This is a genomic window from Marilutibacter maris, from assembly GCF_003233695.1.
GTDB lineage: Bacteria > Pseudomonadota > Gammaproteobacteria > Xanthomonadales > Xanthomonadaceae > Marilutibacter > Marilutibacter maris.
The window spans coordinates 3062123-3177465 of record NZ_CP029843.1 but is presented as its reverse complement, the minus strand read 5'-3'; the positions used below and the strand labels follow the sequence as shown (position 1 = coordinate 3177465).

Below are 115343 nucleotides of genomic sequence, written 5' to 3'. Positions count from 1 at the left end.
GGTGCTTGTGGCATGGCATCGGGAACGGATTGGATAGCGCGCGCGCCGGCGCGGACATCGGCGGTCGCGTTTGCGATCGCCGCGGCCGCGCTCGCTGCCGCCATGGCGGCGCAGGCCTCGCCACGGGTGGAGCGGCGTGTCAGCCATTATCCGGTCGACGGCCAGTCGCGCGCCGCCTGGGTGGCGCAGATGCGCGCGAAAGGGCCGGTGGATCCGGTCAGCGGGCGACGCTACAGCGGCTATACGGAATGGCAGGTCACCTGGTCGTGGCAGAGCTGGCCACTCGGGGATGGGCAGTGCCAGATCGCCTACTGGGATGTGGCGGTGGACATCACGATCACCCTGCCGGAATGGCGCGGGCGCGTCGGTGCCGGTTCCATGCTGGTATCGCAATGGGACCGGTTCCTGGCCGATCTGAACGTGCACGAGGCGGTGCACGCGGGCCACGGCGAGCAGGCTGCGGCGGAGATCGAGCGCATGTTCCAGGCGCTGCCACAACGGCTGCCCTGCAATGGGTCGCGCAGGGACATCGATCGCGCCGCGCGCGAGATCATCGCCGACTTCAGGCGCCGCGACCGCGAGTTCGACCGCCGCACCCGCCACGGCATCCTGCCCTGACCCGGCGGCCGCCGGCTATGCCTTCGCCGGCTTCGGCGACACCCACATTGTGATTCGGGCGCTGAACACCGCCTCGCCGGCGTCGTTGCCGACCTCGACCACGACCGGCAGTTCGTAGCCGGCGTCGGCGGCTTCGATCGGACGCTCCGGTGTCGCCACCGCATGCATGCGGCCGCGCGCCCTCGCCAGGTAGGCGACGCTCATGCCCTTTGGGATCCAGCGCATGCCGCGCGGCAGACTGGCATCGAGCATCACCCCGCCGGCCAGCTCGGCCAGGTTGCACAATGCGATCGCGTGGACGGTGCCGATGTGGTTGTGGACCGCGCGGCGGTCGCGCATCCGCACCTCGCAGCGTCCGGGCTCCAGCACCTGGAACCGCGGGGCGATCGTCGAGAAGTAGGGTGCCTTGAGGCAGACCGCGCGCGAGAACAGCCAGCGCCCCGCGGGCCAGCGGGTCATGCGGCGCCAGGTGGCTAGCAGCGGCGCGACGTATCCGGTATCGCTCATGCATGTCTCCCGCGGATGCGAAGACGGCGGGTTGCCCCGCCGTCTTCCTGGTCCCGTCGTTCGCCGTCAGGCGGCGTCGCGCCGGGCGGCTTCGATGCGGTCGCTGTAGTAGCCCGCCGAGCGCAGCTCCCAGGCCTCGAAGTCGTCGACCGAGATCGCGTCGATGGTCATCTCGCGCAGGGCCTCGAGCTGCTTGCGCTCCTCGGCGGTGATCCAGCCTTCGCGGACCCCCTCGTCGAGCTGGGCGGCGAAGTCCAGCGCCTCGATGTCGCTGTTCTTCAGTGCCTTCAGGAACTTGCGCTCGACCGGTTCGGCCAGCACCACCTGCGGCAGGTAGCTGGCGATGCGACCGGCCGGGTTGTTCGCGCAGGGGGTCAGGAAGATGCCGCGGGCAAGGCGGTCGCGGGCATCGTTGGGCGACATCAGCAGGGCCGCGGTCTTGTGGCCGAGGCGGTCGCTCGGCGCCTGCGCGCGGCGGCCCCACGGGAACACCAGCATCCACAGCAGCCAGCCGACCGGACGGATCGGGAAGTTGCGCAGCGCCGACGACAGCGCGATCTCCATCTTGTGCACGCTGTTGTGGAACGACCAGGCCAGCAGCGGCTGGTCGGACGCCGGGCGGCCTTCGTCCTCGTAGCGCTTGAGCATCGCGCTGGCAATGTACAGGTGGCTGAGCACGTCGCCGAGGCGGCCGGACAGCGATTCCTTGAACTTCAGCTTGCCGCCCAGCAGCAGCATCGAGGTGTCGGCCATCAGCGCCAGCGCCGCCGAGTAGCGGTTGAGCTTGCGGTAGTAGCGGCGGGTGTAGGTATCGCCCGGGGCGCTGCCGATGCGTGCGCCGGTCAGGCCGAACCACCAACTGCGAACCGCGTTGGAGATCGCGAAGCCGATGTGGCCGAACAGGTTGCGGTCGAACTCGCGCAGGCGCTCGCCCGGATCGGGCAGGGTTGCGGCCTTCATTTCCTTCAGCACCCACGGGTGGCAGAGGATCGCGCCCTGGCCGAAGATCATCAGCGAGCGGGTCATGATGTTCGCGCCTTCCACGGTGATCGCGATCGGCGAGGCCTGCCAGCCGCGGCCGAGGTAGTTCTTCGGTCCGAGGATGATGCCCTTGCCGCCGTGGATGTCCATCGCATCCTTGGCCGCCTCGCGGCCCATCTCGGTGCAGTGGTATTTGGAGATCGTCGACGGCACCGCCGGCAGCTCGCCGCGCGCGACCGCCGCCGCCGAGGCCTCCGACAAGGCGCTGGCGGCGTAGGCGTTGCCGGCGATCCGCGCCAGCGCCTCCTCGACGCCCTCGAAGCGGCCGATCGACAGGCCGAACTGCTTGCGGATGCGGGCGTAGGCGCCGGTCACCACCGCCGCCATCTTGGCACCGCCGCTGGCGGTCGAGGGCAGGGTGATCGAGCGGCCGATCGACAGGCATTCCACCAGCATCTGCCAGCCCTTGCCGGCGTAGGCCTCGCCACCGATCAGCTGGCTCAGCGGGATGAAGACCTCCTTGCCGTGGATCGGGCCGTTCTGGAACGGCGAGTTCAGCGGGAAGTGGCGGCGGCCGATCTCGACCCCGTCGGTGTCGCGCGGCACCAGCGCCAGGGTGATGCCGATGTCGCGCTTGTCGCCGATCAGGCCGTCCGGGTCGTACATGCGGAAGGCCAGGCCGATCAGGCTGGCGACCGGCGCCAGGGTGATGTAGCGCTTGTCGAAGGTCAGTTTCACGCCGACCACGCGGGCGCCGTTCCAGTCGCCCATGCAGACGATGCCGTAGTCGGGGATCGAGGTCGCGTCCGAGCCGGCCCAGGGGCCGGTCAGGCCGAAGCAGGGCACCTCGCGGCCGTCGGCCAGGCGCGGCAGGTAATAGTCTTTCTGCTCCTGGGTGCCGTAGTGCATCAGCAGCTCGGCCGGGCCCAGCGAGTTGGGCACGCCCACCGTCGAGCTGACCACGCTGGACACCGCGGCCAGCTTCTGGATCACCTTGTGGTTGGCCAGCGCGGTGAGGCCCAGGCCGCCGTATTCCTTCGGCACGATCATGCCGAAGAACTTGTTCTTCTTGATGAAGTCCCACAGTTCCGGCGGCAGGTCGGCGCGGACGTGGGTGATCTCCCAGTCGTTGACCATCGCGCACAGTTCCTCGACCGGGCCGTCGAGGAAGGCCTGCTCGTCCTCGCGCAGGGTCGGCTTGGGCTGGCTCAGCAGCGCGTTCCAGTCGGGCTTGCCGGAGAACAGTTCGCCCTCGAAGCCGACCGTGCCGGCCTCCAGCGCGACCCGCTCGGTCTCCGACAGCGGCGGCAGGATCCTGGTGTAGAACTTCAGCAACGGCGCGGTGATCAGCGGCAGGCGGATCGCCGGAAGCAGCAGCGGGATCGCGGCCAATGCCAGCAGCGCGCCGGCGACGATGCTGGCGACCGTGCTGGCGCCCAGCAGCCAGGCGGCGACCAGGGCGGTCGCGCCGATCGCGACCCATACCGCCAGCCGCAGCCGGTGATAGGCCGCTGCCAGACTGACGACCAGCAGGACAAGGAAGGGGATCGCGATGCTCATGGCGACACTCCGGAAAACGTGTGCGACAACGACGGAAGGACGGACCGCGCGCTTCCTGTCGGGACGGCCGGAAGGCCGTTTCCGGCCATCCTGCCGGTTTCGCTGCGAAGGTACGGTGACCTGGCAGGAACGACGCCGGCTGCATCAGGCCAGGCATGCCGGATGCGGACGCTGGAGTCGCGCGGTGTTAACATACGCTTGAGTATGGTTTGCGTCTCCGGCGCCTGTCAAGGCGCCTGTCAACCAGCGCCGCTTGTCCGCATACTGTCCCCCACCCATCCGTATGGTTACACTTGTCACCATGACCGCCACCCGGATCGATCCCGTCCCATCGAAGCCCGAGCGGAGTGGGCGCCTGAGCGCCGACGACTGGGCCCAGGCCGCGCTCGACCTGATCGCCGAGCAGGGCGTGGCCGCGGTCGCGGTCGAGCCGCTCGCGCGCCGCCTCGGCGTGACCAAGGGCAGCTTCTACTGGCACTTTCCCTCGCGCGACGCGCTGCTGGTCGCGGCGCTGGAGCGCTGGGAGAAGTTCGAGCAGGAAGAAGTGTTCGGCCAGCTCGAGCCGATCCCCGACCCGCGCCAGCGCCTGCGCGCGCTGTTCAGCGTGGTCGCGCACGAGGTCAAATCGCACATCGTCTATTCCGAGCTGCTCAAGGCGCTGGACCACCCGGCCGTGCAGCCGGTGATCGGCCGTGTGTCCGACCGTCGCCTGGAGTACCTGACCGCGTCGTTCCGCCAGGTCGGGCTCAGTCGCACCGATGCGCGATACCGCGCGCAACTGCTGTACGCCGCCTATGTCGGATTCCTGCAGCTGAACCTGCAGCTGCACCAGACCCGGATGCAGCACGAGGAGTTCGAGGCCTACGTCGAACACATGATGGACACGTTGATTCCCTCGGCCTGATTGTTGCGACCGGTTTCCGCGGCCCGATCGCCCCGCGCATCGTCGCCGTTCGTCCGCGCGACCGTCCAGGCCGGCCGCATCGCCTTTTCCAATCCGTCTCACCCAGATGTACGTCCCGGAGCAATGCCGTGAATGCCCTTTCCTCTGACGCGTCGAAATCCGCCATCCACCCGTCCGCTGAAGGCAGCTCGCTGGCCGCGCTGAACCAATGGGTGGCCGAGGTCGCCGCGCTGACCCGCCCCGATGCGATCCACTGGTGCGACGGCAGCGACGAGGAGAGCGAGGCGCTGATCGCGCAGATGCAGGCGGATGGCACCCTGCTGCCGCTGAACGCGGAGACCAACCCCGGTAGCTGGCTGCACCGCTCGCATCCCGACGACGTCGCCCGCGTCGAGCACCTGACCTTCGTCTGCACCCGCGAGCAGGCCGACGCCGGTCCGAACAATCACTGGATGGCCCCGGACGAGGCGCACGCCAAGGTCGATGCGCTGTTCGACGGTTGCATGCGTGGCCGCACCCTGTACGTGATCCCGTACTGCATGGGCCCGATCGACTCGCCGCTGTCGCGTTGCGGCGTGGAGATCACCGACAGTCCCTACGTGGTCGCCAACATGCGGCTGATGACCCGGATGGGCGCCGATGCGCTGGCCCGCATCGAGCGCGAGGGGGCGTTCGTCAAGGGACTGCACTCGATCGGCGAACTCGACCCCGAGCGTCGCTTCATCATGCACTTCCCCGAGGAGCTGACGATCAAGTCGTACGGTTCCGGCTACGGCGGCAACGCGCTGCTGGGCAAGAAGTGCCATGCGCTGCGCATCGCCTCCTTCCAGGCCCGCAACGAGGGTTGGCTGGCCGAGCACATGCTGATCGTCGGCATCGAGAATCCGCAGGGCGAGACCCATTACGTCGCCGCCGCGTTTCCGTCGGCCTGCGGCAAGACCAACCTGGCGATGCTGATCCCGCCGGAAGGCTACCGCCGCGACGGCTGGAAGGTGTGGACGGTCGGCGACGACATCTGCTGGATGCGCCCGGGCGCCGACGGCCGTCTCTACGCGATCAATCCGGAAGCCGGCTACTTCGGCGTCGCGCCGGGCACCTCGGCGAAGTCCAACCCGAACGCGCTGGAGACCATCCGCAAGAACACCATCTTCACCAATGTCGGCCTGACCGCCGACGAGCAGCCGTGGTGGGAGGGCCTGGACAACGGCCAGCAGCCGGCCACCGACTGGCGCGGCAACGCCTACGATCCGGACCAGGGACCGGCCGCGCATCCGAACGCGCGTTTCACCGTCAGCGCGAAGCAGTGCCCGAGCTGGTCGCCGATGGCCGAGGACCCGCAGGGCGTGCCGATCAGTGCGATCGTGTTCGGCGGGCGCCGCGCCTCGCTGGTGCCGCTGGTGTTCGAGGCCCGCGACTGGACCCACGGTGTGCTGGTCGGCGCCGCGATGGGCTCGGAAACCACCGCCGCCGCCACCGGCGCGGTCGGGGTGATGCGCCGCGACCCGATGGCGATGAAGCCGTTCTGCGGCTACAACTTCGCCGACTACTTCGGCCACTGGCTGTCGTTCGACAAGACCGGCGCGAAGCTGCCGAAGGTCTTCCACGTCAACTGGTTCCGCAAGGGCGACGACGGCAAGTTCCTGTGGCCGGGCTTCGGCGACAACCTGCGGGTGCTGGAGTGGATGATCGGCCGCGTCAAGGGCGAGGCCGGCGGCGTCGAGACGCCGATCGGCCATCTGCCGACCGCCGACGCGCTCAACCTCGACGGGGTCACCCTGTCCGAGGAAGCGAAGGCCAAGCTGTTCGGCTTCGAGCGGACCGGCTGGAAGGCCGAGTTCGACAGCATCGGCGAGTACCTGGATGGCTACGGTCCGCGCATGCCGCAGGCGTTGAGGGACGAGCAGCAGCGTATCGCCGGCCTGCTGGCCGACTGAATGCGGGGGGCGGCGCGCCGGGGCGGGGCGGACATCCGGTCCGTCGGGCGATGACGGCGGCCGTTCCCGGCGACGCGCCATGACGGCGGCCGCGCCCATCGACGTCAACGGCTACGGTCTGCGTCCGGAGCACGCTCCAGGCTGGCAGGCGGCGGCCGCGCTGGCCCGTCGCGGCGACATGGTCGCGGCGGCCGAGGCGATGCTGGCGATCGCCGAGGCGCAACCGGAGTTCCTGCCGGCGCGGGTGCAGGCGGCCTGGTTCCTGCTCACTGCTGGCCGCTACCGGCGGGCCGCGGCGCTGGCGCGGGAATCGGCCAGGCAGCGGCCGCGCTCGTTCGAGGTCGGCCTGCACCTGGTGCGCCTGCTGCGCCGTTTCGAGGCGCATGCGCTGATCCAGTCACTGGTCGGACAGTTGGAGGTGTCGGCATGCGACGACGCCTCGCTGCTGCTGCAACTGGCGGCCGAGCTGGGTCCGGTCGGTCTGTACGACGAGGTCGAGGCGGTGCTGGCACGGGCCGCGGCGATCGCGCCCGCCGCGCCGCAGATCGATGCCCTGCGCGGCACCCTGGACATGACGGCGGGACGCCACGAGGCCGCACAGACCGCGCTGCGGGGAGCGATTGCCCGTTCGCGCACCGAACTGCCGCATGCGCGCTGGCTGCTGACCCTGCAGCCACGGCCGGAGACGCTGGACGCCGATATCGATGGGATCCGCGCGGCGCTGGGCCGGGTCCGTCCGGGCAGCGAGGGCGAGGCCTATCTGCAACACGGCCTGCACAATCTGTTGCATGCGGCGAAGGATATCGAGGGCGCATGGCGCGCGCTGGAGCGCGGCTGTGCGGTCAAGCGCGCGCTGGAACCCTACGACCGCGACCGTAGCGCGCGCCTGTTCGAGGCGTTGACCGCGCTGCCCGCGGCCGCCGGTCCCGCCGCGCCGGTCGGCGACGACGGCACGCCGCGACTGATCTTCATCGTCGGCATGTACCGTTCCGGCACCAGCGTGGTCGAACGCGTGCTCGGCGGGCACCCGCAGGTCGCCGACGGCGGCGAGAGCTATGTGTTCCCGGCCGTCCTGCGCGAGGTCGCCGACTGCAACCGGCCGGCGCTGTTGGACGTGGAACTGGTCGAGCGACTGGCCGGGCGCGACCTGGGCGAGGCGGGGCGGTCGTTCCGCGCGCATGCGCGCTGGCGTGCCGGCGACCGCGGCGTGTTCACCGAGAAGCTGCCGTCGAACTTCCTCAACATCGGCTTCATCCTGCAGGCGCTGCCGGACGCGCGGATCGTGCACATGTGCCGCGACCCGCTCGACACCTGCTTCTCCAATCTGCGCACCTACTTCGGTCACGACGCGCCGTATGCCTGCGACCAGTCCGATCTGGCCGACTACTACCGGCGCTACCGCGCGTTGATGGCGCACTGGCACCAGCGCCATCCCGGGCGCATCCTCGATGTCGATTACCAGGCCTTCGTCGACGCGCCGGCGGAGCAGGCGGCGCGGCTGATGGCGTTCTGCGGGCTCGATTTCGAGCCGGGAATGCTCGACGTGGGCCGCGAGGGCGGGCATACCGCGACCGCCAGCATCGGCAGCGTGCGCCAGGGCATCCAGCGCAACCGCGGCGGCGCCTGGCGCGCGTATCGCGAGCATCTGGGGCCGTTGATCGAAGCCCTGGGGGCGCTGGCTGGGCCGGACTCGCCGGTGGCCTGAACGGCGGCGATTGACGCGCTGTCGCGGCCTCAGCCGTTCTTCATCCCGAACCAGCAGTTGAACGCGATCGTGATTCGTTCGTCGCGGCCGTAGAACGGCAGCACTTCGTGCTGCACCCAGGACGGGAACAGGACCAGCTGCCCGGCCTTGAAGCGGATGCTCCAGGTGCCGTGATGGTAGGGCGGCCGCAGCCGCGAGTTGCCGGCGTCGGTGAAGTAGGAGCTGTAGTGGTGCGGGCTGTGGAAACGCAGGATGCCCGATTCGGGCCGGTCCTCGGGGGTTTCGCCCGGATCGACGCAGTAGACCCCGGACCACGAGGCCATCGGATGGGTATGCATGATCGTGAAGCCGCCGTGGCGGGTCACGTGGAACCAGGTGTGCGAGAAGATCTGCACCTGCTGCATCTGCTCGGCGCTGTACTGGTTGAGGTCCTGGACCAGACGGCCGAGCGCGGTCCAGCAGAACAGCCGCAGTTGCTGGATGCACGGGTCGGGCCAGGCGAACAGGTTGAAGTCGCTCTCGAACACGCCCGGATGCTGCCGCAGCGACGGATTCGGGTTGGCATAGCGCTCGCCCTCGGCCTCGCGTGCCAGCAACAGCGACTTGATCTGGGCGTTGAGCCGATCCGCATCCGGGTGCGTGTCCTGCGCCATCGGAACGGCGAACATCGGGCTGATCTCAAGGGCCATGGCGCGGGCTCCGGGTGGCGGCGCAGGAGCGCCGATGACGACGGCAGACAGAACTACGGCCCCTTTCGGGGCCGTAGCAAGGTAACGCAGGATCGGGTCGATCAGAACTTCTGGGTGTAGCGCATGTAGAAGAAGCGACCCGGGACTTCGTACTGCGGATCGAAGCTGTTCGCGAACGTGGTCGCCGAGAACGGCGGATCCTTGTCGAAGACGTTGTTCACGCCGATCGCGATCTTCGCGTTCCACGGAGCGTTCCAGTAAGCGCTCAGATCGTGGTAGGTCACGCTCGGGATGTGGTTCTCCGCGCGTGCGCCAAGCGCCGTGCGACGGGTCGGATCCGAGCAGATGATCGGGATCTGGGACGCGGAAACGACACCGGTGCACAGCTCGTCCTGACCGGAGTAGTAGCGGGCGTTCCAGGTCGCACCCCAATCGCCCATCTCCCAGCGCGCCGCCAGGTTGGAGCGGATGCGCCAGTTGTTGTTGCGATCGGTGTACTCGCCGACCTGGTTGCCGCCCTCGCCGACCAGCGGGTCGTCCGTCACCACGCCGTCGCCGTCAAGATCCTGCTCGAAGTTGGCCAGGTAGGTGGTGTCCCAGACGAACGAGAACTTGCCCCACGCGGTCTCCGGCAGGCGATAGCCGACGGTCATGTCGTAGCCTTCGACATCGACGCTGCCGATGTTCAGGCCGGCCGACAGCAGGTCGGTGATGAAGCCGCCGCCGCCACGGGTGACCAGGCTGCAGGCCTGGGCGTTGCCCTCACGGTAGCAGTCGTTGAGGATCTGCTGGCCCGAGAAGTTGCTGATGGTGTCGCTCAGCTCGATCTTCCACCAGTCCAGCGAGATGTCGAAGCCTTCCAGCCAGCTCGGGTTGTAGACGAAGCCGAAGGTGTAGTTCTCCGCCTTCTCCGGCAGCAGGTTCGGATTGCCACCGACGCTGATGCGGATCTGGGTGTTGATCTGGCCATAACCGCCGGCCGGCACGCCCGCGGCGGTACAACGGGCCTGGGCAGCGGGGCTCAGACCACCGAAGTTGGCCGAGTTACACGGATCGTCGATGTTCGGGAAGCTGTCGCCCACACCGGTGAACAGCTCGCTGATCGACGGCGCGCGGAAGCCCTCGGCGTAGTTGCCGCGGATCAGCAGGTCGTCGATCGGCTTCCAGCGGAAACCGAACTTGCTGTTCAGGGTGTCGCCGAAGTTGCTGTAGTCCGAGTAGCGGGTGGCGATGCTGAAGTCCAGCAGGCGGGCGCCCGGGACGTCGCTCAGCACCGGGATCGCCAGCTCGAGGTAGGCCTCGTCGAGCTTGTAGCTGCCCTGGGTGGCGGTACGCGAGTTGCCGGTGGTGTCGCCGGCGTTGATCAGCGCGTCCGGACGGTCGAAGCCCGACTCTTCGCGGTGCTCCAGGCCGAACGAGAAGGCCAGCGGGCCGCCCGGCAGGTCGAACAGGTCGCCGCCGATGCTGGCGTAGTAGCTCTTCTGCTTGTACTGGAACTGATCGTGCGCCTCGAAGGTGAGGTACTGCAGCATTTCCGGGGTCAGCGAACCGGCGCCGCCCAGGAAGTTGGCCGGCACGCAGCCATTGATCACGGTCGACGCGTCGCCCGGGGTGGTGACGCAGATCGGGTTGCCGCTGCCGTCGATCATCGACGGGCCAAGCGCGTTGCGGATGGCGGTGTAGGTCAGCAGGCCGTTGGTGGAGTTGTTCGCACGGTTCTCACCGTAGAACATGCCCGCTTCCCAGTCGTACGGCTTGTCGGCGATGTCGAAGGTGCCTTCGAACGCGCCGTTGAAGGCGAAGGTGTCGATGTTCTGCTTGAACGAACGACCGCCGGTCTCGACCGCGCGACGCTGGATCCAGTTGATGTCCTGGCCGAACGGGTTGTAGATGCTGTCCTGGCTGATGACGATGTCGGCCGCCTGCGGAGCACCCGGGAAGCCGACGACCACCGGCATGGCGGCCAGCAGCTGCTCGGACTTGCGCTGGTTGTAGGTGACCGTGGTCTTGAAGCGCAGGTTGTCGCTGATGTCCAGCGAGCCGTTGGCGAAGACCGAGATGCGCTCCTGCGGGGTCAGCAGGTAGTTCAGCGGCGCGAAGTTGAAGTTGTCCGAGGTGCCGGCCCACGGCGTGTAGCCGTTCGGGCTGCTCGGATCGACCTTCCACAGGCCATAGCTGCCATCGGGCTGTGCGCAGGCGAAGGTGGTCATGTCGAGGATGCAGTAACGGCCATCCGGGGTGGTCGAGCTGCCGCCGAAGCCCGGGCTGGAGCCGAACACCGGCACCGCCGAGATCTCGCGGTCGCCGGCCCAGACCGGCTCCTGCTTGACGTAACCGACACCCAGCATGGCCGACCAGCGGTCGCCGACGCTGCCGATGGTGAAGTCGTAGGCCTGGGTCTCGCCGTCGCCCTTGTCGAACTGGCCGAGGTAGGCGTTGGCTTCGGCGCCGTCGAAGTTCTGGCGCAGGATCACGTTGACCACGCCGGCGATGGCGTCGGAGCCGTAGATCGAGGACGCGCCGTCCTTCAGGACTTCGATGCGCTCGACCGCGGCGGTCGGGATGGTGTTCAGGTCGACCGCGCCGCCGAGGCCGGTACCGCCCACCCAGCGACGGCCGTTGACCAGCACCAGGGTGCGGTTGGAGCCGAGGTTGCGCAGGCTGACGCGGGTTTCGCCGTTACCACCGTTGTTCATGGTGGTGTTGAGGGTCGAACCGTTGGCGCTGATGTTCTGGATCACATCGCCGACCGAGGTCAGACCCTGGGCTGCGATGTCCTCGCGCGACAGCGAGAAGATCGGCTGCGAGGTCTCGATGTCGGTGCGCTTGATTCGCGAACCGGTCACCTCGATGCGGTCGAGGGTGGTGGCTTCCTGGTCGCCTTCCTGGGCGAAGGCAACGCCCGTTCCGGCGGCGGCAGTGGCGCCCACGGCGAGCGCGAAGGTAATCGCGTCGCGGAGCTGGGTGGTCTTAAGGGTCATCTCTCTCTCCAAGTCAGTCTTGGTTTCCCATGGGAACCTGCCGGTGAAGTCAAGAAAGACGCCAAAACCGGCAAGGTCGGCCGATAGTAGCCCCCTTCGCCAAAAAATTAAAGTGTCGTTAACGAACAAAAAAAGCCGCCCTGCTTGGGGCGGCTTTCTCTTTTTGAATCAGCTGTTTAGATCGAAAAAATAGTTCGGGGCGTGTGAAGATGGCGCCTAGAGGTCCTGTTCATAGCGGACATAGGGCACGGTTCCTTCCTTGTCGCCGGCATCCGGAGCGAACGGATTCTTGCCGCGGGTGACGACATTCTCGGCGCCGACGCTGAGCTGGCCGCTCCAGGGGGTGCGCCAGGTGATGCCCACGCCCAGGCCCTCCCAGTGGCCGGGCTGGCCGGGCACGTCGACCACGCGGCCGACGATGTTGGCGCCGAAATTGCCGACCTCGGCGCCCAGGGTCAGGCTGGTGGTGTTCCAGCGCTCGCTGAAGCCGGCCGGCAGGTCGGCGGCCGGAATCAGGCGCGCGCGCGCCCAGGTGCCGCCGATGGAGACGGTCGCCTCGCGGCCGATGTTCTTCTCGCCGTACAGGGTCAGCGTGTTCTGGTCGAAGCGGCTGTTGCGGCCGTTCGGGCTCATCCACCCGGGCAGGGTGTCGCGGCCTTCGCCGACCAGCACGCCGACGCGGCCGGCATCGTTGCCGACCGAAACCCCGGCATTGACCTCGCGGCTGCCGCCGCGGTTGTCCTGGTCCAGGGCCGCCAGCAGGCAGTGGTTGGCGAGATTGCCGATCGCCGAGGCGAGACCGGTCTTGCGGTTGCAGACCAGGCCGAGGGTATTGCCGGAAGACAGCCCGAAGCTGGTATCCAGGGTGTTGTTGGCGCCAAAGCGCCAGCGGGTGCCGGCCAGCTGGGTGCCGGTGGGCTCCAGCAGCAGCACCGCCTCGAGCTTGCCGCTGGCGTTGTTCCAGACCGGCAGCACGGTGGAATCGGACGGGGCCGCCGCGGGCGCGGTGCTCTGTGCATGCGCAGCCGTCGCCGTGCCCAGGGCGAGCAGCAGGGTCAGCGGCAATTGGAGCAGTCGCGTGCGCATTGGTCCTTACTTCGACCGGCGCGATGGCCGGTCAGTTCCCCTTTCCAGAGGGCTTGACTATAGGTCTTTAATGTTCATTTAACAATCGTCGCGGGCCGCCTTTGGTCGGCGACGGTCACAAATCGACCCATTCAGTCAGTCATCGGGAATTTCGTCTCATTGCGGCCTTGAGGGACCTTCCAGTTCGACCGCATGGGCCTTGAACAGTTCCCCGATCCTGGCCTGGTCGAACCGGTATTCCCGCCCACAGAACTCACAACGGACATGGGCCTGGCCATCGGCCGCGTCGGCGGCGGCGCGGGCTTCTTCCTCGCCCAGCGAGACCAGCATCGCGGCGACCCGGTCCTCGGAGCAGGAGCAGGCGAATGTCAGCGGCTTGCCGGCGACCTGCTCGACGCCATCCTCGTGGAACAGCCGGTTCAGCAGTTCGCCGGCGGGAAGCGCCAGCAGTTCGTCGCTGCCGAGGGTGTCGAACAGCGCGCCGACGCGGTGCCAGCCGTCCTCGTCGCCTTCGTCGCCGGGAAGCTTCTGCAGCATCAGTCCGGCCGCATGGCGTTCGCCGGCGGCCAGCAACAGGCGCGTGGGCAGTTGCTCGGACTGGACGAAATAGCCTTCGAAGGCATCGGCGAGGTTGTCGGCGTCGAGCGCGACCATGCCCTGGTAGCGCACCGGCTCGCGGCTGCCGACGGCGGGATTCTCGATCGTGATCGCGAGCAGGGCGTCGTCGCCGAGCTGGCGCAGGTCCCGCGACGGGGTGGCGCCGTCCTCCAGGCGCGCGATCCCGCGCAAGGTGCCGGCCGCCGTGCACTCGGCGAACAGGGTGCGCAGCGTGCCGCTGCTGCGCAACTGGATCGAGAGCCGGCCGTCGACCTTGGTGTGGCCGGTGAACAGCGCCGCGGCGGTGCAGGCTTCGCCGAGCAGCTCGGCGGCGGCCTCCGGATAGTCGCCATGTCCACGGATCTGCCGCCAGCTGTCGTCGAGGCGTACGTGCACGCCGCGCACGCCGGCGCGGCCGATCAGGAAGCGGGTGAGCTGGTCGTGGCCGTTGTCGTCGGATGGGCTCATCGGTCGGGAGTCGGAAAAGTCGGAACGGGGCGGGTGTGCGACCCGGCGCCCGATGCGGATAATGCGGACATCGGGCGGATCGCAACGTGGTGTCGCATGAGAATGAGGGCGGGGTGAGGCGGTCACAAGAGCGCGCGACGGGCATGCGGCCCCGGCGCCGGTTGCGACGCCTGCTGCGCTGGATGCTGGCCTTGCCGTTGCTGGCGCTGCTGGCCAGCGTGTTGCAGGTGGGCCTGTTGCGCTTCGTCGACCCGCCGTTCTCGGCATTCATGATGGCCCGCCAGTTCGAGGCCTGGGGCGCGGGCGACGGGACGTTCCGCATCGCCTACGACTGGCGCGACCTGGACCAGGTGTCGGCGCAGCTGCCGCTGGCGGTGATCGCCTCCGAGGACCAGCGCTTTCTCCAGCACCGCGGGTTCGACCTGAAGGCGATCGAAAAGGCGATCCAGAGCAACGAGCGCGGCGGCCGGGTGCGCGGCGGCAGCACGATCAGCCAGCAGACCGCGAAGAACCTGTTCCTGTGGAGCGGCCGTAGCTGGCTGCGCAAGGGCATCGAGGCCTGGTACACGGTGCTGATCGAGACGATGTGGCCCAAGCGCCGGATCATCGAGGTCTACGTGAACGTGGCCGAGTTCGGCGACGGCGTGTACGGAGCGCAGGCGGCGGCCAGGACCTATTTCGGCGTCGACGCCTCGCAGTTGGGTCCGGCCCAGGCGGCGCGGCTGGCGGCGGTGCTGCCCAGTCCGCGTCGCTACAGCGTGGCCCGGCCCGGGCCCTACGTGCAGCGACGCACCCACGCGATCCAGCGCCAGATGCGCAATCTGGGCGGCACCGCCTATCTGGACGGGCTCGAGGACTGACGCCGGCCCCGGCCGGGGCCACAGGGTCGGCGGACGGGTGCCGGCCGAGCGGGGCGAACCGCTACCATGACGGGATGAACCCGGACTCATCCCCCGACGGCCTCCCCGGCAACGCGCCCCGCGACCTGCTGACCGTGGTGGTGGCCGCCTTCAACGAGGCCGACAGCCTGCCGCTGCTGCATCCGCGGGTGGCGGCCGTGCTCGACGCGCTGGCCGCCGACGGCGTCGGCGGTCGCGTGCTGTACGTCGACGACGGCAGCCGCGACGGCACCTGGGAGGTGCTGCAGGCGTTGGCGGCCGGCGATCCGCGGGTGGCGCTGCTGCGACTGTCGCGCAATTTCGGCAAGGAAGCGGCGCTGACCGCGGGCCTGGACCGGATCGAGACCGGTGCCGCGCTGATCCTCGACGCCGACGGGCAGGACCCGCCGGAGCTGATACCGCAGTTCGTCGCCAAATGGCGCGAGGGCTTCGACGACGTCCACGGCACCCGCATCGAGCGCGATGGCGAAGGCTGGATCAAGCGAGCGACCGCGCACGCCTTCTATCGGGTGATCGGGCGACTGTCGAAGACCCCGATCCCGCGCGATACCGGCGACTTCCGGCTGTTGTCGCCGCGCGCGCTGGCGGCGCTGCGGCAGCTGCGCGAGCGCCATCGCTTCATGAAGGGGTTGTTCGGCTGGGTCGGTTTCAACCGGATCTCGGTGCCCTACCAGCGCGACGCGCGCGTGGCCGGCCGCAGCAAGTTCAACCTGTGGCGGCTGTGGAACTTCGCGCTGGAGGGCATCACCAGCTTCTCGACCGCGCCGTTGCGGCTGGCGACCTATCTGGGCCTGCTGACGGCGGCGGTGGCGTTCGCCTACGGCGTCTTGATCATCGTCAAGGCGCTGGTGTGGAGCGATCCGGTGGCCGGCTGGCCGACGATGATGGCGGTGATCCTGTTCCTCGGCGGCGTGCAGCTGATCGCGCTTGGCCTGATCGGCGAATACCTCGGCCGGTTGTACGAGGAGGTCAAACAGCGGCCGCTGTACCTGGTCGAGTCCTGGCGGCCGGCGAGCGGGGCCGCGGATGCCGTGGTCGCGCCGGTCGTGACGGATCGCGTCGGTATCGACTGAGCGGACCGCGCCCGCTCCCGCGGGCGTTGCGTATTCACATGCGCGCGAACGCGGCCGGAGTATGCTCCTCGCAGGCCCCGGCTGGAGGAGTGTGCAGATGCGTACGGTTCGGCAGCTGCTCGAGGCGAAGTCCCCCGACATCCATTCGGTCCGTCCGGACGCGCCGGTGATCGACGCGATCCGCCTGATGGCCGAGAAGGGCATAGGTGCGGTCCTGGTGATGGACGGCGCGCGTCTGGCGGGCATCGTTTCCGAGCGCGACTACGCGCGCAAGGTGGTCCTGCAGGGGCGGGCGTCCGCGGATACGCCGGTCAGCGCGATCATGACCGCCGAGCTGATCACCGTCGATCTCGACGACACCGTCGACCGCTGCATGATGACCGTCACCGACCGCCGCATCCGCCACCTGCCGGTGGTGCGCGACGGCCACGTCGAGGGCGTGGTCTCGATCGGCGACCTGGTCAAGGCGGTGATCGAGGATCAGCAGCTGGAACTGGATCAGCTGCAGCGCTACATCGCCAGTTGAGGCGGCGCGGCGCGGCGCGCGCGTTCATTCATTCGATGGCCGCAGGAGCGGCGTGAGCCGCGATTCCCGGACTGCGCCCGGGAATTCCAGGAGCTTGCTGTGCGAACCTCGGGCCCGCAGTCGCCCCTCCCCCTATACGCGCCTGTGGCGCCGGGGGCTGGGCTCATGAGGCAGATACCGTCTTCGTAGGAGCGGCGTGAGCCGCGATGGGCTTTCCCGGGTGGCTGGGATCGCGGCCTATGCCGCGCCTACCCTCGCTCCGATGAGGGGCGCTCCCGGGGTGCCTGCGGGTCAGTGGTTCGGGGCCAGCACCTGCGCGGTCACCGCGACGAAGTGGCAGACGCTGCCGGCGACCACGAACAGGTGCCAGATCGCGTGCGAATAGCGCAGGCCCGGGCGGTGGTAGAACACCGTGCCCAGGGTGTAGCAGACACCGCCGGCCAGCAGCCAGCCGAAGGTCCAGTCGTCCAGGGCGACCAGCAGCGGCTTGATCGCGACGATCACCAGCCAGCCCATCGCGACGTAGATCGCGGTCGACAACAGTTTGAAGCGCCCGGTGAACAGCAGCTTGAAGACGACCCCGGCCAGGGCCAGGCTCCAGATCGCGATGAACAGGCCCCAGCCCCATGGACCGCGCAGTCCGATCAGGGTGAACGGGGTGTAGGTGCCGGCGATCAGCAGGTAGATCGCGCAGTGGTCGACGACCTTCAGCCGGGCCTTGGCGGCCGGATGCGGGATCGCGTGGTACAGGGTCGAGGCGAGGTAGAGCAACAGCAGGCAGATGCCGAACACGATCGCGCCGGCCAGTTGCCAGCCATCGCCGTAGACCGCGGCCAGGGTGATCAGCACCGATCCTCCGGCCAGCGCGGCGACCGCGCCCAGTCCGTGGGTCAGTGCATTGGCCAGCTCCTCGCGGAAGTGATGCGGGTGCGTGGCGGTGGAGGGGATCGCTGGGTGGGGGGCGTCCATGCCTGCATCCTACCGTGCGCCGGCGGATGGCGGTGCAACCCTCTATGATGGCGGCCCGCGCGGGGGTGACGGTCGCATTCCCGGAGCCCACCCCGTCCCAGTCCAGTCGCATCGTCCGATGATCGTTTCCCATCAGCACCGCTTCGTGTTCGCCGCGATCCCCAAGACCGGCACCCATTCCGTGCGCGAGGTCCTGCGCGAGCGGATGGGGCCGGGGGACCTGGAGCAGGTCGGCCTGTTCGTCAACAAGCGCTTCCCGTTTCCGGAGCTGGCGGCGATTCCACACGGCCACATCGGCCTGTCGCAGATCCGGCCGCATATCGGCGAGCAGGCGTTCGCGGACTATTTCAAGTTCGCGTTCGTGCGCAATCCGTTCGACCGTTTCGTCTCCTACTGCGCGTTCATGACCCGCGCCGGCGGCGAGTTCCAGCGCGAACCGCAGGCGGTGATGCGGCACGTGCTGTTCCGGCTGCGGCCGATGCACCATGTGTTGTTCCAGCCGCAATACAGCTTCCTGATCGGCGAGGACGGCGGGCTGCTCGCCGACCGGGTCGGCCGGGTCGAGGACATGCAGGCCTCGTTCGACGGGATCTGCGAACGCATCGGCATCGCGTCGGCGCCGTTGGGGCAGGTCAACAGCTCGCAGCGCGGCAGCTACCGGGACTACTATGACCAGGCCCTGATCGACGGCGTGTCGGAGCTGTACCGGCGCGACCTCGAACTGTTCGACTACGCGTTCTGACCCGCGATCCGGAGTACTTGCCGTGAATGCCCAGGCTCCGCCCAGCGTCCATCCCAATCCGCGCAAGACGAGCTCGATCCGGCGCCTGGGCCAGGTCGACATCGCCGCGCTGCGCGAGGCGGTGCTGGCGATCCCCGAGGCGGTCTGGGACGCGGAGAACGCCGGCAAACCGAACCGCTTCGACGCGCTCGACAGCACCCGCCACATCGTGTTCCGCTTCGTCGACGGCTTCCGCGACTGGCGCGGTTCGCACGACCGCCCGCTGTGGGCGGACTGGCGCCACCTGCTGGAACCGGTGCTGGCGCAGGCGGTCGCGCCCTACGGCTATGCCCGCGCCGACTTCCCGCGGGTGATGCTGGCGCGGATGGCGCCCGGCGGGGTGATCAAGCCGCACCGCGACGCCAACCCGGCGGCGAAGTGGCCGCACAAGATCCACGTGCCGCTGCTGACCCACGAGCGGGTGGTGTTCTACGTCGACGGTATCGGCTACCACTTCGCCGAGGGCGAGGCGGTCGAGGTCAACAACATGGGCGTGCATGCGGTGCAGAACGCCGGCGACGGCGACCGCATCCACCTGATTTTCGAGTACTACGACCTCGACCAGCCCGATCCCGACTGGGTCCACCTGATCGAATCGCCGGGCGCCTGAGGCCCGGCGATCCGGGGGGCTCAGTCCACCGCGACCGCGTGGGCGTGCTCGCGGGTGGCGAGGAACCCGACTTCCGGCGCGCGCTCCTGCGCCAGCTGCAGGTTGACCCGGGTCGGGGCCAGGTAGACCAGCTCGCCGGCGGCGTCGAGCGAGAGGTTCATCGCGTTCTTGTCGCGGAACTGCTCCAGGGTCTTTTCGTCGTCACAGCGGATCCAGCGCGCGGTGGCGACATTGACCGGCTCGAAGGTGGCCTCGACGCCGTACTCGTCCTTCAGCCGGTAGGCGACCACGTCGAACTGCAGCACGCCGACCGCGCCGAGGATCAGGTCGTTGCTCATCAGCGGCTTGAAGAACTGGGTCGCGCCCTCCTCCGACAGCTGCGCCAGCCCTTTCTGCAGCTGCTTGAGCTTGAGCGGGTCGCGCAGGCGCGCGCGGCGGAACAGTTCCGGGGCGAAGTTCGGGATGCCGGTGAAGGAGATCTTCTCGCCCTCGGTGAAGGTGTCGCCGATCGAGATCGTGCCGTGGTTGTGGATGCCGATCACGTCGCCCGGCCAGGCGTCCTCGGCGATTTCGCGGTCGCTGGCCATGAAGGTCAGCGCATTGGCCAGCTTCATGTCCTTGCCGCTGCGCACGTGGAAAGCCTTCATTCCGGCGCTGAAGCGGCCCGAACAGATCCGCATGAAGGCGACCCGGTCGCGGTGCTGCGGGTCCATGTTGGCCTGGATCTTGAACACGAAGCCCGACAGCTTGGTCTCGGTCGCGCCGACCTCGCGGGTGGTGGTCTCGCGAGGCTTCGGCGCCGGCGCGTGGTCGACGAAGAAGTCCAGCAGCAGCTGGACCCCGAAGTTGTTGACCGCTGAGCCGAAGAACACCGGGGTCAGCTCGCCGGCCAGGTACTTGCCGAGGTCGAACGGGTGCGAGGCGCCCTCGACCAGCTCCAGCTCGTCCTTCAGCTCGGCCAGCATCTGGCCGCCGATCCGCGCCTCCAGCGCCGGGTCGTCGACCGAGGCGAAGATGGTCGAGTCCTGGCGGGTGAAGTTGCGGCCCTGTTCGTACAGGTGCACCTCGCCGGTGACCAGGTGGACCACGCCCTTCAGGCGCTTGCCCATGCCGATCGGCCAGGTGATCGGCGCGCACTGGATGCCGAGCACGGTCTCGACCTCGTCGAGCAGCTCGATCGGGTCCTTGCCCTCGCGGTCGAGCTTGTTGATGAAGGTCATGATCGGCGTGTCGCGCAGCCGGCAGACCTCCATCAGCTTGATCGTGCGCTCCTCCACACCCTTGGCCACGTCGATCACCATCAGCGCCGAGTCGACCGCGGTCAGCACCCGGTAGGTGTCCTCGCCGAAGTCGGCGTGGCCGGGGGTGTCGAGCAGGTTGACGATGCGGCCCTCGTAGGGGAACTGCATCACCGAGCTGGTCACCGAGATGCCGCGCTCCTTCTCCAGCGCCATCCAGTCGGAGGTCGCGTGGCGGGCGGCCTTGCGGCCCTTGACCGAGCCGGCCATCTGGATCGCGCCGCCGAACAACAGCAGCTTTTCGGTCAGGGTGGTCTTGCCGGCATCGGGGTGCGAGATGATCGCGAAGGTGCGGCGCCGGGCGGCTTGCAGGGAAACGTCGGACATGCGGGCCGGGCGCGCGGGCGCCCTCGGGATGGAGACGGGGGCGGCAATTATAGACAACCCGGGGCGGGTCATCGCCGGGCGTGGAGGGGCGGGGCGGTTCTGGCCGTGGCGGCACGCGGCGCGATCCCCTGGCCTCGCCCCGGGGGAGCGTCAGGGCTTGCGCGGGCGGACTTCGGAGGATATCCGGTCGCGGCCGCATATCGCGCCCCGACTCAAGGGGCTGGGCCTCATGGCGCGGGAGCGGTGCAGGCCGAGATCCCGGGCTTTCCTGGCGGGCCGGCGGCGGCCCGGCCCGGGCTCAGTCGATCCCGAGCTTCTTGAGCTTGTAGCGCAACGCGCGGAAGGTGATCCCGAGCGCCTGCGCGGTACGGGTCTTGTTGTAGCGGTTTTCCTGCAGCGCGTGCTGGATCGCGGCGCGTTCGATCTCCTCGATGTACGAGGGCAGGGCGCTGGTGGCGGTGTCGCGCGGGTCGAGGCTGCGCGGGTCGACGCCGGCGGCGCGATTGTCGTCCTCCCGGCGCGGCAGGTGCAGATCGTCGGCGGTCAGCAGGTCGCCGTCGGCGAGCGCCAGGGCGCGTTCGAGGATGTTCTCCAGTTCGCGCACGTTGCCGGGGAACGGGTACTCGCGCAGCGCCTCGACCGCGTCGTCGTCCAGCATCGGCACCGGGCGGCCCTGGGCCTCGGACAGGCGTCCGAGGATCTTGGCCGACAGGCCGGGCAGGTCGTCGAGCCGCTCGCGCAGCGGCGGCACGCGCAGTTCGATCACGTTGATGCGGTAGTACAGGTCCTGGCGGAAGCGGCCTTCGGCGACCAGCTTGGACAGGTCCTTGTGGGTCGCCGAAAGAATGCGCACGTCGACCGGATTCTCGCTGTTGGCGCCGACCGCGCGCACCGATTTCTCCTGGATCGCACGCAGCAGCTTGACCTGCATCGGCAGCGGCAACTCGGCGACCTCGTCGAGGAACAGGGTGCCGCCGTCGGCGCTCTGGAACAGGCCGGGCTTGTCGGCGTGGGCGCCGGTGAAGCTGCCCTTCTTGTGGCCGAAGAACTCGCTCTCCATCAGCTCGCTGGGGATCGCGCCGCAGTTGACCGGCACGAACGGCCCCGATGCGCGGGCGCCCTCGGCGTGAATGGTGCGGGCGACCAGTTCCTTGCCGACGCCGGATTCGCCGGCGATGTAGACCGGCGCCTGGCTGCGGGCGACCTTGGCGATGGTCTGGCGCAGCGAGGCCATCGCCGGCGACTCGCCATACAGCCGCGAGGCGACCGCATCGGCGTCGGCCTTGCGCGCCTCCTGCAGATCCAGCGCGTGGCGGACCAGGTCGCGCAGCACGTTGAGGTCGACCGGCTTGGCGACGAAGTCGAACGCGCCGGCCTTCAGCGCCTCGACCGCGGCCTCGACGTTGCCGAACGCGGTGATCATCGCGACCGGGGTTTCCGGGTACTTCTGGCTGATGTCGCTGACGATCTCGATGCCGGAGCCGTCCGGCAGCCGCATGTCGGTCAGGCACAGGTCGTAGCGGTTGCGCTGCAGCTGGCTGCGCGCCTCGCCGACGCTGGCCGCGGTGTCGCAGCGCAGCCCCATCCGGCCCAGGGTCATCACCAGGAGCTCGCGGATGTCGCGTTCGTCGTCGACTATGAGTGCACTACGGGTTTCAGCCATCCTCTCCTCCGCCCGTCACGATAGCCGATGGGTGGGCGATGGGCCAAGCACCATCGCCCATGCAAACGCGTGTCACCCACGTAACGAGAACCCGGTGCGGCGCGCATGGGAACCGTGGCGGGACGGTAGCCGGCTGCCGGTCCAGTCCCCGTGAATGTCGATAGCCGAGGCCGGCGGGGAGTGCCGGCCTCGCGCCGGATGCTCAGCCGGCCGCGCCCGCACCCACAGCCGACCCCGAGGACCGGGTCTGCTCGCCCACGCCGGGCGTGAAGCGGATGCGGAAGCAGCTGCCCACGCCCGGCGTCGGCACGTACTCGAGGGTGGCCTGGTTGGCCCGGCACAGTTCGCGGGCGATATACAGCCCCAGGCCGGTGCCGTGCGGGGAGGTGGTGAAGAACGGGCGGAACAGCTGCAGGGCGACCCGCTCGGGAATGCCCGGGCCGCGGTCGATCACGTCGATCCGGTGACGGCCGCCGTTCTCGGCGGCGACATGGACGGTGACCCGCGCCGGCTCGCCGGGCTTGCGGCCGTACAGCAGGGCGTTGTGGACCAGCACGGTCAGCACCTGGTGGAGCTGGCGCGGGTCGACCAGCACGGTCGGTTGGGATTGGCTGGAGGTCGCGGTGAGGGTGTCGTTCTCGATCGGGTGGCCGGCCTGGTAATCCTCGATGAACTGGCGGGTCAGCGCGGCCAGGTCGACGTGCTCGGGCTTGGCGGGCTCGCGCCGGGCCAGTCCGAGGACGTTGTCGACGATGCCGTTCATGCGCATGCTCTGCTGGCGCACGATCTCCAGCAGGCGCCGGTCGGCCGGCCGGATGTCGTCGGACTCCTCCAGCAGTTGGACCGCATAGTTGATCGCGGCCAGCGGATTGCGGATCTCGTGGGCGAGGCTGGCGGAGAAGCGGCCCAGGGTCGCCAGGGTGATCGACTCGGCCCGCCGCGACACCAGCGAGGTGTCGTCCAGAAAGACCAGGGTCTGCTCGCTGCCGGCCAGCAGGCGGGTGAAGCGGGGCACCACCTCGGGCAGGTCCGGGCCCAGTTGCAGCGGGGTCTCGTCCTGCGCGGCGCCCTTGCGCCACGCGCCCAGGCGGCGGGCGAGCTCGGGCATCACGATGTCCAGGGCGACCTCGTCGCCCGGGCTGTGGCCGCCGAGCAGGCTGCTGGCCGCCTCGTTGGCCAGGCCGATCCGGTTGTGGCCGTTGACCAGCAGCACGCCGGTGCGCAGGCGGCGGATGATCAGCTCGTTGACCTCGACCAGGTGCGCGGTTTCCTCGCCCCGGCGCTCGGCCAGCTCCTGGCTGGCGCGCATCTGCCGGCCCAGCACGCTGGTCAGGGTGGCCATTGCCATGTAGCCGACGGCGAACATCAGCGGCTCCACCAGCGAGCCGTGCGAGGACTGCTCCTCGATCACCCCGGTCCACAGGTGCTCGGCGATCAGTCCCGCCACCGCCACCAGCGCGACCCCGATGCCGTAGCGGGTCGGCAACAGCAGGGCCGCGGCGCCGATGTTGAAGATCAGCATCAGCGCGATGCCGGTGCCGGCGACCGGGACCGCATGGATCGCGAGCAGGCCGAAGAACAGGTCGGCGCTGATCCCGGCCAGGGTGCTGATGCGCAGGTCGCCCTTGCGGCCGAACACGAACAGCAGGGCGGCGACGAAGCCATAGGCGATCGCCAGCGCGCGCGCGAACAGCTCGTGGCGAGGCGCCGGCAGCTGGTCGGCGATGGGGCCGAACAGCACCAGCAGCAGCATCGCCGCCTCAAGCAGGCGGTACAGCGTATAGAAATGGAGTTCGCGGCGAAGTGCCTTGTCGGCATCGGCGACTTGCAAAGCGGCAATTCGAAGCGGCAAAGGCAGCGTCCCCGGTGCGTGTCCCGCCACGAGTATAGGCACCGGGCGCCTGGCGGTGTGTGACGGCGGCGGCCCCGGAGACGGCGCGCCGGCGGGCGCCGGGGGCGGCGGACGGGCCGGGTTTTGCCCGACACGCCGCGATCGGCGACAATGGCGGGCCCCCTCGCGCCCGCACCGCCTTGTCGGCCGCCGCCGCGTGGGACGTCTGTTCAACTCCCCTCGGTGACGCATGAACTTTCACGAATACCAGGCAAAGCAGCTCTTTGCCGACTACGGCATCGCAGTGCCGACCGGGCGCGTAGCCCGCACCCCGGACGAGGCCGTCGCGGCCGCCAAGGAAATCCCGGGCGACTTGTGGGTGGTCAAGGCGCAGATCCACGCCGGTGGCCGCGGCAAGGCCGGCGGCGTCAAGCTGGCCAAGAACTTCGACGAGGTCCGCGAGTACGCCAAGGCGATGCTCGGCACCAAGATGGCGACCTACCAGACCGCCGGCGTCGAACTGCCGATCGACACGGTGCTGATCTCCGAAGGCACCGACATCGCCAACGAGCTGTACCTGTCGGTGCTGGTCGACCGCGACACCCAGTCGATCACCTTCATCGCGTCCGCCGAGGGCGGCATGGACATCGAGCAGGTCGCGGCCGAGAAGCCCGAGGCCATCCACACGCTCAATGTGAACTACGTCGAGGGCCTGCAGCCGTACCAGTGCCGCGAGCTGGGCTTCGCGATGGGCCTGAACGCCAAGCAGGTCGGCCAGCTGAGCAAGATCATGCTGGGCCTGTACCGGCTGTTCAACGAGAAGGACCTGGCCCTGGTCGAACTGAACCCGCTGGCCATCCTCACCAACGGCGATCTGGCCGTGCTCGACGGCAAGATCAACAGCGACGACAACGCGACCTTCCGCCACAAGGACCTGGCCGCGATGCGCGACATCCGCCAGGAGGACGAGACCGAGGTGCTGGCCAGCCAGCACGACCTCAACTACGTCACCATGGACGGCAACATCGGCTGCATGGTCAACGGCGCCGGCCTGGCGATGGCGACCATGGACGTGATCAAGCTCAACGGCGGCGAGCCGGCGAACTTCCTCGACGTCGGCGGCGGCGCCACCAAGGAGCGCGTGACCGAGGCGTTCAAGCTGATCCTGTCCAGCGACAAGGTCAAGGCGATCTTCGTCAACATCTTCGGCGGCATCGTCCGCTGCGACATGATCGCCGAGGGCATCATCGCCGCGGTCAAGGAAGTCGACGTCAAGGTCCCGGTGATCGTGCGCCTGGAAGGCACCAACGTCGAGGCCGGCAAGGACCTGCTGAAGAACTCCGGCCTGGCGATCACTCCCGCCGACGACATCAACGACGGCGCCAAGAAGGCCGTCGCCGCCGTCGCCGCCTGAGGATCGCTGCGGGCGCCAAGCGGTTCCTCCAGCCCCCTTGAATCAAGGGGGCGACCCCGCGCAGGGCGCGGGGTTGGGGGATCCGGAGGCCGCTCCGGAGGACATCGGCAAGCCGATGTCCGAAGCATCCGAAGCCAGTCAACAACAAGTTTCCAGGGACTACCAGAATGTCCGTACTTATCAATCGCAACACCAAGGTGATCGTGCAGGGCTTCACCGGCTCGCAGGGCACCTTCCACGCCCAGCAGATGCTCGACTACGGCACCCAGGTCGTCGGCGGCGTCACTCCGGGCAAGGGCGGCACCGAGCACCTCGGCCTGCCGGTCTTCAACACCGTCGCCGAGTCGGTCAAGGCCACCGGCGCCAACGCCTCGGTCATCTACGTGCCGCCGCCGTTCGCGGCCGACGCGATCCTCGAGGCCGCTGCGGCCGGCATCAAGGTGATCGTCTGCATCACCGAGGGCATCCCGGTGCTCGACATGCTGCGGGTCAAGAACGTGCTCAAGGGCCACGACGACGTCGTCCTGGTCGGCCCGAACTGCCCCGGCGTGATCACCCCGGGCGAGTGCAAGATCGGCATCATGCCGGGCCACATCCATCAGCCGGGCAAGATCGGCATCGTCTCGCGTTCGGGCACGCTGACCTACGAAGCGGTCAAGCAGACCACCGACGTCGGCCTCGGCCAGTCGACCTGCATCGGCATCGGCGGCGACCCGATCAACGGCACCAACTTCATCGACGCGCTGAAGCTGTTCCAGGACGACCCGCAGACCGAGGGCATCATCATGGTCGGCGAGATCGGCGGTTCGGCCGAGGAAGAAGCGGCCGAGTACATCGCCAAGCACGTGACCAAGCCGGTGGTCGGTTTCATCGCCGGCGCCAGCGCCCCGAAGGGCAAGCGCATGGGTCACGCCGGCGCGATCGCCTCGGGCGGTTCGGGCACCGCCGAGGGCAAGTTCGCGGCGATGGAGAAGGCCGGCGTCACCACGGTGAAGTCGCCGGGCGATCTCGGCGCGGCGATCGCCAAGCGCCTGGCGAAGTAAGCCTGTCGCCAATTGCAGTTCCGACAAGGGCCGCCCGCGAGGCGGCCCTTGTTTTTTGCGGCATTGCCGGAGGCGTCATAGATTCGCCACGCCGCCATCCACCTGCAGTTCGCTGCCGACGACGAAGGCGGACTCGTCCGAAGCCAGGAACACCGCGGCCTGGGCCAGCTCCGTCGGCGTACCGAGCCTGCCGAGCGGGACCAGTTGCTCGATCCGCGCGACCATCGCTTCTCGCTCGGCCCCCGACAGACCGAGGCGATCGAACGCGGAAGTCGCCGTCGGCCCCGGGCTGAGGCCGTTGACGCGGATGCCGCGACCGATCCACTCGCCCGATAGCGTGCGGGCCAGCGACAACAGCGCCGCCTTGCTCGCCGCATACGCATTGCTCTGCGGCAGGCCGATGTGGGCGCTGACCGAGCCGCACAGGATCACCGAGGCCGGATCGGCCAGCAGTGGCGACAGCGCCTGCAGCAGGAAGAAGGGGCCTTTCAGGTTGATCGCCATCAGGCGCTCGTAGGCGGCCTCGTCCCAGTCCTCGATTCGCCGATGGGTGACGTCGGCCGCGTTCACGAACACCACGTCCAGTCGGCCCCAGTGCTGCGCCAGTTGCCGCGCCAGTTCGCGCTGATCGTCGATCGCACCCGCATCGCAGCCGATCGCGATCGCCTGCGGGCCGAGGGCCAGGCGCGCGGCCTCCAGCGCCTGCGGTTGCCGGCCGGTGATCGCCACCCGCGCGCCTTCGGCGACGAACCGCCGAGCCGTTTCCAGTCCGATGCCGGCGCTGGCGCCGGTGATCAATGCATGTTTGCCTTCGAGTCTGCCCATGGCCTGCTCCTGTGGTGGGGAGCGGCATCGTCGGCGTACTGGTATCCAAAGTATAGTAGGCACCAATTTGATACCAGGTAGGCGAAAGCCGCGCCATGAACCCACGCAAGACTTCCGCGTCCGCGTCCGCTCCGGACCTCGCCGCCGTCCCTGTGCCGGATTGCCCGATGTTGCGCTTCGTCGACCTGGTATCCGGCAAGTGGGCGATCCCGATCCTGTATCGCTTGATCGTCAGCGGCGGCCCGATCCGGTTCAGCGAGCTGCAACGTGCGGTCGCACCGATCACCCAGAAGGAGCTGACCCGCCACCTGCGCGCCTTCGAGCGCAAGGGGCTGGTTGAACGCACGGTGCATGCCGAGGTTCCGGTGCGGGTCGAGTACCGCGTCACCGGACTGGGCCTGACGTTGGAGCAGCCGCTGGCCGCGCTGGCCGACTGGGCGGATGCCCACTCGGCACGCCTCGGCGGCGGCCATTGATATCATCGTCGCTCTATCAAGCTGCAGGCATGGCTCCACGATGGCTTCGCTTCGAATTGCGATGGCCCAGTTCGACTTCCCGGTCGGCGCGGTCCGCGACAACGCCACCCGCATCCTGGCGATGATCAACGAGGCGCGCGACGAGTACGGCGCCCAGGTGGTGCTGTTTCCCGAGCTGGCGCTGAGCGGCTATCCGCCGGAAGACCTGCTGATGCGACCGGGATTCCTGGTCGATTGCCACGACGCGCTGGAGTCGATCGCCGCCCAGGTCAGCGGCATCACCGCGGTGGTGGGCTGGCCGCAGGCCGCCGGCAGCGTGGTCTACAACGCCGCCAGCGTGCTGTGCGACGGTCGCGTCACCCACACCTACCGCAAGCGCGAGCTGCCCAACTACGCGGTATTCGACGAGCGCCGCTACTTCACCGTCGATCCCGACGGCGAGGCCTGCGTGTTCGAGGTCGAAGGCGTGCGGGTCGGGGTGGTGATCTGCGAGGACCTGTGGTTCGCCGAGCCGGTCGCCGAGGCCGTCGCCGCCGGCGCCGAGCTGATGCTGGTGCCCAATGCCTCGCCGTTCGAGCGCGACAAGCACGCCGATCGCGACGCTCTGATCGGCCGCCGCATCCGCGAGAGCCGCGCGCACGGTCCCGGCGTCGGCGTGGCCTACCTCAACGTGGTCGGCGGCCAGGACGCGCTGATGTTCGACGGCGCCTCGGTGGTCGCCGATGCCGACGGCAGCGTGCACCCGGCGGCGGCGGCGTTCACCGACCAGTGGCTGGTGGTCGACTTCGACCGCGAGCAGCGCAGCTTCATGCCGGTGCAGTGGATGGACGACGGCGACGAGAGTCGCGACGCGCTGGCCTGGCGCGCGGTGGTACGGGGGGTGCAGGACTACTGCCGCAAGAATGGTTTCGGCAAGGTCTGGCTGGGGCTGTCCGGCGGCATCGACTCGTCGATCGTGCTGGCGATCGCGGTCGACGCGCTGGGGGCCGGGAACGTCACCGCGGTGCGGATGCCCTCGCGCTACACCGCCGACCTGTCCAACGACCTGGCCCAGGTGCAGTGCGCCTCGCTCGGGGTGAAGCTGATGACGCTGCCGATCGAGAAGCCGTTCCAGGGCTTTCTGGACGCGCTGGCGGAGACGTTCGAAGGGGTGGCGGTCGACACCACCGAGGAGAACCTGCAGTCGCGCACCCGTGGCGCGCTGCTGATGGCGCTAAGCAACAAGTTCGGCGGGCTGTTGCTGACCACCGGCAACAAGAGCGAGTACGCGGTCGGCTACGCGACCATCTATGGCGACATGTGCGGCGGCTACGCGCCGATCAAGGACCTCTACAAGACCGAGGTCTACGCGTTGGCGCGCTGGCGCAACACCGTCGGCGGCAGTGCGCCGCATGGTGGCATGGTGATTCCGCAGGAGGTGATCGACCGGCCGCCGTCGGCCGAGCTGCGCGCCGACCAGAAGGACCAGGATTCGCTGCCGCCGTACGACGTGCTGGACGCGATCCTGCTGCGCTATGTCGACCAGGAGCAGTCGCGCGACGACATCGTCTCGGCCGGCTACGACGCGGCGACCGTCGACAAGGTGCTGCGGCTGGTGCGGATCAGCGAGTGGAAGCGGCATCAGTCCGCGCCCGGACCGAAGGTCTCGCGGCGCGCGTTCAGCCGCGAGCGCCGCTACCCGATCACCAACGGCTACAAGGCCTAGGCGCCCGCTGGCCGCGGACGAACCGTTCGAGGCCGGCGGTCACCGCAGACTCGCCATCGCGGCGCCGGCCGCCGGAGCGATGGCGCCGCGGAGTGACGGCCTCAGTCGGCGAGGCGCACGGCGCCGCCGCTGACGCTGATCGGACCGGTGGCCGGGATGTCCACGTTCAGCAGGCTGGGGCGGCCCATGTCCACGCCCTGGTGGATCACGACGCGGATCGGTGCCGTCACCAGCGCGAGGTCGCGCAGATAGGCGCCGAAGGCCGCCGCGGCGGCGCCGGTAGCCGGGTCCTCGACCACGCCGCCGACCGGGAACGGGTTGCGGGCGTGGAATACCGTGTCCGACTCCCGCCAGACCAGGTCGACCGTGGTCAGGTCCGCGGCCAGCATGCAGTCCTTGAGCGCCTGGAAGTCGTAGTCCAGCGCGGCCAGGCGCTCGCGCGAGCCGGCCGCCAGGATCAGATGGCGCGCGCCGGCGAAGGCCACCCGTGGCGGCAGCGCCGGGTCCAGGTCCCGTTGCGACCAGCCCAGCGCCGTCAGCGCACCGTCCAGCAGCGCGTCCGGGGCGTCGTACAGATGCGGCGGCACGCTGGTCAGTGTGGCCTGGATGCCGGCGGCCTCGCGCCGGGTCGTCACCGGCACCGTGCCGGCCCGGGTCTGGAACACGAAGTCGCGCGGCCCGACCCGCTCGGCGAGCGCGACCGCCGCGGCGATGGTGGCGTGGCCGCAGAACGGCACTTCGGCCAGCGGACTGAAGTAGCGGACCGCGTAGCGGTCGGGTTCCGTGGCGGGATGCAGGAAGGCGGCTTCCGAGTATCCCAGTTCGGCGGCGATGGACTGCATCAGGGGCTCGTCCAGGACCACGTCGGTGACGACGACGCCGGCCGGGTTGCCGCCGTCGCGGGTGTCGGTGAAGGCGGTGTAGCGCAGTGGGATGGGTGCTCTCATCGAGGGGCTCGTGGGTGCGGGGTCATCCTTGACTTGCCGCCGCCGCGGGGACGGAACAACGACAGGTCTGGATCACTGCGTGCCACGGATACTGCGAATCGGCGTTCGCCGCCCGCGCCCCGAGCCAGGCCCGCGCCAACGAAAACGCCGCCCCGGAGGGCGGCGCTGTCGTCGATCGAGGCGCGGCGCCCCGACTCAGTCCATGTTGTCCAGGGCCGACTTCTCGCCCGCGAACGGGTTCAGCTTGCGCCAGTCGCCCGGGTAGTCCGGCCAATCGCCCTTGAGGTAGGGGTGGTCGGGCGCCTGCTGCTGCAGGGTCGCGCGCGCGCTGGCGGCCAGCGCCTCGTTGCCCAGGCCCTCGTAGGCGGCGGCGAGGGTGGCGACCGCGTCGTTCTGGTACTTGCTGTCCGGGTAGGTCTCCATCAGCGTGGTGGCCCGGCTGGCGGCGGCGACGTAGGCGGTGCGGCGCAGGTAGTACAGCGCCACGTCCATCTCGTGGCGGGCGAAGATGTCGCGCAGGTCGTTCATCCGCGACCGCGCGTCGGCGGCGTAGCGGCTGTTCGGGTAGCGGTCGACCACCAGCTTGAAGTCGTTGTAGGCCTGGCGCGGGGTGTCCAGGTCGCGGCGGCTGGCGTCCAGGCGCCAGACCCGCTGCAGGAACACCGCGTCGCGGCTGGAGTTGGCCAGGCCGCGCAGGTAGTACATGTAGGCGGCGTTGCGGTGGGTCGGATAGGTGCGCAGGAAGCGGTCGATGCTGCTGACCGCGTCGTCGTGCTTGCCGGCCTTGTACTGGGCGTAGGCGGTCTCGACCAGGGCCTGCTCGGTGTACTGGCCGTACGGATACTGCGCGACCAGCCGCTTGAACGTGATCTCGGCCGAGGCCCAGTTGCCGTTGCGCATCGATTTCTGGGCCTTCTCGTAGAGGGCCTCGACCGGCTGGCCTTCGTCGCTGTCCTTGTCCTTGTCGCGGGAGCAGCCGGTTGCCAGCAGGGTGGCGATCACCAGTGCCGCGGCCAGGCGGGGCAGGGGGCGGACGAGGATGGAACCGGAGGTGGAGCTTGGAGTCATGGCAGGCTTGGACGGGCGCCGGAGGCACGAACTGCCGATAATAGCAGTCCGGGCCAACCTGGCCTTAATCGAAGCCGAGGCCCCTGACCGCATGAGCGATGCAACCCCCGCATTGACCGCCACCGTCCCCGACAGCGCTTCCGGGCGCCGCTTCGACGCGGTGCTGGCCGAGCTGTTCCCGGACTACTCGCGCTCGCGGCTGGCGGCCTGGATCAAGTCCGGCGACGCCCGTCTCGACGGTCGCCAGGTCCGTCCGCGCGACCCGGTGCGTGGCGGCGAGACGGTCACCGTGAAGGTGATCGAGGAGGTCCAGACCCACTCGCAGCCGGAGGACATCCCGCTGGAGGTGCTGTACGAGGACGAGCACGTCATCGTGATCGACAAGCCGCCGGGCCTGGTCGTCCACCCCGGCGCCGGCAACCCCGCCGGCACCCTGGTCAATGCCCTGCTGCACCGCGATCCGGCGCTGGACAAGCTGCCGCGCGCCGGCATCGTCCATCGCCTCGACAAGGACACCTCGGGGGTGATGGTGGTCGCCCGCACCCTGGTCGCGCATACCGCGCTGGTCGAGCAGCTGTCGGCGCGCGAAGTGCACCGCCAGTACCTGGCGGTGGTGGTCGGTGCGATGGTTGCCGGCGGCACCGCCGACGCTCCGATCGACCGCCATCCGCGCGATCGCATCCGCATGGCGGTGCGCGAGGACGGCCGCGAGGCGGTGACCCACTACCGCCTGCGCGAGCGTTTTCGCGCCCACACCCTGGTCGAGTGCCGGCTGGAAACCGGCCGCACCCACCAGATCCGCGTGCACATGGCCCACATCAAGTACCCGATCGTCGGCGATCCGATGTACGGCGGTCCGCTGAAGTTGCCCAGGGGCGCCACCGCGGAGCTGGTCGAGGCCCTGCGCGGGTTCCGTCGCCAGGCCCTGCACGCCCAGACGCTGGAGTTCGCCCATCCGGTCAGCGGCGAGGCGGTGCGCTGCAGCGCGCCGATGCCCGCGGACATGCGGGCGCTGGTGAAGGCGCTGCAGGACGACAGCCGCGCCGCCGCCGAGGCCGGACGCTGACGTGGCCGCGGCAAGGTCCTGGCCGCGGCCATGGCTGGAGGCCGACTGGCCGGCGCCGGCGGGCGTGCGCGCCTTGACCACCCTGCGCCATGGTGCCGGCGGCTCGGCGCCGCCGTTCGACAGCTTCAACCTCGGTCTGCGCTGCGGCGACGACTCCGCCAGCGCGATCGCCAACCGCCGGGTCCTGGGCGAGTTGGCCGGGTTGCCGTCGTCGCCGTGCTGGTTGCGCCAGGTCCATGGGACCCGGGTCGAGCGGCTCGACGCCGGGCCGGCCGGCGCCGATGAGCCGGAGGCGGACGCGGCGGTGACCGCGACCGTCGGGACCGTGGTGGCGATCCAGACCGCCGACTGCCTGCCGGTGTTGTTCTGCGCCGACGACGGCGGCGAGGTCGCCGGCGCCCACGCCGGCTGGCGCGGTCTGGCTGCCGGTGTGCTGGAGGCCACGGTCGCGGCGATGCGCACGCCGCCGGCGCGGCTGCTGGCCTGGCTGGGGCCGGCGGCGGGGCCGCAGGCCTATGAGATCGGCGCCGAGGTTCGCGACGTCTTCGTCGGCGCCGATGCGCAGGCTGCCGAGGCCTTCACTCCGACCCGCGCGAGGCACTGGCGGGTCGATCTGTACGCACTCGCGCGGCGGCGCCTGTGCGCGGCGGGGTTGGACGCCGGACGCATCCATGGCGGCGGCCTGTGCACGATCTCCGATCCGCAACGGTTCTTCTCGCACCGCCGCGATGGCCGCAGTGGCCGCATGGCCTCGCTGGTGTGGATCGCACCGGTTGCCGGCGCGGATGCATGAGCCGTCGGCGGTGCTGGTCTATGCTGCCCGACCGCCGTCCCACCGGCAGCCCGCAGTCCCGGGAGTCGCAATGAGCATCCCCCACGAACGGCGCCGGTCCGCACGGTCTGGACCCCACCGCCCTCACGGAGCACGTCGATGAGCACGTCCGCCGCGCGCCCACGCTGGTTCGTCGCCGGCGACCTCAACGGCTTCTTCGGCCTGGTCGTCGACAACCTGTCGATCCTGGGCTTCATCGCCGCCGCCCTGGTCGGGATCTTCGGGTTCCCGGCCGAGGTGGTGTTCACGCGGATGTTCCCCGGCACCGCGTTCGGGGTGCTGGTCGGCAACCTGATCTACACCGCGATGGCGCGCCGGCTGGCCCTGCGCAGCGGCCGCGACGACGTCACCGCGATGCCGCTGGGCCTGGACGCGCCGACCAGCATCGGCATGGCCCTGCTGGTGCTCGGTCCGGCCTTTGCCGGCTTCAAGGCCCAGGGCATGGACGAGGCCGTCGCGGCGACCGCGACCTGGCAGCTGGGCATGGCCTCGCTGATGGTGATGGGCACGCTGAAGCTGGTGCTGTCCTTCGCCGGCGACGCGATCACCCGGCTGGTGCCGCGCGCGGCCCTGCTCGGATCGATCGGCGGCGCCGCGCTGATGTTGCTGGGTTTCCTGCCGCTGATCGAGACCCTGCGCTCGCCGGTGGTCGGCTTCGCCACCTTCGGCCTGCTGCTGTACGTGCTGGTCGCGCGCGGGCCGTTGCCGGTGCGGATCCCGGGCGTGCTGCTGGCCTTCATCGTCGGCACCGCGCTGTACTACGGGCTCGGCCTGGCCGGGCTGGGCGCGCCCGGGTTCCGGGTGCCGGACGCGCTGCCGCTGGCGTTGACCCCGCCGTGGCCGGGCCTGGGCTTCGTCGACGGTCTGCCGTACACCGTGCCCTACCTGTCGCTGCTGCTGCCGTTCGGCCTGCTGATGGTGGTCGGCGGCATCAACGTCGCCGAGAGCGCGCGCGCCGCCGGCGACGACTACCGCACCCGCGACGTGCTGCTGGCCGAGGCGGTCTCGACCCTGGTCGCCGGTCTCTGCGGCGGTGTCGCCCAGACCACGCCGTATATCGGTCAGCCGGCCTACAAGCACATGGGCGCGCGCGTCGGCTACACCCTGCTGACCGGCCTGTTCGTCGGCATCGGCGGCATGCTCGGCATCGTTTCCGGACTGGTGCAGTGGCTGCCGCTGGCGGTGCTGGCGCCGATCATCGTCTACGTCGGCCTCGACATCACCGTGCAGGCCTTCCACAGCACCCGCCGCGAGCACGCGCTGGCGGTGGCGCTGGCGTTCCTGCCGGCGATCGCCTACCTGCTGGTGATCAAGCTCGGCAATCCGGCCTTGATCGAGCCGGCCCGCTTCGCCGAGCTGTACGCGCACGGCGAGGGCAGCGGCCTGCCGGAACTGGCGACGATCGTGGTGCTGGGCAACGGTTTCATCATCACCGCGATGCTGTGGGCCTCGGCCCTGGTCGCGATGGTCGAGCAGCGGATGCGCCTGGCCGCCGCCTGGTGGCTGCTGGCCGCGGTGCTGACCCTGTTCGGCGTCATCCATTCGGTGCATCCGCAGGGCGGTGTCTACCTGCCGGGCGCGTTGGAGGGGCTGGCGCGCACGATCGCCTGGCAGTTCGCCGCCGGCTACGCCGCGCTGGCGCTGCTGCTGGGGTTGTTGTCGTTGCAGAAGCACAAACCGGGCGCCTGATCCGTTCCCGATGGAGGGGCGCCGGCCATGCTTCGCGCGGCGGGCGAGAGTGAAACAGGCGTGACCAGGGGGAGTATCCGGATGCATCCAACCGTGTTCCAGCAGGTGCTGCGCGCACCTTTCTTCAATCTGCCCGAGTCGCTGCGCGCGCTGCATGGGATTCGTGGCGATGGCGTCTGGGTGGGCCGGGCCACGGTCGAGCGCGGTCGCAATCCGTTGGCGTGGCTGTGCGCGGTCGCGACCCGTCTGCCGCCGTCGATGACCGATGTGCGGACCCGGGTCGAGTTCAGCGCCGACGGCGATCGCGAGATATGGCGTCGCGATTTCGGCGGCCGCAAGATGGTGTCCACGCTCTACTGCCGCGACGGCCTGTTGTGCGAAAGACTGGGGCTGGTGCAGTTCCGGTTCGCCCTGCATGCGTGGGACGGCACGATCTTCTGGAACGTCGACGGCGTGCGGCTGCTCGGCCTGCTGCCGCTGCCGGCCGGGCTGTTCTCGGGCGTGCAATGCCGCGAGCGCGAACGCGAAGGCCGCTATGAATTCGAGGTCGAGGCGAAACTGCCGCTGATCGGGCGGCTGATCCGCTATCAGGGTTGGCTTGAACCCGGGGGTTGCCTCGAACCCGGTTGATATCCGGACCGCCGATGCTCGAGTTCCCTGGTCCGCGTCTCGACCGCGAAACCGTCGAGTGCCGACAGGTATTCGTCCAGAGTGAACAGATCCAGGCAGGGGCCGGCGCCCGCGCCGGCCAGCTCGCCCCGCGCCAGCTTCCGTGCCAGTACGATGGCCGCGGTGCACGGGACCTGCGGACCGTCGCCGTCGCGCAGGATCATCTGCCAGCGCAGCGACAGTGCATCGCCGCTCTCGCCGATCCCGTGCATGTCCACATGCATCAGGCCGGTGTCGGAGCCGGTATCGAGCCAGCGCTCGCTCAGTCGCAGCAGCGGGCCGGCCCACGGCTGCAGGCCGGGCAGCAACCGCGCGCGCACGGCCCAACTGCCCAGCCAGAGACCGAAGTGCATCCGCCGCAATTCCAGTCCGGCACGGAAGTCGCAGTGTCCCAGCGACGGATAGCGGGCCGGCAACACATCCAGGTCGGGTACCTCGCAGCGGGCCAGCCAGCGCGTGCCGACGCCGGGCAGCCCCAGCCTGCGCAGCGATTGCCAGCCGTGGACCGTGCGACGCCTGCCATGCAGCAGGGCCGGGTAGGGGCGGCCGACGTAGCCGAGGATCGCGCGCGTGGTCGCCAACCCGCGCGGCGTGCGGTTGCCGGGGGATATCCCGGCCTCGACCGCGTCGAGGCGGGTGAAGCGGTGCAGGTGGGCCTCGATCACCGCCGCGCTGAGGCCGGGCACGCTGCTGGCGCCGCTGACGGCGCGAAGACCGGCGGCCTTCGCCTCATCCTCCAGCGCGGCGAATCCGGCGACGAAGGCGCGTGCATCGGCCAGGTCGATGTAGTGCGCGCCGGCCCGCAACGCCGCGCGGGCGACCGCATAATCCTGTCCCTGGAACGGGCCGGCGGTATGGATGACCAGGCCGGGCCGCCGTTGTTCGAATGACTGCGCGACCGCCGCATCGTCGCTGGCGTCGAGCCGCAGTGGACGCATGGTCCGGCCGCAGGCGCCGCTGGCGTCGATGAAGCGGCGGGCACGGTCGCCATCGCGCCCGGCGACGAGGATCTCGAAGCCGGCATCCGCGGCCAGTGTGCGGCTGATGCGGCCGCCGAACTGCCCGTAGCCGCCGAGGATCAGGATGCGCATGCGGCCATGGTAGGGGAGAACCGGGCGATATCCCCGCGGCGGCGTCCGGGCCCGGCGGCCGCGGTCCGGTTGCCGCGGGGTATCACGATCCCTGAACGGCCGCTGCCGCATCCTTGAACCTCGCTTGAATCGCCCGCCGCGCGACCGCATTTCGATGCCATCGCGGCGTTGGCGCCGCCCACGATTCCAAGGGGTTTGCAGATGCGGATGGACAAGCTGACATCGCGCTTCCAGCAGGCGATCGCCGATGCGCAATCGCTGGCGGTCGGGCGCGACAACAACGTGATCGAAGCGGTGCACCTGCTGGCGGCGCTGATCGACCAGCAGGGCGGCGGTACCCGACCGCTGCTGGCGCAGGCCGGCGTCAACGTGCCGCTGCTGCGCGAGCGGCTCGGCGAGGCGCTGGACAAGCTGCCGAAGGTCTCCGGCCAGGACGGCAACGTCTCCGTCGGCAACGACCTGGCGCGCCTGCTCAATGTCACCGACAAGCTCGCCCAGCAGCGGGGCGATGCCTTCATCGCCTCCGAACTGTTCCTGCTCGCCGCGCTGGACAGCGGCACCGAGGCCGGCAAGCTGCTCAAGGCGGTCGGCGCCGACAAGGCACGGCTGGAGGCGGCGATCGACAAGGCCCGCGGCGGCGAATCGGTGCAGTCGGAGAATGCCGAGGACCAGCGCCAGGCGCTGGAGAAGTACTGCGTCGACCTGACCGCGCGCGCCGAGTCCGGCAAGCTCGATCCGGTGATCGGTCGCGACGAGGAGATCCGTCGCACCGTGCAGGTGCTGCAGCGCCGGACCAAGAACAACCCGGTGCTGATCGGCGAGCCCGGCGTGGGCAAGACCGCGATCGTCGAGGGCCTGGCCCAGCGCATCGTCAACGGCGAGGTCCCCGAGGGCCTGCGCGGCAAGCGCGTGCTGGCGTTGGACATGGGCGCGCTGATCGCCGGCGCCAAGTTCCGCGGCGAATTCGAGGAGCGGCTGAAGGGCGTGCTCAACGACCTGGCCAAGAACGAGGGCCAGGTGATCCTGTTCATCGACGAGCTGCACACCATGGTCGGCGCCGGCAAGGCCGACGGCGCGATGGACGCCGGCAACATGCTCAAGCCGGCGCTGGCGCGCGGTGAGCTGCACTGCATCGGCGCGACCACGCTGGACGAGTACCGCAAGTACGTCGAGAAGGACGCCGCGCTGGAGCGTCGCTTCCAGAAGGTCTTCGTCGGCGAGCCCTCGGTGGAGGACACCATCGCGATCCTGCGCGGACTGAAGGAGAAGTACGCGGTCCACCATGGCGTCGAGATCACCGATCCGGCGATCGTCGCCGCGGCGACCCTGAGCAACCGCTACATCGCCGACCGCCAGCTGCCCGACAAGGCGATCGACCTGATGGACGAGGCCGCCAGCCGCATCCGCATGGAGATCGACTCCAAGCCCGAGGAGCTGGACCGCAAGGAACGCCGGCTGATCCAGCTGAAGATCCAGCGCGAGGCGCTGAAGAAGGAGAAGGACGACGCATCGAAGCAGCGCCTGGCCGATCTGGAGTCCGAGATCGCCACGCTGGAGCGCGAGTTCAACGATCTGGAGGAGGTCTGGAAGGCCGAGAAGGCGACCCTGCAGGGCGCGACCCGGGTCAAGGAGCAGATCGAGCAGGCCAAGCTCGAGCTGGAGGCGGCGCAACGTGCGCAGGACTTCGCGAAGATGAGCGAGATCCAGTACGGCGCGCTGCCGGAGCTGGAGAAGCAGCTCAAGGCCGCGCAGGAGGCCGAGAAGACCGGCTTCACCCTGCTGCAGGACAAGGTCACCGCCGAGGAGATCGCCGAGGTGGTCGCGCGCTGGACCGGCATCCCGGTGTCGAAGATGCTGGAGGGCGAGCGCGAGAAGCTGCTGCAGATGGAGGATCACCTGCATGCGCGCGTGGTCGGCCAGGACGAGGCGATCCGGGTCGTCTCCGATGCGGTGCGCCGTTCGCGCGCCGGCCTGAGCGATCCCAACCGCCCGAGCGGTTCGTTCCTGTTCCTCGGGCCGACCGGCGTCGGCAAGACCGAGCTGTGCAAGGCGCTGGCCGAGTTCCTGTTCGACTCGCCGGACGCGATGGTCCGCATCGACATGAGCGAGTTCATGGAGAAGCACGCGGTCAGTCGCCTGGTCGGCGCGCCTCCGGGCTACGTCGGCTACGAGGAGGGCGGCTACCTGACCGAGGCGGTGCGCCGGCGCCCGTACAGCGTGATCCTGCTCGACGAGGTCGAGAAGGCGCATCCGGACGTGTTCAACATCCTGCTGCAGGTGCTCGACGACGGACGCCTGACCGACGGCCAGGGGCGCACGGTCGACTTCCGCAACACCGTGATCGTGATGACCTCCAACCTCGGCAGCCAGATGATCCAGGAGTTGTCCGAGGACGATTCCGCGGAGGGCTACACCAAGATGAAGGCGGCGGTGATGGGGGTGGTGCAGAACCACTTCCGTCCGGAGTTCATCAACCGGCTCGACGACATCGTGGTGTTCCATCCGCTGGGCAAGGCGCAGATCCGCGAGATCGCGAAGATCCAGCTCGCCGGACTCGACAAGCGCCTGGCCGAGCGCGGCCTGCAGCTGGAGCTGACCGACGATGCGATCGCGCTGCTCGGCAATGTCGGCTTCGACCCGGTCTACGGTGCGCGTCCGCTCAAGCGCGCGATCCAGCAGCAGTTGGAGAACCCGTTGGCGCAGCGGATCCTGGCCGGCGAGTTCGTGGCCGGCGACACCATCGTCGCCGATGCCGAGGGCGGCCAGCTGGTATTCCGCAAGGCCTGATCCCGACGCCATCGGGGGATGTCCGCGACGGCCCGGTTTCCCGGGCCGTTCGCATGTCCGGGGGCGGGCTCCGGGCTCATGCCGAAGGCTTGTTCCGCCATGCGCCATCGCATGGTGGGAGGGGCCCGGCTTGCTGCTAGACTGGCGCCCGCCTGAGGTGACCGTCGCCCCGACCGGGACGGCGGTTGAAACGGGAATCCGGTGCGCCGGACCGCCTTCCACGCCCGTGGACGCGCGGCCGGCAATTCCGGAGCTGCCCCCGCAACGGTAGGCGAGGCAAGGTCCGCATACGGCCACTGTGCTTGACGCATGGGAAGGCGCGGACCGGGAGCCGGCGACGACAGTCCGCCCGCTCCACTCGCGAGCCCGGAGACCGGCCCCGGGCATGACCCGACATGCGGTGGGCGATGTCACGGGCTGCGCACTTGCCGCGCGCCGACTCGAACACGCCTCCCGTCCGTCGACGATGTCCCATGCCATCCGCGCGGGCAGGCGCGGTGAAGGAGTCCGTGTGCGTTGTTGCAATACCGTCGTGTTCCGTCGTCGCGCGCTCGCCGCGGCCTGTGCCCTGGTGTTCCCGGGCGCCCTGCTGGTTTCAGCCCCGGCCCTGGCCGAAGGCGCCGCCACCGATCTGGATGGGGTCGTCGTCACCGCCACCCGCACCGCGCAGACCCAGGACCAGACCCTGGCCGCGGTGACGGTGATCGACCGCGAGCAGATCGAGCGTCTGCAGCCGCCGTCGCTGCCGGACTTGCTGCGCGGCCGTGCCGGCATCTCGCTGGCCAACAACGGCGGCCCCGGCAAATCGACCTCGCTGTTCCTGCGCGGGACCGAGTCCGATCACGTGCTGGTGCTGGTCGACGGTGTGCGCATCGGTTCGGCCACCAGCGGCAGTGCCGCCTTGCAGGACATCCCGGTCGAGCAGATCGAGCGCATCGAGATCGTGCGCGGCCCGTTCTCCAGTCTGTACGGCTCGGAGGCGCTGGGCGGCGTGGTGCAGATCTTCACCCGGCGTCCGCGCGGTCCGTTCGAGCCCAGCGCGATGCTGGCGGTCGGTAGTCAGGACAGCCACCGCGCCTCGGCGGGCGTGGCCGGCAAGGGCGGCGACGGCTGGTACTCGGTGCAGGCCGCGCACGAGACCACCGAAGGCATCAACGCCTACCGCGGCACCCGCAACTTCGACCCGGACCGCGACGGCTACCGCAACAGTTCGCTGAGCGTGCAGGGCGGCTACCGTTTCGGCGAGCGCTGGGACGGCGACCTGCGGGTGTTCCGCGCCGAGGGCCGCAACGAGTACGACGGCGGACCGGCGAGCGAGGCCGATACCGTCCAGCAGGCGGTCGGCGGCCGCCTGAGCTACAGCACAGGGCCGGGCTTCAAGCTCACCGCCAGCGCCGCTACCAGCGCCGACCTGAGCGACAACTATTTCGACGGCGCGTTCTCATCGCGCTTCGACACCCGCCGTCAGCTGGCCGGACTGCAGGCCGACATCGGCGCCGGCGGCGGACTGCTGACGCTGGGATTCGACTGGCAGCGCGACGAGGTCGAGGGCACCACCGACTACGCGACCGACGTGCGGATCAATCGCGGCGCATTCGCGCAGTGGCAACAGACGTTCGGTACGCAATCGCTGCAGGCCAGCGTGCGCCGCGACGACAACGCGCAGTTCGGCGGCAAGACCACCGGCAGCGTGTTGTGGGGCTGGGACATCACCAACGCGCTGCGCCTGACCGCCAGCGCCGGCACCGCGTTCAAGGCGCCGACCTTCAACGAGCTCTACTTCCCCGGCTACGGCAATCCGGCGCTGGGGCCGGAGTCCTCGCGCAGCGTCGAGATCGGCCTGCGCGGCGAACACGGCTGGGGTCGCTGGTCGCTCAACGCCTACCAGACCCGCATCGACGACATGATCGCCTACGACGCCGACCTCGGTCAGTTCGGCGGTCCCAACAACATCGACCGTGCCCGCATCCGTGGCCTGGAGGGCGTGCTGGGGACCACCGTGGCCGGCTGGGAGCTGGCCGCGACCGCGACCCTGCTCGACCCGGAGAACGACGCCGACGTGTCCGGCTACCGCGGCAACGTACTGCCGCGACGGGCCAGGCGCAGCGGCCGCATCGATCTGGACCGCGGTTTCGGGGCGCTCAGCGTCGGCGCCTCGGTCACTGGCGCGGGCGCGCGCTACGACAATCTCGCCAACACCCGCCGGATGGGCGGCTACGGCCTGACCGACCTGCGCGTGGGCTACGCGCTGTCGCCGGCCTGGCAGCTGCGGCTGTCGCTCGACAACGTGTTCGACAAGCGGTACGAGACCGCGACCTTCTACAACCAGCCCGGCCGCCAATGGCTGCTGAGCCTGCGCTGGCGCCCGAACGACTGAGCGCCCCGCATCACGGCCATGGAACGGCCTTCCACCCACCTCGACGAGGCCCGCCATGAAGCCGTTTTCCAGACCGATGAACCTCGCCCTGTTGTCCGCGTTCGCCGCGCTGATGGTGGCGACGCGTTTCAACCATTTCGGCGACGCACTGCACCTGCCCGACGCCTCGATGGCGCTGTTCTTCCTCGGCGGCCTGTACCTGCGCCGGCACTGGCAGTTCGTCGCCCTGCTGGCGCTGGCGGTCGCGGTCGACTGGGTATCGATCGAGTACGCCGGGGTCAGCGACTTCTGCGTCACACCCTCGTATGCGTTCCTGCTGCCGGCCTACGCGGTGCTGTGGTACGGCGGCCGTCTGTACACGCCGAGGCTCGACGGACGAATCGGTCCGCTGCTGGGCGCGGCCGGCGTCGGCCTGGTCGCCGCCAGCGTGTCGTTCCTGATCTCCAACGGCGCGTTCTACTGGCTCGGCGGGCGCTACGAGAACCCGCACTTCGCCGAGTACCTCGCCCGCGCCTGGCAGTGGGGGCCGCTGTTCGTGCGCACCACGATGATGTACGTCGCCGTGGCGCTGGCGGTGCACGGCATCGTCGCCTTCGCCCAGCGCGGTCGTGCCGCGCATGCGGTCGACTCGCACTGAGGCCGCGATCATGAATGGCAAATCGAATGGCACCCTTGCGTCGGCTTCGGCGCGCGACCAGTGGGCGATCGGGCTGGCACTGGCGGCGCTGATGGTCGCCACCCGTGGCCAGCACTTCGCCAGCGTCGACGCGCTGCCGAGCGCATCGTGGGCGGTGTTCTTCCTCGCCGGCGCGCTGCTGCGGCCGATGTGGGCGCTGCCGGTGCTGTTCGTGCTGGCGACCGCGCTCGACCTGGGCAGCTACGCGGCCGGGACGATCACCGACTGGTGCCTGTCGCCGGCCTACTGGGCGCTGGCCTTCGCCTACGCGTCGCTGTGGCTGGGCGGGCATGTCTACCGCGGCCTGCACGTGGACGCCTGGCGGACGTTGCCGCGACTGGCACTGGTGCTGATCGCCACCGCCAGCGTTGCCTACCTGCTGTCCAAGGGCGGTTACTGGTTCTTCTCCGGCCGTTATCCGGACCCGACCCTGGAGGGCTTCATCGCCCGCATTCCGACCTACTATCCGCGGGCGCTGGGGACGCTGGCCGGCTACGTCGGCGCCGCGTTCGCCTTGCGCGCGCTGTGGCGCGGCGCGACCCTTGGGACTCGTCGGACCGAGGAGGTGGCGCCGTGAGTCGCGGTTCCGAGCGCCTGGGGCGCAGCGAGGAAGAGCACTACCGGGAGCGTGCGCAACGCAAGAAGGAACTGGTCGATCGCCGGATCGCGCGGGCGACGATCGATCGTGGCGTGCTGGTGGTCAATACCGGCAACGGCAAGGGCAAGAGCTCGTCCGGCTTCGGCATGCTCGCGCGCTCGCTGGGGCACGGATTCCGCTGCGGGGTGGTGCAGTTCATCAAGGGCAGCTTCAGCACCGGCGAGGACCTGTTCTTCCGCGGCATGGGCGATGCCTTCGGCGAGCGCCTCGAGTACCACGTGATGGGCGAGGGCTTCACCTGGGAGACCCAGGACCGCGCCCGCGACATCGCCGCCGCGACCCGGGCCTGGGAGGTGGCGACGCGGATGCTGTCCGATCCGGAGGTCGACTTCGTGCTGCTGGACGAGCTCAATATCGCGCTGAACAAGGACTACATTCCGCTGGACGCGGTGCTCGCCGCGCTGGCCGCGCGCCCGCCGCGCCAGCACGTGGTGGTGACCGGACGCGGTGCGCCCGACGCGCTGGTCGAGGCCGCCGACACGGTGACCGAGATGCGCCTGGTCAAGCACGCGTTCCGCGCCGGGATCAAGGCCCAGCACGGAATCGAACTGTGATGGAAGCGGCCCGCTGCCCGGCATTGCTGGTATCCGCGCCCGCATCGGGGCAGGGCAAGACCAGCGTGACCGCCGCGCTGGCGCGCTGGCATCGCCGCAACGGACGGCGGGTGCGGGTGTTCAAGACCGGTCCGGACTTCCTCGATCCAATGATCCTCGAGCGCGCCAGCGGTGCGCCGGTGCAGCAGTTGGACCTGTGGATGTGCGGCGAGGCGGACGTGCGGGCGCGCCTGCACGCGGCCGCGCGCGAGGCCGACCTGATCCTGGTCGAAGGGGTGATGGGGCTGTTCGATGGCGCGCCTTCCAGTGCCGACCTCGCGCTCGCACTCGGCCTGCCGGTACTGGCGGTGATCGACGGCGCGGCGATGGCGCAGACCTTCGGCGCGCTGGCGACCGGCCTGGCGAAGTACCGCGAGGGCCTGCGGGTGCACGGGATCGCGGCGAACCGGATCGGCAGCGCGCATCACGCCAGACTGTTGCGCGACAGCCTGCCGGCGGAGATCGCCTGGATGGGCGCGTTGCCGCGCAGCCCGGAGCTGGCGCTGCCGGAGCGCCATCTGGGCCTGGTCGCCGCCGCCGAACTCGCCGATCTGGACGCGCGCCTGGACGCGCTGGCCGATGCCTGGGGCGAGCATGCGACGACCGCGCTGCCGCCGCCGATCGGGTTCGCGGATGTCGAGCCGTTGCCGGTGCCGCGTCGGCTCGAAGGCTGGCGCATCGCGGTCGCCCGCGATGCCGCGTTCTGCTTCCTGTACCCGGCCAACCTCGCCCTGCTGCGCGAAGCCGGTGCCGAATTGAGCTTCTTCTCGCCGGTGGCCGGCGACGCATTGCCCGAATGCGATGCGGCGTGGCTGCCGGGCGGGTATCCGGAGCTGCATCTGGACGCCTTGGCCGCCAATACAGGCCTGCATGCGGCACTGCGCGCGCATCGCGATGCCGGCAAACCGTTGCTGGCCGAGTGCGGCGGTCTGTTGTTCGCGCTGCGGAGCCTGGTCGACCGCGATGGTCGCGGCGCGTCGATGGCCGGCCTGATCGCGGGCGAGGCGCGGATGCAGCCGCGCTTCGCCGCGTTGGGCATGCAGGAGGTGGAGCTGCCCGAGGGCACCTTGCGCGGGCACAGCTTCCACTACGCGCGCGCCGACATCGAAGCCACGCCGCTGACGCTCGCCCGCAATCCCAACGGTGGCCCGACCGCGGAAGCGGTCTACCGCGATCGCGGCATGACCGCCAGCTTCGTGCACCTGTACTTCGCCTCCAACCCGGAGGCGGCGGTACGGCTGTTGCGGCCGTGATCGCGGCGGCCGTCGCGATCGCCGCGGTCCTGCTCGACGCGATCTTCGGCGAGCCGCGACGCGCGCATCCGCTGGTCGCGTTCGGACGCTGGGCGGGGTGGATCGAGCGCGGCCTGCATGCCGACAGCCGCAGTCGCGGCCTGATTGCCTGGTCGCTGGCGGTGCTGCCCTGGGTCGGCCTCGCCTGGTTGCTGGACGGTCTCGCGGCGCAGGTCTCGGGCTGGCTGTCGGCGGTCTTCTCCGCATCGCTGTTGTACGCGGCGATCGGCCTGCGCAGCCTTGGCGACCACGCGCGTCCGGTGGCCGCGGCGCTCGACACCGGCGACATCGAGGGCGCGCGCGCCGCGGTCGGCCGCATCGTCAGTCGCGACACCGCGGCGCTGTCGAGCGAGCGTGTCGCCGCCGCCGCGACCGAATCGGTGCTTGAGAACGGCAACGACGCGGTGTTCGGCGCGCTGTTATGGTTCCTGTTGCTGGGCGCGCCGGGGGTGGTGCTGTACCGGCTCGCGAACACGCTCGATGCGATGTGGGGCTATCGGACGCCGCGCCTGCACCGCTTCGGCTGTGCCGCGGCGCGTATCGACGACGCGCTGAACCTGTTGCCGGCCCGATTGACCGCGGCGACCTATGCCTTGTGCGGCCATGGCGCCTCGGCCTGGCGCTGCTGGCGCCGCCAGGCGCCGGCCTGGGACAGTCCGAACGCGGGGCCGGTGATGGCGGCGGGCGCCGGCGCGCTGCGGGTCCGCCTCGGCGGCGCGGCGCCCTATCACGGGCGCTGGGAAGAGCGTCCGCTCCTGGGCGAGGGCGCGGCGGCGGATGCCGGTTCGATCCGGCGCGCGCTGGCCCTGGTCCGCAATGGCGTGGCGGTGTGGCTGGTCGCCTCGCTGCTGCTGGCATTCGTGTCGGAGGCCGCGCGTCATGCTTGAACACGGCGGACGCCTGCGGCGCGCGGCCGAGCGCTACCGGATCCCGCTGGCGGACTGGCTCGACCTGTCGACCGGCATCAGCCCGTTCGGATGGCCGCCGCCGGCGCTGCCGGCCGAGGTCTGGCAGCGCCTGCCGGAGGACGACGACGGCCTGGTCGAGGTCGCGCGCGACTACTACGGCGCACCGCACCTGCTGCCGGTCGCCGGTTCGCAGGCGGCGATCCAGGCACTGCCGCGGCTGCGCGCTCCGGGCCGGGTCGGGGTGATCGCACCCGGCTACGCCGAGCATGCGCAGGCCTGGCGCCGCGCCGGGCACGAGGTCGAGCGCCTGCCGGCGGCGCAGCTGTTCGAGACGGCCGAGCGTCTGGATGTGGTGGTGCTGATCCATCCCAACAACCCGGGCGCGGAGCGGTTCCAGCGCGGGGACCTGCTCGGGCTGCATGCGCGGTTGGCGTCGCGTGGCGGCTGGCTGGTGGTCGATGAGGCCTTCATCGACGCGACCCCCGAGCGCAGCCTGTGCGGGGACAGCGACCGCGAGGGACTGGTCGTGTTGCGCTCGATCGGCAAGTTCTTCGGCCTGGCCGGTGCGCGCGCCGGTTTCGCCTGCGCCAGCGCGGGCCTGCTCGACGCGCTGCGCGAGCGGCTGGGGCCGTGGGCGCTGTCGGGGCCGACCCGGCACGTGCTGATGCAGGCCCTGGCCGACCGCGACTGGCAGGCCGCCGCACGTACGCGACTGATCTGGGCAGGAACGCAACTGGGCGAATCGCTGGACCGCTGCGGTTTGAGCGAGGGCGCCGGTTGCGCGTATTTCCAATGGCGTCGGCATCCGCAGGCGACGCGGCTGCATGATGCGCTGGCGCGGCGCGGCATCCTGGTGCGTTGCTTCGACAGCGACGAGGCGACGCCGCCGAGCCTGCGTTTCGGGCTGCCGGCCGATGCCGCTGCCCGGCAACGACTCGAGCGCGGTCTGCATGAGGCGCTGAGCGAGATGAGCGGACGCGAGGTGGCCGGATGAGTGCGCGGGTGCTGATGGTGCAGGGCTGTACCTCCGACGCCGGCAAGAGCACCGTGGTCGCCGCGCTGTGCCGCTGGCTGCGCCGGCGCGGTGTGCGGGTCGCGCCGTTCAAGCCGCAGAACATGGCCCTGAACGCGGCGGTGACCGCCGACGGCGGCGAAATCGGGCGCGCGCAGGCGGTGCAGGCGCAGGCCTGCGGGCTGGTCCCGCACACCGACTTCAATCCGGTCCTGCTCAAGCCCAGCAGCGACAAGGGCGCCCAGGTGATCGTGCACGGTCGCGCGATCGGACAGATGGACGCGGTCGGCTATCACGACTACAAGCGCGTCGCCTTCGACGCGGTGCTGGCCTCGCACCGGCGACTGGCGGCGGGGTTCGACGCGGTGGTGGTCGAGGGGGCCGGCAGCCCGGCCGAGATCAATCTGCGCGCGAACGACATCGCCAACATGGGCTATGCCGAGGCGGTCGACTGTCCGGTGATCCTGGTCGCCGACATCGACCGCGGCGGGGTGTTCGCGCATCTGGTCGGCACCCTGGCGTTGCTGTCGGACAGCGAGCGCGCGCGTGTCGCCGGCTTCGTGATCAACCGCTTCCGCGGCGACATCGTGCTGCTGCAGTCGGGCCTGGACTGGCTGGAGCGCGAAACCGGCAAGCCGGTGCTCGGGGTGCTGCCGTATCTGCATGGGCTGCACCTGGAGGCCGAGGACGCGTTGCCCACCGACGCGCCGGCCAAGCCCGAGGCGACGCTGCGGGTCGCGGTGCCGGTGTTGCCCCGGATCAGCAACCACACCGATTTCGATCCGTTGCGCGCGCATCCACAGGTCGATCTGCGCTTCGTCGGTCCCGGCGAGCCGGTGCCGCCTTGCGATCTGATCGTGCTGCCCGGCAGCAAGGCCACCCGGGCCGACCTGGCGTGGTTGCGCGCGCACGGCTGGGATCATGGCATCGCCCGCCACCTGCGTTACGGCGGTCGCCTGCTCGGGATCTGCGGTGGCCTGCAGATGCTCGGTCGCGCGGTCCACGACCCGCTCGCGATCGAGGGCGAGGCCGGTTCCAGCGAAGGACTGGGCTGGCTGGAGCTGGAGACGACCCTGCGGGCGGACAAGCAACTGCGCGCCGTGAGCGGACGGCTCGCCGACGATTCGGCGGCGGTGCGCGGCTACGAGATCCATTGCGGGGTCAGCGAAGGGCCGGCGCTGACGCAGCCGTTCGCGCGGCTGGACGACGGCCGCGACGACGGCGCGGTGTCCGCCGACGGCCAGGTGATCGGCAGCTATCTGCACGGTCTGTTCGACCACCCCGAGGCGCTGGCGGCGATGCTGCGCTGGGCCGGTCTGGCGACCGCGCAGCCGCTGGACATGGCAGCGCTGCGCGAAGCGGCGATCGAGCGTCTGGCCGACGCGGTCGAGGCCCATCTGGACACCGCGCGGCTGGTCGCGCTGCTGGAGCCGGTCCGATGACGGCCGCCGGCATGCGCCACACCCTGATTCTCGGCGGTGCCCGCTCCGGCAAGAGCGCGCTGGCGGAACGGCTCGCCGACGACTGCGGTCTGGCGGTGACCTATGTCGCGACCGCGCAGGCCGGCGACGGCGAGATGGCGGCGCGCATCGTCCACCACCGCGCGCGGCGACCGCCGCACTGGGCCTGCATCGAGGAGCCGTTGGCGCTGGTCGAGGTGCTGCGCGAACACGCCGCCGCCGAGCGCTGCCTGCTGGTCGACTGCCTGACCCTGTGGCTGAGCAACCTGCTCGCCGATCCCGATCCGCGCCGACAGCAACGCGAGTGCGAGGCCTTGTCGGCGCTGCTGCCCTCATTGCCGGGCCGCGTGCTGCTGGTCGGCAACGAGGTCGGACTCGGGGTGGTGCCGATGGGCGAACTCAGCCGCCGCTTCGTCGACGAGGCCGGCCGCCTGCACCAGGCGCTTGCCGCGCGTTGCGACCAGGTACTGTTCGTTGCCGCCGGACTGCCGATGGCCTTGAAGGGCACATGTCCGTGAGCGGCGCGCGGACGGATGCGGCAACACAGTGGAGCGCATCGGCAAACGGCTCCGGGATGGCGACCAGAACGGGAGGAACAGGCATGGATTTCGACGTATACGGCCCGTGCAGGCTGCCGGACGCCGGCGCCCGCGAAGCGGCGCGGGCGCACCAACTGTTGCTGACCAAGCCGCCGGGGGCGTTGGGGGCACTGGAGGATGCCGCGGTCGCGCTGGCCGCCTTGCAGGGCCGTCAGCGGCCCAGGCTGGACCGGATCTGGATCAGCGTGTTCGCCGCCGATCACGGGGTCGCGGCCGAGGCGGTGTCCGCGTTCCCGCAGGCAGTGACCGGCGAGATGGTGCGCAACTTCGCGAACGGCGGCGCCGCGATCAGCGTGCTCGCGCGCCGCCTCGGCGCGACCCTCGAGGTCGTGCAACTGGGTACGGTCAACGATCCCGGCCCCTTGCCCGGCGTGATCCGGGCGTGGATCGCCGAGCAGACCGCGAACTTCTGCCAGGCGCCGGCAATGGACGCCGCGCAGTTGCGACGCGCCCTGCATGCCGGCGCCGAGAGCCTCGCGCGTGCGCACGCCGGCGACGCGCACGCCTTCGTCGGCGGCGAAATGGGCATCGCCAACACCACCGCGGCCACAGCGTTGGCCTGCGCGTTGCTGGATGAGTCGCCCGAGTCGCTGGCCGGTGCCGGCACCGGCCTGGATGCCGCCGGCATCGCGCGCAAGCAGGCGGTGGTCGTGCGCGCATTGCAACGCCATGCCGATGCCACCGATGCGCTGGATGTCCTGGGCCGGCTCGGCGGCTTCGAGATCGCCGCGCTGGCCGGGGCCTACATCGCCGCCGCGCAGCGCGGACTGCCGGTGATCGTCGACGGCTTCATCGCCACCGCGGCGGCGCTGGCAGCGGTGCGGATCAATCCCGGAGTGCGCCCGTGGCTGCTGTTCTCGCACTGTTCGCACGAGCGCGGTCATAGGCGCCTGCTCGAGGCGCTGGACGCGCGTGCGCTGCTCGAACTCGGCCTGCGCCTGGGCGAGGGCAGCGGTGCGGCGGTGGCGGTGCCGCTGTTGCGGCTGGCCTGCGATCTGCACGCGGACATGGCGACCTTCGAGCAGGCCGGGGTGTCCACCGCATGAGGGGCGATGGCGGAACCGGGACCGTGGCCGACCGGGTCGCGGACGACGCTGCCGACGATGCGCCGGACACGGCCGTGCGACGGAACTGCATCGAGCTGCTGCGCCATGGCGACACCGGTCACCGCGGCTTTCGCGGACAGCTCGACGACCTCCCGACCGAGCAGGGCCTGGCGCAGATGCGCGCGGCGGTCGCGGGCCGGAGCTGGGACGTGCTGGTGAGTTCGCCGCTGCGCCGCTGCGCACTGTTCGCCCGCGAGTTCGCGACCGCGCTGGGGGTGCCGCTGCGCTTGGAGCCGCGCCTGGCGGAGTATCGCTTCGGCCGCTGGCAGGGCGTGCCGATGGAGCTACTGGCGGAGAAGCAGGGCGCGGCGTTGGCGCGGTTCTGGGCCGATCCGGCGGCGCATCCGCCGCCGGGCGCGGAGACCATCGCGCAGTTCGACGCGCGGGTGCGCGCGGCACTGGCCGATGTCGCGAACGCCTTCGACGGCCGTCGCGTGCTGGTCGTCACCCACGGCGGGGTGATCCGCTTGCTGACGTGCCGGGCGCTGGGGCTGCCCTGGTCGCGGATGGCATCGCTGGAGGTGCCGCACGCATCCCTGCATCGCCTGCGCGACGGGAGGCTGTCGCCGGCGGACGATGGGATCGGCGCGCGATGAGCGGGCTGCTGGTTGCGATCGGTTTCCTGACCCGGATCCCGGTGCCGGTCGCCGCGTTCGAACGCGCCGGCGCGCAGGCGCGCTCGCTGCCCTGGTACCCGTTGGCCGGTGCGCTGATCGCCGCGTTGCTGGCGGTACTGGCCGCGCTGGTGCCGGCGAAGTCGCCGGTGCTGGCGGCGGCGCTGGTGCTGGCCGCGTGGGTGTTGCTGACCGGCGCCCTGCATCTGGACGGCCTGGCCGACAGCGCCGACGCCTGGATCGGCGGACTTGGCGACCGCGACCGCACCCTGGCGATCATGAAGGACCCGCGTTGCGGGCCGGCCGGGGTCACCGCGCTGGCGCTGGCGCTGCTGCTGAAGTTCGCGGCATTGGCGACGCTGCTGGCGGGCGGCGACCGCGCCTGGCTGCTGGCTCCGGTGCTGGCGCGGGCGGTGCTGGCGCTGGCCTTCGTCGGCACGCCCTATGTCCGCGCCAACGGCATGGGCTCGGCGCTGGTGGAGGCGGCGCGCATTCCGGTTGCGATCGCGCTGCTGCTGACCCTGGCCTCCGCCGCCGCGTTCGCCGTGGCCGGCGGCATCGCGGTGCTGGCCGCGGCGCTGGTGTTCCTGCTGTGGCGCCGCGCCTGCCTGCGCCGGCTCGGCGGCATGACCGGCGACACCTGCGGAGCGCTGGCGGAGCTGACCGAGACCGCGGTCCTGGTCGCGCTGGCCTGGTCGGCGGCGGCGATGCCCTGAGCCGGGTCGGTCGCGGGGCTTCTTCCGGGCGTGTCGTTGCGCGGTCGATCAGGCCGAGGCCGGCGGCAGATGGCGGTCGCCGCGGAAGGCCGGGGTCGCCATCACCATCTCGGCGAGGCTGTGGGCCAGTTCGCGCTCGGCCATCACCGCGCCGTCGGCGCCGTGTTCGAGCAGGTGCTTGACCTCGTTGTCGCTGTGGGCGCGGGCGACGATGGTCAGTCCGGGGTTGATCCCGCGCAGGTGGGCGATGATCTCGCCGGCCTCCAGCACGTTGGGGATCGCCAGCATCACCGTGTTGGCGCTCTGCGGGCGCGCTTCGGCCAGCACCCGCTCGTTGGCGGCATTGCCGCGGATCGATGGCAGCCCGGCGGCGCGCGCGTGTTCGACCAGGTCGTCCTCGCCGTCGATCACCACCAGCGGCACCTTCTGCGCCTGCAGCAGGCGGCCGAGCTCGCTGCCGACCCGCCCGAAGCCGATCAGGATCACGTGGCCGCTGAGGTCCTCGGGAATCGGCGGGCTGACCTGGGGCGGCGCGACCTGGACCCGCTCCTCGCTGGCGCGGCGCTCGCGACGGAGCATCCAACCGAACAGTACCGGATTGATCACGATCGAGATCAATGCGCCGGCCAGGATCAGGTCCTGGCCTTCCTCGGGCAGCAGCTCCAGCTGCAGGCCGAGGCCGGCGAGGATGAACGAGAATTCGCCGATCTGGGCCAGGCTGGCGGTGATCGTCAGCGCGGTCGTGTTGGGCTTGCCCATCGCGCGCACGATCGCCCACACCGCCACCGACTTGCCGACCACGATCACCAGCACGGTCGCCAGCACCTGCAAGGGGCGTTCGGTGATGATCCACGGGTCGAACAGCATGCCGACCGAGACGAAGAACAGCACCGCGAAGGCGTCGCGCAGGGGCAGGGTCTCGTTGGCCGCCTTGTGGCTGAACTCCGACTCGTTCAGCAGCATGCCGGCGAAGAACGCGCCCAGCGCGAACGAGACGCCGAACATCTCCGCCGATCCGAACGCCACGCCCAGCGCGATCGCCAGCACGCACAGGGTGAACAGCTCGCGCGAACCGGTGCCGGCGACGCGCTCGAGGATCCACGGGATCACCCGCCGGCCGATCAGCAGCATGAAGGCGAGGAAGGCGCCGACCTTGAGGAAGGTCGAGGTCAGCACGTAGACCACCGACGGCGATTCGCCGCCCTCGGCGCCGCGCAGCACGTCGGCGAAGGCCGGCAGCAGCACCAGGGCCAGCACCATCGCCACGTCCTCGACGATGACCCAGCCGATCGCGATGCGGCCCTTCTCGCTCTCGATCAGGCGCCAGTCCTCCAGGGTGCGCAGCAGCACCACGGTACTGGCGACCGACAGCGACAGACCGAACACGATGCCGGCGCCGTGCGACCACCCCAGCACCTGGCCGAAGCCCCAGCCCAGCACGGTGGTGAAGGCGATCCGCAGCAGCGCGCCCGGCACCGCGATCGCCTTGACCTCGAGCAGGTCGCGCAGCGAGAAGTGCAGGCCGACACCGAACATCAGCAGGATCACGCCGATCTCGGCCAACTGCGGGGCCAGGGTCTGGTCGCCGACGAAGCCGGGGGTGAACGGCCCCACGACCACGCCGGCCAGCAGGTAGCCGACCAGCGGCGACAGCCGCAGGCGGTGCGCGATCGCGCCGAGGGCGAAGGCCAGCACGAAGGCTCCGACGAGCAGGGCGATCAGCGAGGTGTGGTGCATCGAATCTCCAGTCGGGGCGTGCGGCGGGGTACGGCAAGGGCGCCGGCGCCAGGCCGGGCCCGCATGGCCGCGGCGATGAGGCCGGCGGACAGGATAAGCCGGCCGTTGTCACGGAATGGTGGCGATGGCCGCGGCCGGCATGTTCGCCGGCCGCACGGAAAGACGCCCCGCGATGCGGGGCGTCCAGGTCAGGCCGTGGCGACGGTGGACGGCGTTCGCCGCCGCGGCCGATGCCCGCGCAGCGGGCTCACCACTTGTAGCCGACCCGCGCGTAGGCGAAGGCGCCGTTGAAGCCGAACGGCGAGGATCCGCTGTACGGCAGCTGGCCGGAGGTGGAATTGGGGTAGATCACCTCGTCCGGATACTCGTTGAGCACGTTGTCGCCGCCGAGGGTGAACTCCCAGCGGTCGAGCCGGTAGGTCGCCGACAGGTCCAGCGTCCACTCCGGATCGAAGGTCTGGTCGCGGGCGGGATCGGAGTTGCGCACGGTGAACTCGCCGTAGCGGGTCAGGTTGGCGCCGAAGCTGAACGAAGCGACGTTCCAGACCCCGCCGAGGAAGAACTTGTCGCGCGGCGCGCCGACCTCGAACCGGCCCAGCTCGACCCGGCCGAAGCGCACCGCGTCCGGGTCGATCGCCTCCAGCGCGGCGGGGTTGGCCGCGACCTTGTCGATGCGGGTCTTGTTGTAGTTCAGGCCCGCGGTCAGGTCGAGGCTGCTGGACGGCAACGCCCAGGCATAGGTCGCGACCACGTCGACGCCGTCGGTGGTGGTGTCGATGGCGTTGGTGAAGTAGCGACCGCCGGCGATCGCCGGGAAGCCGTTGGCGTTGAGGTAGTCGCGCACCGGCGTGCTGATCAGGTTCTCCGACAGCGTGATGCGGTCGTCGACCTCGATCCGGTAGGCGTCGATGGTGACGTACAGACCGTCGGCCGGCTGCAGCACCAGGCCCAGGCTGTAGTTGGTCGACTCCTCGGCCTTCAGCGGCTCGGCGCCGAGCGCGATCGCCGCCGGGTGGTTGGTGCGGAAGGTGGCGATGTCGAACGGCACGCCGCCGATGAAGTTGGTCGAGGTGGTCTGGTAGAACTGCTGCTGCAGCGACGGCGCGTGGAAGCCGGTGGACACCGTGCCGCGCAGCGCGACCGTGTCGGTGAACGCGTAGCGCGCGGTGACCTTGCCGGTGGTGGTGTCGCCGAAGTCGCTGTAGTCCTCGTAGCGCGCGGCCACGCCCATCGACAGCCTGTCGGTCAGGTCGCCCTCCAGGCCCGCGTAGAACGACAGGTTGTGGCGATCGAAGCTGCCGCTGTCGCCGGGACGGAAGCCCGGGAACACCTGCGACCCCGAAGGCGCGGGCGCGCCGCTGGGCAGCAGTTCGCCGCCGTTGATGTAGGACGCCGGCTCGCCCGGCGACTGGGTGAATTCCTCGCCGCGCCACTCGGCGCCGTAGGACAGGGTCAGCGGGTAGGCCAGGCCCCAGTCGAGCAGCTTGTTGAAGTCCAGGTTCAGCACGTGCTGGGTCAGCTCCAGTTCGCCGGCGTGGAAGTTCGTCTGCGAGCTCGGGCCGATGCTGCGGTTGAGCGAGTTGCGCACGTCGAAGCTGAGGTCGTTGCTGCCGTAGGCATAGCTGAAGTCGACATCGGTGCCGCCGGCGGTGGTGGCCTCCAGGCCGGCGACGAACTGGGTGTCCTCGGACTCGTTGTAGATCTGCGGCAGGAAGCCGTTGGGGTAGATCTCGGGGATGTTGCGCGAGTCGCCGGCGGGGCGGAAGTAGCCGTTCGACAGCACCTCGCGTTTGGTGAAGATGCCGTAGGAATAGAACTCCAGCGCGTCGGCGATGCGGTAGCCGCCGTTGTAGGAGAACGCGCCGTCGTCGATCTCCGGATCGCCGTAGCGCTGCACGACCTTGCCCAGCGGTGCCGAGCTCGGGCTCGGCGTGCCGATGTAGGGGCGCGCCCGGTCGGTCTGGTCCTGGTGTCCGCCCTGGGCGGCGAAGTGGACGAAGCCGTCGGCGCCCAGGCCGAAGCCGGCATCGCCCGCGAGCTGGTACTGCTGGCCGTCGCCGGCGCTGTACTGGCCGACGGTGGCGACGATGCCGCCGCCGCTGTCGCTGCTCTTGAGGACGACGTTGACCACGCCGGCGATCGCATCCGAACCGTATTGGGCGGAGGCGCCGTCGCGCAGCACTTCGACCCGCGCGATCGCCGAGATCGGAATCGAGTTGAGGTCGGCGGGGGACGAGCCGCGGCCCTGCGAACCGTTGACGTTGACCAGGGCGCCGGGGTGATAGCGCTTGCCGTTCACCAGCACCAGCACGTGATCGGGCGAGAGGCCGCGCAGCTGCGCCGGGCGCACCGCGTCGGTGCCGTCGGTGATCGCCGGGCGCGGGAAGTTCAGCGAAGGGACGGCACGCGAGAGTGCGGTCGCCAGCTCGACGGTGCCGGTGGCTTCCAGCACCTCGGGGGTGATGATGTCGATCGGCGCGGTCGACTCGGCGACGGTGCGGTCGGCGACCCGGGTACCGGTGACGATCAGGGTGTCGAGGGTGGTGCGGGCATCGCCTTCGGCATCCTGCGCGAACGCGGCCGGGGCGGCGAGGGCAAGCGCGAGGGCCAGTGCGAGGTGCGACGGGGAGGGGAGCGGGGGAGACAGCGGTCGATTCATGACAACTCCAGGCAGGATCCGTTTGACTGAGTGTGGCGTGTTGCTTTGCAGCAATATCCGATTACAGTGGCGTGACAGCGATGTCAACATTTTTTTAACAAGCGTTCTGCGACACCCTGCCGATAAACTGCCCGTCCCTGCATTCGGCTACGCCCGGTCTCCTTGTGATTGCTTTTCGAAATTTCGCCCTGCGGCGCGGCGAACGCCTGCTTCTGTCCAATGTCGACCTGGCCCTGCACGCGGGCTGGCGGGTCGGTGTGATCGGCCGCAACGGCACCGGCAAGTCCTCGCTGTTCGCGGCGATCCGCGGCGAGGTCGAGGCCGATGCCGGCGACATCGACGTGCCCAACCGGGTCCGCATCGCCAGCGTCGCCCAGGAAACCCCGGCGCTGGACGACACCGCGCTGGACTTCGTGTTGTCCGGCGACGCCGAGGTGCACGCGGCGATCCAGGCCGAGGCCAATGCCTTCGCCAACGAGGACTGGGAGGCGGTCGCCGAGGCGCACCAGCGCCTGGAAGCGCTCAACGGCTACGACGCCAGCGCCCGCGCCGGCAAGCTGCTGCACGGCCTGGGCTTCTCCGCCGACACCCACGACCGCCCGGTCAAGGCGTTCTCCGGTGGCTGGCGGGTGCGCCTGAACCTGGCGCGCGCGCTGATGACGCCCAGCGACCTGCTGCTGCTCGACGAGCCGACCAACCACCTCGACCTCGACGCGGTGCTGTGGCTGGAGCAGTGGCTGTTGAAGTATCCCGGTACCCTGTTGCTGATCAGCCACGACCGCGAATTCCTCGACGGCCTGTCGACCCATACCCTACACCTGCACGACGGCAAGGCCCGGCTGTATACCGGCGACTACACCGCGTTCGAGCGCCAGCGCGCCGAACACCTGCGCCAGCAGCAGATCGCGTTCGAGAAGGAACAGGCCGAGCGCGAACACCTGCAGAGCTTCATCGACCGGTTCAAGGCCAAGGCCAGCAAGGCCAAGCAGGCGCAGAGCCGGGTCAAGCGCCTGGCCAAGCTGGCCGGCACCGAGGCGGTGCGGGTCGAGCGCGCGCTGCGGATCGATCTTCCGGCGCCGGACAAGCTGCCGCATGCGTTGCTGCGGCTGACCGATGCCGACTGCGGCTACGCGCTGGCCGACGGCGGCCATGCGCAGATCCTCGACCAGGTGGGCTTCATCCTCGAAGCCGGCGACCGGGTCGCGCTGCTGGGCCCGAACGGCGCCGGCAAGTCGACCCTGGTCAAGTCGCTGGTCGGCGAGCTGCCGTTGCTGGCCGGAGAGCGCAGCGGCCACCCGGACCTGCGGATCGGCTACTTCGCCCAGCACACGGTCGAGTCGCTGCACGAGGGCCGCAGCCCGATCGATCATCTCGGCGACATCGCGCCGGGCGTGGCGACCCAGCAGTTGCGCGACTTCCTCGGCAAGTGGAACTTCCCCGGCAACCGCGCGTTCGAGCCGGTCGACGGCTTCTCCGGCGGCGAGCGCGCGCGGCTGGCGCTGGCCCTGATCGCCTGGCGCAAGCCCAACGTCATGCTGCTCGATGAGCCGACCAACCACCTCGACCTGGACATGCGCGAGGCGCTGGCCGAGGCGCTGGCCGACTTCGATGGCGCGATCGTGCTGGTCAGCCACGACCGGCACCTGATCGGCCTGGTCTGCGACAGCTTCTGGCGCGTCGCCGACGGCCAGGCGCAACCGTTCGACGGCGACCTCGACGAGTACGCGGCGTGGCTGCGCAGCCGCGATGCCTCCGAGGACGGCAAGGGCGGCCGCCGCAAGACCGGCCAGGCGCAGGCGCCGGCGCCGGAACCGGCGGCGAAGCCGCGCAAGGCCAATCCGGTCAAGCTGGCCCAGGCCGAGGCGCGGGTGGCGGAGCTGGAGCAGAAGCTGAAGCAGATCGACGCCGATCTGGCCAACCCGGACAACTACGGCGACGGCAGTGGACGCGCCGCCGAGCTGAGCCGCGATCGCGAAACGCTGGCGGCGCAGCTGGCGGAGGCCGAGGCGGCGTGGTTGTCGCTCTACGATGCCGCCTGAGTCCGGCCGGGTGGGCGCGGCCTCCGCGCCCTGGATGCGGTGTTGATCCGGTCGCGGCTATAGTGCCGCGCCTTGTGATCGCGATCACGTCCGGCGGCGATGCCGCGGGAAGCCGCCGTCCCCACGCAAGCCAATCGAGGTCTCGATGCGAAACGAACTGATCTACCTGGTATTGATCTTCGGCCTGCTGGTGGTGCCGCGCGCGCTGCAGCGGTTCAAGATCCCGGCGCCGCTGACCTGCCTGCTGTTCGGCGTCGTCGCGATGCTGGCCTGGGGCGATCAGTCGCACGACCCGCTGGTGGGCTGGCTGGCGACGCTGGGCATCTCCTCGCTGTTCCTGTTCGCCGGCCTGGAGGTCGATCCCGGCGCGCTGCGCAAGGGCCTGCGGCCGTTGCTGGCGCACCTGGCGATCCGCACCCTGGCGCTGTGCGGCGTGACCTGGCTGGCGTGGCGCTACTTCGAGCTGGACTGGCGCCCGGCGACCCTGCTGGCGCTGGCGCTGATGACGCCGTCGACCGGCTTCATCCTCGACACCCTGGAGCGGCTGGGCCTGGACGAGGGCGAGCGCTTCTGGGTGACCAGCAAGGCGATCGCCGGTGAGCTGTTCGCGCTGGTGGTGCTGTTCGTCGTGCTGCAGGCCAACGATCCGGTCCACCTCGGGCTGTCGTCGCTGGCGCTGGTGGCGATGCTGATCGGCCTGCCGCTGCTGTTCATCGCCTTCGGCCGCTGGGTGGTGCCGCATGCGCCGGGCTCGGAATTCTCGCTGCTGGTGATGGTCGGCCTGGTCGCCGCGTTCGCCACCGCCAAGCTTGGCGTCTACTACCTGGTCGGCGCGTTCGTGGCCGGCCTGATCGCGCGCCTGCTGCGGATCCGCATGCCGCGCCTGGCGTCGAGCCAGAACCTGCACGCGGTGCGCCTGTTCGCGACCTTCTTCGTGCCGTTCTACTTCTTCAACGCCGGCACCAAGGTGCCCGAGGGGGCCCTGAGCTGGCAGGCGTTGGGGCTGGGACTGGCATTGACCGCGGTGGTGCTGCCGTTCCGGATCGGCACGGTGTGGACGCAGCGCCGTTTCATCTTCGGCGAGGACAACCGCAGCAGCCTGCGGGTGTCGATCTCGCTGGCGCCGACGCTGATCTTCACCCTGGTGCTGGCCGGCATCCTCCGCGATCGCTTCGCCCTGGCCGACGAGTTGTTCGGCGCGCTGCTGCTGTACGCGACCCTGACCACGATCCTGCCGTCGCTGGTGCTGCGCGCGCCGTTCGACGTCGATCCGCTGGACCAGCGCAAGCCGCCGGTGCATCCGGAGGACGCGATCGCCGGCGAGCGTCGCGCCAGTCCGCCCAGGCGGCCGGAGATCACCGGCTGACGGTCGCGCGCGCTGTCGTGCCGGACCGCCGTATCCGGCGTCCGCGGTTTGACGAACCGCATCGCGCCGTGTTTCGGTAAAAGGCGGTTCGTGCACGGAAGGTGGGATGGGAGCGCTGCACACGCTCGATTACGTCGTGTTGGCGGCGTACGTGGTGGTTGTCATCGTGGTCTGCGCGCGGGTGTCGCGACGCAGTCCTGATTCGGACGAATTGTTCCTCGCCGGACGCACCCTCGGCGCCGGGGTGGTCGGCCTGTCGCTGTTCGCCTCGAACATCTCCTCGACGACCCTGATCGGTCTGCCCGGCGCGGCCTGGTCGTCCGGCATCGCGGTCGCCAACTACGAGTGGATGGCGGCGCTGGTGCTGCTGTTCTCGGCCCTGTTCGTGGTGCCGGTGCTGCTGGGCAACCGCTTGACCACGATCCCCGAGCTGCTGGAACGGCGCTTCGACGCGCGCCTGCGCAAGTACCTGTCGGCGGTCAGCGTGTTCCTGTCGATCGTGCTCGATACCGCCGGCAGCCTGTACGCGGGCGCGGTGGTGCTGAAGGTGTTCTTCCCGGCGCTGCCGCTGGTCGAGACGATCGTCGCGATCGCGCTGTTCGCCGGCCTCTACACCGCCGCCGGCGGCCTGCGCGCGGTGGTCTATACCGACGTGCTGCAGTCGGTCGTGCTGCTGCTGGGATCGGCGGTGCTGACGGTGCTGGTGTTCGCCGAGTTCGACTATTCCTGGGCGAAGGTGGTCGCGGCGGTACCGGCCGACCACATGTCGCTGATCCGGCCGCTCGACGATCCCGACCTGCCGTGGCTGGGCACCCTGATCGGGTTGCCGATCCTGGGCTTCTACTACTGGACGATGAACCAGTACGTCAGCCAGCGGCTGCTGGGGGCGCGCAGCGTCGACGCCGCCGGCAGGGGCGCGATCCTGGCCGCCCTGCTCAAACTGCTGCCGCTGTTCCTGATGGTGCTGCCCGGCGCGATGGCGATCGCGCTGCTGCCGGATCTGCAGCGCGGCGACGAGGTGTTCGCGCGGCTGCTGGCCGAGTACGCGCCGGTGGGGCTGGCGGGCCTGGTCCTGGCCGGCCTGCTGGCGGCGATCATGTCCTCGGTCGACTCGGCGTTGAACTCGGCCTCGACCCTGATCACCCTCGACTTCATCGAACCCCGCCGGCCCGGCCTGGACACCCGCGCGCTGGCCCGGATCGGCCGCACCACGACCCTGCTGCTGATGGCGCTGGCCGCCGCCTGGGCGCCGATGATCGACAACTTCCCGGGCCTGTTCGCCTATCTGCAGCAGACCTTCGCCTACGTGACCCCGCCGCTGGTCGCGGTGTTCGTGCTGGGGCTGTGGTGGAAACGGTTGGCGGCGGGACCGGCGCTGCGCGCGTTGGTCAGCGGGCACGCGCTCAGCGCGGCCTGGTTCGTCGCCACCCAGCTGGGCTGGCTGGACATCCATTTCACCATCGTCGCCGGTGCGTTGCTGGCGGCGACCGTGCTGGCGGCATGGCTGTGGCAGGCGTCCAGCACCCAGCGGCCGGCACCGGATCATCTGGCTGCGGTCGATGCCGGCGCCGCACCGCGGGTCCGCGCGGGCGTGCGCTGGGGCGCGGCGGTCGTGACCGCGCTGACCGCCGCGCTGGTGCTGGCGTTCTGGTGACCGGCGCGCGTCGGTGCGCGCCGGTCGTCCGTCTCAGTCCCGTTCCAGTTCGTAGACGTGCGAACGCTGGCCGCTGCCGGCGGCCTCGACCGCTTCGAGGAACTCGCGGCCCCAGCGCTCGACGTCGTAGCGGCTGACGATGTCGAACAACTGGCGCTGCCGCGATTCGGCCTCGTCGGCCGGCATCGCCAGGGCGTGTTCCAGTCCCAGCATCAGGTCGGCGGTGTCGTGGGGGTTGGTCAGTACCGCGCCCTTGAGTTCGGCGGCGGCGCCGGCGAATTCCGACAGCACCAGCACGCCGGCGCTGTCCTCGACCCCGTGGGCGGCGATGAACTCCTTCGACACCAGGTTGAGGCCGTCGCGCAGCGGGGTGATCCACATCACGTCGGCGGCGGCGTAGTGGGCGACGACCTCGTCGAAGGGCAGGCCACGGGCGAAGAAGCGCACCGGGGTCCAGTCCAGCTGCGCATGGCGGCCGTTGATGCGGCCGACCGCCTGCTCGATCTGGGTCTGCAGCTGGCGGTAGACGGTCATCTCCTGCGCCGCAGGCACGCACACCATCAGCAGGGTGACGGTGCCGCGCAGTTCGGGGCGCTGTTCGAGGATCTTCTCGAACGCCAGCAGCTTCTCCAGCGTGCCCTTGGTGTAGTCCAGTCGTTCGATCGACAGCACCAGCTTGCGGCCGCCGAACTCCTCGCGGATCCGCCCGATGCGGTCGCGCACGTCCTCGCGCGCCAGCATCCCGCGGATGCGGCCCATGTCGGTGCCGACCGGATGCGCGCCGAGCGCGACCTGGCGGTCGCCGACACGGATCGCGGTGGTCATTCGGTCCAGCCCGACCGCGCAGCCGTAGGTCAGGAAGCGCGGCGCGCAGCTCTCGCGCGACACGGTCTCGAACGGCATCGCACCGCGGACCACGTCGACGAAGTTCTCGACCTGGCGCGGGATGTGGAAGCCGATGTAGTCGCACTGCAGCAGGCTGCCGAGGATGTCGCGGCGCCACGGCACCACGTTGAAGACGTCGGCGGACGGGAAGTAGGTGTGATGGAAGAAGGCGATCTTCAGGTCCGGCCGCAGTTCGCGCAGGAAGGCCGGCACCATCCACAGGTTGTAGTCGTGCAGCCACACCGTCGCGCCGTGCGCGGACTCGGCGGCGGCGGCCTCGGCGAACTTGCGGTTGACCTTGAGGAAGGTCCGCCAGTCCTCCTCGCGGAAGCGCGCGCGCTCCCAGAAGGTGTGCAGCATCGGCCAGAACGCTTCCTTGGAGAAGCGCTTGTAGAACGCATCGACCTCGGACTTGCTCAGCTTGACGCGGGCGGCGGTCAGGTTCGGATAGAGCTCGGTATCGACCGTGGTGTGGCTCTGGAACGGCCGCCCCGACTTAGGGTCGTCGATGCTCCAGGCGACCCACGAGCCCTTGCGGCCGCCGCTGAAGAAGCCCAGCAGGCTGGGGATGATGCCGTTGGGCGAGCGCGGCTGGCGGCGTTTGACCTGGCCGTCCTCGAGGTATTCCTCGTACGGCAGCCGGTGGTAGACCATCACCAGCTCGGATTTGCCGAACTTCAGCGAGGCCGGGGTGCTGAGCTGGAGCTCTTCCTCCGGCAGCAGCTTGAACTGGCGGATCGCCTCGAGAATGCCGCCGCAGCCGGGCGCCTTGGCGTGCATCACGTTGGCGAGCTGGCGGGTGGCGCGGGTCAGCGCCTTCTCCGACTCGCCGACCGCCACGCCCTGGAAGCCGGCGGTGAACATCGACAGGTCGTTGAGGGTGTCGCCGGCGACCAGCACCCGCGCGCCCGGGATCCCGAGCTGGTCGGCCAGCGCGGCCAGGGTGCGTCCCTTGTCGGTATCCGGCGGCAGGATGTCGAGATAGCGGTCGGCCGAGTACAGCACCGAGCAGCCGAGCGTGGCGGCGGCGGCCTCGACATCGTCGCGGACCTTCGCCAGCGCCCTGGGCTCGCAGAAGTACGAGCAGCGGCGCTCCTGGGGCACGTCCTGGCGGACCAGGCCGGGAAAGTCGTCGATCAGGTCGGCGACCACGTGTTCGCCCGGCCAGCGTGCGTCGATGGACGCCTGCAGCGGCTGCACCGGTTGCAGGCTGTGGCCATCGACCACGGTCGCGCCGACGTCGCAGATCACGTAGTCGGGGCGGGGCAGGGTCGGGTCCGACAGCAGCGGCATCACCGCCTCCAGGCCGCGGCCGGTGACGAACACCAGGCGGATCTCGGGGTGGCGGTCGACCAGGCGATACAGGTGCTGGCGGTGCTCGGCGCTGCCGGCCAGGAAGGTGCCGTCCAGGTCGGTGGCCAGCATCAGCTTGGGCAGGCGGCCGGCGGCCGGCGTGCCCGTGGGCGGGGTTGGGGAAAGTGTCTGGGGGTCTTTCTGGGTCAATGGATTTCCTTGGTGGGGGCGATGTCTTGGGGCGAGGACGAAGGTCCGTCCCCGGCAGGGTCGTCGTCGCTGTCGGACTGGGCGTCCGGCAACAGCTCAAACGCGGTCGGTGTGGTCCGCAGCATGGCCTGGAACGCGACCGGGTGTTCGAGATCGCGGCGGCGCAGCAGGCGCCGGCCGCCGGCGATCAGCGCGGTGGCGCCCAGCGTCGCGGCGAAGAAGCCCGGCAGCGCGTCGGGTCCGATGCGGGTCATCGCCACGCCGGCCAGGGCCGGTCCGATTGCCGAGCCGATGCCGTTGAGCAGCAACAGGCTGCTGCCGGCCGACAGGGTGTCCTCGGGCGGCAGGTGGTCGAGCAGGTGAGCCATGCAGATCGGGTAGATCGCGAAGGCGAGGCCGCCGAAGGCAAAGAACAGCGCGTACAGGACCGGGCCGGAGCGCCCGGCCGGCAGCATCATCACGACCGCCGCGGCGGCGGCCAGCAGGCAGACCAGGGCGAGGGTGGTGCGGCGGTCGCCGCCGTCCGACAGCCGTCCGATCGGCCACTGCAGCGCCGCGCCGCCGACGATGGTCATGCTCATCAGCAGGGCCACGCCCTGGACATCGAGTCCGATCCGGGTCGCGTACACCGCCGCCAGGCCCCAGAAGCCGCCCAACGCCAGGCCGGCCAGCAGCGCGCCCAGCGCGGCGGCCGGCGCCGCGTGGTACAGCGCCTTCAGCGCCAGCCGCGGCATCGGCGGCAGCTCGGGCTGGGTCATCCGGCTCGCGGTCACCGGCAGCGCCGCCAGGCACACCAGCACCGCGACCAGGCTGAACAGCACGAAGCCGGCGGGAGCCGACACTCCGATCAGCCATTGGCCGGCGGCCAGGGCGAACAGGTTGACCGCCATGTAGACCGCGAACACCTGGCTGCGCTGCGCCGGCGGCGCCTGCACGTTCAGCCAGCTTTCGATCACCGTGTACAGGCCGACCAGGGCGATGCCGGTCAGCAGGCGCAGCACGCTCCAGGCCCAGGGCGAGACGAAGATCGCGTGCAACAGCACGGTCGCCGCGCACAGTGCGGCGTAGAACGCGAACGCGCGGATGTGGCCGATCCGCTGGATCAGGCCCGGCGCGGCGTAGGTGCCGAGGAAGAAACCGACGAAGTAGGCCGACATCACCAGGCCCAGGGTCTGGTCGTCGAAGCCCTCGATCCGCCCACGCACCGCCAGCAGCGTGCCGAGCAGGCCGCTGCCCATCAGCAGAAGCGCCACGCCGACGAGCAGCGCGGCCAGGGGGCGTACGATCGCGATCATGGCCGGTGATTCCGATCCAATAGCTCTGATCCGGCTCTTTGCGGGCAAGCCCCGTATCCTAACAAATTGAAAAATCAGGAATATTGCCGCCATTCAGGGCGGCCGGAGCGGTTGCCGGACGGGCCCGGGCGGCGGGCGCGGACGCCGGCGCGAGCGCCGTCCGGGCTTGAAACCGCGGCGCCTGGCCCCAGAATGCGCAGGCAGCGTGTTCCGGGCCCCGCGCTGCGCCGTAGCCGCCGCCCGTTACCTGCCGTCCGATCCGCCATGCCGATCTATGCCTTCGAGTGCGCCGCCTGCGGCCACAGTTTCGACCGCCTGCAGAAGCTCTCCGATGCCGATCCCAGCCAGTGCCCGGCCTGCGGCGCGGGCGAGGTCCGGCGCCAGCTGACCGCGCCGCAGTTCCGCCTCGCCGGCGGGGGCTGGTACGAGACCGATTTCAAGAAGGACGGCGACAAGAAGCGCAACCTGGCCGGCGACGCCGGCAAGTCCGGAGCCGGCAAGAGCGATGGGGGCAAGGGCGACTCGGGCAAGAGCGATACCGCCAAGACCCCGGCGCCGGCCAAGTCCGGGACCACGACGGCCGGCTGAGCGCGGTATCCGCCCGCCGGGCGACTGTAGGAGCGGCGCAAGCCGCGATGCAGCCGGCACGAGAAGGCCCGATCGCGGCTTGCGCCGCTCCTGCGGCACTGTTGGCGGCGACCGCGGGCGGAAAGCCGGCCGATCAGCCGTTAAACTATCCGGCTTTCCGCGTTCCATCCGCGGCCCATGTCCGGAGCCCCCATGCGTACCCATTACTGCGGCCTCATCGACGAGGCCCTGATCGGCCAGACCGTCACCCTGTGCGGCTGGGCCGACGTCGCCCGCGATCTCGGCGGCCTGTGCTTCATCGATCTGCGCGACCACGAAGGCATCGTCCAGGTCGTCGCCGAGCCGGAACAGGGCGTCGACGGCAATGCCGAGGTGATCGCGACCGCGGCGAAGGTCGGCTACGAGGACTGCCTGCGGATCACCGGCGAGGTGCGCCGTCGCGAGTCGCCGAACGCGAAGATCGCGACCGGCCAGGTCGAGGTCGTCGCCCGCCGCATCGAAGTGCTGAACAAGGCCGAGCCGCTGCCGTTCCACGCCCACGAGAACCCGGGCGAGGACATCCGCCTGCAGTACCGCTATCTGGACCTGCGCACCCCCGAGATGCAGCGCAAGATGCGCACCCGCACGAAGCTGGTGCAGGCGCTGCGCCGCTGGCTGGACGGGCGCGGCTTCCAGGACATCGAGACTCCGATCCTGACCAAGGCCACGCCGGAGGGCGCGCGCGACTTCCTGGTGCCGGCGCGGATGCATCCGGGCGAGTTCTACGCGCTGCCGCAGTCGCCGCAGCTGTTCAAGCAGATCCTGATGGTGGCCGGCTTCGACCGCTACTACCAGATCGCGCGCTGCTTCCGCGACGAGGCCCTGCGCGCCGACCGCCAGCTGGAGTTCACCCAGCTCGACATGGAGTTCGCCTGGGTGTCCGAGCGCGACGTCCAGGACGCCACCGAAACCATGATCCGCGACGTGTTCCGCGAGGTCGTCGAGGTCGAGCTGGGCCAGTTCCCGCGCATGACCTGGGCCGAGGCGATGCGTCGCTACGGTTCCGACAAGCCGGACCTGCGCATCGCCCTGGAGCTGGTCGATGTCGACGTCCAGGTGAAGGACTCGCAGTTCAAGGTGTTCACCGACTGGGCCGGGGTCGACGGCGGCCGCGTCTGCGCGCTGCGCATCCCCGGCGGCGCTTCGCTCAGCCGCAAGCAGATCGACGAGTACGCCGCGCACGCGGCCAAGTACGGCGCGCGCGGGCTGGCCTACATCAAGCTGTCGGACAGCGGCGAGGTGTCCTCGCCGATCGCCAAGTTCTTCGACGAGGCGCAGTTCTCCGCCCTGCTGGCCGAGGTCGGCGCCGGCAACGGCGACATCGTGTTCTTCGGCGCCGGCCAGTACGGCACGGTCAGCGACTTCATGGGCGCGCTGCGGCTCAAGGCCGGTCGTGACTTCGGCCTGGTCGAGGCCGGCTGGCGCCCGCTGTGGGTCACCGACTTCCCGATGTTCGAATGGGACGCCGAGGCCGGGCGCCACGTCGCCCTGCACCATCCGTTCACCGCGCCGGCGGTGGACGATGTCGAGGACCTGCGCGCGAACGCCAAGACCGCGGTCAGCCGCGGCTACGACATGGTCCTCAACGGCAACGAGATCGGCGGCGGCTCGATCCGTATCCACCGCCCGGCGATGCAGTCGGCGGTGTTCGAGCTGCTGGGCATCGGCAAGGAGGAGGCGGAGGCCAAGTTCGGTTTCCTGCTCGATGCGCTGCGCTACGGTGCGCCGCCGCACGGCGGCATCGCCTTCGGCATCGATCGCATCGCCGCGCTGATGGCCGGCACCGAGTCGATCCGCGACGTGATCGCATTCCCCAAGACCACCACCGCGCAATGCCTGATGACCGGCGCGCCGTCGCCGATCGCGGACGCGCAGCTGGCCGAGGTGCACGTCGCGGTGAGGCCGAAGGCGGAAGGCTGAGTCGGTTCTTCACGCCTGAGGCCCGGCACGGGCACGGTGGCGATAGTGTGACCGTCATCGCGTTATGCGCGGCCGCGGGCGCTGCGCTAGGGTGGGCGCGCAGGCATGGCCTGCACATCAACCCTTCGATTCGAAAGGAGTTCGGAACGATGAAAGCGATGAAGAAGACCCTCTCCGTACGCAGGATCGTGCTGGCCGCGGCGCTGTTCGCCGTGACCATCGCCCTGGCCGGCAACGCGCTGGCGCGTTATCCGGCGCTGGGCGTGGAGTGGGGCGAGGTGACTTACTACGACGGCAACGGCAACCCGATCGGCGGCATGCGGATCGAGTGCGACGGCTACGTGGCGACCTGGGGATCGACCGACGGCAACCGCGGGCCGATGATGATCTACCCCTGCCATTGATCCCGGGTGGATCGCAGTTGTGCGAACGGGCGGCCCAATGGCCGCCCGTTCTTCGTTGAACCGCGTGCCGGAATGGTCCCGGCGGCGCAGGCGCGGCGTTTCCGCGGCATTCGGACGGGGCGCGACGTTTCCGCGACATTCAGACGGGGCGCGACGTTTCCGCCCCGGTCGCACGTATATGCACAATGAGCGGGCACGAACCGCGCCATCGATCCATGCATACCGATTCCGGAGCCATCGAGATGAACGTCCGTAGCGTTTTTCGAACAACCGCGCTGGCGATCCTGCTGCTCGCGGGCACGCAGGCCGCGGCGCGCACCGTGACCGACCCCGAACGTCCGCGCCAACTGGAAGGCGAGGACCCGGTCAGCGTGAGCTGGGACGACCCGGCCGGCTTCAGCGAGATCCGCTACAGCGGCAATCGCTGGGAGGCCGAGCAGGGCAACTGGGTCGAGGAACTGGCCCGCTACATCCGCGAGCGCGCCGGCAGGGCGCTGCCGGCAGGCCAGCGCATCGACATCCGCATCACCGACATCGACCGTGCCGGCGACTACGAGCCCGGGCGCGGGGTGGACGGCGACCGTATCCGGGTGGTTCGCGATATCTACCCGCCGCGCCTGTCGTTGAGCTTCACCCGCTACGACGCCAGCGGCCAGGTGATCGCGCAGGGCGAACGGCGGCTGACCGACCTGGGCTACCTGCATCGCGCGAGCCGCCGCTTCGGCAACGACCCGTTGGGCCATGAGAAGCGCCTGGTCGACGACTGGGTCAACGCCGAACTGAGGGTGCCGGGCGCCTGAGGCCGGCCCGGCGTCCGCATCCTTCGCGGGCAAGGCCGCGCAAGCCGCGGGAGCGGGGCGTTGTCGCCCGCGGTGGCTTTGCCCGACACTGCCGGGCATGAGTGATGACGCCGCCTCCACCGAACGCCTGTTGCTGCTGCACGGTATCTGGAACGCCAGATCCTGGATGACCCCGCTGGCGCGACGCATGCGCGGGCACGGCTTCCGGGTCGAGATATTCGGGTATCCGAGCATCTTCGGCGGCCCCGAGCCGGCCGTCGACGCCCTGATCGAGCGTCTGCGCGAAGGCCCGCCCGTGCATCTGGTCGGCCACAGCCTCGGCGGCATGGTCGGCATGGAGGCGCTGCGACGCGTGCCTGAGCTGCCGGTCGCGCGGATGGTCTGTCTGGGGTCGCCGCTGTGCGGCAGCGCGACCGCCCGCAGCCTGGGGCGGCGGGCATGGACCGGACTGGTGCTGGGCCGCAGCGGCCCGCTGCTGCAGCGTGGTTGCGAGCCCTGGCGGGGCCATCCGCCGGTGGGCATGGTCGCCGGCAACATCGCGCGCGGCCTGGGGCGGCTGGTGACCCGGTTCGACGGCGAGTCCGATGGCACCGTGGCCCTGGCCGAGACCCGCCTGCCGGGCCTGGCCGACCACTGCGTGGTGCCGGCCAGCCATACCGGTCTGGCGTTCTCGGCCGATGCCGCCGCCCAGGCCGCCCACTTCCTGCGCAACGGGCGGTTCCTGCACGAGGCCTGAGGCTTGCCTATAATTGCGCGCCGCAGCATGGCCCGACCCGGGCCGGCCCATCCGGGCCGACTCCGGTACGGCGATTCCCGAAACCAGGCAAGCGATCCAGGACACCATGGCCGGTCATTCCAAGTGGGCCAACATCCAGCACCGCAAGGGCGCACAGGACGCCAAGCGCGGCAAGATGTTCACCAAGATCATCCGCGAGATCTCCGTCGCCGCGCGAGCCGGCGGGGGCGATCCCGCCAACAACCCGCGTCTGCGCACCGCGATCGACAAGGCGCTGGGCGCGAACATGAGCAAGGACGTGGTCGAGCGCGCGGTCAAGAAGGCGACCGGCGAGCTGGAGGGCGTCAGCTACGAGGAGATCCGCTACGAGGGCTACGCGCCGGGCGGGGTCGCGGTGATCGTCGACTGCCTGACCGACAACAAGGTCCGCACCGTCGCCGACGTGCGCCACGCGTTCGGCAAGTTCGGCGGCAATCTCGGCACCGACGGCTCGGTCGCCTTCATGTTCCGCAAGCTCGGCGTGCTCAGCTTCGCGCCGGGAGCGGACGAGGACGCGATCACCGAGGCGGCGATCGAGGCCGGTGCCGAAGACGTGGTGGCCTATCCGGAGGACGGATCGATCGACGTACTGACCTCGCCGGAGGGATTCGAGGCGGTGCGCGAGGCGATGACCGCCGCCGGCATCGAGGTTGCCCAGGCCGAGATCACCTACCGCGCCGACAACGACGTCGCGGTCGAGGGCGAGACCGCGCAGCAGGTCGCCAAGCTGCTGGACTGGCTGGAGGACCTGGACGACGTGCAGAACGTCTACTCCAATGCCGAACTGGGTGAGGACGCCTACGCGTAATCCGCGTAGGCTCGACGTCGTGACCTGGTTTCATCCAAGGCAGGAGGCGGTCGGGATGCCGTCCACGAGGACGACGACCCATTGCCGCGACGGGTCGTGCCGCGAGGTGCATGCACGGATGCGCCCGGCGATCCGCATCCCCGCGGCCCCTCGGCTCCGGGCGCTTTGTGCCCCGCATTCCCGGCGATCGGTCCAATGACCCGCATCCTCGGCATCGACCCCGGCTCGCAGCGCACCGGCATCGGTGTGATCGACGTCGCCGCCGACGGCCGCTGCCGCTACGTGCATGCCGATGTGCTCAAGCTGCTGTCCGCCGAGGACTTCCCGTCCCGGCTCGGGTTGCTGTGCGAGGGCCTGGAGGCGGCGCTGGAGCAGTGGCGCCCCGACCAGGTCGCGATCGAGACGGTATTCATGGACAAATCGGCGACTTCGGCGCTGAAGCTGGGCCATGCCCGCGGCGCGGCGCTGGCGACGGTGGTGAGGCGGCGTCTGCCGATCAGCGAATACGCGCCGCGGGTGATCAAGCAGTCGCTGGTCGGTCGCGGCGCGGCCGACAAGGACCAGGTCCAGCACATGGTGCGGCTGCTGTTGAACCTCGGCGATGCCAAGTTGCAGGCCGATGCCGGCGATGCGCTGGCGATCGCGCTGACCCATGCGCACATGAGCGCGACCGCCGGCCGCACCGGCATCGCGGTCAATCAGTTGCGGAGGCGGAGGTGAGCACTTTCGTGTCGCGATCCATCGTGCCCGCGGCGGGCACGATGCCATCAACCATGCGGGAGACTGCCGCATGGCAATCCATCCGCGCCCGCGTCTGGGGGGACAGGCAATGATCGGTCGTCTGAAAGGCATCCTGGTGCACAAACAGCCGCCGTGGCTGGTGATCGACGTCAACGGCGTCGGCTACGAGCTGGAGGCGCCGATGAGCACCTTCTACGACCTGCCCGAGCTGGGCCGCGAGGTCGCGCTGTTCACCCATTACGCGCAGAAGGAGGACAGCGTTTCGCTGTACGGCTTCATGCGCGAATCCGAGCGACGCCTGTTCCGTGACGTGCAGAAAGTGTCCGGGATCGGCGCCAGGATCGCCCTGGCGGTGCTGTCGGGCGTCAGCGTCGACGAGTTCGCGCGGCTGGTGCAGGCCGGCGACGTGACCGCGCTGACCCGGATTCCCGGCATCGGCAAGAAGACCGCCGAGCGCATCGTGGTCGAGCTGCGCGACCGCGCCGCCGACCTGGCCGGTGGCGGCGTGGCGGCGAGCGGCGGGATTCCCGCCGATGCCCAGAGCGAGGCGGTCATCGCGCTGCAGCAACTGGGCTACAAGCCGGCCGAGGCCGCACGCATGGCCAAGGCCGCCTTCGAGAACGGCGACGACGCCGCCACCATCATCCGCAAGGCCCTGAAGTCCGCGCTGCGCTGACCGACAGGCGCGCATCACGTCCCCGATTGCTGACCCCATGAACGCTTCCACGACTCCAGCACCGTCCCGGCAGGGTGAACACGACACCAGTCTGCGGGGCCTGATGGTCGGCGCGATGGCCGTCGTCTTCGGCGACATCGGCACCAGCCCGCTGTACACCCTGAAGGAAGCCTTCTCGCCGCACTACGGCCTGCAGCCCAACCACGACAACGTGCTCGGCCTGCTGTCGCTGGTGTTCTGGTCGCTGATGCTGGTGGTCGCGCTCAAGTACGTGACCGTGATCCTGCGCGCCGACAACGAGGGCGAGGGCGGCATCATGGCGCTGATGGCGCTGGCCCAGCGCAGCCTGTCCAAGGGCTCGCGTTCGGTCTACGTGATCGGCCTGGTAGGCATCTTCGGCGCGGCGCTGTTCTTCAGCGATGGCGTGATCACCCCGGCGATCTCGGTGCTGGCGGCGGTGGAGGGCCTGGAGGTGGTGTCGCCGGAGCTGGAAGTGATCGTGATACCGGTCACCCTGGTGGTCCTGATCGCCTTGTTCGCGCTGCAGCGCCACGACACCGCGCGGGTCGCCCGGCTGGTGTTCGGGCCGATCGCCGGGATCTGGTTCCTGACCCTGGCGGTGCTGGGCATCGCCGACATCCTGCACGCGCCGGAGGTGCTGAAGGCGGTCAATCCGCTGTGGGCGGCGCGTTTCTTCGCCGATCACGCCTGGGGCGGCATCTTCATCCTCGGCGCGGTGATCCTGGCGGTCACCGGCGGCGAGGCGATCTACACCGATCTGGGCCGCTTCGGTGCCCGCCCGATCCGTCGCGCCTGGTACTTCTTCGTGCTGCCGTCGCTGATGCTCAACTACCTGGGGCAGGGCGCGCTGGTGCTGGAGAACCCGATCGCCGCGCGCAACCCGTTCTACATGGGCGTGCCGGAGTGGGGTCTGATCCCGTTGATCGTGCTGTCGACCGCGGCCACGGTGATGGCCTCGCAGGCGGTGATCACCGGCGGCTTCTCGGTCGCCCAGCAGGCGATGCAGCTGGGCTACATCCCGCGCATGACCGTGCGCCACACCTCCAGCCACAACATCAGCCAGATCTACATCCCCGGCATCAACTGGACGATGATGGTGATCGTGGTCGGGCTGGTGATCGGTTTCGGCAGCTCGTCGGCGCTGGCCAATGCCTACGGCGTGTCGATGTCGATGACGATGCTGATCGACACCGTGCTGCTGGCAGTGGTCGCGCGTGCGCTGTGGCCGCGCTGGCGGGTCTGGGTGCTGCCGTTCTGCCTGGCCCTGCTGTGCATCGACCTGGCGTTCTTCGTCGCCAATTTCGTCAAGATTCCGCAGGGCGGCTGGTTCCCGTTCGCACTGGGCATCGTGCTGTTCACGATGCTGCGGACCTGGCGCCGCGGCCGCAAGCTGCTGCGCGCCGAGATCCAGAAGGAGGGCATCGATCTGCGCACCTTCCTGCCCAGCCTGATGCTGGCGCCGCCGGTGCGGGTGCCGGGGACGGCGGTGTTCCTGACCGCCGACAAGAACGTGGTGCCGCATGCGTTCCTGCACAACCTCAAGCACAACAAGGTGCTGCACGAGCAGAACGTGTTCCTGACCGTGGCCACCCTCAACGTGCCGTATTCGCACAAGCGGGTGATCGTCGAGAAGATCGGCGACGGATTCTACAAGGTGCTGCTGCGGTTCGGTTTCATGGAGACGCCGGACGTGCCGCTGGCGCTGATGCAGACCTGCGACGTCTGCGACCTGACCATGGACCCGATGGACACCACCTACTTCCTCAGCCGCGAGAGCATCGTCGCCTGCGCCCGCCGCGACGGCATGCCGATCTGGCGCGACAAGCTGTTCGCCACCATGCATCGCAACGCGGCGCCGGTCGCCGGCTACTTCCACATCCCCGGCAACCGCCTGGTCGAGCTCGGCACCCAGGTCGAGATCTAGCGTCGGAACAGGCCTTGGGGTCGGCGCAAGCCGCGATCGACCTTCCGGGGAAAGCATCGCGGCTTGCGCCGCTCCCACGCGTCTGCGGACGCCGTGCCGCGGCTCACTCCAGCGCGGCGAACTTCTCGATCAGGTTGGTCGGGCCGGAGATCACCAGGATATCGCCGGGTTCGACATAGGTGTCGGCCTGGGCGTAGATGAAATCGGCGTGGCGGCGCTTGATCCCGACCACGGTGATGCCGTGCTTCTGGCGCAGGTTGGACTCGCTCAGGGTCTTTTCGAGCGATTCGTCCGGGGCGCGGGTCTTGGCGATCGCGAAGCCGTCCTCGAACTCGAGGAAGTCCATCATCTTGCCGGTGACCAGGTGGGCGACGCGTTCGCCCATCGCCGCCTCCGGATGGACCACGTGGTGGGCGCCGGTGCGCTCCAGGATCAGGCCGTGGCGGGTGCCGGTGGCCTTGGCCCAGATGTCGCGCAGGCCCAGCTCCTCAAGCGCCAGCACGGTCAGCACGCTGGCCTCGATGTCGCTGCCGATCGCGACCACCGCGTGCTGGATATGGTTCATGCCCAGCTGGCGCAGCACCTCGGCGTCGGTGGCGTCGGCCTGGACCACGTGGGTCAGGCGATCGGCCCACTTCTGCACCAGTTCGGCGTTGGAGTCGATGCCCAGGACCTCGTGGCCCATGCGCATCAGGGATTCGGCCACCGCGCCGCCGAAGCGGCCCAGGCCGATGACCGCGACGCTGTCGCTCTGGATGGGGGGTTTGGGGCCAGTCTTCATGCTCGGTCCGGTCCGCGCCGGGACACGTGCGCCCGGGATGCAGGAAACAGTGGGGGAGTGTATGCCAATACGCGTGCGGGCTCAGCCAACGATCGGGCGCTCCTCCGGATAGCGGTACAGGCGCCGTCGCGCGCGCAGCGCCAGGCCGGTGGCCAGGGTCACCGAGCCGACACGGCCGATGAACATCATGGCGATCACGATGCACTGCCCGGCCGGCGGCAACTGGCCGGTGATGCCGGTCGACAGGCCGACGGTGGACACCGCCGACACCGACTCGAAGATCACGTCGTGCAGCGGCAGGTCGGTCACGCTCAGCAGCGCCAGGGTGCCGAACGACAGCACCGCCATCGCCATCAGCACCACGGTCAGCGCCAGCCGCAGGGTTTCGTTGGGGATGCGGCGGCCGAAGGCGATGGTGTCGGTCTCGTTGCGGATCTCCGACCACACCGCGAAGCCCAGCAGGAAGAAGGTGGTCAGTTTGATGCCGCCGGCGGTACTGGCGCTGCCGCCGCCGATGAACATCAACGCCCAGGTCGCGGCCTGGCTTTCGATCGTCATCGCGCCGGTGTCGATCGAGTTGAAGCCGGCGGTGCGCGCGGTGATCGAGCCGAACAGCACGCTCAGCAGCTTGCCCTCCAGTCCCATCGGGGCGAGGGTCGCGGGGTTGTTCCATTCGTAGAGCGCCAGCACCAGCGCGCCGCACAGCGCCAGGATGCCGGTGCCGAGCACGGTGATCTTGCTGTGCACCGACCAGCGCCGGTAGTCGAACATCTTGTGCCGCAGCTCGTACAGCACCGGGAAGCCGACCCCGCCCAGCAGCACCGCCAGGCTGACCGGGATCATCACCCAGGCGTCGCTGGCGAAATCCATCAGGCTGCTCGACCACAGCGCGAAGCCGGCGTTGTTGAATGCCGATATCGCGTGGAACACGCCCTCCCAGGCGGCCAGCCCGAAGCTGTAGTCGTAGCCGAAGTACAGGCGCAGGGTCAGCACCACGGCGGCGCTGGCCTCGACCAGGAAGGTGGTCAGCAGCACGATCCGGACCACGCCGCCGACATTGCCCAGGCCCAGCCGGGTCTCGGCCTGGGCGGCGACGCGGGTGCCCAGGTTGAGGCGCCCGGCGACCAGCATGCCCATCAGGGTGGCGCCGGCCATGATGCCGAAGCCGCCGATCTGGAACAGGCTCATGATCACCACGTGACCGAACGTCGACCAGTAGTGCGGGGTGTCGACCACCACCAGTCCGGTCACGCAGACCGCCGAGGTCGAGGTGAACAGCGCGGTCAGCAGCGGGGTCGCGGTCCCGTCGGCACGCGCCGCCGGCAGCATCAGCAGTCCGGTGCCGACCAGGATGATGACGAGGAAGGCCAGCGGGATCAGGCGGGCTGGATGTCGTAGGCCATGTCGCTGCACGGTGGGTATCCGGGCCGGCGCCTTGGCGGCGCCGCGTGGCGCGCATTCTGCCACAGCCGCCGCCGGCCCGGCCCGGGCGCCAAGCCGCGGCGGCGGCCGGGCCCGGACAGGCTGTCTCCGGATGCGCTCTCATGCGACCATGCGCGGATGAGTGAGGAACGCATCATCGCCGCCGACGCCACCCGCGAGGACGACGCCGTCGAGGCCTCGATCCGCCCCAAGCGGCTGGACGAGTATCTCGGCCAGGCGCCGGTGCGCGAGCAGATGAAGATCTACATCGAGGCCGCCAGGGGCCGCGGCGAGGCGCTCGACCACGTGCTGATCTTCGGGCCTCCGGGGCTGGGCAAGACCACCCTCAGCCACGTGATCGCCAACGAACTGGGGGTCAACCTGCGGGTGACCTCGGGCCCGGTGATCGAGAAGGCCGGCGACCTGGCCGCGCTGCTGACCAACCTGCAGCCGCACGACGTGCTGTTCGTCGACGAGATCCACCGCCTGTCGCCGGTGGTCGAGGAAGTGCTGTACCCGGCGATGGAGGACTTCCAGATCGACATCATGATCGGCGAGGGCCCGGCCGCGCGTTCGATCAAGCTCGACCTGCCGCCGTTCACCCTGATCGGGGCGACCACCCGCGCCGGCCTGCTGACCGCGCCGCTGCGCGATCGCTTCGGCATCGTCCAGCGGCTGGAGTTCTACAACGCCGAGGAGCTGACGAGGATTGTGCGGCGATCGGCGCAGATCCTCGGTATCGACTGCGCCGCCGAGGGCGCCGCCGAGATCGCCAACCGTTCGCGCGGCACTCCGCGCATCGCCAACCGCCTGCTGCGGCGGGTACGCGACTACGCCCAGGTCCGTGCCGGCGGTTCGATCACCCGCGAGGTCGCCGACGCCGCCACCGCGATGCTGAAGGTCGACGCGCAGGGCTTCGACGAGCTCGACCGGCGCCTGCTGCTGACCATCATCGAGAACTTCGACGGCGGTCCGGTCGGGGTCGAGTCGCTGGCCGCGGCGCTCAGCGAGGAGCGCGGCACGCTGGAGGACGTGATCGAGCCCTACCTGATCCAGCAGGGCTTCCTGGTGCGCACCGCGCGCGGCCGCATGGCGACGGCGCGGGCCTACCGGCATGTCGGGCTGAAGCCGCGCGGCGACCGCCAGGACCTGTTCGAGGCCGGCGGATGACCGTGTTCCCCGTTCCGGATTTCTTCTCCCGTGCTTAAAGCAATGTTCAGCCATCCTGTCAGGGTTTACTGGGAAGATACCGACGCCGGGGGCGTGGTCTACCACGCCCAGTACGTGGCGTTCCTGGAACGCGCACGGACCGAATGGATGCGGGCGCACGGTCACGGCCAGGAACGCCTGCGCAGCGAGCACGACCTGGTGTTCGCGGTGCGGGCGATGGCGGTGGACTTCCTGCGGCCGGCGCGGCTGGACGATGCGCTGCAGGTGTCGGCGGGGCTGGCCCAGTGCCGCCGCGCCAGCCTGGTGTTCGCACAGGAGGTGCGCCGCGACGGCGAGTTGCTGCTGACCGCGCAGGTGCGCGTCGCGGCGCTGGAGGCGGGCAGTTTCCGCCCGCGGCCGATCCCCGGGCCGCTGTACGGGCTGCTGAAGGCGCTGGAACTGGCGCCGGAGGCGGACACAACCGGTGCGTGACCCCACGCGCCGACCCCACAACGACTGATAGCAAGCCCTGCGGGGCGCGGAGAAACCAAGCATGACCCCATTGCCGAGCGCGCTGTTGGCCACCGTCGTGGAGCCGCTGCCCGAAGAGGCGGTCGATGCCGCCGGTCAGGTCGCCTCGCAGGCCGCCGCCGCGACCGGAGGCGATCTCAACATCCTGCAGCTGATCCTGCACGCCAGCCTGCCGGTGCAGGCGGTGATGCTGCTGCTGGTGTTCGCCTCGATCGCGTCGTGGATCATCATCTTCCGCAAGAAGCGGGTGCTCGACCGCGCCGAGCGCGAGGCCGACCAGTTCGAGGAGCGGTTCTGGTCCGGCGCCGAGCTGAGCAAGCTGTACTCCGGCACCACCGAGCGTCATCGCGACATCGCCGGCCTGGAGGCGATCTTCGAGGCCGGCTTCCGCGAGTTCGGCCGTCAGCGCCAGCGCCGCGGCATCGACAGCAAGACCCAGCTTGAAGGCGCCCAGCGCGGCATGCGGGTGGCGGCCTCGCGCGAGCTGGACGGGCTGGAGCACAACCTGGAGTTCCTCGCCAACGTCGGTTCGATCTCGCCGTACATCGGCCTGTTCGGCACCGTGTGGGGGATCATGATTTCCTTCCACGGCCTGGCCAACATGAAGGAAGCGACGATCGCCACGGTCGCGCCGGGCATCTCCGAGGCGCTGGTCGCCACCGCGATGGGCCTGTTCGCGGCGATCCCGGCGGTCTGGGCCTACAACCGCTTCGCGACCAAGGTCGAGCGCATCGGCGGCCGTTACGACGCCTTCGCCGACGAGTTCTCCTCGATCCTCGAACGTCAGTCCCAGGACTGACCCCAAAGGCGGCATCGAGCCGTTCCGCTTCCCGAATACGAGAGGATCCCCATGTCCGGCATCGCCGCGCGCCGCAGGCGCAAGCGCAAACTCAAGGCCGAGATCAACGTCGTCCCCTACATCGACGTGATGCTGGTGCTGTTGATCATCTTCATGGTCACCGCGCCGCTGCTCAACCTGGGCGTCGACATCGAGCTGCCCAAGTCCAACGCCAAGTCGATGCAGGAGAAGAAGGACCCGATCGTGGTCAGCGTCGACATCGACGGCAATTACTTCCTGACCGTGGAGGCCGGCAGCAACGAGGCGCTGACCGCGACCGAGCTGCAGGCCAAGATGGCCGCCATCGTCGGCCAGAATCCCAGCGTGCCGGTGTTCGTCGCCGGTGACGGCAAGGCCAACTACCAGAAGGTCATGGACGCGATGGTCCTGCTGCAGGAAGCGGGGGTCGAGCGCGTCGGCCTGATGAGCCAGCCGCAGGATCGCCGCTGATGCGCGAAACGCGCGCCGACACCACGCTGGCCGTCGTTCTGGCGATCGGACTGCACCTGCTGTTGCTGGTGCTGTTGCTGCTGGGCGTGTTCTGGCAGCGCAACAACCCGCAGGTGCAGGCGATGGGCTCGCCGATCTCGGCCGAACTGGTCGATGCCAACGCGCTGTCGCAGGCGATGCAGCGCACCCTGAGCGAGCGCCCCGAGCCGGCCCCGCCGGAGGTCGAGCCGCCGCCGCCGGCCGAGGAGGAGACCGCGCCGCCGCCGCAGCCGCTGCCGACGCCGCTGGTCGAGGACGCGCCGACCCCGCCGCAGCCGGAGGCGCAGGAGTTCATCCCCGAGCCGGACGCCGTCGACCAGGACGAGGTCACCGACCAGCCGACCCCGACCCCGACCGACGAGACCCAGGTCCAGGAGGCCAAGCAGCGCCAGGACCAGATCGACCTGACCGAGCGCAAGCGCCAGGAGGAGGCCGAGCGCAAGCGCCGCCTCGCCGAGCAGGCCGAGGCCGAGCGCCAGGCCAAGCTGGCCGAGATCCGCCGCCAGCGCGAGGCGCTCCAGCGCGAGGCGCGGCTGGCCGAGCAGAAACTCAAGCAGATCGCAGACGCCCAGGCCCGCACCGCCTCCGACACCGCCGCCGCCGCGGCGCCGGCCGGCCAGGGCGGCCAGGACACCGATCTGCTGGCCCGCTACCAGGCCGCGCTGACCCAGGCGATCCTGGCCAAGTGGACCCGTCCGGAGACCGTGCCGCTGGGCGCGCGCTGCCGGCTGGTGATCCGCCAGCTGCCCGGTGGCGAGGTGATGAGCGCCGAGGTGTCATCGCCGTGCGCCTACGATGAGCAGGGCCGCCGGTCGATCGAGGCGGCGGTGCTGAAGGCCCAGCCGTTGCCGTTCGCCGGCTTCGAGCCGGTGTTCCAGCGCACCCTGATCCTGAACTTCGAGGCCCGCGACCGCTGACAGGCCGCTCTTCTGCCCATTCAGCTTTGAGCCAGCGTTCACGTCGAAGCTGTTAACACTCCACGTTCAATTCCGGGAATACCGATGAAACGACTCCTGAGCCGGGCCCATCCAGCACGCGTCCTGCCCATGCTCGCGGTGCTGCTGGCACTGCTGCCGTTCGCCGCCTCCGCCCAGCAGGGCCTGGAGCTGGACATCGTCGGCGGCAATGCGGCGGCACTGCCGGTGGCGGTGGTGCCGATGCCGTACCAGGGCAGCGCGGCCGCGCCGGAGACCGATGTCGCCGCGGTGATCGCCGCCGATCTCAACCGTTCCGGCCAGTTCCGCAGCCTCGCCGCCGACCGGGTGATCGAACGCCCGACCCGCGGCAGCGAGGTCAACTATCCGACCTGGCGCGCGCTCAACCAGGACTATCTGGTGGTCGGCCGGGTGGTCGACGGCAGCGGCGGCAGCTACCGGATCGAGTACGAGCTGTTCGACGTCGCCAGCCAGGAGCGGCTGCTCGGCTTCGCGATGACCGCGCGTCCGGCGGCGATGCGCGATGCCGCCCACCAGATCGCCGACGCGATCTACGAGAAGGTCCTGGGCGTGCGCGGCGCGTTCTTCACCCGCATCGCCTATGTGACCGCGACCGGCACCGGCCGCAGCACCAAGTACGCGCTGGTGGTCGCCGATTCGGATGGCTACAACCCGCAGACGGTGGTGAACTCCTCCGAACCGCTGCTGTCGCTGTCGTGGAGCCCGGACGGCAACCGCCTGGCCTATGTCAGCTTCGAGGGCGGCAATTCCTCGATCTACATCCAGAACATCGGCAGCGGCGGCCGCGAGCTGGTCGCCAAGTTCCGCGGCATCAACGGTGCCCCGGCGTTCTCGCCGGACGGCAACCGGCTGGCCCTGACCCTGTCCAAGTCCGGCAACCCGGAGATCTATGTGATGGACCTGGGCAGCCGCGCGCTGACCCAGCTGACCAACCACTTCAGCATCGACACCGAGCCGACCTGGAGCGCCGACGGCAGCACCGTCTATTTCACCTCCGACCGTGGCGGCCGCCCGCAGATCTACCAGGTCGCGGCGACCGGCGGCAGCGCCAGCCGGGTCACCTTCCAGGGCAATTACAACGCCAGCGCCGACGTCTCCTTCGACGGCAAGAAGATGGTCACCGCCCAGGGCAGCGGCAACACCTACCGGATCGCGATGATGGACAGCAGCCTCGGCTCGCCGCGCTGGAGCACGCTGTCGCCGGGTTCGCTGGATGAGTCGCCGAGCTTTGCCCCCAATGGCGCGATGATCATTTATGCTGCGCGCGAGGGCCGCAGGGGGGTGCTGTACGCCGTCTCAGCCGATGCCCGGGTGCGCCAGCGCCTGGTGTTGGCCGACGGTGACGTCCGTGAACCGGCCTGGGGGCCGTACCGACTGAAACGTTGAAGCCAATGTGCTTTCCCCGACGTGCACGGGGTCCGATGCATGAACTGAAGGAAACAACCGCCAGGTCGGTACGACCCGGTCCAAGAGACCAGAGCCAACCCGTTCAAGAACGCAGTCCCATTCCGCGAATCAATCTGTCCCACGCAACGACGAGGAACAACCATGAACAGCATCACCCCGGCCACCATCGGCAAGACCGTTCTCGCCGCCGTCCTGTGCACGGCCGCCGTGGCCTGCTCCAAGAAGGTCAAGGAAGTGCCACCGACCGACACCACCCCGACCACTCCGGTGCAGCCGACCCAGCCGGTCGCTTCCGGCGCCTACGGTCCTGAAGACCTGGACACCGACGCCTGCCTGCGCCAGCGCGTGGTCTACTTCGACTTCGACCAGGATTCGCTGCGTCCGGAGTTCCAGGCCATCGTCGCCTGCCACGCCAAGTACCTGCGTGACCGTCCGACCTCGCGCATGACCCTGGAAGGCAACGCCGACGAGCGCGGCAGCCGCGACTACAACGTCGGCCTCGGCGAGCGCCGCGGCAACGCGGTGTCCTCGGCGATCCAGGCCAACGGTGGCTCGGGCAGCCAGCAGACCGTGGTCAGCTACGGCGAGGAGCGTCCGGTCTGCACCGAGTCCAACGAGGACTGCTGGGCCCGCAACCGCCGCGTCGAGATCGTCTACACCGCCAAGTAAGGCGGCAGGATGTCGATGATGTCGATGCGTCACCTGCTCGCAACGTCGATGCTCGCGGCGGCCCTCGTGGCCGCCGCACCGGCGTCGGCGCAGCGCATGAGCCTGGCCGACCGGGTCGCGCAGCTGGAACAGCGCGCCGCCGACAACCAGGCCAACGTCGATCTGCTCAACCAGGTCAACCAGCTCAAGACCGAGGTGCAGGCGCTGCGCTCGCAGGTCGAGGAGCTGAACCACCAGTTGAAGCAGCAGCAGGACAGCGGCAAGGCCCAGTACCTGGACCTGGATGGACGCCTGAACCGCCTGGAAGGCGGGCAGGGCGCTCCGGTCGCGCCGGCGGACAGCGGCGACACCCCGGCACCGTCGCCTTCGGCGGCGGTCCGGGACACGCCGCCCTCGGTCTATGGCGATCCCGGCACCCTGGCCCAGGGCGCCGACGAGCGCAGCGCCTACGACGCCGCGTTCGATGCCCTGAAGACCGGCGAGTACGCGCAGTCGGCCAACCTGTTCCAGGCCTTCCTGCAGCAGTATCCGAACGGCGCCTATGCGCCGAACGCGCTGTACTGGCTCGGCGAGAGCTACTACGTCACCGGCAACTATCCGTTGGCGATGGGCCAGTTCCAGGCCCTGCTGGAGCGCTTTCCGACCCACGACAAGGCCCCCGGCGCCCTGCTCAAGCTGGGGTTGTCGCAGTACGGCATGGAGCGGGTCGACGAGGCCGAGCGCACCCTGTCGAGTGTGACCGAGCGCTATCCGGGCACCGATGCGGCACGCACCGCGGCCGACCGCCTCAGCGCGATCCAGCTGAACCGTCTGCGCTGAACACCGTGCCCGGCGCGCCCCGGGCGGCGGTGTCCGCTAGAATTTCCCGATGAGTACCGTGACCGCCGATGCGGCCGCCGCGTCGCCGGACCGGCTGCGCATCACCGAAATATTCCTGTCCCTGCAGGGCGAGTCGCGCAGCATCGGCTGGCCGACCGTGTTCGTGCGCCTGACCGGCTGCCCGCTGCGCTGCCAGTACTGTGACACCGCCTACGCCTTCCATGGCGGCGAATGGCGGACGATCGACGCGATCCTCGACGAGGTCGCCGGCCACGGCGCCCGCCACGTCTGCGTGACCGGCGGCGAGCCGCTGGCGCAGAAGCGCTGCATCGGTCTGCTGGAGCGGCTGTGCGACGCCGGTTACGAAGTGTCGCTGGAGACCTCCGGCGCGCTGGACATCGGCGCGGTCGACCCGCGCGTGTCGCGGGTGCTCGACATCAAGACCCCCGGTTCGGCCGAGGTCGGGCGCAACCTGTGGTCGAACCTAGCCCTGCTGACCGCCCACGACCAGGTCAAGTTCGTGATCTGCTCGCGCGAGGACTACGACTGGGCGCGCGGCATCGTCGCCGAGCACGACCTGAGTGCCCGTTGCGACGTGCTGTTCTCGCCGAGCTTCAGCCAGGTCGATGCCAGTGCGCTGGCCGACTGGATCGTCGCCGACCGTCTGCCGGTGCGCTTCCAGCTGCAACTGCACAAGCTGCTCTGGAACGACGAGCCGGGCCGCTAGCCGCGCGCGGTCGCGGCGCCGTCGTGCGGTGGCCGCAACGTCCAGACGGGCGCGGACGGCCTTTACTCCGTATTCCCCTTTGCCTCACTCTTCTCCAATGAAAAAAGCCGTTGTCCTGGTATCGGGCGGGATGGATTCCGCCGTCGTCATCGCCATCGCCCGCGAGCAGGGCTATGCCGTGCATGCGCTCAGCGTGCGCTACGGCCAGCGCCACACCTCCGAGCTCGACGCCGCCGACCGGGTCGCGCGAAGCCTCGGCGCGGTCGCGCACAAGACCGTCGACGTCGACCTGCGCAGCATCGGCGGCTCGGCGCTGACCGACGACATCGAGGTGCCGACAGACGCCGACGGCCACCCGGTCGGCGAGGCCGCCCAGGCCGACCCGGCGTACCGGGACCTGATTCCGGTCACCTACGTGCCGGCGCGCAATACGATCATGCTGTCGATGGCGCTGGGCTGGGCCGAGGTGCTCGGAGCGGCGGATATCTTCTGCGGCGTCAATGCCGTCGATTACTCCGGCTACCCGGACTGCCGGCCGGAGTTCATCGAAGCCTTCCAGGCCCTGGCCAACCTGGCGACCCGGGCCGGGGTCGAGGGCGCCGGCATCCGCGTGCACGCGCCGCTGCAGCATCTGAGCAAGGCCGACATCGTCCGCGAAGGGCTGCGCCTGGGGGTGGACTTCTCGCAGACGGTGTCCTGCTACCAGGCCGATGCCGAGGGCCGCGCCTGCGGCCATTGCGATGCCTGCCGCTTGCGCGCCGAGGGCTTCGCCGCGGCCGGCGCCGCCGATACCACCCGCTACCGGGACTGAGGCCCGCGTCAGCGGGGGCAAGCGCGCCCGTGCAATGCGGGCGCGATGCGTGGGCCGGTCGGGACGGGCCGGATCCACGTGGCCGCCGTGGGCGGCGCGGCCCACGTCGCTTCGACGAAACCCTCACCTATCATGACGCAAAACGTCAAAATGTGACGTAAATCAAAACTTTTTCACAAAGTTTTGACAGTTCTCGCGTGTACATCCCGGCAACATGAGATCTGTCTCGCACATTAAATGTGATGCAGTTATCAGTTAAATGTGACATGTGGCACGCTTTTTGCTGCCCGGTGGGTAGTTGTTGTGGCCGCGCCTGCTCTGGGGCAGGTGGGGCCTTCATCTATCTACAGGGAACCAGGGAATGCGGAGCTACCGGGATGTCCTCGGTCGGGGGAGTGCGCGCGTGGATGGGGTCGGCCGTGGGGACGGTCGGATTCCGCAGTCCGTAGCCGATTTCCGACCCGTCTCCGAGCCCCCGCGTCGCCCATCGGCGGACGCCGGCATCCCCCACCCGATGGCGACCTTCGCCGCCACGGCCCGTACCGCCCCGTCCGCGCGACGGCCCGGCGGAGTGCGGCCGTGTCCCCGAACCGAATCCAGATCCGCAACGGCCGCCGCGGCCGGAGAGTCCATGATGCGTAGAAAGCTCCGTCTTCGTGCCGCCGGTACGCGCTGGTTGCGCGCCGCCCTGCCTGCCGCCTTCCTCGGGCTGATGCTGGCATCGGGCGCGGTGCTGGCGTCCGGTGCCAACTCGCAGCGCGAGATCAACGCCGCCGGCGGCACCCAGGCCGACGGTTCCGATGGCCTGCATCTGTGGTGGGGCAGCAACAGCCAGTTCCAGGTGGTCCTGGGCAACAAGGGACAGGTCTACTCGCCCGGTGGGCGCCCGACGGCCGGCGCCCTGTTCAACAGCGTCTACCTGCGTGTGGACCGCGGCCACGACAACACGAACCGGATCTACCACAACTCGAATACCAACTCGAACGTGGGCGGTTACGCGGAGCTCGACCAGATCAGCCAGAGCGCGGTCAGTGGCAGCGGCACCGCGCTGTCGCCGTGGCAGGTGACCACGGTGTTGCGGCCGAGCATCAGAGTCGACGACGGGATCACGGTGACCATCGTCGACCGCTATGTCTATCCGCAATCCTGGTTCACCCGCCGGGTGACCTTGAGCGGAATGCCGACCAGCGGTGCGGCGATCAAGTTCTACCAGAACATCGACACCTATCTGGATGGCGGCGACCAGGGGCCGGGCTTCACCCGGACCTCGCCATGGAACCTCAGCGGCACCCCGGACGTGGTCGGGGTGCAGAAAGACGCACAGATCGAGGCGCTGTGGCACGAGCCCTCGTCGGGCACGCCGATCTGGGACCGCTATTTCTCCGGCACCTACCTGTATCCCGGGCGGCTGATCTGCAACGGCACCACCGGCACCGGCGGTTGCACCACCGGCACCGGCGATCTGAACAACGCCATCGACACCAATTCCAGCACCGACAACGGCATCGCCGCGCAGTGGAACGTGCCTGCCGGCGCCAGCAGCCATACCGTCGAGTACCGGGTCACCTTCGCGATGGGCGCGGTCGACCTGACCAAGGCATTCGCGCCGGCGACGATCAATGCCGGCGAGGTGTCGACGCTGAGCTTCACCCTGACCAATCGCACCTTCAACTCGGTCGCCAGCATCAACCTGACCGACACCCTGCCGGCCGGTGTGGTGGTGGCGCCGACGCCGAACGTCCGCACCAGTTGCCCCAGCGGAGCGGCGTTGACCACGGTGGTCCCGCCGGGCATGAGCGTGTCCGCGGCAGTCGGCGCCGGCAGCATCCAGGTCAGCGGCGCCAGCATCGTCGGCGCCCCGTCGGGGAGCCAGATCAGCTGCCGGATCTCGGTCGACGTGACCTCCAGCGTGGTCGGCCAGCACACCAACAGCAGCAGCAACATCAGCGGCACCAACAACCTGGTCAACCTGGTCGGCAACGAGGTGCTGACCGTGGTGCAGCCGCAGCTGACCGCCAGCAAGTCGGTCGGCGGCACCCTGCTGGCCGGGCAGACCGGAGCCGCGGCCGACGGCCATTACCTGATCGGCCTGGCCAACACCGGCACCGGCCCGACCACGGCCGCGATCGACATCAGCGACACCCTGCCGGCCGGCTTCAGCGCGGTCGCGGTGTCCAGCCCGGACGGCAGCGTCAGCTGCGGCGGCCTGCCGGCGACCGGCACCTTGAACTGCAGCTTCACCCCGGCGGCGCCGATCGCCGCGGGCGCGAATGCGAGCATCCGCGTCAACGTCGCCATCGACGCCTCGGCCACCGGCGACGTCACCAACGTGGTCGCGGTCGCCGGCGGCGGCGATCCCGATCCGTTGCCGACCTGCCCGGCCGCGGGCAACCCGCAGTGCGCCCAGGTCACTTCGACCCTGGACACCTCGGCCGATGTGTCGGTGACCAAGAGCAATGGCGCCAGCACCTATGTGCCGGGCGCCAGCACGGTCTACACCGTGGTCGTCGCCAATGCCGGGCCGTCGGCCGCGAGCAACGTGCAGGTGCAGGACACCGCACCGGCGGGCACCACGCTGACCGGCTGGACCTGCACCGGCGCCGCCTGCCCGGTGGCGAGCGGCAGCGGCAATCTCAACCACACGCTGCCGGTGCTGGCCGCCGGCGCCAGCGTCAGCTACGCGCTGACCGTGCAGATCGATTCCGATACCAGCGGTTCGATCACCAACACCGCCACCGCCACTTCGACGACGCCGGATCCGAATGCGGCCAACAACAGCGCTTCGGACACCGATACCGCCGCCCCCAGTGCCGATGTCGCGATCAGCAAGTCGCTGGCCAGCCCGAACCCGGCGGTTCCGGGGCAGACGCTGACCTGGACCCTGACCGCGACCAACAACGGTCCGTCCGATGCGCCGATGACCACCGCCGACGCGGTGCCGGCGACGGTCACCGGGCTGTCGGTCGGCGGTGCCGACGGCGGCGCCTGCAGCGTGGCCGGCCAGAATGTCGACTGCGATTTCGGCACCGTGCCCAGCGGGCAGTCGCGCAGCTACACGATCAGCGGCACGCTGGCCGCGGGCGCGACCGGATCGCTCGCCAATACCGCGACCGTGTCGACCACGGCGACCGACCCAACCCCGGGCAACAACAGCGCGACCTCGACCACGCCGGTGCAGGCCACCGCCGACATCGCGGTCAGCAAGACCCTGACCACCGCCGGTCCGTATGTGATCGGCCAGGCGGTGGCCTTCGACATCGTGGTCAGCAATGCCGGCCCGTCGGAAGCGACCGGCGTGCAGGTGACCGATACCCCGTCGAACCTCACCCTGACCTCGGTCAGCGGCGCCTGCACCGCGCTGCCGTGCACGATCGCGTCGATCGCCTCGGGTTCGAGCGCGACGATCACGGTCCAGGGCACGATCGACGCCGAGGGCGCGTTCAACAACAGCGCGACCGCGACGCCGACCGAGACCGATCCGGACGGTAGCAACAACACCGGCACCGACGGCGACGACACCACGCCGACCGCCGACATCGCGGTCAGCAAGACCCTGACCACCGCCGGTCCGTACGTGATCGGCCAGACGGTGGCCTTCGACATCGTGGTCAGCAATGCCGGCCCGTCGGAAGCGACCGGCGTGCAGGTGACCGATACCCCGAGCAATCTGACCCTGACCTCGGTCAGCGGCGCTTGTGCGGCCCTGCCGTGCACGATCGCGTCGATCGCCTCCGGCGGCACCGCAACGATCACCGTCCAGGGCACGATCGACGCCGAGGGCGCGTTCAACAACAGCGCGACCGCGACCCCGACCGAGACCGATCCGGACGGCGGCAACAACACCGGCACCGACGGCGACGACACCACGCCGACCGCCGACGTGTCGGTCAGCAAGACCCTGACCACCGCCGGTCCGTACGTGATCGGCCAGACGGTGGCCTTCGACATCGTGGTCAGCAATGCCGGCCCGTCGGAAGCGACCGGCGTGCAGGTGACCGATACCCCGTCGAACCTCACCCTGACCTCGGTCAGCGGCGCCTGCACCGCGCTGCCGTGCACGATCGCGTCGATCGCCTCCGGCGGCAGCGCAACGATCACCGTCCAGGGCACGATCGACGCCGAGGGCGCGTTCGGCAACAGCGCGACCGCGACCCCGACCGAGAGCGATCCCAACGGCGGCAACAACACCGGCACCGACGGCGACGACACCACGCCGACCGCCGACATCGCGGTCAGCAAGACCCTGACCACCGCCGGTCCGTATGTGATCGGCCAGACGGTGGCCTTCGACATCGTGGTCAGCAATGCCGGCCCGTCGGAAGCGACCGGCGTGCAGGTGACCGACACCCCGAACAATCTGACCCTGACCTCGGTCAGCGGCGCTTGTGCGGCCCTGCCGTGCACGATCGCGTCGATCGCCTCGGGTTCGAGCGCGACGATCACGGTCCAGGGCACGATCGACGCCGAGGGCGCGTTCGGCAACAGCGCGACCGCGACCCCGACCGAGAGCGATCCCAACGGCGGCAACAACACCGGCACCGACGGCGACGACACCACGCCGACCGCCGACATCGCGGTCAGCAAGACCCTGACCACCGCCGGTCCGTATGTGATCGGCCAGACGGTGGCCTTCGACATCGTGGTCAGCAATGCCGGCCCGTCGGAAGCGACCGGCGTGCAGGTGACCGACACCCCGAGCAATCTGACCCTGACCTCGGTCAGCGGCGCTTGTGCGGCCCTGCCGTGCACGATCGCGTCGATCGCCTCGGGTTCGAGCGCGACGATCACCGTCCAGGGCACGGTCGACGCCGAGGGCGCGTTCAATAACAGCGCGACCGCGACTCCGACCGAGACCGATCCGGACGGTAGCAACAACACCGGCACCGACGGCGACGACACCACGCCGACCGCGGACGTGTCGGTCAGCAAGACCTTGACCACGGTCGGTCCGTACGTGATCGGCCAGACGGTGGCCTTCGACATCGTGGTCAGCAATGCCGGCCCGTCCGAGGCGACCGGCGTGCAGGTGACCGATACCCCGAGCAATCTGACCCTGACGTCGGTCAGCGGCGCCTGTTCGGCCCTGCCGTGCACGATCGCGTCGATCGCCTCCGGCGGCAGCACGACGATCACCGTCCAGGGCACGATCGATGCCGAGGGCGCGTTCGGCAACAGCGCGACCGCGACCCCGACCGAGACCGACCCCGATGGCGGCAACAACACCGGCACCGACGGCGACGACACCACGCCGACCGCCGACGTGTCGGTCAGCAAGACCCTGACCACGGCCGGTCCGTATGTGATCGGCCAGACGGTGGCCTTCGACATCGTGGTCAGCAATGCCGGCCCGTCGGAAGCGACCGGTGTGCAGGTGACCGATACGCCGAGCAATCTGACCCTGACCTCGGTCAGCGGCGCTTGTGCGGCGCTGCCGTGCACGATCGCGTCGATCGCTTCCGGCGGCAGCGCAACGATCACGGTCCAGGGCACGATCGACGCCGAGGGCGCGTTCAACAACAGCGCGACCGCGACCCCGACCGAGACCGATCCCAACGGCGGCAACAACACCGGCACCGACGGCGACGACACCACGCCGACCGCCGACATCGCGGTCAGCAAGACCCTGACCACGGTCGGTCCGTACGTGATCGGCCAGACGGTGGCCTTCGACATCGTGGTCAGCAATGCCGGTCCGTCGGAAGCGACCGGCGTGCAGGTGACCGATACCCCGAGCAACCTCACCCTGACCTCGGTCAGCGGCGCCTGCACCGCGCTGCCGTGCACGATCGCGTCGATCGCCTCCGGCGGCAGCGCAATGATCACCGTCCAGGGCACGATCGACGCCGAGGGCGCGTTCGGCAACAGCGCGACCGCGACCCCGGCCGAGACCGATCCGGACGGTAGCAACAACACCGGCACCGACGGCGACAGTGCCACGGCGGCGCCGGCCTGGACGCTGGACAAGAACACCGCCTCCACGCCGACCGAAGCCGACGACACCGTCACCTATACCTTCACCCTCACCAATACCGGCGGCGTCGACATCAACGCCATCTCGGTCAGCGACCCGATGCTGCCGGGCCTGTCGTGCACCATCGTCAGCCTGGCGCCGGGCGCCAATGAGACCTGCACGGCGACCGGCAATGTCTACACGGTGACCCAGGGCGATGTGGATGCGGGGCAAGTGGTCAATACCGCGACTGCGAGCGGTACGCCGGCCGCCGGCAGCCTCGCCGATGCCGTCGATACGCACACGCTGGACATCGCGGCCGACCCCGAGCTGAGCCTGACCAAGGCGCTGACCAACGCCCCGAGCCCGATCGTGCTGGGCAGCGTGCTGGAGTACACCGTCACCGCGAGCAACAGCGGCAACGTGACCCTGCACAACGTGGTGGTCGGCGACAGCCTGATCATCCCGAACAGCCAGACCTGCGCCACCCTGGCGCCCGGTGCGGACTGCGTGCTGGTGGGCACCTACACGGTGACCCAGGCCGACGTCGATGCCGGCGAGGTGGTCAACACCGGTACCGGCACCTCGGACGAGACCCCGCCGCAGACCACGCCGCCGGTGACCACGCCGATCGATCAGGATCCGGCCCTGAGCCTGACCAAGGCGCTGACCAATGCGCCGAGTCCGATCGTGCTGGGCAGCGTGCTGGAGTACACCGTCACCGCGAGCAACAGCGGCAACGTGACCCTACACAACGTGGTGGTCGGCGACAGCCTGATCATCCCGAACAGCCAGACCTGCGCCACCCTGGCGCCCGGTGCGGACTGCGTGCTGGTGGGCACCTACACGGTGACCCAGGCCGACGTCGATGCCGGCGAGGTGGTGAACACCGGCACCGGCGAGTCCGACGAGACCCCGCCGCAGACGACGCCGCCGGTGACCACGCCGATCGACCAGGATCCGGCCCTGAGCCTGACCAAGGCGCTGACCAATGCGCCGAGTCCGATCGTGCTGGGCAGCGTGCTGGAGTACACCGTCACCGCGAGCAACAGCGGCAACGTGACCCTGCACAACGTGGTGGTCGGCGACAGCCTGATCATCCCGAACAGCCAGACCTGCGCCACCCTGGCGCCCGGTGCGGACTGCGTGCTGGTGGGCACCTACACGGTGACCCAGGCCGACGTCGATGCCGGCGAGGTGGTCAACACCGGCACCGGCGAGTCGGACGAGACCCCGCCGCAGACGACGCCGCCGGTGACCACGCCGATCGACCAGGACCCCGAGCTGACCCTGACCAAGGCGCTGACCAACGCCCCGAGCCCGATCGTGCTGGGCAGCGTGCTGGAGTACACCGTCACCGCCAGCAACAGCGGCAACGTGACCCTGCACAACGTGGTGGTGGGCGACGACCTGATCACCCCGAACAGCCAGACCTGCGCGACGCTGGCCCCGGGTGCGGACTGCGTGCTGGTGGGCACCTACACGGTGACCCAGGCCGACGTCGATGCCGGCGAGGTGGTCAACACCGGCACCGGCGAGTCGGACGAAACCCCGCCGCAGACGACGCCGCCGGTGACCACGCCGATCGACCAGGACCCCGAGCTGAGCCTGACCAAGGCGCTGACCAACGCCCCGAGCCCGATCGTGCTGGGCAGCGTGCTGGAGTACACCGTCACCGCGAGCAACAGCGGCAACGTGACCCTGCACAACGTGGTGGTCGGCGACGACCTGATCACCCCGAACAGCCAGACCTGCGCGACGCTGGCCCCGGGTGCGGACTGCGTGCTGGTGGGCACCTACACGGTGACCCAGGCCGACGTCGATGCCGGCGAGGTGGTCAACACCGGCACCGGCGAGTCGGACGAAACCCCGCCGCAGACGACGCCGCCGGTGACCACGCCGATCGACCAGGACCCCGAGCTGACCCTGACCAAGGCGCTGACCAACGCCCCGAGCCCGATCGTGCTGGGCAGCGTGCTGGAGTACACCGTCACCGCGAGCAACAGCGGCAACGTGACCCTGCACAACGTGGTGGTCGGCGACGACCTGATCACCCCGAACAGCATCAGTTGCGCGACGCTGGCGCCGGGCGCGGACTGCGTGCTGGTGGGCACCTACACGGTGACCCAGGCCGACGTCGATGCCGGTGAGGTGGTCAACACCGGCACCGGCGAGTCCGACGAGACCCCGCCGCAGACGACCCCGCCGGTGACCACGCCGATCGATCAGGATCCGGCCCTGAGCCTGACCAAGGCGCTGACCAACGCCCCGAGCCCGGTCGTGCTGGGCAGCGTGCTGGAGTACACCGTCACCGCGAGCAACAGCGGCAACGTGACCCTGCACAACGTGGTGGTGGGCGACGACCTGATCACCCCGAACAGCCAGACCTGCGCGACGCTGGCGCCCGGTGCGGACTGCGTGCTGGTGGGCACCTACACGGTGACCCAGGCCGACGTCGATGCCGGCGAGGTGGTGAACACCGGTACCGGCGAGTCGGACGAGACCCCGCCGCAGACCACGCCGCCGGTGACCACGCCGATCGATCAGAACCCGGCGATCGAGACCACGAAGACCGCGGCCCTGATCGTCGACAACGGCACTCCGGGCGTGGGCAATGCCGGCGACGTGATCGCCTACGCGGTGACCGCGACCAATACCGGCAACGTGACCCTGGCCAACCTGACCGTGATGGACAGCCTGGAAGGCGGTGCCCCGGTCGCCCTGACCTGCGCACCGGCCACCCTGGCCCCGGGCGAGACCGCCACCTGCGAAAGCTACGAGCACACCATCACCCAGGCCGAGGCCGGCGCCGCCAAGCGCACCATCGACAACAACGTGGTGACCAGCGCCCAGACCACGCGCGGCGCCACCCCGGTGTCGGTCGAGGCGACCAGCCAGGCGGTGGTCGAGGTCGAGGCCGATCCGGTGACGGTGCGGGCGATCAAGACCGCCAGCCCGCGCGACGTGCGTCCGGGCGACCTGGTCCGCTACAGCGTGGTGCTGGAGAACACCGGCGACATCGACGTGATCGACGCGGTCCTGATCGACACGCCGCCGGCCGGCTTCAACTTCGTCGAAGGCACCTTGACGGTGACCGATCGCGACGGTGCCGGGCGACTGGTTGGCACGCGTCCGATCCGGGTCGACCAGATCGACATCGCGGTCGGCGACCGGGCCACCGTCAGCTACCTGCTGCGGGTCGGCGCCGGCGTCGGACCGGGCGTGCACACCAACAGCGCCTACCTGGAGGACCGCGGCGAGACGGTGTCCAACGTCGCCACCGCCGACGTGCAGATCGTGTCCGACCCGTTGATGGACGACTCGCTGATCCTCGGCACGGTGTTCGACGACCGCGACGGCGACGGCTGGCAGGACAGTGCCGCCCTGACCGGTGTGCGGGTGCGCGGCGGATTCGCCGCCGATGCCTATGTCGCGGGTTCGACCACGATCGATCGCGGGCAGGGCGCGCAGCCGCTGGCCGATGCCAGCGCACCGCTGCTGCACGGTGTCGAGGTCGGTGCGATCGACGGCCGCCAGTCGGAGGCCGATCCGGCGTCCGCACGCACGGTGACGATCAGCCAGACCCTCAGCGACCTGCGTTTCAGCGACGACTTCGAGCTGAGCTCGGCGCAGGGCGTCGTCCTGCAGATGGACGCCGCCGGCAATACCCGTCTCGTCAGCGACGGCGGCGAGGCCGGGCGCGGACAGAGCGCGGCGGTGCCGACGGTCGAGCGCCGGGTCAGCCGGGTCGAGGGCGGCTACCGGGTCGACTACGTGATCGGCAACGCCGGTATCGAGGAGCGCGGCATCCCCGGCGTGCGCATCGCCACCGTCGAAGGCCTGCTGGTGGAAACCGACCCCTACGGCCGCTTCCACCTGGTCGGGATCGACGGCGGACGCCAGGAGCGCGGTCGCAACTTCACCATGAAGATCGATCCGGCCACGCTGCCGCCGGGCACCGCCTTCACCACCGACAACCCGCAGGTCCGTCGTATCACGCCGGGCGTGCCGGTGCGCTTCGACTTCGGCGTCAAGCTGCCGTCCGGGCGGGTCGGCGGCGGCGAGGAGACCGTCGAGATGGAACTGGGCGAGGTGCTGTTCGAGCCCGGCAGTGCCGATATCCGCGACGGCCACCAGGCGGTGCTGGAGGCGATGGCGGCCCAGGTCCGTGCGCGCCAGGGCGGACAGGTGGTGATCGCCGCCGATGGCGACAGCCAGGCCCTGGCCTACGCCCGCGCCCGTGCCGTGCAGGACGCGCTGCTGGCGCTGCTGACCCCGGAGCAGGCGACCGCCCTGAGCATCAGCCTGCGCACCGATGTCGACGACGCCGGCAGCCGGCTGCTGACGCTGGCGCCGTCGCCGGTGCTGGGCAGCGTGCTGTTCGACACCGACTCGGCACGGGTCCGCGACGAGTTCGCGCCGCTGCTGGAGCGCATCGCCGGCGACATCGAGGCGATGGGAGGCGGCGCGATCGCGATCGTCGGCCACGCCGACAGGCGTGGCGTGCAGGCCTACAACGACGCGCTCGGCCTGCGCCGCGCCAAGGCGGTGTTCGATGCCATCGCCGCCCGACTCAGCCCGCCGGTACGCGCGAGGTTGCGGGTGGAAATCAGTGACGACCCGACGCGCCCCGTCGGCTTCCGTGGCCAATAAGGGGTGCCGGACATGAAGATGAAACTGCTCGACTACACCCTGATCTGCATCCTGGCCGGCGCCTGCGCACCGGCGCTGGCACAGAAGGGCGTCTCCGACCTGGTCAACACCGGCGACGACGCCGGTCGCGCGCCCACGGCAGCGCCGACCGCGCTTGCCCCGGCGGCGCCCGCGGCCACCGACGATGCACCGTCGGCGGTGTCCTGCGAGGGCGGGGACTGCCGCTCCGATGCCGGCGTGGTGATGCGCATCCGCACCCGCGGCGAGCGCGAGCCGACCACTCCGGCCGGCGCAAGCGACGGCCAGGCGCTGGCGCCGGACCGGCGGGTGACCATCGAGGCCGACGGCCCCGGCGCGGCGCCCGGCAAGGCGGTCGCGGTCGGCAAGTGGTCGATCCAACTGCCCGGCGGTGGCGTGATCTGGGCGACCGAGGACCCGAACCTCGGCCAGCCCTCGTTCAACGTCAGCGCCTCGTCGCTGGTCGCGTTCGAGGACGGCCGCATCGTCCGGCCGGTGCGCTTCCACGCCTACAGCAACTATTCGGCCTTCATCGAGCGTGCCGAGGTGCTGGTGTTCCGCGCCAGCGACGCCGATCTGGTGTCGCCGCTGGCGACGGTGCCGATGCCGGTGGCCGCGGTCGCCGATACCGAATGGGACGGTGCGCTGCCGGCGGGCTTCCAGGCCCGCGCCGGCGACGAGCTGGTCTACATCGTCCGTGTCCACGGCGCCGACGGCAGCTTCGACGAGACCTATCCGCGACGCCTGCAGCTGGTCAAGCCCGAGGAGGTCGATCGCGGCCTGCGCCAGCTGCGCGATTCGGTCGAGAAACAGTACGGCACCGCGTTCACCGACGATCAGGCGCAGACCCAGAGCCTGATCGACGAGGTGTTCGGCGAGAACAGCCTGCGCCGGCAGAACATTCCGATCTACGGTTCGCGCATCCGCATCCAGGGTCGCAGCATCCCCGAGGCCTACAGCGTCACCATCAACGGCCAGAGCCACCCGGTGGACCTGGAGCGCAAGATGGTCGCCGAATACCTGGTGCCGGTCGGACAGCATCGCTTCGAGGTCGCGCTGTCGGCGAACGGGCGCGCACCGCTGGTGCAGACCCTCGATATCGACGTCAGCGGCCGCTACATGTTCGCGGTCGCGCTGGCCGATCTGACCGTGTCCGGCAACAAGGCGTCCGGCTCGATCGAACCGCTGGGCGAGGACGACCGCTACGACGACGACCTGCTGGTCGAAGGGCGGCTGGCGTTCTATCTGAAGGGCAAGATCAAGGGCAAGTACCTGATCACCGCCCAGGCCGACACCCGGGAACGCGAGATCAGCGAGCTGTTCAGCGGCTTCTGGGATGCCGACCCGCAGGACATCTTCCGCCGCCTGGATCCGGACGATTACTACCCGGTGTACGGCGACGACTCGACCACCTACCGCGACGTCGACACCCAGGGCCGGCTGTACGTGCGGGTCGACTGGGACAAGAACCAGGCGCTGTGGGGCAACTTCAATACCGGCGTGACCGGTACCGAGTACGGCCAGTATTCGCGTTCGCTGTACGGCGCGGCGCTGAACTGGCGCAGCGCCCGCAACACCGAACTGGGCGAGGCCACCACCCAGGTGCGCGCGTTCGGTTCCGAGGCCCAGACCGTGCCCGGCCACAGCGAGTTCCTCGGCACCGGCGGCAGTCTGTTCTACCTGCGTCACGGCGATGTGCTGCCGGGTTCGGACAAGGTCGTGCTCGAGGTCCGCGACGGCACCACCGGCCGGGTCGAGAAGCGCGTCGAGCTGCTGCGCGGCGTCGACTACGAGATCGACGAGTTCCAGGGCCGGTTGCTGCTGACCCGGCCGCTGTCGCAGGTGACCCGCGAGAACGTGCCCAGCCTGACCCGCGACACCCCGCTGGAAGGCTTCTCGCAGATCCTGCTGGTCGACTACGAATACCTGCCCAGCGGTTTCAGCGCCGACGAGGTCACCGCCGGCTTCCGCGGCAAGCACTGGTTCGGCGAGCACGTCGCGGTCGGCGCGACCTGGATCGACGAGAACCGCGCCGGCGAGGACTATGCGATCAAGGGCGCCGACCTGACCCTGCAGGCCGGGCGCGGCACCTACCTGAAGCTCGAGCACACCCGCACCGAGGCGACCAGCGCCCCGGTCTGGTACTCCAGCGACGGCGGCCTGAGCTTCACCCAGCTCAACTCCGGACTGGGCGCGCGCGAGGGCGACGCCAGCGCGGTGGAAGCGCGGGTCAACTTCAAGGAACTGGGCTGGACCGAGCTGGACTGGTCGGCCGGGGCCTGGTGGCGCGACGTCGACGCCGGATTCTCGGTGACCCGCTTCGACACCGGTGCGGCGATCGAGGAGCACGGCGCCGAGGTGCTCGGCCAGTTCTCGCCGTCGTTCAACCTCTATGCCCGCCACAGCGTCGCCGAGCGCGACAGCGAATCGCTGACCCAGAGCCAGCTGACCGCCGAATGGCGGATCAACGAGGTCGCCACCCTGGCCGCGGAGCTGCGCCGCGTCGACGAGGAGCGCAACAGCGGCGACGCCTCCGGCACCCTGGCCGCGCTGCAGTACAAGCAACGCTTCGGCAACACCCTGGACCTGTTCGCCACTGCCCAGCTGACCGTCGACGACGACAGCGGCCGCTACGCTGACAACGACGCCTTCACCGTCGGCGGCAAGTACCTGTTCGGCGAGCTGTCCTCGGTCGGTGCCGAGATCACCACCGGCGACCGCGGCGATGCGGCCCAGGTCAACGCCGAGTACCGGCTGACCCGCGACCACACCCTGTACGGCGCCTACACCTACTCGACCGATCGCAGCAGCTACGACCCGCTGTTCAACGACCGCCTCAGCACCGGCTGGACCCTCGGCCAGCGCTGGCGCCTGTCCAGCCAGGTCGGCATCTTCAACGAGAGCCAGTTCCTCAAGGACCCGCAGGGCGACGGCCTGGCGCATACCTTCGGCATGGACTTCTATCCGGGCGTGGGCTGGAACCTCGGCTTCACCCTGCAGAGCGCCGAGCTGGAGAACGCCGTCGGCGTGACCGACCGCCGCGCGATCAGCGTCAGCGGCGGCCGCACTTCGGCCGATACCCAGTGGCAGAGCAAGCTGGAATGGCGCGAGGACACCGGTGCGGAACGACGCGAGCAGTGGGTCACCACCAACCGCCTGCAGCACAAGCTCAATGAAAGCTTCCGCATCGCGTTGCGGCTGAACTACTCGGAGACCGACGACGAGATCGATCCGCTGGCCGGTGCCAAGTTCGTCGAGGCCAATGCCGGTTTCGCCTGGCGTCCGTGGAACAGCACCCGCTACGCGCTGTTCGGCAAGTACACCTATCTGTACGACGTCTCCTCGCTCGGCCAGGTCGGCGACAACCTGGCCGACTACGACCAGCGCAACCAGATCCTGTCGGTCGAGGGCGTCTACCACCCCGACACCCGCTGGGAGTTCGCCGGCAAGCTGATGCGTCGCGAAGGCGAGGTCCGCCTGGGCCGGCTGAGCGGCGACTGGGCCGACTCGGCCGCGACCTTCGCCGCCGCCCAGGTCCGCTACGGCTTCGCCGACAACTGGCACAGCCTGCTGGAATACCGTTGGCTGGGGGTCAAGGACGGCGGCGACCGGCAGGGCCTGCTGCTCGGCGTCGACCGCGACATCGGCCGCAACTTCCGGGTCGGCGTCGGTTACAACTTCACCGAGTTCAGCGACGACCTGACCGATTTCGACTACGACCACCGCGGCTGGTTCCTGAACATGGTCGGCCGCTACTGAGTCCGCGCGTCCGCAGCCGGCGGCGTCGCCACGACCGCCGGCCGCGGAGCCGGTCCGCCGCCGGCGGGCCGGGCTTCCGGTTCATCCGGAGGCTGCGCCGGGCGCGCCGGTTGCGCTAGAATGTCGCCCCTCCGAGAGGGAGCGGGCCGCGACGCCGCCCGTCTCCGGCGCGAAGGCCCCCGCCATCGCCGCCAAGCCCGGGTCGTTAGCTCAGTCGGTAGAGCATCGGACTTTTAATCCGCTGGTCGTTGGTTCGAATCCAACACGACCCACCATTGCATCGACGGCTTGAACGCCGACGGGGTTGCCGGGAACGCTGCTTTCCGCAGTCGCGCTTGTAGGGCGGGCGCCCGGCCGTGGAGCGCGCAAAGCGCAGTACCCGACCAGACCGATGATCTGTGCCTCAGTTTGGGGCGGTCAGGCCCCGCGGCCATCGGGCGGCGTTGCTGTGCCGGCGTTCCAGACGATCTGGTGGCCCGGATACGTGTACGGTAAGATGCCGTACAAGGAGGCCCGACATGACCGCAACCGCCGACCGCCTCGACCTGCGCCTGAGCGTCGAGGACAAGAACCGCCTGCGCCGTGCCGCCGAGCTGAAGGGCATGGCGGTGGCCGCCTTCGTGCGCGAAGCGGCCCTGCATGAGGCGGAAACCACCATCGCCCGACCGCCCAAGGCGCGGCGGGGCAGTCTGGCCGCGCGCCTGCGTGGCCGCGCCACGGCACGCATGAGTACCGACGAGATCATGCGGCTCACCCGCGGCGCATGAGGCACGCGCCGTGAGCCCGGCCGCGATCAAGCGCGTCCTGGTGGACGCCAACGTGCTGCTGGACGTGCTGACCGACGACCCGCAGTGGTACGAGTGGTCGGCCGCCCGGCTCGATGCCTGCGCGACCGAGGCCGAGCTGTGCATCAACACCATCGTGTACGCCGAGGTCTCGGTCGGCTTCGAGCGCATCGAGGACCTGGACGACGCGCTGCCGCCGGATACCTTCAGTCGGCTGGAGCTGCCGTGGGAGGCCGGCTTCCTCGCTGGCAAGGCCTTCCTGCAATACCGTCGCGCCAAGGGCGCCCGCACCTCGCCGCTGCCGGACTTCTACATTGGCGCCCATGCCGCCATCGAGGGCATGGCGCTGCTGACGCGGGACGCGAAACGGTATCGCACCTACTATCCGACGCTGGAATTGATCTGCCCATGAGTCAATTGCAAATGGGGGCTGCTTGGTTTGATTGCAGGTTGATGGCGTTCAGGCGGAGCGCGACCGTTCGGGTTGACGCCTGATTGTCTCTCGGCCCAACGCGTCGCTATCGGTTCATCGTTGGTTCGAATCCAACACGACCCTCCATCTTCATTAGATGCTTACATTGCATTGGGATTTGAGCTTTCACGGGACGCCTCCTTTGGAGTCGATAACGGAGGGCGTGCCAAGTCCGGACAGGCGTAGGCTAACCGCGGGCTGCCCGGCGCCTACCACTGGATCGAGTCGAAAGATGCCGCCTACCTACGCTTCAACTGCCGGGGGGGGGCTCGGTCGTCCGCAATGGCGACCGCTACCGAGTCAGCATCCTGGCGGAACTGCGAGGTCTTGGGGGCGCGCGGCCTCGCTCGAGCAGGATAGCTTCCGGAACTTCGTGTATTCGGCGTGGACCTGGGCTGAGTAGCACATGGAACAGAAGCCTTTTCTATCGAGCGTGGAGTGACGAGCCGGCGGATATCCTGCCTCGCCTACCCGCGGCAAGGCGTGACGATGGAATGCGCCTTGCGTCACATTATGTTGCGGTCGCGCTTGGTGTCAGCTATACCGTCGCGAGGGCGAGAAATGGAGTCAAGGGATGGCACTCAGTCGCGGGGAGCGGCACGACACCGATCCGGATGACGGGCTTCGCAGGGATGTCGTTGGGGAATGGCACAGCGAGAAGCACCGCCGCCTGGAGCAGTACGTCGATATCACCAAGGCGACCAGGAAGAAGTTCGCGGGCAACGCCCCGAGCTACGTCGATCTCTACTGTGCGACCGGTCGGTCGATCACCCGGGACACCCGGGAGGTTGTCGACGGCAGCCCTCTCGTCGCTGCCCGGGCCGCAGCAGAATCGGTGCCGTTTCGTGAGATCCACATCGGGGACATGGATGCGGCGAACGTGCAGGCTTGCGAGAGCCGCTTGGCCGCGGCCGACCTCGGCCAGGTGGTGCCCTACGTCGGCCTCGCGGAGGCCACAGCGCGCCAGGTGGTGAAGCGCCTTAATCCTTACGGGCTCCACTTGGCGCTGCTCGACCCCTACAGCCTGAAGGCGCTCCCGTTCGAAGTCGTCCAGATCCTTTCAGGCGTGAAGCGCATGGACCTGATCGTCCACATCAGCGAGATGGACCTGCAGCGCAATGTCCTGGGGAAAGGCGACTTCACGGGGCTCGACACCTTTGCGCCCGGCTGGCGAGATGTCGTCGACCTCAACCAGAACAGCGTCTCCGTCAAACGTCAGGTTCTCGACTACTGGATGACGATCGTGGGTAAGCTCGGCTACCACGTCAGTGATAACATTGTCCGCGTCACAGGTGCCCGAAATCAGCCGCTCTACTGGCTCGCCCTGGCTTCCCGCCATGCGTTGGCGGATCGGTTCTGGGGAGAGATTCGGGGAGCCAGCCCGCAATCCAGGTTCACCTTCTGAGGCTGTCATGACAACACGCTCGCGGATTGAATGGACCGAGAGCACCTGGAACCCGGTCGTCGGGTGCACGAAGCTCTCTGCCGGTTGCAAGCACTGCTACGCGGAAGTGATGGCGCGCCGCCTGCAGGCGATCGGCGTGCCGGGCTATGAGCACGGCTTCAAGAAGGTTCGCGTGTTGCCGATGAGGCTCGATGAACCGCTGCGTCGCAAGCAGCCCACGGTCTACTTCGTGAACTCGATGAGCGACCTTTTCCACACCGACGTACCCGACGGCTTCATCGACCAGGTCTTCGACGTCATGGAAAGGGCGTCGCAGCACACCTTCCAGGTGCTGACGAAGCGTGCCGAGCGGGTGGCCGTCTATACGCAGGGGCGCGAGGTCCCCCCGAACGTGTGGATCGGCGTGTCCGTCGAGAACAAGCGCCACGGCGTTCCTCGGATCGAGCATCTTAGGGCGGTGCCTGCCGCGGTTCGGTTCCTGAGCGTGGAGCCGTTGCTCGAGGATGTCGGCGAGCTAGACCTCGCCGGCATCCACTGGGTCATCGTCGGAGGCGAGTCCGGCCATGGCGCTCGCCCGATGAAGGCTGCCTGGGTTCGCTCGGTCCGCCGCCAATGCCGTGCGCAGGGCGTGCGCTTCTTCTTCAAACAGTGGGGCGCCTTCGGGGCTGACGGGGTCAAGCGCTCCAAGAAGGAGAACGGGCGACTGTTGGATGGCCGGACCTACGACGCCATGCCTGCGCTGGCCTAGCTGTCAGCGCGTCCGAGGCTCCGTAGTTCCGGGAGCCGGGCCCTTGCGGCGCAGCGGTTCCACGCCTCCGGTCCGTAATTCAGCTGCAGCCAACGCCCTGATCGCAGGGCAAACTGCTGTTGCCTTTTAATCCGCTGGTCGTTGGTTCGAATCCAACACGACCCACCATCACCGTGGAATCCACAGGCTTGGGGTTCAATGGCTGCCGGGATTCCCGGGAATCCTGCCCGGAATCCGCTTCCCATCTCCGTGCGCGGGGCGAAGAATGTCTCGACGTGGCGCGTACTCGCGACAGATGGATCGCTTCCGCCTGCACGGTATCAAGCGCAGCGACGGTTGGCCGGACGTCGACCCAAGGGCTCGACCGCGAGGGCTGAGCGGGCATGTTCATGCAGGTTCATCCGGGACTCCCGGGGTGCTGGCCGATTCGCACCTCCAGTCTTCCGGTGGACCACTCCGGATGAACAACTTGCCGAGAGATCACTGCCAGGTCGCAATCGAGCCATCCGCCCACACGGCCTGTCCGGGATGATGTTCCCGGATGGTAGCGAGCGCTTCTGCCATTTCGTCCGCATCGTCTGGATCGACGGAATGGGTGAAATCCGTGACGGTCATGCCCATCGCACGCAATGCGGCGAGCTCGGAGGGCGCCAGGACGCCGAGCGACACCCACAGGGTGGCGGGCGGCCAAACGGCAGATGCGGCCAGTCGATCGTAGCTCTCTCGTGAGGTTGCGAAGTAGATCATCTGTGACCCAACGCCGGAACCAAGCAAGCCGGGCATCGGCTTGAATGGCCTGTCAGGCGGCACTGTCGATGATCACCAGCGTGCCGTGGCTGCCTTCCGAGACCGCATGCGGGGTTCCGGCGGGAACGATGACGACCTCTCCGGAGCGCACCTGCACGATGTCTCCGTCGAGCTCCAGGTTGATCTGCCCTTCGATGACAAGCAGGGCTTCGTTGAACGGGTGCTGCTCGTTCGGGTAGGCATTGCCGTCCATGCGAACGACCTTGAAGTTGGCGCCAGCGGCTTCGCCGACGATGTGCGAGCGCCAGGCTTGAGGCAGTGAAGACGCCAGCTCGATGAGGTTGGTGCGATTGGACATCGTAGGTGACCGCCTTGTGGCGCATGACAGCCTGATGACCGGATGTCAGACTCCGCTGGTACGACTGAAAAACGGCGCATCGATCGGTGCGCCATCCCCTTGCTGCCGCGCGATCTTAGGGCTGCAGGGGCAGGCTTACAAGTGGGACATGGTCGACTCCGGCCGCATCGTCGGGGTGGGTGGCCTCCTGGCGTTTGTCCGCTGTTTTTGTCTGCTGTTTGAGCAGCCCTCACGGGGTCGACTCACGCATGCGATCCGCGGCATTGACGCCCCCCGGCCGCCGCGGGCGATACTCGCCGCATGAGTCGAGGCCTCTTCTGGTTCCGGCGCGATCTGCGCCTGGCCGACAATCCGGCGCTGGAGCGCGCCTGCCGCTCGCACGATGCGCTGCTGCTGGTCTACGTCGACGAGGCCGCCGACGCCGGGTTCGACGCCAGTCGCGCCTGGCTGCGGCGTTCGCTGGACGCGCTGGCGGTGGATGTCGCGCGCATCGGCGGGCGCCTGCACGTGCTGGCCGGCGACGCCGAACAGGTGATCCCGGCGCTGGCCGCGGCGACCGGCGCGGAGGCGGTGCATGTCTCGGCGCTGCACGAACCCGATGCCGATGCCCGCGATGCGCGTCTGGCCAGGGCGCTCGCGCGCGGCGGCGTCGTGTTGCGGCGCTCGGCCGGACGGCTGATGACCGATCCGGAGATGGTGCTGAGCAAGGTGTCGACGCCGTACCGGGTGTTCACGCCGTTCCTGAAGGCGGCGCGGCCGGGCTGGCGATACCGTCCGCGCGCGGCGCCGCGGCGGCTGGCCTGCTTCGGGCTTCCGGAGGGAATGCAGCGGTTGCAGGCGACCCTCGCCGCGCCCGCGCCGGACTGGGATCGCGGCTTCTGGGAGACCTGGACACCCGGCGAGCGGGCCGCGCAGCAGCGCCTGGAGCGCTTCCTCGAACACCTCGACGACTACCCCGGGCAGCGCGACCGTCCGGCCATCGATGCCACCTCGCGGCTGTCGCCGCACCTGCACTTCGGCGAGATCAGCCCGGCCCGCGCCCTCGACGCGGCGCTGCGCCGTGGCGGCCCCGGCACCGACAAGTTCGTCGCCGAGCTGGGCTGGCGCGAGTTCGGCTACTACGTGCTCAACCACTGGCCGCACAGCACCACCGACAACTTCAACCCGCGCTTCGACGGCATCGCCTGGCGACGCGACGAGGCCGCACTGGAGGCGTGGCGGCGCGGTCGCACCGGGGTGCCGCTGGTCGATGCCGGCATGCGCCAGCTATGGCACGAAGGCTGGATGCACAACCGGGTGCGGATGGTGGTCGCCTCCTATCTGAGCAAGCACATCGGCATCCACTGGGCGAGCGGGGCGGCCTGGTTCATGCACACCCTGGTCGACGCCGACCTGGCCAACAACACCCTGGGCTGGCAGTGGGTGGCGGGCAGCGGCGTGGACGCGGCGCCGTATCACCGGGTCTTCAACCCGGTCACCCAGTCGCGGCGCTTCGATCCCGAAGGCGTTTACTTGCGGCGCTGGCTGCCGGAACTGCGGCGGCTGGACGACGACCGGATCCATGCGCCATGGGAGAAGGGCGGGGCGCCGCGCGGCTATCCGTCGCGGCCGATCGTCGATCTGGCGGAGGGTCGCGCCGAAGCGCTGCAACGCCTGGCCCGGGCCAGCGACTGAGCGCGGACGCAGTGCCGGACGCCTGATCGGAAACGAATGGCTACCCGTGGGCAGCCATTCGGGGCGCGCGATCTGCAGTGGCCCGTTCGGGCCGAGTCCCGGCGCTTCGGGTCGCCGCGAGACTCAGTCCAGATGCAGGTTCGCGTCGCCGGAGAACGTCTCGATCGACACGTCGCCGTCGCCATTGCCGTAGCGGTGCTCGAAGCTGGCGCCGGGGCCGTGGCGGGGGCGGTCGATGGTTGCGCCAGGCGCGCGCAGGCTGCCGCTGAAGCTCTCGCCGTGGACGTTGGCGGAGAGGTCGCGCGGCAGGTACAGATCGACATCACCGCTGACCGTTTCCATCTTGATCCGGCCATTGCCGGCCAGGCCGGTGCGCAGGCTGAGGTCGCCGGACACGCTGGCGCCAGAGTAGCGGCGCAGGCTGGATTCGAGCACGCGCACGTGGGCATCGCCGGACACGGTCTCCACCGACACCTCGTCGGTCAGCCGGCCCTGCAGGTCGATCTCGCCGCTGACCGTCTCGGCGTCGACGTTGCGGCTGTTGACCACCAGTTTGAGGTCGCCGCTGACCGCATCGACCTCGATCTCGTCCGGGGCGCCGGCGACATCGACATCGCCGCTGACGGTGTTGATCGACAGTTCCGACGGCGCGACACCGACGACCTTGATGCGGGCCGACACCGAGTCGATGTCGAGATCGGCCCGCAGCGGCACCATCAGCACCAGCTCGGTCGGCTCGGTGCGGTCGCTGACGGTGAAGAAGCCCAGACCGCTGCCACGGTTGGGGTACTTCACCTTGACGCTGAGGCTGCTGCGGTCGCCGCTGATCTCCAGCTTCTCGACGCCGTCGCCGAGGTTGCCGGTGATCCTGACCTCGGGCCGGTCCCAGGCGCGCACGTCGATGCTGCCCTTGAGGTTGTCGATCTCCAGCCGGCCGCGCGGGTCCAGTGGGCGGCCCACGTCGATCGGGGTCGCCGCCTGCAACGGCAGGGCGAGGGCGGCGAGCAGGCCGATGGCGAGCGCGGGGGCCGCGATCCGGGCCGGACGCGCGGGATTGCGACGGAGCGTGGGGTGAGCGGACATGGGGCCTCCGGAAAGGTCGCGTGAAACGTCGAAACGTGGAATGTCGGAACGTGGAATGTCGAAACCAGGGACGCGGGAGCTGGATCGGGCGGAATCGGTCGATGGCGGGGTTCGGGTCATGGCGGCGCACTCACGAATGGACCAGGCGCTGGCTGAGCGCGAGGCGGCGGGCGTAGGTGCGGTGCAGGCGTTCGAGCAGCAGCCGCGAGTCGGGTTGTTCGGACAGGGCCTGCAGGATCAGCTCGGCATTGCGGTCGAGCTCGGCCAGCGCCGGGTGCAGGCTGCTGTCGGCCGGCACCGCGCCGAGCTGGTCGAACGCGGCCTGGTACTGCCGCGCCATGCCGGCGGTCTCCAGGGCCAGCTTCGACGGTGCCTGCACCGTGGCCGGTTCGATCGCCGGCGCCGGCCCGGTCGCGGCCAGCGGCGGCGGGCTGCCGGCCGGCCTCAGCGTGCCGTTCCAGCCCAGCACCCCGACCACCAGCAACAGGCTGGCTGCCATCGCCACCGGCGCCAGCCAGCGTGCCGGACGGCGCGACGGCGCGACCGCATCGCGTGGCGGCAGCCGCGCGGCGATGTCCGGCCACAGGTCGCGCGCGGGCGGCTGGTCGCGGCGCATCGCGCGCAACTGCCAGCGCAGGCTGTCGGGCAGCGGCGCGTGCTTGCCGTCGCCGTGCCGCAGGTCGTCGTTGTCGGACGGGTCGTTCATCGTGAGTCTCCCGGCCCGGCGGCAAGCCAGGCCTGTTCGCCCAGGCGCTCGCGCAACAGCATGCGGGCGCGATGCAACTGGGCCTTGGAACTGCCGACCGCCATCCCGAGTTGGGCGGCGATCTCCTCGTGTTTCCAGCCTTCCACGTCGTACAGCACCAGCACCATCCGGGCCCGCGGCGGCAGGCTGGCGACCGCGCGTTCCAGGTCCATCGACAGCGCCGTCGAGTGCCCGGCCGAATCGGCTTGCCCGAGCATGTCGAGGGCGTCGTCGTCGCCTTCGTGCTGCGGCCGGCTGCGCTGGCTGCGCAGGTCCATCAGCGCGGTATTGACCGCCAGCCGGTGCAGCCAGGTCGAGAAGGCGGACTCGAACCGGAACGCCGGCAGCGCCTGCCAGGCCCGCACGAAGGCCTCCTGGGTGAGGTCCTCGGCACGGGTGCCGTGGTGGCCGACCAGGCGGCCGATGACGCCGTGGACCCGGCCGGCATGGCGCTGGTAGAGCCTGCCGAACGCGCCGGTATCGCCACGCGCGGCCGCCTGCACCCAGGCGGCTTCCTGCTCGCCCTCGGCGCCGCGGGGCGCGCCGTCGGGCTCGGCGATGTCGGGTTGTTCGGCCACGGCGTTCAGCATACTCACTCGGATGCCGGCTGCCGGCCGGGGGTTTAAAGCGCCGGCGACGGAGCGCCGGGCCGGCCGTTCAGGCGGCGGAGCCGGGCGCGGAGCGGGCCAGGTGGTCGAGCAGGTCGTCGCCGTAGCGCTCGAGCTTGCGTTCGCCGATCCCGGGGATTCCGGCCAGGTCGCGGGCGTCGCTCGGGTCGGCCTCGGCGATCGCGCGCAGGGTGCTGTCGTGGAAGATCACGTAGGCGGGCACGCTCTGCTCGCGAGCCAGCTCCGAGCGCCATTCCCGCAATGCCCGGAAGCGGGCCAGCGCATCGCTGTCGAGTTCGGCCTCCAGCATCGACGAGCTGCCGCGCCGGCCGCGACGGGAGCGCGGCTCGGGCTCGCGCCGGAACGACAGCGACTGCTCGCCGCGCAGCACCGGTCCGGCCGTCGCGGTCAGCCGCAACGCGTTGTAGCGCTCGGCGTCGGCCTCCAGCAGGCCGGCGGCGAGCAGCTGGCGGAATACCCCGCGCCATTGGCGGGCGTCGAGATCGCTGCCGATCGCCCAGGTACTGAGCCGGTCGTGGCCGTACTGGCTCACCTTGTCGGTGGTCTTGCCGGTGAGTATGTCGATCACGTGGCCGGCGCCGAAGCGCTGACCGCTGCGGTAGACCGCCGACAGCGCCTTGCGCGCGGCGACGGTGCCGTCCCAGGTCTCCGGCGGCTCCAGGCAGTTGTCGCAGCCGCCACAGCCGGCCTTGCCGACCTCGTAGTGCTCGCCGAACCAGGCCAGCAGGTTGCGGCGGCGGCACTGGGTGGTCTCGCAATAGCCGAGCAGGGCGTCGAGCTTGCCGCGTTCGAGCTGCTTGCGCTCGTCGCTGGCCTCGCCCTGGTCGATCAAGGCGCGCAGGTTGACCACATCGCCGAGCCCGTAGCTCATCCAGGCCTCGGCGGCGGCGCCGTCGCGGCCGGCGCGACCGGTCTCCTGGTAGTAGCCCTCGATCGACTTGGGCAGGTCGATGTGGGCGACGAAGCGCACGTCGGGCTTGTCGATGCCCATGCCGAAGGCGATCGTCGCCACCATCACCACGCCGTCGGCCTGCAGGAAATGGCGCTGGTTGGCGGCGCGGGTCTCCGCCGGCAGGCCGGCGTGGTAGGGCAGGGCGTGGATGCCGGCCTCGACCAGTTGTTCGGCCACGGTCTCGACGCGGCGGCGCGAGAACGCGTAGACGATGCCGCTCTCGCCGTCGTGGCGGCGCAGGAAGTCCAGCAGCTGGCGGATGCCGCCGCCGTCCTTGTGGACGACGGTGTAGCGGATGTTGGGACGGTCGAACGAGCTGACGAACTGGCGGGCGTCGTCCAGCGCCAGCCGTTCGACGATCTCGCGCCGGGTCGGTGCGTCGGCGGTCGCGGTCAGCGCGATCCGCGGCACGTCGGGCCAGCGCTCGTGCAGCACGGTCAGCTGGCGGTACTCGGGGCGGAAGTCGTGGCCCCACTGCGATACGCAATGGGCCTCGTCGATCGCGAACAGGGCGACCTGGCCGCGCGCGTGGGCGCGCTCGATCAGCCCCAGCATGCGTCCGCCGAGCAGGCGCTCGGGGGCGACGTAGAGCAGGTCGAGGTCGCCGTCGAGCCATTCGCGCTCGATCTTCGCCGCGGTTTCGGCGTCCAGGGTCGAGTTCAGGCAGGCCGCGCGCACCCCTTGCTGGTGCAGGGCCTCGACCTGGTCCTGCATCAGCGCGATCAGCGGCGAGACCACGATCGCGCAGCCGTCGCGCAGCATCGCCGGCAATTGGTAGCACAGCGACTTTCCGCCACCGGTCGGCATCAGCACCAGCGCATCGCCGCCGTCGGCGACGTGCTCGACGATCTCGGCCTGCTCGCCACGGAAGTCGGCGTGTCCAAAAACGGTGCGAAGCAGGTCGAGCGCGGCATTCTCCATGCGCATAGGTTAACCCCACCGCGGGCAACCGGCCGTTGTATCGTTGCCGCCATCGTGCTTGTAAGGGAGTCGAGCCGTGATTCGCAGAACCTTGATCTGCTGGTTTCTCGTCGCGTTGTCGTTGTCGTGCGCGCTGACCGCCCACGCCCGGCAGACGGAGGTGCCGGCGCCGCTGGAGCCGTGGCGCGAATGGGTGCTGCACGATGCGCCCGGGGTCGACTGTCCGCTGCTGACGGGTGCCGGCAGCGCCGGCGGCCAGCGCATCTGTGTCTGGCCAGGAGTGCTGCGTGTGCAGGCCGACGCCACGGGCGCCACGTTCGCGTTGCGCTACACGGTCCACCAGCGCGGTTGGACCGGGCTTCCGGGAGATGCCCAGCACTGGCCGCAGCAGGTGAGCGCCAACGGCAATGCGGTGCCGGTGGTCAGGCAAGCGGGTCGGCCGGGCGTGTGGCTGGACCCCGGTCGTTACGAGCTGCGCGGGCGCATTCCGTGGTCGCGGCGGCCGCAGGCACTGGCGCTGCCGGCCGCGGTCAGCCTGGTCGAGCTGCAGGTGGATGGGCAGTCGGTCCGGCCCCTGCAACGCGACGGCGACCATCTGGTGCTGGGACGTGGCGAGGCCACCGCGCCGGAAGCCGATGCGCTGGACGTGCGTGTCTACCGCAGGCTCGGCGACGGTCTGCCCGCGGAACTGGAAACGCGGATATTCCTGGCCGGTGCGGGGCAGGCGCGGGAAGAATTGATCGGGCCGGTGCTGCCGGCCGGGTTCGCGCCGCTGACGCTGGACGGCGACTGGCCGGCGCGACTGGAGTCCGATGGCCGTCTACGCGTGCAGGTGCAGCCCGAACACGCCGAGCTGGTGCTGCGCGCCCGGGCGCTGCAGCCGTTGCAATCGGCGGCGCCAGCCGCGGCCGGAGCGCCATGGCCGAGCCAGGAAGTCTGGAGCTACGAGGCGGCACCGGCACTGCGCTCGACCAGTGCCAGCGGTCCGGTGCAGGTCGATCCCGACAGCGCCGGCGTCCCGGACGACTGGCGCGCACTGCCGGCGTTCGCGCTGGAGCCGTCGCAGACGCTCACCGTGGAAGAGCGCGCTCGCGGCATCGCCGCCAACGAGGGCAACCGTCTGAACCTGCGGCGCGAGGCCTGGCTGGACTTTGCGGGGGGCGGCTGGACCCTGCGCGATCGCATCGAAGGCGAGATGCGCCGCGACTGGCGGCTGGAGGCGGCCGCGCCCTATACCCTGGAGCGCGCGCAGTCGCTGGTCGAGCAGGCGCCGCTGCTGGTGACCCGCCTGGACGAGGCGCTCGCGGGCGGTGTCGAGTGGCGGACGCCGAGGGTGGATCTCGATGCCGGCCTGCGTCTGCAGCCGGGCGGCGGGGAACGGCCGGTCAGCGGTTGGCGACAGAATTTCGATGCGGTCGACAGTACCGTGCATCTGCCCTACGGCTATCGCCTGTTCGCCGCTCCCGGCGCGGACCGTGCCGACGGCAGCTGGATGTCGCGCTGGACCTTGCTGGACGTGTTCGTCGCCGCGGTGATCGCGTTGCTGTCCTGGCGCTCGTTCGGCTGGACCGGCGCGGGGTTGGCGGTGGTCTACCTGCTGCTGGCGTATCACGAGCGCGGCGCGCCGATCCTGAGCCTTGGGCTGGTGCTGGCGCTGGGCCTGGTGGTGCGGGCGCTGCCGGCCGGACGCCTGCACAAGCTCGGGGAATGGACGCGGCGCGCGGCGCTGGTGGTGCTGGTGATGTTTGCGCTGCCGTTCGTGTCGGCGCAACTGCGCATGGCCCTGCACCCGCAGCTGGAAGGCGCGGCGTCGATGTCGGGGCTGGGCGGCGGGTTGGGCAAGACCGTGGCGCTGCAGGCGACCGATGCCGAGGGGTACGCGGAAGCGGCCGATGCCGCGGTACTGGCGGAGGCGCCCGCGCACATGGAGCTTCCGCCACCGCCGGCGGTACCGGCAGTGGTGCTCGACGACCCGTCGCCGGTCGACATGCAGGCAAGGAGTTCCTCCGTGCAGGGGGCCGGGCTCGACAAGGTCATGGTCACCGGCAGCCGCATCAAGCGTGCCGATGTGCTCGACCGCTACACCCAGGGCACCGTGGTCCAGACCGGCCGCGGCCTGCCCAGTTGGCAGGGGGGCCACAGCTATCAGTTGCACTGGAGCGGTCCGATCACCGAGGACCAGACCGTGCGCCTGTTGATCTCGCCGCCGTGGCTGACCCGCCTGCTGCGCGTGCTGGCGGTTGCGTTGCTGGCCCTGCTGGCCCTGCGCGCGCTCGGCATCCGCCTGCGCTGGCCGCCGCTGCGGCCGGCGGCGGCCGCGCTTGCGGCGCTGGCGCTGACCGGCCCCATGCTGTCCGCGCCGGCCCACGCGCAGGCATCGATGCCATCGACGGAACTGCTCGGCGAGCTGAAGAACCGCCTGACCCGCCTGCCGGACTGTGCGCCGGACTGCGCCACGATCGCGGCGGTGAACGTGCGCGCCGACCGCGACGACGTGCGCATCGCCCTCGACGTGCACGCGGCCACCCGAGTGTTCGTGCCGCTGCCCGCGGACGACGCCGGCCTGTCTCCGCTGGACCTGCGCGTGGACGGCGTCGAGGCCGACGGCGTGCTGCAGGCGCAGGGGCGACGTTGGGTCGTGCTGGAACGTGGCGTGCACCGGGTCGGGATCGAGGCCCGCGCGGTGGCCGACAAGGTCGTGCTCGCGTTCCCGCTGCCGCCGGCGCGTATCGAGTTCGAGGGCATCGGCTGGCAGGCCGGTGGCATCAGCGAAAACCGCCTTCCCGCCGGCAGCCTGACGCTGACCCGCAGCCGCGAGGCGGGGCCGGAGGCGGGCGACGGGCCCGGGCGTCCGGGGGCGCAGGACTTCCCGCCGTACGTGCGTCTGACCCGCCATCTCGACCTGGGGCTGGACTGGCAACTGCGCTCGGTCGCGGAGCGGCTTGCCCCGCAGGCCGGCGGCTTCACCGTGAAGCTGCCATTGCTGGAGGGCGAGAAGGTCGGCACCGCCGGGCTGCAGGTGCGCGCCGGCCAGGTCGAATTGCCGGTCCCCGACGGCGCCGGTAGCGCCCAGTGGCAGGGCAGCCTGGACAAGGCCGATGTGTTCACCCTGACCGCTCCGGCATTGAGCGATCACGCCGAGGTCTGGGAGATCACCGCAAGCCCGCTGTGGCACCTGGATTTCGAAGGCGTGCCCGAAAGCGCCCCCCGGTCCGGGGACGCCGACGACGACTGGCAGGTGTTCCGCTTCCATCCGTTGCCGGGAGAAACGCTGAAGGTCGCGGTGTCCCGCCCGACCGCCGCCGCCGGCGCCACTCGCGCCATCGACGCACTGCGACTGCAGAGCAGGTTCGGCCAGCGGGCCGGCGAACACGCGCTGGACCTGACCGTGCGCGCCAGCCAGGGCGGCGATCACACCGTCGTTCTGCCGGCCAGCGCCGAGGTGCTGTCGGTCACGCGCGACGGCGAAAGCCTCAATCTGCGTCCGCAGGACGGTCGCCTGAGCCTGCCCCTGCGGCCGGGCGTGCAGCGGTTCGATATCCGCTTCCGCGACGGCGATGGCGTGGCCATGCGCAACACGACACCCGCGATCGACCTGGGCCTGCCCGCCGCCAACATCAATCTCCAGCTGAACCTGCCGGAGGACCGTTGGGTGCTGCTGACCCGTGGCCCGCGCCAGGGGCCGGCGGTGCTGTACTGGGGCGAGCTGCTGGTGCTCGTGCTGGTGGCCTTTGCCCTGAGCCGCCTGCGCTGGGCGCCGTTGAAGCTGCACGAATGGCTGCTGCTGGGAATCGGCTTCTCCACCTTCTCCTGGCTCGCATTGTTCGTGGTCGTGGCCTGGCTGTTCGCGGTGGCCTGGCGCGACCGCAATACGGCCTCGCTCGGTAGCGTGGGCTTCAACCTGGTACAGATCGGCCTGGTGGCGCTGACCGTCGCCGCCGTGCTGGCCCTGGTGGCGGCGATTCCCTACGGCCTGCTCGGTACGCCGGACATGCACATCCGCGGCAGCGGTTCGAGTGCCCATGTTCTGCGCTGGTTTGCCGACCAGAGCAGCGACGTCCTGCCGCAGGGCTCGGCGATAACCGTTCCGTTGTGGCTGTACCGCGCCGCGATGCTGGCCTGGGCGTTGTGGCTGGCCGTTGCGGTGCTGCGCTGGGCCACTTGGGGCTTCAAGGCCTGGACCCGGGATGGCCATTGGCGCTCACGTCCGAAGACCGCCAGCGCCCCGCCCGCGTTGCCCGATGAAGAGGGCTGAGGGGCGACCTCCGGGATGGGATGAGTCGCGAGGCTCTCCCATTCCGCAGGCTGGAACGCCTGTTGAGGAAAGCCCCCGCGCACCGAAGGCGGGGGGCATCGGAGGGCGCATCGCGCAGTGCACGGGTTTCGCGACGCGAAACCCGTGGTCGCCAGACGCGCCGAGTGGCGACTTCATAGCGAGATCTGAGGGACTGGGTGACTCGCTACGCTCACCCTGTTCAACAGGCGTGAGCGCGTCTGGAGGAAAGCCCCCTTGGTAAGGGGGCGCGCCAAAGGCGCGGGGATTGGAAGCGCATCGCGCAGTGCACGGGTTTCGCGCTGCGAAACCCGTGGTCGCCAGACGCGCCGCGTGGCGACGTCACTGCAGTTGAGAGCGAGGGCCGCAAGACGAGATGACTCGCTATGCTCACCCTGTTCAACAGGCGTGAGCGCGTCTGGAGGAAAGCCCCCTTGGTAAGGGGGCGCGCCAAAGGCGCGGGGATCGGAAGCGCAACGTGCAGTGCACGGGTTTCGCGACGTGAAACCCGTGGTCGCCAGACGCGCAGCGCGGCGACGTCACTGCCAAGGGGGCGCGCCAAAGGCGCGGGGATTGGAAGCGCATCGTGCAGTGCACGGGTTTCGCGCTGCGAAACCCGTGGTCGCCAGACGCGCAGCGTGGCGACGTCACTGCAGCAGCGAGCGCAGCATCCAGGCGGTCTTCTCGTGGACCTGCAGGCGCTGGGTCATCAGGTCGACGGTCGGGTCGTCGCCGGCGTTGTCGGCGATCTTCAGGGTCTTGCGCGCGGTGCGGCAGACCGCCTCGTTGCCGACGGTCAGCTGACGGACCATCTCGCGCCAGTCGGCGGCGTCGCTCAGGCCCGGCTCCTCCGGAATCGACGACAGCCGGGTGAACTCGGCATAGGATCCCGGGGCGTTGAAGCCCAGGGCGCGGATCCGCTCGGCGACCTCGTCCAGCGCGGCCCACTGCTCGGTGTACTGGCCCTCGAACATCACGTGCAGCGAGTTGAACATTGGACCGGTGATGTTCCAGTGGAAGTTGTGGGTCTTCAGGTACAGGGTGTAGGCGTCGGCGAGGAAGTGCGACAGGCCGTCGGCGATCTTCTTGCGCTCGCCGCTGCCGATGCCGATGTCGATCGCCGGCGCCGCGGAGCCGGGGGCGGGCGATGCGGCCGGCTTGGCGGTCTTGCTGGAGGGCTTCTTGGCGGACTTGGACTTGGCCATGCGGTTTCTCCTGGGAGGCGTTGCGGCGACAATGGTCGCCCCGATTCGTGACTGGAAAAGCGTCGACGCGTTACCAACCACATGGAGTCTATCGACCCGAATGCAAATGCCGCGTCACGACGCGCGCGCGACAACGACACATCCGGCAAGGCGTTGCAGGACGCCCGCCGCGCGATCGACCGTGCGCTGAGCCGCGATCGCGGCCGCCTGCACGGGCTGTGGTCGCGCTGGAAGGGCAAGCCCGCCGACGCCAAGGCCGAGGCCGCGTTCGCCGAGGCATTGAAGGCGTCTATCGAACACCGCGAGAAGCGTGAATCGTCGTTGCCGCGGGCGCCGGTCGAAGCGTCGCTGCCGATCGCCGGCGAGGCCGAGCGTATCGTCGAGTTGATCCGCAGGCACCCGGTGGTGGTGATCGCCGGCGAGACCGGCTCGGGCAAGACCACCCAGCTGCCGAAGCTGTGCCTGGCGGCCGGGCGCGGCGGCGCCGGGATGATCGGCTGCACCCAGCCGCGCCGGATCGCCGCGCGCGCGGTCGCCCGGCGCGTGGCCGAGGAGTTGAACGTCCCGCTCGGCGGCGCGGTCGGTTACCAGGTCCGCTTCAACGAGAACGTCGGCGAGCAGACCGCGATCAAGTTCATGACCGACGGCATCCTGCTGGCCGAGATCCAGTCCGACCGCTGGCTGTCGCGCTACGACACCATCCTGATCGACGAGGCCCACGAGCGCAGCCTCAACATCGATTTCCTGCTCGGCTATCTGAAACAGCTGCTGAAGAAGCGTCGCGACCTCAAGGTCATCGTGACCTCGGCGACCATCGACACCGCGCGTTTCGCCGCCCATTTTGACGATGCGCCGGTGGTCGACGTCGAGGGGCGCACCTACCCGGTCGAGGTGCGCTACCGG

General features: G+C 69.8%; 88 protein-coding genes, 1 tRNA gene, 2 pseudogenes and 1 riboswitch (2 of these 92 running past the window's edge). Of the genes and pseudogenes, 63 read left to right on the top strand and 28 right to left on the bottom strand.

Features of this window, described 5'->3' with window-relative positions; translation table 11 throughout:
* Both C9I47_RS14035 and C9I47_RS14030 read left to right on the top strand, forming a co-directional pair.
* Positions 1 to 37 carry the 3' end of an NAD-dependent epimerase/dehydratase family protein gene (locus C9I47_RS14035; protein ID WP_111267304.1) on the top strand. Its footprint begins 1178 nt before the window's first position, so 37 of the gene's 1215 nt are visible here — the last part of the coding sequence; its start codon lies off the left edge, out of view; it ends in the stop codon at positions 35 to 37.
* Entirely contained in the window at positions 13 to 618 is a 606-nt protein-coding gene (locus C9I47_RS14030) for a DUF922 domain-containing protein (protein WP_111267303.1), read from the top strand. Before C9I47_RS14035 ends, C9I47_RS14030 begins: the two co-directional genes overlap by 25 nt.
* 15 nt (positions 619 to 633) lie before the next feature.
* Here the strand turns inward: C9I47_RS14030 and C9I47_RS14025 are convergent, their stop codons facing one another.
* Together C9I47_RS14025 and C9I47_RS14020 are read right to left on the bottom strand one after the other, a co-directional pair.
* Positions 634 to 1125 (bottom strand): hotdog fold domain-containing protein, encoded by a 492-nt coding sequence (locus tag C9I47_RS14025; RefSeq protein WP_111267302.1) that lies wholly within the window; start codon positions 1123 to 1125, stop codon positions 634 to 636.
* A gap of 66 nt (positions 1126 to 1191) precedes the next feature.
* Complete coding sequence (locus C9I47_RS14020; protein ID WP_111267301.1) at positions 1192 to 3666, bottom strand: acyl-CoA dehydrogenase; 2475 nt, start codon at positions 3664 to 3666, stop codon at positions 1192 to 1194.
* Between the two features lie 301 nt (positions 3667 to 3967).
* On the opposite strand from C9I47_RS14020, the gene C9I47_RS14015 reads away from it, so the two are divergent.
* The 3 genes from C9I47_RS14015 to C9I47_RS14005 all read left to right on the top strand — a co-directional run bounded on the left by C9I47_RS14015 (position 3968) and on the right by C9I47_RS14005 (position 8209).
* On the top strand, positions 3968 to 4570 hold the full coding sequence (locus C9I47_RS14015) for a TetR/AcrR family transcriptional regulator (protein WP_111267300.1): 603 nt from the start codon (positions 3968 to 3970) through the stop codon (positions 4568 to 4570).
* A gap of 128 nt (positions 4571 to 4698) precedes the next feature.
* Positions 4699 to 6504: a phosphoenolpyruvate carboxykinase (GTP) gene (locus C9I47_RS14010; protein ID WP_223250150.1), complete on the top strand. Its 1806-nt coding sequence runs from the start codon at positions 4699 to 4701 to the stop codon at positions 6502 to 6504.
* A 79-nt stretch (positions 6505 to 6583) separates the two neighbouring features.
* Entirely contained in the window at positions 6584 to 8209 is a 1626-nt protein-coding gene (locus C9I47_RS14005; RefSeq protein ID WP_111267299.1) for a sulfotransferase family protein, read from the top strand.
* A gap of 29 nt (positions 8210 to 8238) precedes the next feature.
* On the opposite strand, the gene C9I47_RS14000 is transcribed toward C9I47_RS14005, so the two are convergent.
* The 4 genes from C9I47_RS14000 to hslO all read right to left on the bottom strand — a co-directional run bounded on the left by C9I47_RS14000 (position 8239) and on the right by hslO (position 14030).
* On the bottom strand, positions 8239 to 8898 hold the full coding sequence (locus tag C9I47_RS14000; RefSeq protein WP_111267298.1) for a putative 2OG-Fe(II) oxygenase: 660 nt from the start codon (positions 8896 to 8898) through the stop codon (positions 8239 to 8241).
* 101 nt (positions 8899 to 8999) lie between these two features.
* Complete coding sequence (locus C9I47_RS13995) at positions 9000 to 11879, bottom strand: TonB-dependent receptor (protein WP_111267297.1); 2880 nt, start codon at positions 11877 to 11879, stop codon at positions 9000 to 9002.
* A 216-nt stretch (positions 11880 to 12095) separates the two neighbouring features.
* The gene (locus C9I47_RS13990) at positions 12096 to 12929 is read right to left on the bottom strand and encodes an XOO1806 family protein (protein WP_190238664.1); all 834 of its coding nucleotides are present in this window, start codon (positions 12927 to 12929) and stop codon (positions 12096 to 12098) included.
* Between the two features lie 192 nt (positions 12930 to 13121).
* Positions 13122 to 14030, bottom strand: coding sequence for an Hsp33 family molecular chaperone HslO (gene hslO / locus C9I47_RS13985; RefSeq protein WP_111267295.1), 909 nt, complete (start codon positions 14028 to 14030; stop codon positions 13122 to 13124).
* A gap of 143 nt (positions 14031 to 14173) precedes the next feature.
* On the opposite strand from hslO, the gene mtgA reads away from it, so the two are divergent.
* From mtgA to C9I47_RS13970, 3 genes are all read left to right on the top strand, one after another.
* The gene (gene mtgA / locus C9I47_RS13980; RefSeq protein ID WP_111267294.1) at positions 14174 to 14890 is read left to right on the top strand and encodes a monofunctional biosynthetic peptidoglycan transglycosylase; all 717 of its coding nucleotides are present in this window, start codon (positions 14174 to 14176) and stop codon (positions 14888 to 14890) included.
* Positions 14891 to 14964: 74 nt separating this feature from the next.
* Complete coding sequence (locus C9I47_RS13975; RefSeq protein WP_111267293.1) at positions 14965 to 16002, top strand: glycosyltransferase family 2 protein; 1038 nt, start codon at positions 14965 to 14967, stop codon at positions 16000 to 16002.
* 97 nt (positions 16003 to 16099) lie between these two features.
* Positions 16100 to 16528 carry a CBS domain-containing protein gene (locus tag C9I47_RS13970; RefSeq protein ID WP_111267292.1) on the top strand — a complete coding sequence of 143 codons (429 nt, stop codon included), beginning with the start codon at positions 16100 to 16102 and terminating at the stop codon, positions 16526 to 16528.
* Positions 16529 to 16819: 291 nt separating this feature from the next.
* Here C9I47_RS13970 and trhA read toward each other — a convergent pair whose 3' ends face one another.
* Positions 16820 to 17497 (bottom strand): PAQR family membrane homeostasis protein TrhA, encoded by a 678-nt coding sequence (trhA, locus tag C9I47_RS13965; RefSeq protein WP_111267291.1) that lies wholly within the window; start codon positions 17495 to 17497, stop codon positions 16820 to 16822.
* A 118-nt stretch (positions 17498 to 17615) separates the two neighbouring features.
* Here trhA and C9I47_RS13960 point away from each other — a divergent pair, with 118 nt between their 5' ends.
* Both C9I47_RS13960 and C9I47_RS13955 read left to right on the top strand, forming a co-directional pair.
* Positions 17616 to 18239 (top strand): sulfotransferase family 2 domain-containing protein, encoded by a 624-nt coding sequence (locus tag C9I47_RS13960; protein ID WP_111267290.1) that lies wholly within the window; start codon positions 17616 to 17618, stop codon positions 18237 to 18239.
* 22 nt (positions 18240 to 18261) lie between these two features.
* On the top strand, positions 18262 to 18888 hold the full coding sequence (locus C9I47_RS13955) for an aspartyl/asparaginyl beta-hydroxylase domain-containing protein (protein WP_111267289.1): 627 nt from the start codon (positions 18262 to 18264) through the stop codon (positions 18886 to 18888).
* A 20-nt stretch (positions 18889 to 18908) separates the two neighbouring features.
* Here C9I47_RS13955 and C9I47_RS13950 read toward each other — a convergent pair whose 3' ends face one another.
* From C9I47_RS13950 to C9I47_RS13940, 4 genes and pseudogenes are all read right to left on the bottom strand, one after another.
* Positions 18909 to 20513 (bottom strand): peptide chain release factor 3, encoded by a 1605-nt coding sequence (locus C9I47_RS13950; protein ID WP_111267288.1) that lies wholly within the window; start codon positions 20511 to 20513, stop codon positions 18909 to 18911.
* A gap of 298 nt (positions 20514 to 20811) precedes the next feature.
* Positions 20812 to 20970: pseudogene (locus tag C9I47_RS18295) on the bottom strand (helix-turn-helix domain-containing protein); the annotation flags it as partial.
* A 63-nt stretch (positions 20971 to 21033) separates the two neighbouring features.
* A pseudogene (locus C9I47_RS13945) lies at positions 21034 to 22176 on the bottom strand (sigma-54-dependent transcriptional regulator); the annotation flags it as partial.
* Between the two features lie 202 nt (positions 22177 to 22378).
* Positions 22379 to 24016 (bottom strand): sensor histidine kinase, encoded by a 1638-nt coding sequence (locus C9I47_RS13940; protein WP_407067526.1) that lies wholly within the window; start codon positions 24014 to 24016, stop codon positions 22379 to 22381.
* A 241-nt stretch (positions 24017 to 24257) separates the two neighbouring features.
* Between C9I47_RS13940 and sucC the strand changes: the two genes are divergently transcribed.
* Complete coding sequence (gene sucC / locus C9I47_RS13935) at positions 24258 to 25421, top strand: ADP-forming succinate--CoA ligase subunit beta (RefSeq protein WP_111267286.1); 1164 nt, start codon at positions 24258 to 24260, stop codon at positions 25419 to 25421.
* Positions 25422 to 25588: 167 nt separating this feature from the next.
* Positions 25589 to 26464 carry a succinate--CoA ligase subunit alpha gene (gene sucD / locus C9I47_RS13930; RefSeq protein WP_111267285.1) on the top strand — a complete coding sequence of 292 codons (876 nt, stop codon included), beginning with the start codon at positions 25589 to 25591 and terminating at the stop codon, positions 26462 to 26464.
* A gap of 75 nt (positions 26465 to 26539) precedes the next feature.
* Here the strand turns inward: sucD and C9I47_RS13925 are convergent, their stop codons facing one another.
* Complete coding sequence (locus C9I47_RS13925; protein ID WP_111267284.1) at positions 26540 to 27289, bottom strand: SDR family oxidoreductase; 750 nt, start codon at positions 27287 to 27289, stop codon at positions 26540 to 26542.
* A 167-nt stretch (positions 27290 to 27456) separates the two neighbouring features.
* On the opposite strand from C9I47_RS13925, the gene C9I47_RS13920 reads away from it, so the two are divergent.
* A complete protein-coding gene (locus C9I47_RS13920) occupies positions 27457 to 27765 on the top strand; it encodes a winged helix-turn-helix transcriptional regulator (protein WP_223250147.1) in 309 nt (102 codons plus the stop codon).
* 40 nt (positions 27766 to 27805) lie between these two features.
* Positions 27806 to 29470, top strand: coding sequence for an NAD+ synthase (locus C9I47_RS13915; RefSeq protein WP_111267282.1), 1665 nt, complete (start codon positions 27806 to 27808; stop codon positions 29468 to 29470).
* A 101-nt stretch (positions 29471 to 29571) separates the two neighbouring features.
* Here the strand turns inward: C9I47_RS13915 and C9I47_RS13910 are convergent, their stop codons facing one another.
* Both C9I47_RS13910 and C9I47_RS13905 read right to left on the bottom strand, forming a co-directional pair.
* Positions 29572 to 30417: a PhzF family phenazine biosynthesis protein gene (locus C9I47_RS13910; RefSeq protein WP_111267281.1), complete on the bottom strand. Its 846-nt coding sequence runs from the start codon at positions 30415 to 30417 to the stop codon at positions 29572 to 29574.
* Between the two features lie 195 nt (positions 30418 to 30612).
* On the bottom strand, positions 30613 to 31485 hold the full coding sequence (locus C9I47_RS13905) for an outer membrane protein assembly factor BamD (RefSeq protein WP_111267280.1): 873 nt from the start codon (positions 31483 to 31485) through the stop codon (positions 30613 to 30615).
* Between the two features lie 91 nt (positions 31486 to 31576).
* Between C9I47_RS13905 and rluD the strand changes: the two genes are divergently transcribed.
* From rluD to C9I47_RS13885, 4 genes are all read left to right on the top strand, one after another.
* Complete coding sequence (gene rluD / locus C9I47_RS13900; protein ID WP_111267279.1) at positions 31577 to 32551, top strand: 23S rRNA pseudouridine(1911/1915/1917) synthase RluD; 975 nt, start codon at positions 31577 to 31579, stop codon at positions 32549 to 32551.
* Between the two features lies 1 nt (position 32552).
* Positions 32553 to 33344, top strand: coding sequence for a peptidoglycan editing factor PgeF (gene pgeF / locus C9I47_RS13895; protein ID WP_111267278.1), 792 nt, complete (start codon positions 32553 to 32555; stop codon positions 33342 to 33344).
* A 138-nt stretch (positions 33345 to 33482) separates the two neighbouring features.
* A complete protein-coding gene (locus tag C9I47_RS13890) occupies positions 33483 to 35072 on the top strand; it encodes a SulP family inorganic anion transporter (RefSeq protein ID WP_111267277.1) in 1590 nt (529 codons plus the stop codon).
* Positions 35073 to 35153: 81 nt separating this feature from the next.
* A complete protein-coding gene (locus C9I47_RS13885) occupies positions 35154 to 35702 on the top strand; it encodes a DUF4166 domain-containing protein (protein WP_111267276.1) in 549 nt (182 codons plus the stop codon).
* On the opposite strand, the gene C9I47_RS13880 is transcribed toward C9I47_RS13885, so the two are convergent.
* Complete coding sequence (locus C9I47_RS13880; protein WP_190238516.1) at positions 35660 to 36832, bottom strand: saccharopine dehydrogenase family protein; 1173 nt, start codon at positions 36830 to 36832, stop codon at positions 35660 to 35662. The two genes, C9I47_RS13885 and C9I47_RS13880, sit on opposite strands and share 43 nt — an antisense overlap.
* 201 nt (positions 36833 to 37033) lie before the next feature.
* Here C9I47_RS13880 and clpB point away from each other — a divergent pair, with 201 nt between their 5' ends.
* From clpB to C9I47_RS13815, 13 genes are all read left to right on the top strand, one after another.
* The gene (clpB, locus tag C9I47_RS13875; protein ID WP_111267274.1) at positions 37034 to 39619 is read left to right on the top strand and encodes an ATP-dependent chaperone ClpB; all 2586 of its coding nucleotides are present in this window, start codon (positions 37034 to 37036) and stop codon (positions 39617 to 39619) included.
* 138 nt (positions 39620 to 39757) lie between these two features.
* Positions 39758 to 40015: riboswitch (cobalamin riboswitch) on the top strand.
* Positions 40016 to 40085: 70 nt separating this feature from the next.
* The gene (gene btuB / locus C9I47_RS13870; protein WP_111268154.1) at positions 40086 to 41996 is read left to right on the top strand and encodes a TonB-dependent vitamin B12 receptor; all 1911 of its coding nucleotides are present in this window, start codon (positions 40086 to 40088) and stop codon (positions 41994 to 41996) included.
* A gap of 55 nt (positions 41997 to 42051) precedes the next feature.
* A complete protein-coding gene (locus C9I47_RS13865; protein ID WP_111267273.1) occupies positions 42052 to 42633 on the top strand; it encodes a hypothetical protein in 582 nt (193 codons plus the stop codon).
* A 10-nt stretch (positions 42634 to 42643) separates the two neighbouring features.
* Positions 42644 to 43249, top strand: a complete 606-nt coding sequence (locus C9I47_RS13860) for a hypothetical protein (RefSeq protein WP_111267272.1) — start codon at positions 42644 to 42646, stop codon at positions 43247 to 43249.
* A gap of 17 nt (positions 43250 to 43266) precedes the next feature.
* Positions 43267 to 43884: a cob(I)yrinic acid a,c-diamide adenosyltransferase gene (cobO, locus tag C9I47_RS13855; protein ID WP_111268153.1), complete on the top strand. Its 618-nt coding sequence runs from the start codon at positions 43267 to 43269 to the stop codon at positions 43882 to 43884.
* Entirely contained in the window at positions 43884 to 45176 is a 1293-nt protein-coding gene (locus tag C9I47_RS18005) for a cobyrinate a,c-diamide synthase (protein WP_111267271.1), read from the top strand. Before cobO ends, C9I47_RS18005 begins: the two co-directional genes overlap by 1 nt.
* Positions 45176 to 46102 carry an adenosylcobinamide-phosphate synthase CbiB gene (gene cbiB, locus C9I47_RS13845; RefSeq protein ID WP_223250383.1) on the top strand — a complete coding sequence of 309 codons (927 nt, stop codon included), beginning with the start codon at positions 45176 to 45178 and terminating at the stop codon, positions 46100 to 46102. Before C9I47_RS18005 ends, cbiB begins: the two co-directional genes overlap by 1 nt.
* The gene (cobD, locus tag C9I47_RS13840) at positions 46095 to 47117 is read left to right on the top strand and encodes a threonine-phosphate decarboxylase CobD (RefSeq protein ID WP_111267270.1); all 1023 of its coding nucleotides are present in this window, start codon (positions 46095 to 46097) and stop codon (positions 47115 to 47117) included. The genes cbiB and cobD overlap by 8 nt, the downstream gene beginning before the upstream one ends.
* On the top strand, positions 47114 to 48577 hold the full coding sequence (locus C9I47_RS13835; protein WP_111267269.1) for a cobyric acid synthase: 1464 nt from the start codon (positions 47114 to 47116) through the stop codon (positions 48575 to 48577). Before cobD ends, C9I47_RS13835 begins: the two co-directional genes overlap by 4 nt.
* A gap of 11 nt (positions 48578 to 48588) precedes the next feature.
* Positions 48589 to 49113 carry a bifunctional adenosylcobinamide kinase/adenosylcobinamide-phosphate guanylyltransferase gene (gene cobU, locus C9I47_RS13830; RefSeq protein WP_111267268.1) on the top strand — a complete coding sequence of 175 codons (525 nt, stop codon included), beginning with the start codon at positions 48589 to 48591 and terminating at the stop codon, positions 49111 to 49113.
* An 83-nt stretch (positions 49114 to 49196) separates the two neighbouring features.
* Complete coding sequence (gene cobT / locus C9I47_RS13825) at positions 49197 to 50240, top strand: nicotinate-nucleotide--dimethylbenzimidazole phosphoribosyltransferase (RefSeq protein ID WP_111267267.1); 1044 nt, start codon at positions 49197 to 49199, stop codon at positions 50238 to 50240.
* Positions 50241 to 50314: 74 nt separating this feature from the next.
* Positions 50315 to 50896 (top strand): histidine phosphatase family protein, encoded by a 582-nt coding sequence (locus C9I47_RS13820; RefSeq protein WP_223250146.1) that lies wholly within the window; start codon positions 50315 to 50317, stop codon positions 50894 to 50896.
* Positions 50893 to 51630 (top strand): adenosylcobinamide-GDP ribazoletransferase, encoded by a 738-nt coding sequence (locus C9I47_RS13815; RefSeq protein ID WP_111267265.1) that lies wholly within the window; start codon positions 50893 to 50895, stop codon positions 51628 to 51630. The genes C9I47_RS13820 and C9I47_RS13815 overlap by 4 nt, the downstream gene beginning before the upstream one ends.
* Before the next feature lie 48 nt (positions 51631 to 51678).
* Here the strand turns inward: C9I47_RS13815 and ybaL are convergent, their stop codons facing one another.
* Together ybaL and C9I47_RS13805 are read right to left on the bottom strand one after the other, a co-directional pair.
* Entirely contained in the window at positions 51679 to 53367 is a 1689-nt protein-coding gene (gene ybaL / locus C9I47_RS13810) for a YbaL family putative K(+) efflux transporter (protein ID WP_111267264.1), read from the bottom strand.
* A gap of 247 nt (positions 53368 to 53614) precedes the next feature.
* On the bottom strand, positions 53615 to 56026 hold the full coding sequence (locus C9I47_RS13805) for a TonB-dependent receptor plug domain-containing protein (RefSeq protein WP_111267263.1): 2412 nt from the start codon (positions 56024 to 56026) through the stop codon (positions 53615 to 53617).
* Positions 56027 to 56190: 164 nt separating this feature from the next.
* On the opposite strand from C9I47_RS13805, the gene C9I47_RS13800 reads away from it, so the two are divergent.
* The 3 genes from C9I47_RS13800 (at position 56191) to C9I47_RS13790 (ending at position 61085) form a co-directional block, all read left to right on the top strand.
* A complete protein-coding gene (locus C9I47_RS13800; protein WP_111267262.1) occupies positions 56191 to 58065 on the top strand; it encodes an ABC-F family ATP-binding cassette domain-containing protein in 1875 nt (624 codons plus the stop codon).
* Between the two features lie 145 nt (positions 58066 to 58210).
* A complete protein-coding gene (locus tag C9I47_RS13795; protein ID WP_111267261.1) occupies positions 58211 to 59431 on the top strand; it encodes a cation:proton antiporter in 1221 nt (406 codons plus the stop codon).
* Between the two features lie 106 nt (positions 59432 to 59537).
* Positions 59538 to 61085 carry a sodium:solute symporter family transporter gene (locus C9I47_RS13790; RefSeq protein WP_111267260.1) on the top strand — a complete coding sequence of 516 codons (1548 nt, stop codon included), beginning with the start codon at positions 59538 to 59540 and terminating at the stop codon, positions 61083 to 61085.
* Positions 61086 to 61118: 33 nt separating this feature from the next.
* On the opposite strand, the gene ggpS is transcribed toward C9I47_RS13790, so the two are convergent.
* A complete protein-coding gene (gene ggpS, locus C9I47_RS13785; protein ID WP_223250145.1) occupies positions 61119 to 63473 on the bottom strand; it encodes a glucosylglycerol-phosphate synthase in 2355 nt (784 codons plus the stop codon).
* Complete coding sequence (locus C9I47_RS13780) at positions 63470 to 64768, bottom strand: MFS transporter (protein ID WP_111267259.1); 1299 nt, start codon at positions 64766 to 64768, stop codon at positions 63470 to 63472. Before C9I47_RS13780 ends, ggpS begins: the two co-directional genes overlap by 4 nt.
* Positions 64769 to 65032: 264 nt before the next feature.
* On the opposite strand from C9I47_RS13780, the gene C9I47_RS13775 reads away from it, so the two are divergent.
* From C9I47_RS13775 to C9I47_RS13735, 9 genes are all read left to right on the top strand, one after another.
* Positions 65033 to 65356 carry an FmdB family zinc ribbon protein gene (locus tag C9I47_RS13775; RefSeq protein WP_111267258.1) on the top strand — a complete coding sequence of 108 codons (324 nt, stop codon included), beginning with the start codon at positions 65033 to 65035 and terminating at the stop codon, positions 65354 to 65356.
* A 192-nt stretch (positions 65357 to 65548) separates the two neighbouring features.
* Positions 65549 to 67315 carry an aspartate--tRNA ligase gene (gene aspS, locus C9I47_RS13770; protein ID WP_111267257.1) on the top strand — a complete coding sequence of 589 codons (1767 nt, stop codon included), beginning with the start codon at positions 65549 to 65551 and terminating at the stop codon, positions 67313 to 67315.
* A gap of 158 nt (positions 67316 to 67473) precedes the next feature.
* Entirely contained in the window at positions 67474 to 67719 is a 246-nt protein-coding gene (locus C9I47_RS13765; protein ID WP_111267256.1) for a DUF6289 family protein, read from the top strand.
* 242 nt (positions 67720 to 67961) lie between these two features.
* Positions 67962 to 68519 carry a DUF3016 domain-containing protein gene (locus tag C9I47_RS13760; protein ID WP_111268150.1) on the top strand — a complete coding sequence of 186 codons (558 nt, stop codon included), beginning with the start codon at positions 67962 to 67964 and terminating at the stop codon, positions 68517 to 68519.
* Positions 68520 to 68616: 97 nt separating this feature from the next.
* On the top strand, positions 68617 to 69255 hold the full coding sequence (locus C9I47_RS13755; RefSeq protein ID WP_111267255.1) for an esterase/lipase family protein: 639 nt from the start codon (positions 68617 to 68619) through the stop codon (positions 69253 to 69255).
* Between the two features lie 106 nt (positions 69256 to 69361).
* Positions 69362 to 70102 (top strand): YebC/PmpR family DNA-binding transcriptional regulator, encoded by a 741-nt coding sequence (locus C9I47_RS13750; protein ID WP_111267254.1) that lies wholly within the window; start codon positions 69362 to 69364, stop codon positions 70100 to 70102.
* Positions 70103 to 70297: 195 nt separating this feature from the next.
* The gene (ruvC, locus tag C9I47_RS13745; RefSeq protein ID WP_111267253.1) at positions 70298 to 70822 is read left to right on the top strand and encodes a crossover junction endodeoxyribonuclease RuvC; all 525 of its coding nucleotides are present in this window, start codon (positions 70298 to 70300) and stop codon (positions 70820 to 70822) included.
* A gap of 109 nt (positions 70823 to 70931) precedes the next feature.
* On the top strand, positions 70932 to 71519 hold the full coding sequence (gene ruvA / locus C9I47_RS13740) for a Holliday junction branch migration protein RuvA (RefSeq protein ID WP_111267252.1): 588 nt from the start codon (positions 70932 to 70934) through the stop codon (positions 71517 to 71519).
* 37 nt (positions 71520 to 71556) lie between these two features.
* Positions 71557 to 73464, top strand: a complete 1908-nt coding sequence (locus C9I47_RS13735; protein WP_111267251.1) for a potassium transporter Kup — start codon at positions 71557 to 71559, stop codon at positions 73462 to 73464.
* Positions 73465 to 73567: 103 nt separating this feature from the next.
* Here the strand turns inward: C9I47_RS13735 and C9I47_RS13730 are convergent, their stop codons facing one another.
* Together C9I47_RS13730 and C9I47_RS13725 are read right to left on the bottom strand one after the other, a co-directional pair.
* Positions 73568 to 74245 (bottom strand): potassium channel family protein, encoded by a 678-nt coding sequence (locus tag C9I47_RS13730; protein ID WP_111267250.1) that lies wholly within the window; start codon positions 74243 to 74245, stop codon positions 73568 to 73570.
* A gap of 81 nt (positions 74246 to 74326) precedes the next feature.
* Positions 74327 to 75658, bottom strand: a complete 1332-nt coding sequence (locus C9I47_RS13725) for a TrkH family potassium uptake protein (protein WP_111267249.1) — start codon at positions 75656 to 75658, stop codon at positions 74327 to 74329.
* A 147-nt stretch (positions 75659 to 75805) separates the two neighbouring features.
* Here C9I47_RS13725 and ruvB point away from each other — a divergent pair, with 147 nt between their 5' ends.
* The 17 genes from ruvB to C9I47_RS13640 all read left to right on the top strand — a co-directional run bounded on the left by ruvB (position 75806) and on the right by C9I47_RS13640 (position 101853).
* A complete protein-coding gene (ruvB, locus tag C9I47_RS13720; RefSeq protein WP_111267248.1) occupies positions 75806 to 76837 on the top strand; it encodes a Holliday junction branch migration DNA helicase RuvB in 1032 nt (343 codons plus the stop codon).
* Positions 76838 to 76879: 42 nt separating this feature from the next.
* Complete coding sequence (ybgC, locus tag C9I47_RS13715) at positions 76880 to 77308, top strand: tol-pal system-associated acyl-CoA thioesterase (RefSeq protein ID WP_111267247.1); 429 nt, start codon at positions 76880 to 76882, stop codon at positions 77306 to 77308.
* 61 nt (positions 77309 to 77369) lie between these two features.
* Positions 77370 to 78146 (top strand): protein TolQ, encoded by a 777-nt coding sequence (tolQ, locus tag C9I47_RS13710; RefSeq protein ID WP_111267246.1) that lies wholly within the window; start codon positions 77370 to 77372, stop codon positions 78144 to 78146.
* Between the two features lie 51 nt (positions 78147 to 78197).
* Positions 78198 to 78635 carry a protein TolR gene (tolR, locus tag C9I47_RS13705; protein ID WP_111267245.1) on the top strand — a complete coding sequence of 146 codons (438 nt, stop codon included), beginning with the start codon at positions 78198 to 78200 and terminating at the stop codon, positions 78633 to 78635.
* Entirely contained in the window at positions 78635 to 79591 is a 957-nt protein-coding gene (gene tolA, locus C9I47_RS13700; protein ID WP_111267244.1) for a cell envelope integrity protein TolA, read from the top strand. The genes tolR and tolA overlap by 1 nt, the downstream gene beginning before the upstream one ends.
* A gap of 84 nt (positions 79592 to 79675) precedes the next feature.
* A complete protein-coding gene (gene tolB / locus C9I47_RS13695) occupies positions 79676 to 81016 on the top strand; it encodes a Tol-Pal system beta propeller repeat protein TolB (RefSeq protein WP_407067482.1) in 1341 nt (446 codons plus the stop codon).
* Between the two features lie 162 nt (positions 81017 to 81178).
* Positions 81179 to 81706 (top strand): peptidoglycan-associated lipoprotein Pal, encoded by a 528-nt coding sequence (gene pal, locus C9I47_RS13690; protein ID WP_111267242.1) that lies wholly within the window; start codon positions 81179 to 81181, stop codon positions 81704 to 81706.
* Between the two features lie 24 nt (positions 81707 to 81730).
* Complete coding sequence (gene ybgF, locus C9I47_RS13685; protein WP_111268149.1) at positions 81731 to 82525, top strand: tol-pal system protein YbgF; 795 nt, start codon at positions 81731 to 81733, stop codon at positions 82523 to 82525.
* Positions 82526 to 82574: 49 nt separating this feature from the next.
* Positions 82575 to 83252, top strand: a complete 678-nt coding sequence (queE, locus tag C9I47_RS13680) for a 7-carboxy-7-deazaguanine synthase QueE (protein WP_111267241.1) — start codon at positions 82575 to 82577, stop codon at positions 83250 to 83252.
* 97 nt (positions 83253 to 83349) lie between these two features.
* On the top strand, positions 83350 to 84063 hold the full coding sequence (gene queC / locus C9I47_RS13675) for a 7-cyano-7-deazaguanine synthase QueC (protein ID WP_111267240.1): 714 nt from the start codon (positions 83350 to 83352) through the stop codon (positions 84061 to 84063).
* A 634-nt stretch (positions 84064 to 84697) separates the two neighbouring features.
* Positions 84698 to 94666: a DUF7507 domain-containing protein gene (locus C9I47_RS13670; RefSeq protein ID WP_145985527.1), complete on the top strand. Its 9969-nt coding sequence runs from the start codon at positions 84698 to 84700 to the stop codon at positions 94664 to 94666.
* Between the two features lie 12 nt (positions 94667 to 94678).
* A complete protein-coding gene (locus C9I47_RS13665; protein WP_223250144.1) occupies positions 94679 to 98443 on the top strand; it encodes a hypothetical protein in 3765 nt (1254 codons plus the stop codon).
* A 199-nt stretch (positions 98444 to 98642) separates the two neighbouring features.
* Positions 98643 to 98718, top strand: a tRNA-Lys gene (locus C9I47_RS13660).
* A gap of 243 nt (positions 98719 to 98961) precedes the next feature.
* The gene (locus C9I47_RS13655; protein WP_111267238.1) at positions 98962 to 99210 is read left to right on the top strand and encodes a type II toxin -antitoxin system TacA 1-like antitoxin; all 249 of its coding nucleotides are present in this window, start codon (positions 98962 to 98964) and stop codon (positions 99208 to 99210) included.
* 10 nt (positions 99211 to 99220) lie between these two features.
* Positions 99221 to 99640, top strand: a complete 420-nt coding sequence (locus C9I47_RS13650; protein ID WP_223250143.1) for a type II toxin-antitoxin system VapC family toxin — start codon at positions 99221 to 99223, stop codon at positions 99638 to 99640.
* 634 nt (positions 99641 to 100274) lie between these two features.
* Entirely contained in the window at positions 100275 to 101105 is an 831-nt protein-coding gene (gene tcmP, locus C9I47_RS13645) for a three-Cys-motif partner protein TcmP (RefSeq protein WP_111267237.1), read from the top strand.
* A 7-nt stretch (positions 101106 to 101112) separates the two neighbouring features.
* Complete coding sequence (locus tag C9I47_RS13640; protein WP_111267236.1) at positions 101113 to 101853, top strand: DUF5131 family protein; 741 nt, start codon at positions 101113 to 101115, stop codon at positions 101851 to 101853.
* Positions 101854 to 102333: 480 nt separating this feature from the next.
* Here the strand turns inward: C9I47_RS13640 and C9I47_RS13635 are convergent, their stop codons facing one another.
* Complete coding sequence (locus tag C9I47_RS13635) at positions 102334 to 102600, bottom strand: hypothetical protein (RefSeq protein ID WP_111267235.1); 267 nt, start codon at positions 102598 to 102600, stop codon at positions 102334 to 102336.
* A 52-nt stretch (positions 102601 to 102652) separates the two neighbouring features.
* Positions 102653 to 102958, bottom strand: a complete 306-nt coding sequence (locus C9I47_RS13630) for a cupin domain-containing protein (RefSeq protein ID WP_111267234.1) — start codon at positions 102956 to 102958, stop codon at positions 102653 to 102655.
* 300 nt (positions 102959 to 103258) lie between these two features.
* Between C9I47_RS13630 and C9I47_RS13625 the strand changes: the two genes are divergently transcribed.
* Positions 103259 to 104632, top strand: a complete 1374-nt coding sequence (locus tag C9I47_RS13625) for a cryptochrome/photolyase family protein (protein ID WP_111267233.1) — start codon at positions 103259 to 103261, stop codon at positions 104630 to 104632.
* A 123-nt stretch (positions 104633 to 104755) separates the two neighbouring features.
* On the opposite strand, the gene C9I47_RS13620 is transcribed toward C9I47_RS13625, so the two are convergent.
* The 4 genes from C9I47_RS13620 to recQ form a co-directional block, all read right to left on the bottom strand.
* Positions 104756 to 105715, bottom strand: coding sequence for a DUF4097 family beta strand repeat-containing protein (locus C9I47_RS13620; RefSeq protein ID WP_190238514.1), 960 nt, complete (start codon positions 105713 to 105715; stop codon positions 104756 to 104758).
* A 130-nt stretch (positions 105716 to 105845) separates the two neighbouring features.
* Positions 105846 to 106421, bottom strand: a complete 576-nt coding sequence (locus C9I47_RS13615; protein ID WP_111267231.1) for a hypothetical protein — start codon at positions 106419 to 106421, stop codon at positions 105846 to 105848.
* Positions 106418 to 107050: an RNA polymerase sigma factor gene (locus tag C9I47_RS13610; RefSeq protein WP_111267230.1), complete on the bottom strand. Its 633-nt coding sequence runs from the start codon at positions 107048 to 107050 to the stop codon at positions 106418 to 106420. The genes C9I47_RS13615 and C9I47_RS13610 overlap by 4 nt, the downstream gene beginning before the upstream one ends.
* Before the next feature lie 67 nt (positions 107051 to 107117).
* Positions 107118 to 108962, bottom strand: coding sequence for a DNA helicase RecQ (gene recQ, locus C9I47_RS13605; RefSeq protein ID WP_111268146.1), 1845 nt, complete (start codon positions 108960 to 108962; stop codon positions 107118 to 107120).
* A gap of 76 nt (positions 108963 to 109038) precedes the next feature.
* On the opposite strand from recQ, the gene C9I47_RS13600 reads away from it, so the two are divergent.
* Positions 109039 to 113217, top strand: a complete 4179-nt coding sequence (locus tag C9I47_RS13600; protein WP_145985526.1) for a hypothetical protein — start codon at positions 109039 to 109041, stop codon at positions 113215 to 113217.
* A 665-nt stretch (positions 113218 to 113882) separates the two neighbouring features.
* On the opposite strand, the gene C9I47_RS13595 is transcribed toward C9I47_RS13600, so the two are convergent.
* Positions 113883 to 114440, bottom strand: coding sequence for a Dps family protein (locus C9I47_RS13595; RefSeq protein ID WP_111267228.1), 558 nt, complete (start codon positions 114438 to 114440; stop codon positions 113883 to 113885).
* Between the two features lie 81 nt (positions 114441 to 114521).
* On the opposite strand from C9I47_RS13595, the gene C9I47_RS13590 reads away from it, so the two are divergent.
* Positions 114522 to 115343 carry the 5' portion of a DUF3418 domain-containing protein gene (locus C9I47_RS13590; RefSeq protein ID WP_111267227.1) on the top strand. 3291 nt of this gene lie beyond the right edge of the window, so 822 of the gene's 4113 nt are visible here — the first part of the coding sequence; it begins with the start codon at positions 114522 to 114524; its stop codon lies beyond the right edge, outside the window.

What these genes read in the sequence shown, in the direction of transcription:
- trhA (WP_111267291.1), bottom strand. Translation starts at nt 17,497, where the DNA reads ATGGACGCCCCCCACCCAGCGATCCCCTCCACCGCCACGCACCCGCAT.
- ybgC (WP_111267247.1), top strand. Translation starts at nt 76,880, where the DNA reads ATGTTCAGCCATCCTGTCAGGGTTTACTGGGAAGATACCGACGCCGGG.
- C9I47_RS13630 (WP_111267234.1), bottom strand. Translation starts at nt 102,958, where the DNA reads ATGTCCAATCGCACCAACCTCATCGAGCTGGCGTCTTCACTGCCTCAA.
- C9I47_RS13835 (WP_111267269.1), top strand. Translation starts at nt 47,114, where the DNA reads ATGAGTGCGCGGGTGCTGATGGTGCAGGGCTGTACCTCCGACGCCGGC.
- tolQ (WP_111267246.1), top strand. Translation starts at nt 77,370, where the DNA reads ATGACCCCATTGCCGAGCGCGCTGTTGGCCACCGTCGTGGAGCCGCTG.
- C9I47_RS13755 (WP_111267255.1), top strand. Translation starts at nt 68,617, where the DNA reads ATGAGTGATGACGCCGCCTCCACCGAACGCCTGTTGCTGCTGCACGGT.
- cobU (WP_111267268.1), top strand. Translation starts at nt 48,589, where the DNA reads ATGCGCCACACCCTGATTCTCGGCGGTGCCCGCTCCGGCAAGAGCGCG.
- tolR (WP_111267245.1), top strand. Translation starts at nt 78,198, where the DNA reads ATGTCCGGCATCGCCGCGCGCCGCAGGCGCAAGCGCAAACTCAAGGCC.
- mtgA (WP_111267294.1), top strand. Translation starts at nt 14,174, where the DNA reads ATGCGGCCCCGGCGCCGGTTGCGACGCCTGCTGCGCTGGATGCTGGCC.
- C9I47_RS13920 (WP_223250147.1), top strand. Translation starts at nt 27,457, where the DNA reads ATGTTGCGCTTCGTCGACCTGGTATCCGGCAAGTGGGCGATCCCGATC.
- aspS (WP_111267257.1), top strand. Translation starts at nt 65,549, where the DNA reads ATGCGTACCCATTACTGCGGCCTCATCGACGAGGCCCTGATCGGCCAG.
- C9I47_RS13735 (WP_111267251.1), top strand. Translation starts at nt 71,557, where the DNA reads ATGAACGCTTCCACGACTCCAGCACCGTCCCGGCAGGGTGAACACGAC.
- C9I47_RS13790 (WP_111267260.1), top strand. Translation starts at nt 59,538, where the DNA reads ATGGGAGCGCTGCACACGCTCGATTACGTCGTGTTGGCGGCGTACGTG.
- ybgF (WP_111268149.1), top strand. Translation starts at nt 81,731, where the DNA reads ATGCGTCACCTGCTCGCAACGTCGATGCTCGCGGCGGCCCTCGTGGCC.
- C9I47_RS13635 (WP_111267235.1), bottom strand. Translation starts at nt 102,600, where the DNA reads ATGATCTACTTCGCAACCTCACGAGAGAGCTACGATCGACTGGCCGCA.
- C9I47_RS13960 (WP_111267290.1), top strand. Translation starts at nt 17,616, where the DNA reads ATGATCGTTTCCCATCAGCACCGCTTCGTGTTCGCCGCGATCCCCAAG.
- ruvC (WP_111267253.1), top strand. Translation starts at nt 70,298, where the DNA reads ATGACCCGCATCCTCGGCATCGACCCCGGCTCGCAGCGCACCGGCATC.
- queC (WP_111267240.1), top strand. Translation starts at nt 83,350, where the DNA reads ATGAAAAAAGCCGTTGTCCTGGTATCGGGCGGGATGGATTCCGCCGTC.
- sucD (WP_111267285.1), top strand. Translation starts at nt 25,589, where the DNA reads ATGTCCGTACTTATCAATCGCAACACCAAGGTGATCGTGCAGGGCTTC.
- C9I47_RS13970 (WP_111267292.1), top strand. Translation starts at nt 16,100, where the DNA reads ATGCGTACGGTTCGGCAGCTGCTCGAGGCGAAGTCCCCCGACATCCAT.
- queE (WP_111267241.1), top strand. Translation starts at nt 82,575, where the DNA reads ATGAGTACCGTGACCGCCGATGCGGCCGCCGCGTCGCCGGACCGGCTG.
- C9I47_RS13890 (WP_111267277.1), top strand. Translation starts at nt 33,483, where the DNA reads ATGAGCACGTCCGCCGCGCGCCCACGCTGGTTCGTCGCCGGCGACCTC.
- C9I47_RS13625 (WP_111267233.1), top strand. Translation starts at nt 103,259, where the DNA reads ATGAGTCGAGGCCTCTTCTGGTTCCGGCGCGATCTGCGCCTGGCCGAC.
- C9I47_RS14030 (WP_111267303.1), top strand. Translation starts at nt 13, where the DNA reads ATGGCATCGGGAACGGATTGGATAGCGCGCGCGCCGGCGCGGACATCG.
- cobD (WP_111267270.1), top strand. Translation starts at nt 46,095, where the DNA reads ATGCTTGAACACGGCGGACGCCTGCGGCGCGCGGCCGAGCGCTACCGG.
- C9I47_RS13670 (WP_145985527.1), top strand. Translation starts at nt 84,698, where the DNA reads ATGCGTAGAAAGCTCCGTCTTCGTGCCGCCGGTACGCGCTGGTTGCGC.
- C9I47_RS13950 (WP_111267288.1), bottom strand. Translation starts at nt 20,513, where the DNA reads ATGTCCGACGTTTCCCTGCAAGCCGCCCGGCGCCGCACCTTCGCGATC.
- C9I47_RS13610 (WP_111267230.1), bottom strand. Translation starts at nt 107,050, where the DNA reads ATGCTGAACGCCGTGGCCGAACAACCCGACATCGCCGAGCCCGACGGC.
- C9I47_RS13730 (WP_111267250.1), bottom strand. Translation starts at nt 74,245, where the DNA reads ATGAAGACTGGCCCCAAACCCCCCATCCAGAGCGACAGCGTCGCGGTC.
- C9I47_RS13620 (WP_190238514.1), bottom strand. Translation starts at nt 105,715, where the DNA reads ATGTCCGCTCACCCCACGCTCCGTCGCAATCCCGCGCGTCCGGCCCGG.
- cobT (WP_111267267.1), top strand. Translation starts at nt 49,197, where the DNA reads ATGGATTTCGACGTATACGGCCCGTGCAGGCTGCCGGACGCCGGCGCC.
- C9I47_RS14015 (WP_111267300.1), top strand. Translation starts at nt 3,968, where the DNA reads ATGACCGCCACCCGGATCGATCCCGTCCCATCGAAGCCCGAGCGGAGT.
- C9I47_RS13805 (WP_111267263.1), bottom strand. Translation starts at nt 56,026, where the DNA reads ATGAATCGACCGCTGTCTCCCCCGCTCCCCTCCCCGTCGCACCTCGCA.
- C9I47_RS13815 (WP_111267265.1), top strand. Translation starts at nt 50,893, where the DNA reads ATGAGCGGGCTGCTGGTTGCGATCGGTTTCCTGACCCGGATCCCGGTG.
- C9I47_RS18005 (WP_111267271.1), top strand. Translation starts at nt 43,884, where the DNA reads ATGGAAGCGGCCCGCTGCCCGGCATTGCTGGTATCCGCGCCCGCATCG.
- C9I47_RS13975 (WP_111267293.1), top strand. Translation starts at nt 14,965, where the DNA reads ATGAACCCGGACTCATCCCCCGACGGCCTCCCCGGCAACGCGCCCCGC.
- C9I47_RS14025 (WP_111267302.1), bottom strand. Translation starts at nt 1,125, where the DNA reads ATGAGCGATACCGGATACGTCGCGCCGCTGCTAGCCACCTGGCGCCGC.
- C9I47_RS14000 (WP_111267298.1), bottom strand. Translation starts at nt 8,898, where the DNA reads ATGGCCCTTGAGATCAGCCCGATGTTCGCCGTTCCGATGGCGCAGGAC.
- C9I47_RS13750 (WP_111267254.1), top strand. Translation starts at nt 69,362, where the DNA reads ATGGCCGGTCATTCCAAGTGGGCCAACATCCAGCACCGCAAGGGCGCA.
- pal (WP_111267242.1), top strand. Translation starts at nt 81,179, where the DNA reads ATGAACAGCATCACCCCGGCCACCATCGGCAAGACCGTTCTCGCCGCC.
- clpB (WP_111267274.1), top strand. Translation starts at nt 37,034, where the DNA reads ATGCGGATGGACAAGCTGACATCGCGCTTCCAGCAGGCGATCGCCGAT.
- C9I47_RS13765 (WP_111267256.1), top strand. Translation starts at nt 67,474, where the DNA reads ATGAAGAAGACCCTCTCCGTACGCAGGATCGTGCTGGCCGCGGCGCTG.
- C9I47_RS13995 (WP_111267297.1), bottom strand. Translation starts at nt 11,879, where the DNA reads ATGACCCTTAAGACCACCCAGCTCCGCGACGCGATTACCTTCGCGCTC.
- C9I47_RS13780 (WP_111267259.1), bottom strand. Translation starts at nt 64,768, where the DNA reads ATGATCGCGATCGTACGCCCCCTGGCCGCGCTGCTCGTCGGCGTGGCG.
- C9I47_RS13885 (WP_111267276.1), top strand. Translation starts at nt 35,154, where the DNA reads ATGCATCCAACCGTGTTCCAGCAGGTGCTGCGCGCACCTTTCTTCAAT.
- C9I47_RS13640 (WP_111267236.1), top strand. Translation starts at nt 101,113, where the DNA reads ATGACAACACGCTCGCGGATTGAATGGACCGAGAGCACCTGGAACCCG.
- tolB (WP_407067482.1), top strand. Translation starts at nt 79,676, where the DNA reads ATGAAACGACTCCTGAGCCGGGCCCATCCAGCACGCGTCCTGCCCATG.
- tolA (WP_111267244.1), top strand. Translation starts at nt 78,635, where the DNA reads ATGCGCGAAACGCGCGCCGACACCACGCTGGCCGTCGTTCTGGCGATC.
- C9I47_RS13795 (WP_111267261.1), top strand. Translation starts at nt 58,211, where the DNA reads ATGCGAAACGAACTGATCTACCTGGTATTGATCTTCGGCCTGCTGGTG.
- hslO (WP_111267295.1), bottom strand. Translation starts at nt 14,030, where the DNA reads ATGAGCCCATCCGACGACAACGGCCACGACCAGCTCACCCGCTTCCTG.
- sucC (WP_111267286.1), top strand. Translation starts at nt 24,258, where the DNA reads ATGAACTTTCACGAATACCAGGCAAAGCAGCTCTTTGCCGACTACGGC.
- rluD (WP_111267279.1), top strand. Translation starts at nt 31,577, where the DNA reads ATGAGCGATGCAACCCCCGCATTGACCGCCACCGTCCCCGACAGCGCT.
- C9I47_RS13910 (WP_111267281.1), bottom strand. Translation starts at nt 30,417, where the DNA reads ATGAGAGCACCCATCCCACTGCGCTACACCGCCTTCACCGACACCCGC.
- ruvB (WP_111267248.1), top strand. Translation starts at nt 75,806, where the DNA reads ATGAGTGAGGAACGCATCATCGCCGCCGACGCCACCCGCGAGGACGAC.
- C9I47_RS13760 (WP_111268150.1), top strand. Translation starts at nt 67,962, where the DNA reads ATGAACGTCCGTAGCGTTTTTCGAACAACCGCGCTGGCGATCCTGCTG.
- C9I47_RS13775 (WP_111267258.1), top strand. Translation starts at nt 65,033, where the DNA reads ATGCCGATCTATGCCTTCGAGTGCGCCGCCTGCGGCCACAGTTTCGAC.
- C9I47_RS13905 (WP_111267280.1), bottom strand. Translation starts at nt 31,485, where the DNA reads ATGACTCCAAGCTCCACCTCCGGTTCCATCCTCGTCCGCCCCCTGCCC.
- C9I47_RS13865 (WP_111267273.1), top strand. Translation starts at nt 42,052, where the DNA reads ATGAAGCCGTTTTCCAGACCGATGAACCTCGCCCTGTTGTCCGCGTTC.
- tcmP (WP_111267237.1), top strand. Translation starts at nt 100,275, where the DNA reads ATGGCACTCAGTCGCGGGGAGCGGCACGACACCGATCCGGATGACGGG.
- C9I47_RS14005 (WP_111267299.1), top strand. Translation starts at nt 6,584, where the DNA reads ATGACGGCGGCCGCGCCCATCGACGTCAACGGCTACGGTCTGCGTCCG.
- C9I47_RS13615 (WP_111267231.1), bottom strand. Translation starts at nt 106,421, where the DNA reads ATGAACGACCCGTCCGACAACGACGACCTGCGGCACGGCGACGGCAAG.
- C9I47_RS13925 (WP_111267284.1), bottom strand. Translation starts at nt 27,289, where the DNA reads ATGGGCAGACTCGAAGGCAAACATGCATTGATCACCGGCGCCAGCGCC.
- ybaL (WP_111267264.1), bottom strand. Translation starts at nt 53,367, where the DNA reads ATGCACCACACCTCGCTGATCGCCCTGCTCGTCGGAGCCTTCGTGCTG.
- C9I47_RS13665 (WP_223250144.1), top strand. Translation starts at nt 94,679, where the DNA reads ATGAAGATGAAACTGCTCGACTACACCCTGATCTGCATCCTGGCCGGC.
- C9I47_RS13595 (WP_111267228.1), bottom strand. Translation starts at nt 114,440, where the DNA reads ATGGCCAAGTCCAAGTCCGCCAAGAAGCCCTCCAGCAAGACCGCCAAG.
- recQ (WP_111268146.1), bottom strand. Translation starts at nt 108,962, where the DNA reads ATGGAGAATGCCGCGCTCGACCTGCTTCGCACCGTTTTTGGACACGCC.
- btuB (WP_111268154.1), top strand. Translation starts at nt 40,086, where the DNA reads ATGTCCCATGCCATCCGCGCGGGCAGGCGCGGTGAAGGAGTCCGTGTG.
- C9I47_RS14020 (WP_111267301.1), bottom strand. Translation starts at nt 3,666, where the DNA reads ATGAGCATCGCGATCCCCTTCCTTGTCCTGCTGGTCGTCAGTCTGGCA.
- ruvA (WP_111267252.1), top strand. Translation starts at nt 70,932, where the DNA reads ATGATCGGTCGTCTGAAAGGCATCCTGGTGCACAAACAGCCGCCGTGG.
- C9I47_RS13860 (WP_111267272.1), top strand. Translation starts at nt 42,644, where the DNA reads ATGAATGGCAAATCGAATGGCACCCTTGCGTCGGCTTCGGCGCGCGAC.
- C9I47_RS13880 (WP_190238516.1), bottom strand. Translation starts at nt 36,832, where the DNA reads ATGCGCATCCTGATCCTCGGCGGCTACGGGCAGTTCGGCGGCCGCATC.
- C9I47_RS13915 (WP_111267282.1), top strand. Translation starts at nt 27,806, where the DNA reads ATGGCTTCGCTTCGAATTGCGATGGCCCAGTTCGACTTCCCGGTCGGC.
- C9I47_RS13655 (WP_111267238.1), top strand. Translation starts at nt 98,962, where the DNA reads ATGACCGCAACCGCCGACCGCCTCGACCTGCGCCTGAGCGTCGAGGAC.